Origin of the sequence: Pseudomonas sp. ZY71 (assembly GCF_036542145.1) — a bacterium.
Taxonomy (GTDB): domain Bacteria; phylum Pseudomonadota; class Gammaproteobacteria; order Pseudomonadales; family Pseudomonadaceae; genus Aquipseudomonas; species Aquipseudomonas koreensis_A.
The window spans coordinates 573,345-688,687 of the sequence record NZ_CP144274.1 but is presented as its reverse complement, the minus strand read 5'-3'; the positions used below and the strand labels follow the sequence as shown (position 1 = coordinate 688,687).

General features: G+C 58.9%; 87 protein-coding genes and 2 tRNA genes (2 of these 89 cut by a window edge). 34 read left to right on the top strand and 55 right to left on the bottom strand.

Annotated elements, in window-relative coordinates:
• A protein-coding gene (locus VY732_RS02925) for an Hsp70 family protein (protein ID WP_331694046.1) crosses the window boundary here: on the top strand, positions 1–1,271 show its 3' portion. Its footprint begins 4 nt before the window's first position; the window shows 1,271 of its 1,275 coding nt (coding positions 5–1,275); its start codon lies beyond the left edge, outside the window; it ends in the stop codon at positions 1,269–1,271.
• Positions 1,272–1,406: 135 nt separating this feature from the next.
• On the opposite strand, the gene VY732_RS02920 is transcribed toward VY732_RS02925, so the two are convergent.
• The 3 genes from VY732_RS02920 to VY732_RS02910 form a co-directional block, all read right to left on the bottom strand.
• Positions 1,407–2,420 carry an AI-2E family transporter gene (locus VY732_RS02920; RefSeq protein WP_077570713.1) on the bottom strand — a complete coding sequence of 338 codons (1,014 nt, stop codon included), beginning with the start codon at positions 2,418–2,420 and terminating at the stop codon, positions 1,407–1,409.
• A 460-nt stretch (positions 2,421–2,880) separates the two neighbouring features.
• Positions 2,881–3,186, bottom strand: coding sequence for a PsiF family protein (locus VY732_RS02915; RefSeq protein WP_077570711.1), 306 nt, complete (start codon positions 3,184–3,186; stop codon positions 2,881–2,883).
• 63 nt (positions 3,187–3,249) lie between these two features.
• A complete protein-coding gene (locus VY732_RS02910; RefSeq protein ID WP_331694044.1) occupies positions 3,250–4,044 on the bottom strand; it encodes an AraC family transcriptional regulator in 795 nt (264 codons plus the stop codon).
• A 96-nt stretch (positions 4,045–4,140) separates the two neighbouring features.
• Between VY732_RS02910 and VY732_RS02905 the strand changes: the two genes are divergently transcribed.
• Positions 4,141–5,028, top strand: coding sequence for a DMT family transporter (locus tag VY732_RS02905; RefSeq protein ID WP_034151603.1), 888 nt, complete (start codon positions 4,141–4,143; stop codon positions 5,026–5,028).
• A 114-nt stretch (positions 5,029–5,142) separates the two neighbouring features.
• Here the strand turns inward: VY732_RS02905 and VY732_RS02900 are convergent, their stop codons facing one another.
• From VY732_RS02900 to VY732_RS02890, 3 genes are all read right to left on the bottom strand, one after another.
• Entirely contained in the window at positions 5,143–6,021 is an 879-nt protein-coding gene (locus tag VY732_RS02900) for an esterase/lipase family protein (RefSeq protein WP_137217663.1), read from the bottom strand.
• Positions 6,022–6,112: 91 nt separating this feature from the next.
• Positions 6,113–6,418, bottom strand: a complete 306-nt coding sequence (locus VY732_RS02895; protein ID WP_331694042.1) for a DMT family transporter — start codon at positions 6,416–6,418, stop codon at positions 6,113–6,115.
• On the bottom strand, positions 6,419–7,057 hold the full coding sequence (locus VY732_RS02890; RefSeq protein WP_331694041.1) for an FMN-dependent NADH-azoreductase: 639 nt from the start codon (positions 7,055–7,057) through the stop codon (positions 6,419–6,421).
• Positions 7,058–7,165: 108 nt separating this feature from the next.
• Between VY732_RS02890 and VY732_RS02885 the strand changes: the two genes are divergently transcribed.
• The gene (locus VY732_RS02885; protein WP_331694039.1) at positions 7,166–8,113 is read left to right on the top strand and encodes a LysR substrate-binding domain-containing protein; all 948 of its coding nucleotides are present in this window, start codon (positions 7,166–7,168) and stop codon (positions 8,111–8,113) included.
• 98 nt (positions 8,114–8,211) lie between these two features.
• Entirely contained in the window at positions 8,212–8,745 is a 534-nt protein-coding gene (locus tag VY732_RS02880; protein ID WP_007915920.1) for a ferritin-like domain-containing protein, read from the top strand.
• A 93-nt stretch (positions 8,746–8,838) separates the two neighbouring features.
• Here the strand turns inward: VY732_RS02880 and VY732_RS02875 are convergent, their stop codons facing one another.
• Positions 8,839–10,914 carry an AsmA family protein gene (locus VY732_RS02875; RefSeq protein ID WP_331694038.1) on the bottom strand — a complete coding sequence of 692 codons (2,076 nt, stop codon included), beginning with the start codon at positions 10,912–10,914 and terminating at the stop codon, positions 8,839–8,841.
• 385 nt (positions 10,915–11,299) lie between these two features.
• Here VY732_RS02875 and VY732_RS02870 point away from each other — a divergent pair, with 385 nt between their 5' ends.
• From VY732_RS02870 to VY732_RS02840, 7 genes are all read left to right on the top strand, one after another.
• Positions 11,300–11,767 carry a hypothetical protein gene (locus tag VY732_RS02870; protein WP_116031822.1) on the top strand — a complete coding sequence of 156 codons (468 nt, stop codon included), beginning with the start codon at positions 11,300–11,302 and terminating at the stop codon, positions 11,765–11,767.
• Positions 11,768–11,922: 155 nt separating this feature from the next.
• Entirely contained in the window at positions 11,923–12,555 is a 633-nt protein-coding gene (locus VY732_RS02865) for a TetR family transcriptional regulator (RefSeq protein WP_331694037.1), read from the top strand.
• A 300-nt stretch (positions 12,556–12,855) separates the two neighbouring features.
• Positions 12,856–13,356 carry an urease accessory protein UreE gene (gene ureE / locus VY732_RS02860; RefSeq protein WP_212620500.1) on the top strand — a complete coding sequence of 167 codons (501 nt, stop codon included), beginning with the start codon at positions 12,856–12,858 and terminating at the stop codon, positions 13,354–13,356.
• Complete coding sequence (locus VY732_RS02855; protein ID WP_331694035.1) at positions 13,353–14,027, top strand: urease accessory protein UreF; 675 nt, start codon at positions 13,353–13,355, stop codon at positions 14,025–14,027. The genes ureE and VY732_RS02855 overlap by 4 nt, the downstream gene beginning before the upstream one ends.
• A gap of 12 nt (positions 14,028–14,039) precedes the next feature.
• A complete protein-coding gene (gene ureG, locus VY732_RS02850) occupies positions 14,040–14,654 on the top strand; it encodes an urease accessory protein UreG (protein WP_007915910.1) in 615 nt (204 codons plus the stop codon).
• Between the two features lie 27 nt (positions 14,655–14,681).
• Positions 14,682–15,254, top strand: a complete 573-nt coding sequence (locus VY732_RS02845; protein ID WP_123593065.1) for a HupE/UreJ family protein — start codon at positions 14,682–14,684, stop codon at positions 15,252–15,254.
• Between the two features lie 182 nt (positions 15,255–15,436).
• On the top strand, positions 15,437–16,570 hold the full coding sequence (locus VY732_RS02840; RefSeq protein ID WP_331694033.1) for an AGE family epimerase/isomerase: 1,134 nt from the start codon (positions 15,437–15,439) through the stop codon (positions 16,568–16,570).
• A 136-nt stretch (positions 16,571–16,706) separates the two neighbouring features.
• Here VY732_RS02840 and VY732_RS02835 read toward each other — a convergent pair whose 3' ends face one another.
• The 9 genes from VY732_RS02835 to amaB all read right to left on the bottom strand — a co-directional run bounded on the left by VY732_RS02835 (position 16,707) and on the right by amaB (position 27,880).
• A complete protein-coding gene (locus VY732_RS02835; protein WP_077570685.1) occupies positions 16,707–17,612 on the bottom strand; it encodes a cation diffusion facilitator family transporter in 906 nt (301 codons plus the stop codon).
• 174 nt (positions 17,613–17,786) lie between these two features.
• Positions 17,787–18,551, bottom strand: coding sequence for an SDR family oxidoreductase (locus VY732_RS02830; RefSeq protein WP_077570683.1), 765 nt, complete (start codon positions 18,549–18,551; stop codon positions 17,787–17,789).
• An 839-nt stretch (positions 18,552–19,390) separates the two neighbouring features.
• Positions 19,391–20,107, bottom strand: a complete 717-nt coding sequence (locus VY732_RS02825) for an ABC transporter ATP-binding protein (RefSeq protein WP_007950655.1) — start codon at positions 20,105–20,107, stop codon at positions 19,391–19,393.
• Positions 20,104–20,976, bottom strand: coding sequence for an ABC transporter ATP-binding protein (locus tag VY732_RS02820; RefSeq protein WP_034151617.1), 873 nt, complete (start codon positions 20,974–20,976; stop codon positions 20,104–20,106). The genes VY732_RS02825 and VY732_RS02820 overlap by 4 nt, the downstream gene beginning before the upstream one ends.
• A complete protein-coding gene (gene livM, locus VY732_RS02815; RefSeq protein ID WP_034151618.1) occupies positions 20,973–22,274 on the bottom strand; it encodes a high-affinity branched-chain amino acid ABC transporter permease LivM in 1,302 nt (433 codons plus the stop codon). Before livM ends, VY732_RS02820 begins: the two co-directional genes overlap by 4 nt.
• A gap of 3 nt (positions 22,275–22,277) precedes the next feature.
• On the bottom strand, positions 22,278–23,192 hold the full coding sequence (locus VY732_RS02810; protein WP_008078282.1) for an ABC transporter permease subunit: 915 nt from the start codon (positions 23,190–23,192) through the stop codon (positions 22,278–22,280).
• Positions 23,193–23,432: 240 nt separating this feature from the next.
• On the bottom strand, positions 23,433–24,566 hold the full coding sequence (locus tag VY732_RS02805; protein WP_064117213.1) for an ABC transporter substrate-binding protein: 1,134 nt from the start codon (positions 24,564–24,566) through the stop codon (positions 23,433–23,435).
• Positions 24,567–24,934: 368 nt separating this feature from the next.
• The gene (gene amaA, locus VY732_RS02800) at positions 24,935–26,218 is read right to left on the bottom strand and encodes an L-pipecolate oxidase (protein ID WP_331694029.1); all 1,284 of its coding nucleotides are present in this window, start codon (positions 26,216–26,218) and stop codon (positions 24,935–24,937) included.
• 171 nt (positions 26,219–26,389) lie between these two features.
• The gene (gene amaB, locus VY732_RS02795; protein WP_331694027.1) at positions 26,390–27,880 is read right to left on the bottom strand and encodes an L-piperidine-6-carboxylate dehydrogenase; all 1,491 of its coding nucleotides are present in this window, start codon (positions 27,878–27,880) and stop codon (positions 26,390–26,392) included.
• 163 nt (positions 27,881–28,043) lie between these two features.
• On the opposite strand from amaB, the gene VY732_RS02790 reads away from it, so the two are divergent.
• The 3 genes from VY732_RS02790 to nadE all read left to right on the top strand — a co-directional run bounded on the left by VY732_RS02790 (position 28,044) and on the right by nadE (position 31,215).
• Positions 28,044–28,946, top strand: coding sequence for a LysR family transcriptional regulator (locus VY732_RS02790; RefSeq protein WP_077570670.1), 903 nt, complete (start codon positions 28,044–28,046; stop codon positions 28,944–28,946).
• A 213-nt stretch (positions 28,947–29,159) separates the two neighbouring features.
• Positions 29,160–30,383 (top strand): nicotinate phosphoribosyltransferase, encoded by a 1,224-nt coding sequence (gene pncB, locus VY732_RS02785; protein ID WP_123593058.1) that lies wholly within the window; start codon positions 29,160–29,162, stop codon positions 30,381–30,383.
• 4 nt (positions 30,384–30,387) lie between these two features.
• Positions 30,388–31,215 (top strand): ammonia-dependent NAD(+) synthetase, encoded by an 828-nt coding sequence (gene nadE, locus VY732_RS02780; RefSeq protein WP_331694026.1) that lies wholly within the window; start codon positions 30,388–30,390, stop codon positions 31,213–31,215.
• A gap of 109 nt (positions 31,216–31,324) precedes the next feature.
• Here the strand turns inward: nadE and VY732_RS02775 are convergent, their stop codons facing one another.
• Both VY732_RS02775 and azu read right to left on the bottom strand, forming a co-directional pair.
• Entirely contained in the window at positions 31,325–32,491 is a 1,167-nt protein-coding gene (locus VY732_RS02775; protein ID WP_331694024.1) for a hypothetical protein, read from the bottom strand.
• Between the two features lie 185 nt (positions 32,492–32,676).
• A complete protein-coding gene (gene azu, locus VY732_RS02770; protein WP_077570662.1) occupies positions 32,677–33,123 on the bottom strand; it encodes an azurin in 447 nt (148 codons plus the stop codon).
• Positions 33,124–33,463: 340 nt separating this feature from the next.
• Between azu and VY732_RS02765 the strand changes: the two genes are divergently transcribed.
• Together VY732_RS02765 and VY732_RS02760 are read left to right on the top strand one after the other, a co-directional pair.
• Positions 33,464–34,051 (top strand): TIGR00730 family Rossman fold protein, encoded by a 588-nt coding sequence (locus VY732_RS02765; protein ID WP_137217678.1) that lies wholly within the window; start codon positions 33,464–33,466, stop codon positions 34,049–34,051.
• A gap of 67 nt (positions 34,052–34,118) precedes the next feature.
• Positions 34,119–34,307: a hypothetical protein gene (locus VY732_RS02760; RefSeq protein ID WP_077570658.1), complete on the top strand. Its 189-nt coding sequence runs from the start codon at positions 34,119–34,121 to the stop codon at positions 34,305–34,307.
• Between the two features lie 206 nt (positions 34,308–34,513).
• Here the strand turns inward: VY732_RS02760 and VY732_RS02755 are convergent, their stop codons facing one another.
• The 4 genes from VY732_RS02755 to VY732_RS02740 form a co-directional block, all read right to left on the bottom strand.
• The gene (locus VY732_RS02755; protein WP_077570656.1) at positions 34,514–35,404 is read right to left on the bottom strand and encodes a transglutaminase family protein; all 891 of its coding nucleotides are present in this window, start codon (positions 35,402–35,404) and stop codon (positions 34,514–34,516) included.
• Positions 35,404–37,890 (bottom strand): circularly permuted type 2 ATP-grasp protein, encoded by a 2,487-nt coding sequence (locus VY732_RS02750; RefSeq protein WP_331694020.1) that lies wholly within the window; start codon positions 37,888–37,890, stop codon positions 35,404–35,406. The genes VY732_RS02755 and VY732_RS02750 overlap by 1 nt, the downstream gene beginning before the upstream one ends.
• A gap of 88 nt (positions 37,891–37,978) precedes the next feature.
• Complete coding sequence (locus VY732_RS02745) at positions 37,979–41,254, bottom strand: transglutaminase family protein (protein ID WP_331694019.1); 3,276 nt, start codon at positions 41,252–41,254, stop codon at positions 37,979–37,981.
• Positions 41,255–41,771: 517 nt separating this feature from the next.
• Positions 41,772–44,084 carry a YgiQ family radical SAM protein gene (locus tag VY732_RS02740; RefSeq protein ID WP_064388640.1) on the bottom strand — a complete coding sequence of 771 codons (2,313 nt, stop codon included), beginning with the start codon at positions 44,082–44,084 and terminating at the stop codon, positions 41,772–41,774.
• A gap of 208 nt (positions 44,085–44,292) precedes the next feature.
• On the opposite strand from VY732_RS02740, the gene VY732_RS02735 reads away from it, so the two are divergent.
• The 4 genes from VY732_RS02735 to VY732_RS02720 all read left to right on the top strand — a co-directional run bounded on the left by VY732_RS02735 (position 44,293) and on the right by VY732_RS02720 (position 56,544).
• A complete protein-coding gene (locus VY732_RS02735) occupies positions 44,293–46,500 on the top strand; it encodes a hypothetical protein (RefSeq protein WP_331694017.1) in 2,208 nt (735 codons plus the stop codon).
• A gap of 47 nt (positions 46,501–46,547) precedes the next feature.
• Positions 46,548–49,124: a hypothetical protein gene (locus VY732_RS02730; protein WP_331694015.1), complete on the top strand. Its 2,577-nt coding sequence runs from the start codon at positions 46,548–46,550 to the stop codon at positions 49,122–49,124.
• 53 nt (positions 49,125–49,177) lie between these two features.
• Entirely contained in the window at positions 49,178–51,775 is a 2,598-nt protein-coding gene (locus tag VY732_RS02725; RefSeq protein WP_331694013.1) for a hypothetical protein, read from the top strand.
• Positions 51,776–52,122: 347 nt separating this feature from the next.
• Positions 52,123–56,544 (top strand): NEL-type E3 ubiquitin ligase domain-containing protein, encoded by a 4,422-nt coding sequence (locus VY732_RS02720; RefSeq protein ID WP_331694012.1) that lies wholly within the window; start codon positions 52,123–52,125, stop codon positions 56,542–56,544.
• A gap of 42 nt (positions 56,545–56,586) precedes the next feature.
• Here VY732_RS02720 and dnaB read toward each other — a convergent pair whose 3' ends face one another.
• The 7 genes from dnaB to rnr all read right to left on the bottom strand — a co-directional run bounded on the left by dnaB (position 56,587) and on the right by rnr (position 63,881).
• Positions 56,587–57,984 carry a replicative DNA helicase gene (gene dnaB, locus VY732_RS02715; RefSeq protein ID WP_008078305.1) on the bottom strand — a complete coding sequence of 466 codons (1,398 nt, stop codon included), beginning with the start codon at positions 57,982–57,984 and terminating at the stop codon, positions 56,587–56,589.
• A 120-nt stretch (positions 57,985–58,104) separates the two neighbouring features.
• Complete coding sequence (rplI, locus tag VY732_RS02710; protein ID WP_003186385.1) at positions 58,105–58,551, bottom strand: 50S ribosomal protein L9; 447 nt, start codon at positions 58,549–58,551, stop codon at positions 58,105–58,107.
• Between the two features lie 19 nt (positions 58,552–58,570).
• Positions 58,571–59,464 carry a hypothetical protein gene (locus tag VY732_RS02705; RefSeq protein WP_016983782.1) on the bottom strand — a complete coding sequence of 298 codons (894 nt, stop codon included), beginning with the start codon at positions 59,462–59,464 and terminating at the stop codon, positions 58,571–58,573.
• A gap of 36 nt (positions 59,465–59,500) precedes the next feature.
• Entirely contained in the window at positions 59,501–59,731 is a 231-nt protein-coding gene (gene rpsR, locus VY732_RS02700; RefSeq protein WP_002551829.1) for a 30S ribosomal protein S18, read from the bottom strand.
• 29 nt (positions 59,732–59,760) lie between these two features.
• Positions 59,761–60,180: a 30S ribosomal protein S6 gene (gene rpsF / locus VY732_RS02695; protein ID WP_007915844.1), complete on the bottom strand. Its 420-nt coding sequence runs from the start codon at positions 60,178–60,180 to the stop codon at positions 59,761–59,763.
• 306 nt (positions 60,181–60,486) lie between these two features.
• Entirely contained in the window at positions 60,487–61,254 is a 768-nt protein-coding gene (gene rlmB / locus VY732_RS02690; RefSeq protein ID WP_007915843.1) for a 23S rRNA (guanosine(2251)-2'-O)-methyltransferase RlmB, read from the bottom strand.
• Positions 61,251–63,881: a ribonuclease R gene (gene rnr / locus VY732_RS02685; protein WP_331693749.1), complete on the bottom strand. Its 2,631-nt coding sequence runs from the start codon at positions 63,879–63,881 to the stop codon at positions 61,251–61,253. The genes rlmB and rnr overlap by 4 nt, the downstream gene beginning before the upstream one ends.
• Before the next feature lie 225 nt (positions 63,882–64,106).
• Between rnr and VY732_RS02680 the strand changes: the two genes are divergently transcribed.
• The 4 genes from VY732_RS02680 to VY732_RS02665 all read left to right on the top strand — a co-directional run bounded on the left by VY732_RS02680 (position 64,107) and on the right by VY732_RS02665 (position 67,227).
• Positions 64,107–64,193: transfer RNA gene (locus VY732_RS02680), tRNA-Leu, on the top strand.
• A gap of 180 nt (positions 64,194–64,373) precedes the next feature.
• Positions 64,374–64,460, top strand: a tRNA-Leu gene (locus tag VY732_RS02675).
• A 191-nt stretch (positions 64,461–64,651) separates the two neighbouring features.
• Positions 64,652–65,662, top strand: a complete 1,011-nt coding sequence (locus VY732_RS02670) for an extracellular solute-binding protein (protein ID WP_038360376.1) — start codon at positions 64,652–64,654, stop codon at positions 65,660–65,662.
• Positions 65,662–67,227, top strand: coding sequence for an ABC transporter permease (locus VY732_RS02665; protein ID WP_116031913.1), 1,566 nt, complete (start codon positions 65,662–65,664; stop codon positions 67,225–67,227). Before VY732_RS02670 ends, VY732_RS02665 begins: the two co-directional genes overlap by 1 nt.
• 91 nt (positions 67,228–67,318) lie before the next feature.
• Here VY732_RS02665 and VY732_RS02660 read toward each other — a convergent pair whose 3' ends face one another.
• From VY732_RS02660 to VY732_RS02605, 12 genes are all read right to left on the bottom strand, one after another.
• A complete protein-coding gene (locus VY732_RS02660) occupies positions 67,319–69,253 on the bottom strand; it encodes a methyl-accepting chemotaxis protein (RefSeq protein ID WP_212620514.1) in 1,935 nt (644 codons plus the stop codon).
• A gap of 140 nt (positions 69,254–69,393) precedes the next feature.
• Positions 69,394–70,683, bottom strand: coding sequence for an adenylosuccinate synthase (locus tag VY732_RS02655; protein ID WP_007915835.1), 1,290 nt, complete (start codon positions 70,681–70,683; stop codon positions 69,394–69,396).
• A 54-nt stretch (positions 70,684–70,737) separates the two neighbouring features.
• The gene (locus VY732_RS02650; RefSeq protein WP_331693748.1) at positions 70,738–71,925 is read right to left on the bottom strand and encodes an ATP phosphoribosyltransferase regulatory subunit; all 1,188 of its coding nucleotides are present in this window, start codon (positions 71,923–71,925) and stop codon (positions 70,738–70,740) included.
• Between the two features lie 314 nt (positions 71,926–72,239).
• The gene (gene hflC, locus VY732_RS02645; RefSeq protein ID WP_077570635.1) at positions 72,240–73,109 is read right to left on the bottom strand and encodes a protease modulator HflC; all 870 of its coding nucleotides are present in this window, start codon (positions 73,107–73,109) and stop codon (positions 72,240–72,242) included.
• Positions 73,109–74,281 (bottom strand): FtsH protease activity modulator HflK, encoded by a 1,173-nt coding sequence (gene hflK, locus VY732_RS02640; RefSeq protein ID WP_077570634.1) that lies wholly within the window; start codon positions 74,279–74,281, stop codon positions 73,109–73,111. The genes hflC and hflK overlap by 1 nt, the downstream gene beginning before the upstream one ends.
• A gap of 96 nt (positions 74,282–74,377) precedes the next feature.
• On the bottom strand, positions 74,378–75,679 hold the full coding sequence (gene hflX, locus VY732_RS02635) for a ribosome rescue GTPase HflX (protein ID WP_077570632.1): 1,302 nt from the start codon (positions 75,677–75,679) through the stop codon (positions 74,378–74,380).
• A 12-nt stretch (positions 75,680–75,691) separates the two neighbouring features.
• Complete coding sequence (gene hfq / locus VY732_RS02630) at positions 75,692–75,952, bottom strand: RNA chaperone Hfq (protein WP_007902656.1); 261 nt, start codon at positions 75,950–75,952, stop codon at positions 75,692–75,694.
• A gap of 94 nt (positions 75,953–76,046) precedes the next feature.
• Positions 76,047–77,018 (bottom strand): tRNA (adenosine(37)-N6)-dimethylallyltransferase MiaA, encoded by a 972-nt coding sequence (miaA, locus tag VY732_RS02625; protein WP_331693731.1) that lies wholly within the window; start codon positions 77,016–77,018, stop codon positions 76,047–76,049.
• Positions 77,018–78,919 (bottom strand): DNA mismatch repair endonuclease MutL, encoded by a 1,902-nt coding sequence (gene mutL / locus VY732_RS02620; protein WP_176091691.1) that lies wholly within the window; start codon positions 78,917–78,919, stop codon positions 77,018–77,020. Before mutL ends, miaA begins: the two co-directional genes overlap by 1 nt.
• A gap of 8 nt (positions 78,920–78,927) precedes the next feature.
• Positions 78,928–80,301, bottom strand: a complete 1,374-nt coding sequence (locus VY732_RS02615; RefSeq protein WP_401044867.1) for an N-acetylmuramoyl-L-alanine amidase — start codon at positions 80,299–80,301, stop codon at positions 78,928–78,930.
• A 57-nt stretch (positions 80,302–80,358) separates the two neighbouring features.
• Complete coding sequence (gene tsaE, locus VY732_RS02610) at positions 80,359–80,829, bottom strand: tRNA (adenosine(37)-N6)-threonylcarbamoyltransferase complex ATPase subunit type 1 TsaE (protein ID WP_116031930.1); 471 nt, start codon at positions 80,827–80,829, stop codon at positions 80,359–80,361.
• Entirely contained in the window at positions 80,817–82,316 is a 1,500-nt protein-coding gene (locus tag VY732_RS02605) for an NAD(P)H-hydrate dehydratase (RefSeq protein ID WP_331693728.1), read from the bottom strand. Before VY732_RS02605 ends, tsaE begins: the two co-directional genes overlap by 13 nt.
• Before the next feature lie 63 nt (positions 82,317–82,379).
• On the opposite strand from VY732_RS02605, the gene queG reads away from it, so the two are divergent.
• Complete coding sequence (gene queG / locus VY732_RS02600; protein WP_331693727.1) at positions 82,380–83,465, top strand: tRNA epoxyqueuosine(34) reductase QueG; 1,086 nt, start codon at positions 82,380–82,382, stop codon at positions 83,463–83,465.
• Positions 83,466–83,480: 15 nt separating this feature from the next.
• Here the strand turns inward: queG and VY732_RS02595 are convergent, their stop codons facing one another.
• From VY732_RS02595 to orn, 7 genes are all read right to left on the bottom strand, one after another.
• On the bottom strand, positions 83,481–88,253 hold the full coding sequence (locus VY732_RS02595) for an RHS repeat domain-containing protein (protein WP_331693726.1): 4,773 nt from the start codon (positions 88,251–88,253) through the stop codon (positions 83,481–83,483).
• A 98-nt stretch (positions 88,254–88,351) separates the two neighbouring features.
• Complete coding sequence (locus VY732_RS02590) at positions 88,352–89,293, bottom strand: hypothetical protein (protein ID WP_331693724.1); 942 nt, start codon at positions 89,291–89,293, stop codon at positions 88,352–88,354.
• A gap of 312 nt (positions 89,294–89,605) precedes the next feature.
• Positions 89,606–92,035, bottom strand: a complete 2,430-nt coding sequence (locus VY732_RS02585) for a hypothetical protein (RefSeq protein WP_331693723.1) — start codon at positions 92,033–92,035, stop codon at positions 89,606–89,608.
• A 186-nt stretch (positions 92,036–92,221) separates the two neighbouring features.
• Positions 92,222–93,253, bottom strand: a complete 1,032-nt coding sequence (locus tag VY732_RS02580) for a hypothetical protein (RefSeq protein WP_331693721.1) — start codon at positions 93,251–93,253, stop codon at positions 92,222–92,224.
• 174 nt (positions 93,254–93,427) lie between these two features.
• Positions 93,428–94,039: a trimeric intracellular cation channel family protein gene (locus VY732_RS02575; protein ID WP_077570612.1), complete on the bottom strand. Its 612-nt coding sequence runs from the start codon at positions 94,037–94,039 to the stop codon at positions 93,428–93,430.
• Positions 94,040–94,288: 249 nt separating this feature from the next.
• Positions 94,289–95,308 carry a hypothetical protein gene (locus VY732_RS02570; RefSeq protein ID WP_331693720.1) on the bottom strand — a complete coding sequence of 340 codons (1,020 nt, stop codon included), beginning with the start codon at positions 95,306–95,308 and terminating at the stop codon, positions 94,289–94,291.
• Between the two features lie 505 nt (positions 95,309–95,813).
• Complete coding sequence (gene orn / locus VY732_RS02565) at positions 95,814–96,356, bottom strand: oligoribonuclease (RefSeq protein ID WP_077570608.1); 543 nt, start codon at positions 96,354–96,356, stop codon at positions 95,814–95,816.
• A gap of 107 nt (positions 96,357–96,463) precedes the next feature.
• Between orn and rsgA the strand changes: the two genes are divergently transcribed.
• The 4 genes from rsgA to VY732_RS02545 all read left to right on the top strand — a co-directional run bounded on the left by rsgA (position 96,464) and on the right by VY732_RS02545 (position 99,562).
• Positions 96,464–97,495, top strand: coding sequence for a small ribosomal subunit biogenesis GTPase RsgA (gene rsgA, locus VY732_RS02560; protein ID WP_331693719.1), 1,032 nt, complete (start codon positions 96,464–96,466; stop codon positions 97,493–97,495).
• A 212-nt stretch (positions 97,496–97,707) separates the two neighbouring features.
• Entirely contained in the window at positions 97,708–98,115 is a 408-nt protein-coding gene (locus tag VY732_RS02555) for a TIR domain-containing protein (RefSeq protein WP_116031963.1), read from the top strand.
• Positions 98,116–98,117: 2 nt separating this feature from the next.
• Positions 98,118–99,077, top strand: coding sequence for a caspase family protein (locus VY732_RS02550; RefSeq protein ID WP_116031966.1), 960 nt, complete (start codon positions 98,118–98,120; stop codon positions 99,075–99,077).
• Entirely contained in the window at positions 99,077–99,562 is a 486-nt protein-coding gene (locus VY732_RS02545; RefSeq protein ID WP_077570599.1) for a toll/interleukin-1 receptor domain-containing protein, read from the top strand. The genes VY732_RS02550 and VY732_RS02545 overlap by 1 nt, the downstream gene beginning before the upstream one ends.
• Before the next feature lie 42 nt (positions 99,563–99,604).
• Here the strand turns inward: VY732_RS02545 and VY732_RS02540 are convergent, their stop codons facing one another.
• The 3 genes from VY732_RS02540 to motA all read right to left on the bottom strand — a co-directional run bounded on the left by VY732_RS02540 (position 99,605) and on the right by motA (position 102,791).
• Positions 99,605–100,768 (bottom strand): sterol desaturase family protein, encoded by a 1,164-nt coding sequence (locus VY732_RS02540; protein WP_331693718.1) that lies wholly within the window; start codon positions 100,766–100,768, stop codon positions 99,605–99,607.
• 91 nt (positions 100,769–100,859) lie between these two features.
• Positions 100,860–101,936, bottom strand: a complete 1,077-nt coding sequence (motB, locus tag VY732_RS02535; protein WP_116031970.1) for a flagellar motor protein MotB — start codon at positions 101,934–101,936, stop codon at positions 100,860–100,862.
• 3 nt (positions 101,937–101,939) lie between these two features.
• The gene (motA, locus tag VY732_RS02530) at positions 101,940–102,791 is read right to left on the bottom strand and encodes a flagellar motor stator protein MotA (protein WP_007952169.1); all 852 of its coding nucleotides are present in this window, start codon (positions 102,789–102,791) and stop codon (positions 101,940–101,942) included.
• A gap of 166 nt (positions 102,792–102,957) precedes the next feature.
• On the opposite strand from motA, the gene VY732_RS02525 reads away from it, so the two are divergent.
• From VY732_RS02525 to asd, 3 genes are read left to right on the top strand one after another with little or no spacing between them, the layout of a single operon-like run.
• Positions 102,958–104,496 carry an HDOD domain-containing protein gene (locus tag VY732_RS02525; protein ID WP_077570593.1) on the top strand — a complete coding sequence of 513 codons (1,539 nt, stop codon included), beginning with the start codon at positions 102,958–102,960 and terminating at the stop codon, positions 104,494–104,496.
• Positions 104,497–104,538: 42 nt separating this feature from the next.
• Positions 104,539–105,363 (top strand): thiosulfate sulfurtransferase, encoded by an 825-nt coding sequence (gene rhdA / locus VY732_RS02520; protein ID WP_116031973.1) that lies wholly within the window; start codon positions 104,539–104,541, stop codon positions 105,361–105,363.
• Positions 105,364–105,372: 9 nt separating this feature from the next.
• Complete coding sequence (gene asd, locus VY732_RS02515; RefSeq protein ID WP_077570589.1) at positions 105,373–106,233, top strand: archaetidylserine decarboxylase; 861 nt, start codon at positions 105,373–105,375, stop codon at positions 106,231–106,233.
• A 67-nt stretch (positions 106,234–106,300) separates the two neighbouring features.
• Here asd and VY732_RS02510 read toward each other — a convergent pair whose 3' ends face one another.
• Positions 106,301–106,702, bottom strand: a complete 402-nt coding sequence (locus VY732_RS02510) for a lectin OAA family protein (protein WP_038360321.1) — start codon at positions 106,700–106,702, stop codon at positions 106,301–106,303.
• A gap of 220 nt (positions 106,703–106,922) precedes the next feature.
• Here VY732_RS02510 and VY732_RS02505 point away from each other — a divergent pair, with 220 nt between their 5' ends.
• Positions 106,923–108,674 (top strand): molecular chaperone, encoded by a 1,752-nt coding sequence (locus VY732_RS02505; RefSeq protein WP_331693714.1) that lies wholly within the window; start codon positions 106,923–106,925, stop codon positions 108,672–108,674.
• A 119-nt stretch (positions 108,675–108,793) separates the two neighbouring features.
• Here the strand turns inward: VY732_RS02505 and serB are convergent, their stop codons facing one another.
• The gene (gene serB, locus VY732_RS02500; protein WP_008079219.1) at positions 108,794–110,008 is read right to left on the bottom strand and encodes a phosphoserine phosphatase SerB; all 1,215 of its coding nucleotides are present in this window, start codon (positions 110,006–110,008) and stop codon (positions 108,794–108,796) included.
• A 134-nt stretch (positions 110,009–110,142) separates the two neighbouring features.
• Here serB and VY732_RS02495 point away from each other — a divergent pair, with 134 nt between their 5' ends.
• Positions 110,143–111,648 carry an AhpA/YtjB family protein gene (locus VY732_RS02495; protein WP_116031984.1) on the top strand — a complete coding sequence of 502 codons (1,506 nt, stop codon included), beginning with the start codon at positions 110,143–110,145 and terminating at the stop codon, positions 111,646–111,648.
• A 673-nt stretch (positions 111,649–112,321) separates the two neighbouring features.
• On the opposite strand, the gene VY732_RS02490 is transcribed toward VY732_RS02495, so the two are convergent.
• Positions 112,322–113,032, bottom strand: coding sequence for a PqiC family protein (locus VY732_RS02490; protein WP_077570583.1), 711 nt, complete (start codon positions 113,030–113,032; stop codon positions 112,322–112,324).
• A gap of 177 nt (positions 113,033–113,209) precedes the next feature.
• A protein-coding gene (parC, locus tag VY732_RS02485; RefSeq protein WP_077570581.1) for a DNA topoisomerase IV subunit A crosses the window boundary here: on the bottom strand, positions 113,210–115,343 show its 3' portion. It continues 131 nt past the right edge of the window; only the last 2,134 of its 2,265 coding nucleotides appear in the window; the start codon falls outside the window, past its right edge; it ends in the stop codon at positions 113,210–113,212.

The following is a 115,343-nucleotide window of genomic DNA, read 5'->3' as shown; positions in this document are numbered from 1 at the left end:
AAGACGCCTCTCCAGCCCGTGCCTGCGGCATCGACTTCGGCACGTCCAACTCCACCGTCGGCTGGCTGCGCCCCGGCATGGAAACGATGATCGCGCTGGAAGACGACAAGATCACCCTGCCGTCGGTGGTCTTCTTCAACATCGAGGAGCGCCGCCCGGTTTACGGTCGTCTGGCGCTGCACGAGTACCTGGAAGGCTACGAAGGCCGGCTGATGCGCTCGCTGAAAAGCCTGCTCGGTTCCAAGCTGATCAAGCACGACACCAGCGTGCTCGGCACCGCGATGCCGTTCAAGGACTTGCTCGGGCTGTTCATCGGTCAACTGAAAAGCCGCGCCGAGACCGCCGCCGGTCGGGAATTTGAACAAGTGGTGCTCGGTCGTCCGGTGTTCTTCGTCGATGACGATCCGCTGGCGGATCAGGAAGCTGAAGACACCTTGGTCGATGTGGCGAAAAAGATCGGCTTCAAAGAGGTCTCGTTCCAGTACGAACCGATCGCTGCGGCCTTCGACTACGAGTCGACCATCGAGAAAGAAGAGCTGGTGCTGATCGTCGACATCGGCGGTGGTACCTCCGACTTCTCGCTGGTGCGCCTGTCGCCGGAGCGGCGTGGTTACGACAACCGTCACGACGATATCCTCGCCACCGGTGGCGTGCACATCGGCGGGACTGACTTCGACAAACAGCTGAGCCTGCAAGGCCTGATGCCGCTGTTCGGCTACGGCAGCCGCATGAAGAGCGGCGCCTACATGCCGACCAGCCACCACATGAACCTGGCGACCTGGCACACCATCAACTCGGTATACTCGCAGAAATCCAGCCTGGCGCTGGGCAGCATGCGCTACGACATCGAAGACACCGGTGGCATCGATCGCCTGTTCAAATTGATCGAACAGCGCGCCGGGCACTGGCTGGCGATGGAAGTCGAAGAAACCAAGATTCAACTGACCCACACCGACAGCCGCCATGTGCCGTTGGATCGGATCGAAGCCGGGTTGAGTGTTGAGCTGACCCGTGCGCTGTTTGAATCGGCGATCGATGCGCTGCTGGAGCGGGTGCGCGGCAGCGTTACGCAGCTGTTGAACGATGCCGGTGTGGCGGTGGATCAGGTCGACACGGTGTTCTTCACCGGCGGTTCGAGCGGGATTCCGGCGCTGCGCAACAGTGTTTCGGCGATGTTGCCGAAGGCGCGGCATGTTGAAGGGAATATTTTTGGCAGCATTGGTAGCGGATTGGCGATTGAAGCGATGAAACGCTACGGTTCGATGGCCTGATCCAGAATCGGCGGCGCGCCATTCGCGAGCAGGCTCGCTCCCACAGTGGGTCGCATTTCAACTGAAGGAATGCGCTCAAAATGTGGGAGCGAGCCTGCTCGCGAAGAGGCCCGCTCAAGCGCTACAAGGCTTGGATCAAACCATCCCGCCCAGCTTCAACTCACTCTTCAGATACGCATAATAAATCGGCCCCGCCACCACCCCCGGCAAACCGAACGCGGCCTCGAACACCAGCATCGCCAGCAGCAACTCCCACGACTTGGCACTAATCTGCCCGCCGACAATCCGCGCGTTGAGGAAGTACTCGAGCTTGTGGATAAAGATCAGATAACCCAGCGCCGCCACCGCTACCCAGATCGACAGTGACAGGCCGACGATGGTGATCAGGGTGTTCGACATCAGATTGCCGATCACCGGCAACAGGCCGAGCAGGAAGGTCAGCACGATCAGGGTTTTGGTCAGCGGCAGTTTGATGCCGAACATCGGCAGGATCACCGCGAGGAAGATCCCGGTGAAGACGGTGTTGAGCAGGGAAATCTTGATCTGCGCAAAGACGATGTTGCGGAACGCCTGCACCAACAGGTGCAAACGGTCGAACAGCGCCGCAGCCAGCGGTTTGCGTTTGGTGACGTCGGGGATGCGCTGCAAGGCGATGATCGCGCCGAGCACCATGCCGATCAGCAACGTCACGAACATGTGCGCCGCGTCCTTGCCAACCAGTTGCAGGTCAGACAGGTGCTTGCTCATCCACTCGCCGATCGCCACGCGAAATTCCGCAGCACTGGCCGGCAGATAGGCGTCGATGAACGGTGGCAATTGCCCGCGTGCGCGATCGACCACGCCCATGAATTTATCCAGGGAAGCGCCGGGGTTTTCTGCTTCGTGCAGGAGAAAACTGATCGCGCCGGCGAAGATCAGCGCCAGAACGCTGACGACCAACGTCCCCAGCAACGCCACCGCCAGCCAGCGCGCGCGGCGGCCTTCGATCAGCCGTTGCAGTTGCGGAGTGAGCATGTTGACCAGTTCATACACAAGCAAACCGGCCAACAGACTGGGCAACAAGCGCAGCGGCAGCACCAGCAGCAAACCGCCGAAAATGATGATGCAACTGACCCAGAACACTACATGACGCTCAGAAAACGTTGGCATACAGCCTCAAAACGAACGGCGTAAAAGGATTGGCAGTCTGCCAGCGTTCCGGGGTGAGCACTAGGTATAAGCGGTGCTTCAACTTTTAGTGCACGGCTTGAGATCCAGCCCTCACCCTAGCCCTCTCCCAGAGGGAGAGGGAACCGATTGGGGGATGCTCTGGATATCCAGTGACCGGAGACAGCGCCATGGAATCCATAATCGCCCGTTTTTTTCAGATCGACGAATATCTTGAAACACCGCGGTCAGTCCCCTCGCCCTCCGGGAGAGGGGACCGATCAAGGAATGGCGAAGAAATCCGGTGACCTGCCAGTGCTGTAGTGAATTCAGAATCGGCCGGATAGTTCAGGTCGATGGATATCTGAAAACACCGCGGTCAGTCCCCTCTCCCTCCGGGAGAGGGTTAGGGTGAGGGCAAATCTCAAGCGAACGCGTCGACCAGGTACCCCACCGAATCAAGTTATTTTTTCTTCAGGCAATCACTCATGAACGTCTTGCGCGCATCGCCGGTCAGGGCTTTGGTGGCGGCATCGGCGTTGCAGGTCTTCATTTTCTGCTGCTGCGGGGTCAGGGCCTTGGCATCGTTGGCCGCTGGCGCTGCCTTGAGGCAGGTGCTCATGAAGGTTTTGCGCTCATCGCCTTTCAGACTCTTGGCGGTCGCATCGGCATTGCAGGTGGTCATCTTGTTCTGTTGCGCCGTGGCGGCGAAACCCTGGGAACACAGGAGCAAACCAATCATCAACAACGGCACACGCAACATCTTCATGGAGTTTTCTCCTTGGCGCCGCACCGAGGGGGGCGGCCTCTGCTGGAGTGTAGCCAAATCCTGTTACACCTTCCTACCTTCCAGATGGCTGCGGCGATACTGCTCCGGCGTACACCCCGCCTGCCGGGCGAACATGGCAATGAATGCCGAGCCACTGCTGTAGCCGAGATCGAAGGCGATTTCCTGCACGCTACGCGAAGTTTCCAGCGCCTCGATCGCCGCGAGATAGCGCAGACGCTGGCGCCATTCGCCAAAACTCATCCCCAACTCCCGAACGAATTGCCGGGCCAGCGTGCGTTCGCTGACATGCACTTGCAGCGCCCAATGCGCCAGCGGCTGATTGTTGCCCGGTTCGGCCTGCAAGGTTTCGAGGATTGCCAGCAAACCCGGGCTGCTCGCGTAGGGCAGATAACACTCATGCACCGGTGCCTGCTGCAATTGATCGACCAACACTTGCGCCAGACGCTGGTCGGCATCGAGTTCGGGAATCTTCACGTCACGGGCGGCGAAGTCCTTGAGAATCGCCTTGAGAATATCGCTGATCGCCAGAGTACAGGCGCGTGTCGGCAGTTCGGCGCAGACCTTGGGGTCGAGGCACACCGCGCGATAGTTTACCGGTTGATGGCTGTAAAAACTGTGCTCGACCTGCGGCGGCACCCACACCGCGTATTGCGGCGGCGACATGAATCGGCTGCCGTCGACATCCATGTGCAGCACGCCATGTGCGGCATATTCCAGCGTGCCCCACGGATGGCGGTGCGGCGCGGCAAATTCATGGGCGTTGAAATCGGCGTAGCGGAAGTACACCGCCGATGGCAGTTCGCTGAAATCCAGCAGATCGATGTGTTTGCTGTTCATGCTGTCCGGTTTCAGAGGCAGGTTGTCCGGTTCGCAGTATAGGCTTGCATCCAGACAAGGGATAATTGCCCTTCATCAACGTACTGGTTTCGACTCATGCAATACGCGTTTCCGCTGCTGGCGATTTTTATCTGGGCCGGCAATACCGTGATCAACAAACTGGCGGTCGGGGCGATTTTCCCCGCCGAGATCGGTTTCTACCGCTGGCTGCTCGCCGGTTTGCTGTTCACCCCGTTCATGCTCAAAGCGGTGATCGCGCACTGGCCGCAGATCCGCCCGAACCTGGGCAAGATTTTCATCCTCGGCGTACTCGGCATGGCGGTCTATCAAAGCCTCGCCTACTTCGCCGCGACCCTGACTACCGCGACCAACATGGGCATCATCCTGTCCCTGATGCCGTTGATGTCGCTGGCCATGGCGATCATCAGCCTCGGGCAACGCCTGACCGCCGGTGCGCTGGTCGGTGCGGTTCTGTCGTTTGCCGGCGTATTGGTCGTGGTGTCGTCCGGCAGCCTCGGCGCGTTACTGCAACACGGCGTGAACATGGGTGATGCGATGATGCTGATCGCGACCCTGGCCTATGCGATCTACAGCACGCTGCTGAAAAAATGGCAGCTGCGCCTGCCGCCGCTGGTGCTGCTGTATTTGCAGGTGCTGGTGGCGATTGTCGTATTGTTTCCACTGTATGCCGCTTCGCCGAAGACCGGTTTGACCCTGCAGAACATTCCGCTGGTGTTGTATGCGTGTCTGTTGGCGTCGATGCTCGCGCCGCTGGCGTGGATGCAGGCGGTGCAGCGTCTGGGTCCGAGCCGCACGACGTTGTTCTTTAACTTGCTGCCGTTGATTACCGCGCTGATTGCGGCGGTGGTGTTGAAGGAGCAGTTGGCGATGTATCACCTGGTGGGCGGGTTGTTGACCTTGGGCGGGGTGATCCTTTCCGAGCGCTGGACCACCGTGTTGGGCCGCAAATTAAGCGTCGCCTGATCCGGCCTCTTCGCGAGCAGGCTCGCTCCCACATTGGATTGCATTTCAACTGAAGGAATGCGGTCATTTGTGGGAGCGAGCTTGCTCGCGAAGAACGATGACTAGGTCTTGCGATTAAACGCCGGCAGCCTCAAGCCGCGCCGCATGCTCGACAAACAGCCGCACCGGATCCGCGCCCTTGCCGACCAGCCCCAGCGACTGGTTAACAATGTCGAAGTGATCCAACGGATAGTCATCGCCAATCACCGTCCCAAGATGCGAGCTATACCGCCCGACCATCCCATCGCACTGCCCCGGTTCACGTACAAACGTTTTTGCAAACAAGCGACAGCTGCGATTGGTACCGTCAAACAAATTCCCGCCACGATCAGTCTTGCCCGGCTGCAACGTCCCTGACCATGAGTAATAACGCACGCCGTTAACCTCCTCCGGCCCGTGCCCACCCCAGGTTTCAGGCAAACCCTGTGGATAACGCTGGTTGAACAGCGCCACGCCCTCAGTGGTCAGCGATTGATGCGAGGCGTGGATATCCACTGGCAATTTCGGCCCGTGGTAACCGGTTTCCAGTAGCGCCATCAGCCAGCCGACAAACCGTAGCAACACCTCAAGCAGTCGGCCCTTGGCGCTGTCCGCCGGATAATTTTTTTCCAGATAATCGGCCAGCTCGGAACCATGATTCGGTCCGGCCACCGATGTCACCGAGGCCACCAGATCCGGTCGTTTCGCCGCCGCATAGCGCGCCGTCAGCGAGCCCTGACTGTGGCCGAACAGGTTGACCTTTTGCGCCCCGGTCTCACGCAAGATCTCATCGATCTGCACGAGCAATTGCTCACCGCGTACCTCTGTGGAGTTGAGCGGCGACACCTGCACCGCAATCACCGTCGCACCACCACGGCGCAGCGCCTTGATGATGCCGTACCAGTACGGATAGAGCACCAGCCGGATAAACCCGAGCATTCCGGGCACCAGCACCAATGGATAACGCGTCGACATGGGCAAACATCCTTGTGGTCGGTGAGTGGATGCAAGGCGTGCAAAACGCCCGCCAAGCATCCTCCCTGATGATGACAACTCAACGACCAGCCTACTTCAGGCCCACCACCCCCGCCACAATCAGCCCTACCGAAACCAGTTTGACCAGGGTCAGGCTCTCGCCGAGCAGGGCATAACCGAGGAACACCGTGCCCAGTGAGCCAATCGCCGTCCAGATCGGGTAGGCGATGCTCACCGGCAGTTCGCGCATCGCCAGTGTCAGGAAGTAGATCCCGCCGATTGCCGCGACCACGGTGATCAGTGAGGGCCAGAGCTGGGTGAAACCTTCGGCGTACTTCATGCCCATGGCGAAGGTCACTTCAAAGCCGGCGGCGATCAGCAAGAACAACCAGGCCATTTAGAACACCCGGGCGAGGTCGAGCAAACGCTGCTCGGCCTCGGCCACCGACACCGCGAAGGTGCGTTCGGCGGATTCTTCGCCCTCAGCCGCGACCACGCTGACGTCGTTGATACCGATGAAACCCAACGCCGCGCGCAACCATGGATCAGCGTGGTTCAAGGCTTCCAGTTCGCCTCCCGGACCGAACCCAAACCCGCCGCGACTGGTGACGATCAGCGCCTTCTTGCCCTGCAACAGCGGCGTGTATTGGGCGACGCCATTGTCCAGCGTGTGATCGAAGGTCAGGCCCAGGCGCACGATCTGATCGACCCAGGCCTTGAGGCCGCTGGGCACACTGAAGTTGTACATCGGCGTGGAAATCAGCAGCAGGTCGTGATCGAACAATTCACCGACCAGTTGATCACTCAGGGCCAGATCGGCCTGCATCGACAATGGACGCGCCTCAGGCTGTGGATGAAACGCGGCAGCGACAAAGGCTTCGTTGACCGCCGGAATCAGCGCCCGCCCGACCTCGCGGCGAGTCACTTGCGCCTGCGGATGACGCACCTGCCAGGCACTGAGAAAATGTTCCGCCAGACGCCGCGAGTGGGAACGGTCACCACGGGGGCTGGCATGAATCGCAAGAATTTTGCTCATCTGAAACTCCTTGAGGCTAGACTTTGATTGCTGTGTCGCTGCAGATTGCAGGCGTCACGCCTAAGCCTCAAATGAGCAAAAGTCAGTCTGGATGAATTGGTTTCATCCGTGGAGCTTTCAATGTTTGCCTCGTTGCCTCTCACCGCTCTGCGCGCTTTTGAATCGGCGTCACGCCTGCTCAGTTTCAAGGCTGCCGCCCAAGAACTGTCAGTCACGCCCACGGCGATTTCACATCAAGTCCGTTCGCTGGAAGACTGGCTCGGCGTCGCGTTGTTCGAGCGCCTGCCACGCCAGGTACGCCTGACCGAGGGCGGCGAACGCTTGTTTCGCAGCATGCACGGCGCATTGTTGGAAGTGGCGCAAAGCGTCGACACCCTGCGCCCGCAGCGCAACGCCAGCACGCTGACGCTATCGACCACCGCCGCCTTCGCCGCGCTGTGGCTGGTGCCGCGCCTCGGGCGGTTTTATGCCCAGCATCCGAACATCAACGTGCGCCTCGATACTCACTGTGAAGTCATCGATCTGCATCAGGACGCCAGTGTCGATCTGGTTTTGCGTTATAGCCTCGACGATTACCCGAACCTCTATGGTCTGTGCCTGTTCGATGAATCGTTCGGCGTTTACGGCTCGCCCGAGCAAGTGGCGCTGGCCGCGAGACGCACACCGACGTTGATCAGCGTGCGTTGGCATAACTCGAAACTGTATGCCCATGGCTGGGAAGCGTGGTGCGCCAAGGCTGGCGAAAACTGGTTGAACCCGCAGCCGGCGATCCGCGAATACGATGAAGAGCATTACGCCCTGCAAGCGGCAATCGCCGGGCAAGGACTGGTGCTGGCGAGCAATATTCTGGTGTCGGAGAGTGTCGCCAGCGGTTTGCTGGTGCCGCTCATGGGCCAGATTCAAGTTGATGGCGCCGGCTACAGCGCGTTGTGCGTGCCGGGGCGCGAGCGGCATCCACCGGTGCGGGCGTTTTTTGCCTGGTTGCGCGAGGAAGCAGTTTTGTCCGGGCTGGCGCCAAGATCGCAGCCTTCGGCAGCTCCTGCAGGGGTTGCGTAAACCAATAAAACTTTTTGCAACGCTCATGACTCACAGCTTAGGTAGCGACCGCGTCCGCAGAACGTGGCGCCCATCGGATTAGCCTCCAGGAGATCGAAATGAGCGACGACCTGCATCTGTCAGATGTTCAAACCTTGCGCGATCGTGCGCGCCAACACGTCGAAAACGGCGCCGTCACCGAGGGCTACAGCGCCGACCGTGAAGAGGTGCTGCGCTTGCTCAATGAATCGCTGGCCACTGAACTGGTCTGCGTGTTGCGCTACAAGCGCCACTACTTCATGGCCAATGGCGTCAAAGCCCATGTGGCCGCCGAAGAGTTTCTCGAGCACGCCACCCAGGAAGCCGAGCACGCCGACCGCCTCGCCGAGCGCATTGTGCAATTGGGCGGCGAGCCTGAATTCAACCCCGACCTGCTGTCGAAGATGTCCCACGCGCAATACGTGGCCGGTAACACCCTCAAAGAAATGGTCTACGAGGACCTCGTTGCCGAGCGGATCGCCATCGACAGCTATCGCGAGATCATCCAGTACATCGGCGAGAAAGACCCGACTACGCGGCGTATCTTCGAAGATATCCTGGCGCAGGAAGAAGAGCATGCCGATGACATGGCTGACATCCTGAACGACCTTTAACCCCTATCGCGAGCAGGCTCACTCCTACATTTGGAATGCGTTCCCATGTAGGAGTGAGCCTGCTCGCGATGGCGTCTTTATTAACGCTGAAGATTACTTGGTAGGTTTGACGGTAACCGGCGCCTTGCCCGCCTTCATCTGCTCCAGCAACGGCGCACACTGATTCGGCTCACCACCACTCGGCGCCACCAGCGCCAACAGCCCCGCCGCCGGCGCTGCGATCACGCCCAACGCCACCATCCCCGCCCCGCGCAACATCAGCGGCACAGCCTTCACGCCCGCGTCCGGCTTGATGAACTTGCCCCGCACATACAGCGGTGAACGCAGGGAAATCAACCGCCAGCCCTTGGATTCCGGGGTCACCGTCAGATCCAGTTGCTCGGTGGCCATGTTCGCCGTGCCGTCGATATAGATGATCGCGTTCTCGGTATCGAAGACAAACAGCTGCGTGGTTGCCAGACCGCTCTTGATGTCGAAGTCCGCTGCTGCGCAATTGATCTTCACTTCCTTGTCGCCAAAGATCTTGCCGACCACATAGTTGCCAACGTTGAGACCGGCCAGTTCCATCAGTTCGCGGCTGATCGCACCGTCGTTGATCAACATCTTCAATTTGCCGTTGGCACCGCCCAGCAGCTTGGCCACCGAGTTGCCGCGACCGCTGATATCGGCGTCGCCGTTGAGTTCACCGAAACTGGTCTTCATCGGCTCAAACGTCGGGAACAGCTCTTTCAGCTTGAAGCGGCGCGCGGTCAGTTTGGCCCGGCCTTCCAACGGCTCGGTGCGGCCGTTGAGGCGAATCTGTGCATCGAGATTGCCGCCAGCGACGCCGAAGCGCAGCGGCTCCAGGCTCAGTTCGCCGTCGTTGAGTTTCAGGTGGGTATAGAGGTCGTTGAACGGCAGCTTCTCGCTGTGGACGATGCGCTTGCCGGTGAACTCGACGTCGGCGTCCATTGCGCGCCAGCGGTCGGTCTTGAACTCCTCTACCGGCAGCACTTTATCGGCCGGCTGTTTGCTTTCGCCGCCACGAGCCTTTTGCTTGTCATTGGAGTCGGCGCCGATCAGCGGTGCGAGGTCAGCGAACAACAGTTGATTGGAGAGCAACGCGCCGCTGAGTTTTGGTCGTGGCTGGCTGGCGACATAGGTCAGGTCGCCATGGATATCACTGCTGCCGATCTTGCCGTTGAACTGCTCATAAGTGAATTTCGCCCCGGCCTCATCGTGCAGCTTGGCAATCAAATGGCCGTCGGTTGAGTACGGCGGCGTATCCGGCAGGGTCACGCCGGTCAGTGGATAAAGATTGCCGAGGCTGGCACCGGCGAGTTTCAGGCGCAGATCGAGGGCGCCGAGATTCAGCGGATCAGTCAGCGTGCCGGCCAGTTCGATGCGGGTGTCGCCGATCTTCGCCTGGGCCTGCAACGGGAAGGGTTTGCTTGAGTCCTGCAAGGCGAGCAGACCGCCGATCTTGCCCTGGCCGGTGAGGTTCTGGCCGTGATATTGGCCTTTGACCTTCAAGGCAAACGCATAATCCTGCGGTGAGCCGCCCTTGTCCTGCGCGGTCTTCGCCGCTTTGGCACCGACGATGTCGCTGTAGGGGATGGGTTTGCCCAGCGGATCAATCAGCACATCGAGATTGGTTTTGAGCGTCTGATCGTCAAGAGTGACGTGGCCCTTGTCGAAACCGATGGCGCCGATGTCGACCACCCAATTCGACGGCTCGGCGTTCGGATCTTTCGGGTCGAACTTGAACGTCCAGTTGGCGCGGCCATCGGCCAAGCGCTGCAACTCGGCATTGGGTTCGGTCAGGTCGATGCGCGGAATCACCACCCGTTGCGCCAACAGCGCCAATGGCGAGATACGCAGCTCAACGCGCTTGAGCGTGACCATCTGCGGCTTCTTCGACCAGTCAGGATTGCCCAGGCTCAGATCCTCAGCGACCACGTGCGGCCACGGCACCCACGCACGCCAGCCGCCCTCGTCGGGCTCGCGCTGCCAGATCACCGCGAGGTTGCCATTGATGGCAAACGGTCGGTGCAGTTCTTCCGAGACTTTGGCGTTGAGCGGTGGTTTGATCCGGTTCCAGTCGAAGAACACGATGATCAACACCAGCACGGCCAGTAGCAGCACGAGGATGGCGAAGGTCCAGCTGAAGATTTTTCCAGTGCGCGTCATGCACAAAGCTCCTGATCACGACCGCACGCAAAAACTGCGGCGCACGGCTGAAACGGCGGGCCAAAGCGGCCCTCATGAAATCTACGACTGGCAAACCAGCCGCAGGTTTAATCGAAAGGCCGATTAATACGCAAAAAGCCGCGCGAAATCTGACCAATCAGTCGAACAGTGTTACCGCGACCCGCACTTTTGCGAGGCGCGAGTGAGTCGGAAATACCCACCCCGGTGCAAAACCGTCGCCCGCAAAGGCGCGATCTAGAGCCTCCCGGCAGAACAATCAATTCTGTTGATTATTACCATTGCGTTTATGAACTTTTATATCGACTTATCGAGAGTAGCATTGCCCTCGTACCCACTTTATCGCCCTCCCAAGGAGCAACCCATCATGAAACGCCAATTACTGCTCAGCCTTACCCTGTCGATGCTAGCCAGCACTGCTTTTGCCCTGCCCGCTGCCGACCAGGCTACCCCGCAAGTGAAATCCAGCCACTCGGTATTCAGCCAAACCGTAGCCGCTGATGGTGGCGACCGCACTCCACAAGGTCAGACCCTGGCTGAAGGCGGCCGTGAACGTCTGGAAGAGAAAGGTCTGGTTCAGGACGGTTACGACAAGACTCCACAAGGTCAGACCCTGGCTTCCGACGGTAGCGATCGCACTCCACAAGGCCAGACCCTGGCTTCCGATGGCGGCGACCGCACTCCACAAGGTCAAACCCTGGCGTCCGATGGTAGCGACCGTACTCCACAAGGCCAAACCCTGGCGTCTGATGGCAGCGACCGCACTCCACAAGGTCAAACCCTTGCCGAAGGTGGTGGTGACCGTGTGATCGAACGCAACAGCAAATTGAGCTAAGCCCATGGCGGCCTCGAAAAAAAGCCCAATCACCGGATTGGGCTTTTGACTTTTCCGGCCCGATAAAATCTTTCGCTGCATGCCCTCCCGTTCGACGCCGACAAAGCCGATTTGCTAGAGTGCGGCGCTTGTCCTGCCAAAGAACACCTCCTGCGATGCTGCCCCGCGCCGAACAGAAGCAACAGACCCGCAACGCCTTGATGGACGCTGCCCGCCACCTTATGGAAAGCGGCCGAGGATTCGGCAGCCTGAGCCTGCGCGAAGTGACCAAAACCGCCGGGATCGTGCCCACCGGTTTCTACCGGCATTTTGCCGATATGGATGAGCTGGGCCTGGTGCTGGTCAGTGAAGTCGGCCAGACCTTCCGCGAAACCATCCGCTTGGTGCGGCACAACGAATTCGTCATGGGCGGCATTATTGATGCTTCGGTGCGGATCTTCCTCGACGTGGTCAGCGCCAATCGCTCGCAATTTCTGTTTCTTGCGCGCGAGCAATACGGCGGTTCGCTGCCGGTGCGTCAGGCAATCGGCCGGTTGCGCGAGAACATCAGCTCCGACCTGGCGGCCGACCTGACGATGATGCCCAAGCTGCAGCATCTGGACGCCGAGGGCCTGAGCGTAATCGCAGACCTGATCGTCAAATCGGTATTCGCCACCCTCCCCGATATCATCGACCCGCCCGCCGAAGCCTTGCCGGAACATCTGACGCCACAGGCGAAGATCACCCAGCAGTTGCGCTTTATCTTTATTGGCCTCAAGCACTGGCAAGGCCTAGGCAGTACCGAGTAACAACCTCTTCCTTACTGATACATCCGGTCCCCTGTAGGAGTGAGCCTGCTCGCGATAGCGGTCTATCAGTCAAATAGTTGCTGACTGACACACTGCCATCGCGAGCAGACTCACTCCTACAAAGGTGCGGCGCATCAGCCTCCATTTGGTGCATTAAAAATTCTTCACGCACCAAAACCTTCCATATTCCCGCAACATCTTGAAACATCCACTACGCTCCGACAGGGATTTCCTACATCTCGTCCGATTGGCAAGGCCCTTGCTCTAGCCAGAGTATTGTCCATAGCTGGAAGCTTTCCGATGCTGGTGATTCACCGCAGAATCGACCCTCAACCCGTCTGGGCCGCCGAGTTGCACCTGACCTTCGAAGCGCGGAGCAAAAGCCGTTTGCGCTGTTTCAGTGCCGAGGGCGAAGACGTCGGGTTGTTTTTGGAGCGCGGTCAGCCGCCGCTGTATGACGGCGAATGCCTACAAGCCGAAGACGGCCGCATTGTCCGCATCTGCGCCCGCCCCGAGCAATTGCTGCACGTCACCTGCGCCAATGCCTTCGAACTGACTCGCGCCGCTTATCACTTGGGCAATCGCCATGTCGCCCTGCAAATCGGCGATGGCTGGCTGCGCCTGCTCGACGACTACGTGCTCAAAGCAATGCTTGAACAACTCGGCGCACAGGTCGAAGCGATCGAAGCGCCATTCCAGCCAGAGCACGGCGCTTATGGCGGCGGCCATCACCATTCACGCCACGGCGACGAAGACTTCAACTACGCGCCGAAACTTCATCAGTTCGGCGTACGCCTGTGAATCCGGCCTGGGCGCTGCTGCGCCTGGCCAGTCCGCAATTGCCGATTGGCGGCTACAGCTATTCGCAAGGCCTGGAAATGGCGGTGGATAACGGCCGGGTGAAAAACCCGGACGACGCCCGCCGCTGGATCAGCGATCAGTTGCTGCTCAATCTGTCGCGTTTTGAAGCGCCGCTGTTGCTCGCGCATTGTCAGGCGGCGGCGGATGAAAACTGGAGCGAGTTGCTGATCCTCTGCGAAAGCCATCGCGCCAGCCGCGAGACCCGCGAGTTGCATCTGGAGAGCCGGCAGATGGGCTATTCGTTGCAGCAATTGCTCAACGGTTTGCCGGAACTCGACACACTGGCGCGCGACTTTCTCGATCAATGCACTGAACCGCATCTGGCCCTGTGCTGGGCGCTGGCCGCGCGTGCCTGGAGCATCAACCCGCAGGACGCGCTCGCCGCGTGGTTGTGGAGCTGGCTGGAAAACCAGCTCGCCGTATTGATGAAAACCCTGCCACTGGGCCAGCAAGCCGCCCAGCGCCTGACCAGCCAACTGCTGCCGCTGCTGCAACAGGCGCAGCAGGACGCAACCCGAATCAATCCCGAACACATGGGCAGTGCCGCGTTCGGCCTGTCCCTGGCGTGCATGGCCCACGAGCGCCAGTACAGCCGCCTCTTCCGTTCTTAGGAGAAACACTCGATGAACACACAACCTCTGCGCGTCGGCATCGGCGGCCCGGTCGGTTCCGGCAAAACCGCGTTGACCCTGGCCCTGTGCCTGGCCCTGCGCGAGCGCTACAACCTCGCCGTGGTCACCAACGATATCTACACCCGCGAAGACGCCGATTTTCTCGTGCGCAATGAAGCCCTCGCGCCCGAGCGGATCATCGGCGTGGAAACCGGTGGCTGCCCGCACACGGCGATCCGCGAGGACGCCTCGATCAACCTGGAAGCGGTTGATCAACTGAACCGGCGTTTTCCGGGGCTCGATCTGATTCTGGTGGAGTCCGGCGGTGACAACCTTTCGGCGACGTTCAGCCCGGAACTGTCCGACCTGACCATCTATGTGATCGACGTCTCGGCCGGCGACAAGCTGCCGCGCAAGGGCGGGCCGGGCATCTGCAAATCCGATCTGCTGGTGATCAACAAGATCGACCTCGCGCCGCTGGTGGGCGCCTCGCTGGAGATGATGGACAGCGATACCAAACGCATGCGCAACGGCAAGCCGTTCGTCTTCAGCAACCAGAAAACCGGTCAGGGCCTTGAGCAAATCATCGCCTTCATCGAACGCCAGGGCCTGCTGACCGCAGCCTGATTCACTGATCAACAAGGAAGCTTATCCATGACACTCAAACGTATTCTTGGCGCTGTGGCGCTGCTGCTGACGCCGGCGCTGGCCTTCGCGCATCCGGGGCATGGCGACAGTGGCTTGATCGCCGGCATCAGCCACCCGATCGGCGGCCTCGACCATTTGCTGGCGATGGTGGCAGTCGGTTTGTGGGCCGCGCAGCAGCAAGGCGCGGCGCGTTGGGCGCTGCCGTGCACGTTTGTCGGCACCATGCTGATTGGCGGCATGCTCGGTTTTGAAGGGCTGGAATTGCCGGCGCTGGAAAGCGGGATTGCTGCGTCGGTGCTGGCGTTGGGTCTGGCGGTAGCGCTGGCGGTGCGTCCGCCGTTGGTCATGGCGGTGGCGGCGACGGCGCTGTTTGCGTTGTTCCATGGTGTGGCGCATGGGCTGGAGTTGCCGGACATGAGCAGTCCGTGGGCGTATGCGGCGGGTTTCGTGGCCGCGACGGCTGCGCTGCATGCGGCGGGTTATGCCGTGGTGCGTTTCCTGCCTCGGGCGGCTGCGCCGTTGGTGCGCTTGGCCGGAGCGGCTTCGGCAGTGACTGGGGCCTGGTTGCTGGCCGGCTGATCTTTTAGCGCCTGCACTGGCCTCTTCGCGAGCAGGCTCGCTCCCACAGGTTTTGTGTACGCTGCAAATCCACTGTGGGAGCGAGCCTGCTCGCGAAGGGGGTCTGACAGACACCACATCGCTCAGGCCGGTCTCTCTGCTACCATGTCGCGCAATCGCCCCAGCCGTGACGACGTCCGCCCATGCCCCACGCTTCCCGCTCCACCTCCCTGCCCGAATTGACCGCCCTGTTCGGCGCTGTGCAGCAGCACTTCGTCAAAGTGATCGTGCCCCTCTGGCAAGGCCCGGGTTGGAACGCCGACATGGCGTTGCCCTATGAGGCGCTGGACGCCACGCATCAGCCGCTACCACCGCAGCGCTATCGGGCGATGGCCTGTGCGCGGCAGCTGTATCTGTTTTCCAGTCTGATCGGGGTTGTGGATAACGCTGAAGTCCGCGCCGCGGCCCTGTTCCGCTCGCTGCAACGGTACTTTCATGATGCCGAGCATGGCGGCTGGTTCTACAGCATCGATGCGCAGGGCAAGCCACTGGATCAACGCAAGGACCTCTACACCCACGCCTTCATCCTGTTTGCCTGCGCGCATTACTGGGAAAAGTCCGGCGATCCGTTGGCCGAGTCGACGCTGAACGCGGCGCTGGAAATCATTGGCCGGCGCTTTGCCACCGGCGATGGCTTGTACGAAGCCTGCCTGGAACGCGACTGGATCACCCTGCAAACCGGTCCGCTGCAGAATCCGTTGATGCATCTGGCCGAAGCGTTTCTGGCCACCCTGGCGGTTCGCGAAGATGCCCAGACGCAAAAGGCATTGCTGGAGTTATGCACAGCCATGCACAAGCAGTTCGTCGATCCGCAATATGGCGTGTTGATGGAAAAGCCGCTCGGCGCTGTGGATAACTGGTATGAGCCGGGGCATCAGTTCGAATGGTATTTCCTGCTGGAATCGTCGGCGTTGTTGCAGGGTTCGAAACTGCATGCGGCGCTGGATCGGGCGTTTGCGTTCACCGAGCAATACGGTGTGGTGCAGTCATCCGGCGCGGTGCGGGCGATGCTCGATCTGGAAACGAATGGACGCCCGCGCGACTCGACTCAGCGGATCTGGGCTCAGGCGGAATATCTGCGGGCGCTGACCTTGCGTCAGGGCAGTGAAGCGGTGGTGCTGTGCCAGTTGCAGGCGTTGCAGCAGCGGTTTCTGCATGCGGGTGGCTGGCATGAGTGTCGGGATGAGTTGGGCGAAGTGAGCCGTAAGGACATGCCTTCAACTACGCCTTATCACTTGGCGACTTGCTATAGCGGCCTGGCTGAATATCTTCGCTGATTTATAGATCGCTTTCGCGAGCAGGCTCGCTCCCACAGTTGATTTGCGCCGCTCACAAATAGTGTGTTCAACGCAATTCAATGTGGGAGCGAGCCTGCTCCGGGCGGCGATCCGACGAATGGCCGTTATGCGGTCGCTAGGCGATCCACTTCTTGTCCCCGGTAAAGCTGATGGTCAACCAGCGCGCCGCATCCGGCTTGCCCAGCTTCGCCGAAATATTCTCGCGCAACGCATCCAGCTGCCCGACATTGCTCAGCGCATAATCCGCCGGCAACACCACATGAATCTCGATAAACCGTGCCCGCCCGTGCTTCTGCACGTACGACACGTAATCGTCGAAGCCGTGTTCGGTTTTCGCCGCGTCCATCACCTGCCGGACCTGATCATCCAGCGTGTCCGGGGCGATCCCCAGCACATCGCGTAAGGCTGGGCCAAGGATCTTGAACGCCGGCGGCAACATGGTCAGGGCCAGCACGATCAGGATCAACGGGTCGACATACACCGCCCACTGGCCATAGCCCTGAGACTTGAGCAGCAGCGCCGCAAGGAAGCTGATCAACAGGCCTACGGACAGCATCGCGTCCACCAGCCAACTGATGTTGTCGAACTGGATCAGGCTGGATTTGAGCTTGCGGTTACGCTGCCGTACGTAGAAGAAGTAGGCGAACTCGACCACGGTAAACACCGCGGCATAAATGATCACCAGCCCCAACTCGATGTCGCGGCCACCGTTGATGATGCCGAACACGCCGTTGAGAAACGCGTAGATCGCGATCAACATCAGGAAGCTGCCTTCGATCAGCAGCACCATCGGCTCCAGATGCCAGAACCCGAACTGGAAACGGTGATTGCTTTGCTTGGCGATCAGCTTGGCAGTGATCAGCATCAGGACTTTGATGAACGTTGCGATCAGCGAGAAAAAACCATCGAACAGGATGGATTGCGAACCTGAAACAAAACCGGTGACGATCCCGGCAATCGCCACCGCCAACATCAGAATGGTCGATTGTTTGAGCAGTGCCTGCTCACCTCGGTTACTCACTTTGACTCCTCGAAAACCTTGAAAACCGCGGGGTGCGGTTGGGTTGTTGCGAGGGGAGTTTACCTTATCGCCCTGTTTTGGCCTTTTTGGCCTCTTCGCGAGCAGGCTCGCTCCCACTTTGAAATGCATTCCAATGTGGGAGCGAGCCTGCTCGCGAATGGCTTCAGCGCGGTCTTAAGCCTTGTTCCGCTCAATGGCAAAACCAGCCCAGGTCTGGCTCACCGGCATCAACTCGAGGCTGTTGATATTGATGTGCGCCGGCGCATTCATTACCCAGAAAATCGTCTCGGCGATGTCCTGTGGCTGGATCGGCTCGGCACCGGCGTAGGTCGCGTTGTAACGTTCCTGATCACCGGCGAAGCGCACCAGCGAGAACTCGCTTTCGCACAGCCCAGGCTCGATGTTGCTGACCCGCACACCGGTGCCCTGCAAGTCGCAACGCAGATTCAGCGAGAACTGTTTAACGAACGCTTTGGTCGCGCCATACACATGGCTGCCCGGATACGGATAGTTGCCGGCAATGGAGCCAAGGTTGACGATGCCAGCGCCACGGCCATGGGCGATCAGGCGCGGCAGCAGCAGGCGCGTGGCGTACATCAGGCCTTTGACGTTGGTGTCGACCATGGTGTCCCAATCGTCCAGATCGCATTTCGGCGCCGGGTCCACGCCCAGCGCTAAACCTGCGTTGTTGATCAGCCCGCGAAGCTTTGCGAACGACGGCGGCAAATTGGCAATCGCCTCTTCCATCGCCTGGCGATCGCGCACATCGAGGACCAGACCGTGCACTTCAGTCTGCTTCGACAATTCAGCACACAGCGCATTCAGGCGTTCTTCACGACGGCCGGTCAGCACCAGTTTCCAGCCAGCCTCGGCAAAACGGCGGGCACAGGCTTCACCAAATCCGGACGTCGCGCCGGTGATAAACAGGGTGTTGGACATCGTGTTCTCCTTGCTTCGGCCGCCGGGGCAGCCCTTGGAATAGAAAATCAGCAGGCAGCATGCCCGCCCGCGCATTCACGGGCAACACCCACAAGCTGTACAAAAAACGACCAACCGCACCAACGCCATAGCCACCGTGGCCTGTAGCCATGTGCACGCATGTTATCCACAGTCCCTTCCACAGTTTCCGGGGGCAAGTGCAAACGCGCAAAGCCGCGCCACACAAGGCTTTGCGGGCGAAATAGAAAGTTTTTTGCTTGACCCTGAAGCCGCGGATGTGCGGGAGATGGCATTTTGCACGACTGACGCGTCAACGCAGTGATTGCGCGAGGCCAGTAATTACGGCCCTCAGCGCAGTCTTTCCAGAGTTTAATCACAGACTTATCCACAGGCTTGTTCACACGGAATCGCTGCTATCCGCGACGCTATAAAAAGGTTGACAACAACGACTTCAAGCCCCGCAAAAACGCTTGATCAAAAAACAACCACACACTTGCAGGCCACGGTTTACATGGCGCGCAGCCAGATACACCCACGTTATTCACAGCCAGCTCCACAGCAAACGGGGACAAGTCAAAACTGTGGAAAAACAGCCATTTGCAGCGTCTATATGTCGCGCTTTGGCAGCTATGGGAATTTGTTTTCCACAATTCTGAAATCCGGCGCAGATCAACTGTAGGAGTGAGCCTGCTCGCGATAGCGGTATATCAGTCACCGGTGATGGCGAATGGGAAACCGCGATCGCGAGCAGGCTCACTCCTACAGGGGTTTGCGGTGAATTTGGGATATAAAAAAGCCCCGGAACTCGCGTCGCCGGGGCTGTGCAAAACGTCGAGGAATCAGTGCCCGCCCAGATAGGCGTTACGCACCTCCTCGTTCACCAACAGCTCTTTACCCGTACCGGTCAGGCGAATCTCGCCGTTGACCATCACATATGCGCGGTCAGACAGTTTCAGTGCATGGTTGGCGTTCTGCTCTACTAGAAAAATGGTCATGCCGGTTTTTGCCAGTTCGCGCAGTGTCGCAAAGATCTGCTTCACCACAATCGGCGCCAACCCGAGGCTAGGCTCATCGAGCAGCAACAACTTCGGCCGACTCATCAAGGCCCGGGCAATGGCAAGCATTTGCTGCTCACCGCCAGACATGGTCATCGCTCGCTGCGTGCGCCGCTCTTCAAGCCGTGGGAACAGCTCGAACATGCGCTGCATGTCCTCTTTGGCGTACTTGTCACCAATCGGGATGGTGCCCATCAGCAGGTTTTCCTCGACGGTCATGTCGGGGAACACCCGCCGTCCTTCCGGCGACTGCGCAATGCCGTTGGAAGCGATGTAATGCGAGGACTTGTGGGTAATGTCGACGCCTTGATAGAGGATCTGCCCGCCCGCCGCCCGTGGCTGACCGAAGATCGACATCAGCAACGTCGATTTGCCGGCGCCGTTGGAGCCGATCAGGCTGACGGTTTCCCCTTCATTGATCTGCAGCGAAACACCTTTGAGCGCCTGGATCGGTCCGTAGAACACGTCGAGGTCTTTGAGTTCGAGGATCGGTTGGGTCATACCAGTTCCTCTTCATCGGCGCCCAAGTAGGCGGCGATCACTTTCGGGTCATTACGGATGGCTTCAGGCCCGCCCTCAGCGATGACGATGCCGTGGTCCAGCACCACAATGTGGTCGGAAATGCTCATAACCATGCCCATGTCGTGTTCGATCAGCACCACGGTCAGATCGTGCTCGTCGCGCAGCAGCCGGATCATCGCGCTCAGCGCTTCGGTTTCCTGAGGGTTGAGGCCGGCGGCCGGTTCGTCGAGGCAGATGATCTGCGGCCGCGTGCACATGGCCCGGGCGATCTCCAGACGGCGTTGTTGGCCGTACGAGAGCTCACCGGCGAGACGGTTGGCGCAGTCCACCAGATCGACCACTTCCAGCCAGTAGAACGCGACATCCAGCGCGTCGCTCTCCGCCTTGCGGTAGCCCTTGGTGTTGAGGATGCCGGCGAGCATGTTGCGGTTGACCCACATGTGCTGGGCCACCAGCAGATTTTCCAGCACCGACATTTCCTTGAACAGGCGAATGTTCTGGAATGTCCGCGCCAGGCCTGCACGGTTCACCAGGTGCGTACCGCCGAACATCTTGTAGTACAGACGACTGAGGAATGACTTCGGCGAGACGAAGTCAGTCGGTTTGAACGACTCGCCCAACAACTGGATGACATTGGTCTGCTGGCCGCGCACGTTGAGTTCGATCTTGCCACCCGAGGCCTTGTAGAACCCGGTCAGGCAGTTGAACACCGTGGTCTTGCCGGCGCCGTTGGGGCCGATCAGGGCGAAGATCGAGTTGCGTTTGACCTTCAGGCTGACATCGCTCAAGGCCTTGATGCCACCGAAATGCATCATCAGTTTTTCAACAGAGAGTACGACTTCACTCATGGCGCAGTCCTCTCATAGTGAATGGCACCTTTGCGTGGAGTGACCCCGGTTCGGCTGATGCGAATCAGCCCGCGTGGTCGCCAGATCATCATCAAGACCATCAGGATGCCGAACAGCAGTACGCGATATTCGGCGAAGCCGCGCAGCAATTCCGGGGCGACGGTCAACACAAACGCGGCGATTACCACACCGATGGTCGAGCCCATGCCGCCGAGCACGACGATGGCGAGGATCAGCGCCGATTCGAAAAAGGTGAACGAGGTCGGGTTGACGAAGCCTTGGTAGGTGGCGAAGAACACCCCGGCGAGACCGGCTGTCGATGCACCGATGGTGAACGCCGAGAGCTTCACCAGTACGTGGTTGAGGCCCATCGAGCGGCAGGCGATTTCATCTTCACGCAGAGCTTCCCAGGCGCGGCCGACCGGCATCTTCACCAGACGATGCTTGATGTACAGCACGGCCAGCACCACGAGGAACAACACCGCGTAGATGAAGTAATACTTCACGTCCGGGTTGTAGGCGATGCCGAAGAACTCGTGGAACGGCACCCCGCCATCCTTCGCCCGTTTGCCGAACTCCAGACCGAAGAACGTCGGCAGCGGTGCCGGCATGCCGTTCGGGCCGCCCGTCAGCGACAACCAGTTGTTGAGGATCAGGCGAATGATTTCACCGAAGCCCAGCGTCACGATCGCCAGATAGTCGCCATGCAGGCGCAGCACCGGAAAACCGAGGATGCAACCGGCCAGCCCGGCAGTGATCGCCGCCAGCGGCAATACCGTCCAGAAACCCAGGCCGAGGTACTGATAACCGAGCGCCAGACCGTAGGCGCCGATGGCATAAAACGCCACGTAACCGAGGTCGAGCAGACCGGCCAGACCGACCACGATATTCAGTCCAAGCCCCAGCAGCACATAGATCAACCCGAGGATGACCACGCCCAGCAGGTAAGAGTTGGAGACAAACGGCACGATAACGGCCAGCACAATCAGCAGCGGGATGATCCAGCGCAGGCGTGATTTGTGATCGGCCGGCAGCACATGCACACCGGAACCGGTGCTCTCGAATCCGTCGAGAATTTTCAGGCCCTTGGGCGTTTGCAGGAACAGGCTGAGGGCAAAACGGCCAATCATGACAATGCCGATGATCCAGGCCACGCGGGTCGGTTCGAGGTTGAAGCTGTAACCCTCGAGCACAACGCCGACAATCGGCCCGAAAACAATCAGGGCAATCAGGCCGGCAAGAATCGCCTCAACCAGGCTTTTTTTGATATCGATGGATTTTTGAGTGGTTGAAGACATCGCTTACACCTTCGACACAAGAGGACGGCCCAACAGGCCCTGCGGCCGGAAGACCAGAACAAGTACGAGCAGCGAGAAGCTGAACACGTCTTTGTAGTCGGAGTTGACCAGACCGGAGAACAGCGACTCGGAAATGCCGAGGATGATCCCGCCCAGCATCGCGCCCGGCAGCGAACCAATCCCGCCGAGTACCGCAGCAGTAAAGGCTTTGATGCCGATGACGAAGCCGGCATAGAAATCGAACGTGCCGTAGTTCATGGTGATCAGCACGCCGGCCAATGCCGCCATGGCTGCACCGATGATGAACACGTAGGAGATAACGCGGTCGGTGTTGATCCCCAGAATCGAGGCCATTTTGCGGTCTTGCTGGGTGGCACGGCACATGCGGCCGAGCTTGGTGTACTTGATGACGTAGGTCAGCAGCCCCATGCCGACGAACGCGGCCACCAGGATGAAGATCTTGGTGTAGGTGAGCTGAACGAAGCCAGTGCCGATATCGACGCGCCAGGCGCCGGTGAGCAGCGTCGGAACACCCTGTTGGCGGGCGCCCTGGCTGATCTGGGCATAGTTTTGCAGGATCAGGGAAATACCGATGGCGCTGATCAGCGGTGCCAGTCGGGTGGAGTTGCGCAGGGGTTTGTAAGCGACTCGTTCAATGACCCAGCCATACACCGCCGTGACGACGATGGTGAAGATCAGAGTGCCGAGCATCAGCAGCGGGAAGGATTCGATACCGAAGTACGCCAGCAGAGCCAGACTGATTGCCGCCAGGTAAGCGGAAATCATGTAAACCTCGCCGTGGGCGAAGTTGATCATGCCGATGATGCCGTAGACCATTGTGTAGCCGATGGCGATCAGGCCATAGACCGACCCGAGGGTCAGGCCGTTGACCAGTTGCTGCAGGAAAATACCATCCATAACGCAATCTCACGCAGTGAGAACCTGCACACCGGTGATGTGCGGTTCTTCTAGGAAAAATACAGATTTACGTCGTAGCAATGTCAGCCACGATCAGCACATCCCACATCGTCCCTGTAGGAGTGAGCCTGCTCGCGATAGCGGTGGAACATTCAACACATGTGTTGGCCGTCATTCCGTCTTCGCGAGCAGGCTCGCTCCCACATTGGATCGGTGGGGATCAGCTGATCGTGTCAGCCCTTACTTCTGTTTTTCCAGCTGGTGATATTTGCCAGTCGCGTCCCACTGGTACACCACGTAGTCGGAGACTTTCAGGTCGCCCTTCTTGTCCCAGGCTTTCTCGCCCATGACGGTTTTCACCGGATTGGCTTTCAGCCACTCGGCGGCTTTCTCGCCACTGTTGGACTTGGCGCCATTGAAGGCGGCTGCCAGGGTCTGAACCGAGGCGTAGGCGTACAGGGTGTAGCCTTCTGGTTCGGTGCCGGCCTTGCGGAAGGCATCGACGACGGTTTTACTTTCCGGCAGCAGACGCGGGTCGGCGCCGAAGGTCATCAGCACGCCGTCGACGTATTGCGGGCCGCCAGCGGTGGTCACCAGTTCGTCAGTCACGATGCCGTCGTCAGACATGAACTTCACGTCTTTCAGGCCTTCAGTACGCAGTTGTTTGACCAGTGGACCGGCTTCCGGGTGCAGACCGCCGAAGTAGACGACATCGGCGCCAGCCGCGCGGATCTTGGTGACCACGGCGCTGAAGTCTTTCTCGCCACGGGTCAGGCCTTCGTACAGCACCGGTTTCACACCACGCTTCTCAAGCTGTGCCTTGGTGGCATCCGCCAGGCCTTGGCCGTAGGTGTCCTTGTCGTGCAGCACGGCAACCTTTTTGCCCTTGAGCACGTCGACAATGTAGTCGCCGGCGACGATGCCTTGCTGGTCGTCACGCCCGCACATACGGAACATGGCGCTGAGGCCACGCTCGGTCACTTGCGGGTTGGTGGAGCCCGGAGTGATCGCGATCACACCGGCTTCGTCGTAGATTTCCGAGGCTGGAATGGTCGAAGAAGAGCAGAAGTGACCGACCACGCCAGCGACCTTCTGGTTGACCAGGTCCTTGGCGACCGTCACGGCCTGCTTCGGTTCGCAGGCGTCATCGCCTTTGACCAGAACGATTTTCTCCCCGTTGACGCCACCTGCCGCGTTGACCGCGTCAGCCGCTGCCTGTGCACCCTTCATGTACTGCTCGCCAAATGCCGCGTTGGCGCCCGTCATTGGACCCGCTACACCGATTTTCACATCAGCTTGAGCAAACGCAGAAACACCCAACGCAGTAGCCACTGCGAGGGCCAGAAAGCCTTTCTTGTAAAACGTCTGGGACATGAGGTGGTGCTCCAAGGTTTTTTTTAGTTGGCACTGCGACTTCACTTCACTGAATGCTCTGAGCAAGGGCCGTGCCATCGGTTTTTTATTCTTCAAAAAGTCGCTGCTTTCTTGTTATTTCGACTGTTTCGTTCCCATTTTCATTGGGCGTGCAACCGTCTAAACCGCGGAAGGTGAAACCATTTATTTTTTCAGGCGCAACCCGCACGCGCCATCATTGCAACCGCGGCGCCAAACGACGTGCAACCAGCCTGTAACAGCCCGCGTCACCGAACTGCACACTGCTGGTGCGGGACTGCTACAACCCGCACCATTACAGGCTAGTCGCTGCATCGAAAAGCGCCGCTTCCGGCAACATATTTCAACACTCAAATGACGATGCGCAGGCACTGGCCCGCGTGATACAGCGAGAACCCGGCCTCGTACAGGCAACTGCGCAAGCCCACACCCGCCAAGGGCTGCATCGGTGCAAAGGGAATCGGCAAAGCTTGAGGGTCGCCGTTACACAGATAGTCGGCGAAGGCTTTGCCGACCACGGTGCCAGTGGTGACGCCCCGGCCGTTATAACCGGTGACGGCCACCAGTCCCGGCGCAGGCTCGAACAGGCGCATCAGGTGATCAGGCGTGAACGCGATGCGCCCGGTCCAGGTGCATTCCCACTCGACCGGTTTCAGATTGGGGAAGTAATGCTGCTGCACGCGGTCGGCCCAGGCCTTGAGAAACCAGGTCGGTTTCTGGTTGCCATTGCCGAGGCTGCCGAGCAATAACCGCCCTTCTTTGTCACGGCGGATGCTGCTCAAGACTTGGCGGGTATCCCACGAGCCCTGCCCGCCCGGGAGAATTTCCTGCGCGGCGTCCTCGGTCAGCGGCACCGAAGCGACCTGATAGTAGTAACCGGGGAAGAAGTTGCGCTTGAGTTCGGTCCAGTCGCCTTCGGTGTAGGCGTTGGAGGCGATGACCACTTGCTCGGCCAGCACTGAACCGCGTTCGGTCTGCACTGACCAGTTCGCGCCCTGACGCTCAAGGCGAGTGACCGGCGAATGATCGAACATTTGCCCGCCGAGACCACTCACCGCGTTGGCCAGCCCGGTGACATAAGCCATCGGGTTGAGCGTGCCGGCGCGACGATCGAGCAATGCTGCGGCAATTTTTTGCGTGCCGGTAGCTTGCTCGCAGGCCTTGCCGGTCAGCAGTTCAACCGGTGCGCCGCGACGTTTCCATTGTTGCTCGCGGCTGCGCAAATCCGCCTCGCCCTTGGCGTTGTGCGCCATGTGCAACGTGCCTTCGCGGCGCAACTGGCAATCGATGTTGTACTTGTCCACCAGGCTGAACACCAGCGCCGGTGCGGCCCCGAGCATGCGGTTGAGCTGGCTGCCAACCGCCTCGCCGAAACCGGCCTCGATCTCGTCCGGCGGGATCCACATGCCGGCATTGACCAGCCCGACGTTGCGCCCCGAACCGCCGTGACCGGCGCGATGCGCTTCCAGCACGCAGACGCTTTTGCCTTTTTCCAACAGATGCAGCGCCGCCGACAAACCGGTGAACCCGGCGCCGATCACGCAGACATCGACGTTGACTTCGCCCTTGAGCGCGGTGTTATCCGGCCTTTGCGGCGTGAGTTTTTCCCACAGACATTCTTCGCGTAACGGCATTGCCAGACTCCAACAGAAACCTGCCAAACACAGTGCTGATCCTGTGGGAGCGAGCCTGCTCCGGGCGGCGTTCCGACGAAAGGGGCGTATCAGCCAACATCAATGTCGACTGACCCACCGTATTCGCGAGCAGGCTCGCTCCCACAGGGGATCTCCATTTGACGGGAGCACTCAGTCGAAAGTGATGCCCTGCGCCAGCGGCAGCTCCAGCGAGTAGTTCACGGTGTTGGTCTGGCGGCGCATGTACGCGCGCCATGCGTCGGAGCCCGACTCACGACCACCACCGGTCTCTTTCTCGCCACCAAACGCGCCACCAATTTCTGCACCGCTCGGACCGATGTTGACGTTGGCGATACCGCAATCACTGCCCACCGCCGACATGAACTGCTCGGCTTCGCGTACATCGGTGGTGAAGATGCACGACGACAGGCCTTGTGGCACCGCGTTATTCAGGCGCAGCGCTTCCTGGAAATCGCTGTAACCGACCACGTACAGTATCGGAGCGAAGGTTTCGCTGCAGACCACGTCGCTCTGCTCCGGCATTTCAACGATGGCCGGCGACACGTAATAGGCGTCAGGGAATTGATCTTCCAGTTGGCGCTTGCCGCCAAACACCCGACCGCCCTCGCTCAGTGCCTGCTCCAGCGCGTCCTGCATGTTTTCGAAGCTGTTTTTGTCGATCAGTGGACCAACAAGATTGCCTTCCAGCGGGTTGCCGATGCGCACTTTCGAGTAGGCAGCCTTGAGGCGAGTGACGATTTCTTCCTTCACTGACTCATGGGCAATCAGACGACGCAGAGTGGTGCAGCGCTGACCAGCCGTGCCGACGGCACTGAACAGAATCGCGCGCACCGCCATGTCGAGATCGGCGCTTGGGCCGAGGATCATAGCGTTGTTGCCGCCCAGTTCGAGAATGCTGCGGGCGAAACGCGCGGCAACTTTCGGCGCCACTTCGCGACCCATGCGCGTGCTGCCGGTGGCGCTGATCAGGGCGACACGCGGGTCATCGACCAACGCTTCGCCGGCATCGCGACCACCGATGATCACTTGGCACAGGTTCGCCGGAGCATCGGTGAAGTTCTTCACCACGCGGTCGAACAGGGCCTGACAGGCCAACGCGGTCAGCGGAGTTTTCTCCGACGGTTTCCACACCACCGGGTTGCCGCAGACCAGCGCCAGCGTGGTGTTCCACGCCCACACCGCGACCGGGAAGTTGAACGCGCTGATCACCCCGACCACGCCCAGTGGATGCCAGGTTTCGCGCATATGGTGGCCCGGACGCTCGGAGGCGATGGTCAAACCGTAGAGCTGACGGGACAGGCCGACGGCGAAATCACAGATGTCGATCATCTCCTGCACTTCACCCAGACCTTCCTGGGTGATCTTGCCGGCCTCCCAGGAAACCAGCTCGCCAAGATCAGTCTTGTATTCGCGCAGCACTTCACCGAATTGACGCACCAACTCGCCGCGACGTGGGGCCGGCACTTTGCGCCACTGCTCGAACGCATGATCTGCGCGACTGATGTGCTGCTCGACTTCCGCCGGGCCTTCCCAGTTGACGGCGGCGATGCGGCTGCCGTCGATCGGCGAATGCACCGGCACTTTGCCGTTCTGATAAAGGGCCGGGTTCACACCAAGACGATCAAGCAATGCGGCAACCATGGGTCACTCCTCAAGCAAAAAACTGAATGTGTGCGGCCACTGTTTCGCGACCGGGCAGGCCTTTAGTTGTAGCGTCACAATGGCAAGGCAACAAACGACCTTTACGCGAGATATCATTCCGTTTATTCATGCTGCGCACAGAAAGACAAGAAAAGGATCGGCCATGCTGAACAAACGCCACTTGCCCTCGATCACCGCCCTGCAGTGTTTTGAGGCCGTGACCCGGCACTTGAGCTTTACCCGCGCCGCCGAGGAACTGAACCTGACCCAGAGCGCGGTGAGCAAACAGGTCGCGCAGCTGGAAGAGCTGCTGCAGCACTTGTTGTTCCGCCGCGTGCGTCGGCGCTTGCAGATGACCCCGGCCGGGGATTTGTACTTGGTCGAAGTACGAAAAATTCTCTCGCAAGTGGAGATGTCGACGCATTACCTGCGTTCCTACGGCGGCGAAACTGAAGTCCTGCGCGTCTCTACGCCTTCGACCTTCGGCGCGCGCTGGCTGGTGCCGCGCCTGAAAGGCTGGCGGCTGCGCCATCCGTCAATCCATTTGGACTTGTGCAACGAGCAGGAAGCCGATGATCTGCTGCAAGGGCGCAGCGATCTGGCGTTCTACTTCGGCCAGGGTTCACGGCCCGGCACCGAATGCCTGAAGTTGTTCGGCGAAGAGCTGGTACCGGTCTGCGCGCCGGGCAGCCTGCCGGACACGCCGTTCACTGATCCGACGCAACTCACCGATCTGGTGCTCCTGCAAAATGCCTCGCGCCCACAGGCATGGCACGACTGGTTCGACAGTCAGGGTTATCAGACCGAACACAGCTACCACGGCCCGCGTTTCGAAACCTTTTATATGTGCATCCGCGCCGCACAGGTCGGCTGCGGTGTGGCGTTGTTGCCACGGTTTCTGGTGGAAGAGGAATTGACCGACGGCAAACTGGTCATTCCCTTTGAGCATGCCATGCCCAGCACTGACGCCTATTACCTGGCGTACCCGGAGCATGCGGCGGAAGTGCCGAAGGTGCGGGATTTTGTGAAGTGGATGCTCGAACAGATCGACAGCCCGGAGATTTGACTCGATTGAAAATTGTGGGAGCGAGCCTGCTCGCGAAGAGGCCGGCACATTCAATACCCATTTCGACTGAAATGACGCCTTCGCGAGCAGGCTCGCTCCCACAATGGATCTGATGCGTTGTCAAAAAATGCTGGCAATCCGCACCGTTGATATGCGCCACTAGCGCCATTGTTTGAGACCGCGCACAGGCGCGGCGCACCTGGAGACCCCGTTATGAGCGAGAGTGTGTTTGCCGATCGCATCGTGCAGAACCTGCTCGACACCGACTTCTACAAACTGACGATGATGCAGGCGGTGCTGCACAACTACCCCAACGTCGAAGTCGAATGGGAGTTTCGTTGCCGTAACAGCGAGGATCTGCGCCCGTATCTGGCCGAGATCCGTTTTCAGATCGAGCGCCTGGCCGAGCTGAGCCTGAGCGCCGATCAACTGAGTTTCCTTGAGCGGATCAGCTTCCTCAAACCGGATTTCCTGCGCTTTCTCGGCCTGTTCCGCTTCAACCTGCGTTACGTGCACACCGGCATCGAAAACGGCGAGCTGTTCATCCGTCTGCGCGGGCCGTGGCTGCATGTGATTCTCTATGAAGTGCCGTTGCTGGCGATCGTCAGCGAAGTACGCAACCGCTATCGCTACCGTGAAACCGTGCTCGAACAGGCGCGCGAACAGCTCTATCGCAAGTTCGACTGGCTGACCGCCAATGCCTCGGCCGATGAGTTGTCGCAGCTGCAGGTCGCCGATTTCGGCACCCGCCGCCGTTTTTCGTACGGCGTGCAGGCAGAAGTGGTGAATGTGCTCAAGCACGACTTCCCCGGACGCTTCGTCGGCACCAGCAACGTGCACTTGTCCCGCGAACTGGACATGAAACCGCTGGGCACCATGGCTCACGAGTGGATCATGGCCCACCAGCAACTCGGCCCACGACTGATCGACAGCCAGATCGCCGCGCTCGATTGCTGGGTTCGCGAATATCGTGGCCTGCTGGGGATCGCCCTCACCGACTGCATTACCACCGATGCCTTCCTCGGCGATTTCGATCTGTTCTTCGCCAAGCTGTTCGACGGCCTGCGCCATGACTCCGGCGATCCTGTGGTGTGGGGCGAAAAATGCATCGCGCACTATCACAGGCTCGGCATCGACCCGATGAGCAAGACCCTGGTGTTCTCCGACAGCCTGACCCTGCCCAAGTCGCTGGAGATCTTCCGCGCGCTGCACGGTCGGATCAATGTCAGCTTCGGCATCGGCACCAACCTCACCTGTGACATTCCGGGTGTCGAACCGATGAGCATCGTGCTTAAAATGACTGCCTGCAACGGCCAACCGGTGGCGAAGATCTCCGACGAGCCAGGCAAGTCCCACTGCAAAGACCCGAATTTCGTCGCCTACTTGCGACACGTGTTCCAGGTTCCTGCCGATTCCAGTCTATCTAGCAAGGAGTGAATTCATGCAAGCCGTACAGCGTGAGATTGCGCAGCAGCTCAAGGTGCAACCGCCGTTCGCCGACTACAAGGCTCTGCAGGCCGAAGTCGCCCGGCGCATTACCTTCATTCAGGATTGCCTGGTCAATTCCGGGCTCAAGACGCTGGTGCTCGGCATCAGCGGCGGTGTCGATTCGCTGACCGCAGGCCTCTTGGCCCAGCGCGCGATGCGTGAGCTGCGCGACCAGACCGGCGACAACAGCTACAAATTCATCGCCGTGCGCCTGCCGTACGAAACCCAGTTCGACGAGCACGACGCTCAGGCTTCGGTGGATTTCATCGCTCCAGACGAGCGCCACACCGTCAACATCGGCCCGGCGGTGAAATCGCTGGCCAGTGAAGTCGCGGCGTTTGAAGGCAAGCACGCGGTGTCGGTGGACTTTGTGCTCGGCAATACCAAGGCGCGGATGCGCATGGTCGCCCAATACACCATCGCCGGCGCGGCGCAGGGTCTGGTGATCGGTACCGATCATGCGGCGGAAGCGGTGATGGGTTTCTTCACCAAGTTCGGCGACGGCGCTTGTGATCTGGCACCGCTCAGTGGTCTGGTGAAGAATCAGGTGCGGGCGATTGCGCGCAGCTTTGGCGCGCCAGAGTCACTGGTCGAGAAAGTGCCAACGGCGGACCTTGAGGATCTGTCGCCGGGCAAACCGGACGAAGCGTCCCATGGTGTGACCTATGCCGAAATCGATGCGTTCCTGCACGGTGAGCCGGTGCGTCAGGAAGCGTTCGACATCATCGTCGCGACCTACAACAAGACCCATCACAAACGCGTGATGCCGTTCGCACCCTGAGCGGGTACAAAACGGCAAAAACTGTCGCAGACGGCGATCCCGGTTTCGAGGATGACAATCGAAGATCGCTGCCTGCGCCAGCTTCGCCGCGGTATCCGCAGACTTGCAATCAGTGCTTCACGCGAGTTTCAGCGGGCGCCGCGTTGACAGTCACGGTGTAGGTCTCAGACTCTGCAGTTGCATCCTTGGCTTTCAGCACATAGGTTGCGCCAGCTGCGAGGACGAACTCGCCACTCCAGATGCCATTCGCCGCCGTAAACGTTTCAATCGGCGTCGTGTCAGCACCCTCCAGCAACTCGATCTCGCCGTCTTTTGCCGTGCCGCCGATCGTCAGAGTGGTGTCGTCGGTAGCCCCACCGTCTGCTACGTCGCCTTTCGAATCCTGCAGCGAAGTGATCTCTAACTCGACTTCGGGTTCATCGCTGACAGTCACGGTGTGGGTCTCGGATTTTTCGCCGTCTACGTCCTCGGCTTTCAGCACATAGGTTTTACCCGCCGTGAGCTCGATTTCGCCACTCCAAGTGCCATCCGCTGCCGTGAACGTATTAATCGGAGTCGGGTTATCTCCATCAAGCAACTTGACCTCGCCGTCCTTCGCCGAGCCGGTGATCGTCAGTTGAGTGTCGGTGGTCGTCCCACCGCTTGCTACTTCACCTTTCGAATCCTTCAGCGAAGTGATCTTCACCTCACCTTCGGAGACCTCGCCGACGGTCACGGTATAGAGATCGGACTCCGATCGATCATCCGCTCTGGCTTTCAGCGTGTGGATTTTTCCCGCTGCAAGATCGAGATCGCCGCTCCAAGTGCGATCACTGCCCACGCGAAACATGGCAATCGGTTCAGCAGCAGCACCGTTCAAGATCCATATCTGACCTTCCTTCCACAAGCCATTGATCGTCAGAACGGTTTCTTCGGTCGAGCCGCCGTTCTCAACATTCCCTGTGGAATCTTTCAACGTTTCGATAAAGGGTTTGGTCGCAACCGCATTCAAGGTAAATGGATCGGTGCGCTCCTCCTCATGGGCCAGCCGATATTCGTGCGGTCCATCCGGAAGATCATCTAGCAAAAAAGACAGGTCGCCCGCATTGTTTGTCTGGCCGCGGTATTTCGGCACATCATCGATAAGGAGCTGCAGAATGGCGTCGCCAGGCCCGGTGACGGTGAAGTTGGCTCTTGCGGAAAAAATCGCGCCGCCGTCGGGAACGTCCTGCCCACCTGAAAACACGTTAACGATTTTCAGGTCGGCTAAGGTCGAGTTTTTGCTCTTGGCATTCATGTGGAAATCCTCTTTGCAATCGTCTGGAAAGAAGACTCATGTAAGCCCGACTTTGAAGCAGTGGTCTACTGTCAGAAATAACAGGTAGGCGCCTAATTCGGACGAACGGTAGTTTAGCGCCGGACGCAAAAACGCCGCTGGCGATCATCGCGCAGCGGCGTTTCCTGCAATACTTGAACCCGGATTTACTTGAGGGTGACAGTGCCTTTCATCATCGAGATGTGGCCAGGGAACGAGCAGAAGAAGCCGTATTTTTCAGCGGCATCCAGCTTCGATACGTCAAAGGTCACCGAATCGGTTTCCTTGGCGCCGATGATCTTGGTGTGAGCGATGATGCGCGCGTCACCTTCGGGCAGGTAGTTCTTGTCGATACCGGCGGCCAGGCCAGCGGTAGCGATTGGCTGCATGTCAGCTTCTTTGCTGATCACCAGGTTATGGCCCATGACGTTCTTCGGCAGGTTGCCGGAGTGAGTCAGTTCGATAGTGAAAGTCTTGCAGCTCTTGTCGATTTCGATGGCTTTGGTGCTGAAGGACATCTGATCGGTGGAGTCAACGGTGGTTTTGCACTCGGCAGCCATCAATTGGCTGCTGGCCAGCGCCAGCAGGGATACCGCAACAACTTTGGAAAACATGGTGAATCTCCAAGGCAGGGTTAACAAAAACACGAATGGTGGAAAGACTGCCTGAAATCTTCGCAAGTTCCTATGACTTGAGTCAAAAATTGTATACAACTTTCAGGCTATGACACTCATCGACACAATCTAACGGCCAGATTCTCCGGCCGGCCCTATGATCGGCGCATCTACTGAGACGGAGTGCCTGTCATGTTCTTTAACGGTCTGTTGTGCAGTTTGCTTGCCGCCTACGCCTGTGGCGCCAGCGGTACCTTTGAATCACCGGAACGCGAAGTTTAGGCCTTGGATCACGGCGTGCCAGCCATTACCCTGTGACGGATTGACCCAGGAGGAAGGCATGTCTCTGAAATCCGTATGTGTATTTTGCGGTGCCAATGCGGGCACTGATCCGGCTTACACCGAAGCCGCCATTGCCCTTGGCCGGGCCTTGGCTGAACGTAAACTGACCCTGGTCTACGGCGGTGGTGCTGTGGGCTTGATGGGCGTTGTCGCCGATGCCGCGCTGGCCGCTGGCGGTGAAGTGATCGGCATCATCCCGCAGAGCCTGATGGACAAGGAAATCGGCCACAAGAGCCTGACGCGTCTGGAAGTGGTCGATGGCATGCACGCGCGCAAGGCGCGCATGGCTGAACTGAGCGATGCGTTCATCGCCCTGCCCGGCGGCCTCGGTACGCTGGAAGAATTGTTCGAAGTATGGACCTGGGGCCAGCTCGGTTACCACGGCAAGCCGCTGGGCCTGCTGGAAGTGAACGGTTTCTACAGCAAACTCACCGCTTTTCTTGACCATATCGTCGGCGAAGGCTTCGTTCGGGCACCACACCGTGACATGCTGCAAGTGAGCGAATCGCCGCAAACACTGCTCGATGCCCTGGATAACTGGAAGCCGACCGTCACGCCCAAATGGGTCGACCAAAAACCCGGCTAACCACCGGGCACCGATACAGGGCAGAATACGCGCCGCTCAACCTCACCTTCGACCAAGAGGAACGCCCATGGCCAAACCCAATTACTCCTTCGCCAAACGTCAGCGAGACCTGGCAAAGGAACAGAAGAAAGAGGAAAAGCTTCAGCGCAAGAAACAAACCGCTGAAGAAGCAGCACTGAACCCTGAGGGTGAAGTGGCACCGGAAGATGATGTTGATGCAACTGAAACACCGAAAGATCAGGCGCCCGACGCCTGAACCCCACCGGGTTTGATCATCGAATCAGGCCCTGCGGATTTGTGACGGGGCTGGCGGTTTCACTGCCGGCCCTCACAGCCCTCTCAGCCCCCCCCCCAATTTCCTTGTAGGAGTGAGCCTGCTCGCGATAGCGGTGTGTCAGTTGAAATATTTGCCGCTGACACACCGCTATCGCGAGCAGGCTCGCTCCCACATTTTGATCATCGTTAATCCAGTGGCATTACGGTGACGCGCACTTCCGGGTCGTGGTTGCCGCCGCCTAGGATCACCCCGCGCAACGGTGACACGTCGGAAAAATCCCGCCCCCACGCCAGCGTGATGTGCTCCAGCGCCGGCTGCACATTGTTGGTCGGATCGAAATCCACCCAGCCCAGCACCGGACAAAACACCGACACCCAGGCGTGCGACGCATCGGCGCCGATCAAGCGTGGCTGCCCCGGCGGCGGCTGCGTCAGCAAATAACCACTGATGTAGCGCGCCGCCAAGCCTCGCGAGCGCACGCACGCCAGCATCAAATGCGCAAAGTCCTGACAAACCCCGCGTCGTCGCTCCAGCACCTCCACCAGCGGTGTCGCCACCTGAGTCGCCTCGGCATCGAAAGTGAATTCGCTGAAGATCTTCTGCATCAAGTCCTGCACGCCCAGCAGCAACGGCGTGCCCGGCGGAAAACAACTTTGCGAGAATTCGACGAAACTGCGTTTCAGATGCACGTACGGTGACTGAAACCGGTAGCGACAGGCTTCGAGTAATTCAGCGGACAACGGCTGACTGCTGTAACTCAGCGCATCGCGGGTCAGCTCCCAGGCGGGTGACTGCTTGAAGTCCAGCGCCGGCCGCGCCAGCACTTCAACGGTGAGTTGTGCATTGACCTGCAATTCGTCATGCGGCCGCTCAAAGGCCAGCCGGGTCAACGGATTACCAAACACATCCAGCTCATCACGGCGTGCTGTCGGGTCCGGACTGATCAGCAATTGCTGATCGGTGCAGCGCTGCCATTCGCATTTTCGCGGCCACAAGTGCGCCAGTTGCTGCGCCAGGGACACCGGGCTGTCGTAGTGGTAACAGGTGTCGTGGAAAATCTGGTATCGAGCATTCATCAGACAGACACCGTACGTTGGCTGACGTCATCGACATGGGCGAAATGGCGCAGGGCCAGACGATCCGACACTTGCCCACTGGCCTCGGCAATCTCTTGCAGCAGATCCGCCAGACCATTCAGAGCCGCTCGTACGCTGGACTCACCGAACAATGGGTTCTCCAGGCAACCCAGATCAAAACGCGCAAGACGCTCGACCAACTGCGGCAACCCCGCTTCCCGTGGCACACCGAAATCATCGTTCAAACGCTTCAAGGTGCGTGTGACGAGTTTTAGCTGGAACAACACCGCATGTGGGTTTTGTTCATCGAGCAGCAACAGGTCGAGCACTGGAATCAATTGCGCCACGGCCAGATAACGTGAGCGGTAGGTGATGCTGCTGTTGCCCAACTCCAGCAACCACTCCAGCCCAGTCTGATCGAATGCGCCGGCACCACGCAGAAATGCCGCGAGGCTGCTGCTGAGAAACTGCAGTCGCTCGATGCGCCGGCCAATCATCAGAAACCGCCAGCCTTCGTCGCGAGTCATGTCGTCGAGGGCAAACCCGGACAACGCCGCCAACGACATCACCAGCCGATTCAGGAAATCCAGCAGCTCGCCGAAGTCGGGTTCGTCGGTGTCCAGGTCCATCGCTTCGCGCTGCAACTCCACCAACGCCTGCCAGTTCTCGCGCGAGAGCTTGCCACGCACCTGCGAGGCCGCCCACTGCAAACGCTGCAGGTTGGAACGCAGACTGAACGACCAGTCCTCACCCAGCAGCGCTGCCAACAGGCGCTCAGGAAGTTCACCTTCGTCCGGCAGCAACGTCAGCCGCTCACCGAGGTCGACCGCCGCCTGCAACGCTTGCGGGTCATCACCATCGACATACCGCGCAAGCATGATGCGCAGCAGCCGCGCACTGTCGTCACAGCGCTCACAGTAACGGCCGAACCAGAACAGGTTCTCAACGACTCGCGACGGGAGATAAGGGTCGCGTCGCACCAGATCGTGCACGCCGACGCTTCGCTGACTCTTCCATTGCTCGCCACTGGGCGGGCGATCACCGAGCACCCAAGTGTCCTTGCTGGCGCCGCCGCGCTGCATTGATACCACTTCGGCATCGGCCTCGGCGGCCACCCGGGTCAAACCACCGGGAAGCACGCGATAACCCTCACCACTGGCCACGGCGTACATACGCATGCCGATCGCCCGTGGTTGCAGTTGACCGTTTTCCGCCTGCCAGATCGGCGCGTGGGACAACTGAGCCAATTCTTGCGCCACATAAGCATAAGGGCGTGCCTGCATGCGCTCGGCAAGCACCTGACGCTGTTTTTCACTCAGATCACGGCCGAACACAGGTGCGAAGCTTTGCGAGGGGAACGCCGGTTTGATCAGCAGTTCGGGCAGTTTTTCCAGGGCTTGCGCCAATACCGGCGCCTCACCGCACCACCACGTCGCAATCGACGGCAGGATCAGTTCTTCGCCAAACAGGTATTGATTGATCCTGGGCAGAAACCCAAGCAATCCCGGCGACTCCAGCACGCCACTGCCCAACGCGTTGGCCACCAGCACGCGGCCCTGACGCACCGCCTCAAGCAACCCGGGTACGCCAAGTGCCGAGTCCGTGCGCAACTCCAGCGGATCGCAGAAATCGTCATCGAGGCGGCGCATGATCGCGTGCACCCGACGCAGGCCACTAAGGGTTTTCAGATAGACCGTGGCGTCGCGCACCGTCAGATCACCGCCCTCGACCAGCGGGTAACCAAGCTGACGAGCCAGATACAAATGTTCGAAATAACTTTCGTTGAAGCGCCCCGGTGTGAGCAGCACCACCAGCGGCGCCTCATCGTCACTTGGCGCCTGACGCGCGAGGGTTTCCTGCAATGCGCGGAAGAAACCCGCCAGATGCTGCACCTTCAGATCACGGTACAACTCGGGAAAGGCACGGGACACAATGGTGCGGTTTTCCAGGGCATACCCGGCGCCCGATGGCGCTTGTGTGCGATCGGCAGTCACCCACCAGCGCCCGTCCGGCGTACGTGCCAGATCCACGGCGTACAGGTGCAGAAATATCTCTTCCGGCGGCGCGATATGCTGACACGGCCAGAGAAAATTGTTGTGACCAAACACCAGCTCTGCCGGCAACAAACCTTCGCTGATCAGCCGTTGCGGGCCGTACAAGTCCGCCAACACAGCATTGAGCAGGCGCGCACGCTGAGCGATGCCTGCCGACAATTGCTGCCATTCATCGGCGGCTATCACATGCGGCAGCAGATCCAGTTCCCAAGGCCGATCCGCGCCTTTGGGATCGGCATAGACGTTATACGTGACACCGTTTTCCTGAATCTGCCGTGCCAGCAATGCCTGACGCTGCACCAGTTGCGCCGGGGTGCTGCGCTGTAACTGATCGAACAGCCGCCGCCAGTGCGGGCGCACCGCACCACTGCCTTCGAGCAGTTCATGATAAGTGCCCGCCGTAAGCGGGTAGCGGTCTAGCAGGTCAGGCATGGAAAACTCGGCAGACAGCAAGGAACGGTCAGACTAACGCAGGCAGATGACGCGCGGATATACGAAAAATCCGCGTGTCGCGTAGGCCTTAGAAACGTCGCAAATCGATTGTCATCGGTAGCTCGTCACTGATTTCTACATTCGGTATAGGAAGTTTCCCCGGCGTGTGTCCGATGCGGAAGAATCGCGCCATCCGCCGGCTCTCCGCTTCGTTGGCGTTGACTGGCAATGTCTCGTAATTGCGCCCGCCCGGATGGGCGACATGGTACTGACAACCGCCCAGCGAGCGGCCCATCCAGGTGTCGAGCAGGTCGAACACCAGCGGCGCGTGCACCGGGATGGTCGGCTGCAAGCAATTAGCCGGTTGCCACGCGCGATAACGCACCCCAGCGACGAACTCTCCCACGCGTCCGGTCGGATGCAATGGCACGGCGATGCCATTACAGGTCAGCAGATAACGCTGCGGCGGCAAGCCTTTGAGCTTGACCTGCAGGCGCTCCAGCGATGAATCGACGTAACGCACTGTGCCACCTGCCGCGCCCTCCTCACCCAGGACATGCCATGGCTCCAGCGCCTGACGCAATTCGAGCTCGATACCGTTAACGGCGTAATCGCCGACCTTGGGAAAACGAAATTCCTGATGCGCGGCAAACCATTCCGCGCGCAGTGGATAGCCAGCGCTGTTGAGTTCGACGATGACGTCGGCAAAGTCCTGTTCGATAAAGTGTGGCAGCAAGAAACGGTCGTGCAGCTCGGTGCCCCAGCGCGCCAGTTTCGGCGGTGCATAAGGCTCACGCCAGAAACGTGCGACCAGCGCCCGCAGCAATAACTGCTGGGCCAGACTCATCCGCGCATGGGGCGGCATTTCAAACGCGCGCAATTCCAGCAAGCCAAGACGTCCGGTGGCGCCGTCCGGCGAGTACAGTTTGTCGATGCAGAACTCGGCACGGTGCGTATTGCCGGTGACGTCGATCAGCAAATTGCGCAGCAGTCGATCGACCAGCCACGGTGCGCATTCCTCACCTGGCTCGGGCATCTGCGCGAAAGCGATTTCCAGTTCGTACAGCGCGTCATTGCGCGCCTCGTCAACCCGTGGCGCCTGCGACGTCGGACCGATGAACAAACCGGAAAACAGGTATGACAGCGATGGATGGTTATGCCAGTAGCTGATCAGACTGCGCAGCAGATCCGGGCGACGCAGGAACGGTGAATCCGCTGGCGTCGCGCCACCGAGTACAAAGTGGTTGCCGCCACCGGTGCCGGTGTGACGGCCATCGATCATGAATTTCTCGGTGGTCAGGCGAGTCTGCCTTGCCTCTTCATACAGAAACTCGGTGCGTTCGACCAACTCGTCCCATGTCGCCGACGGCTGCACGTTAACTTCGATCACGCCCGGATCCGGGGTGATGCGGAAATTGCTCAAGCGCTGATCAGCCGGCGGCTCGTAGCCTTCCAGCAGCACCGGGCAATGTAATTCCTCGGCGGTGGCCTCGATGGCCGCGACCAGTTCCAGATAATCCTCGACCCGCTCCAGCGGCGGCATGAACAAGTACAAACGCCCTTCGCGGGCCTCAGCGCAGAATGCGGTGCGGGTCAGCCAGTCGGCGGATTCGTCGATTTTTGGCGCGCGTTCGTCGGGCATCGCCGCTTCGCCTGGACTATTGAGCAGCGCAGTTTGCGGCAACTCGGGGAAATCCTGATTCGGGTCCTGTGGATGAATAAACGGATATTCGGCGGCTTTCACCCACGGCTGCGAACCCAGCGGCAAGCGATAGCCCAGCGGCGAATCTCCCGGCACCAAACGGCAGTGCTCATCACGCAGATACCAGCGCCCGCTCTGCCACTGATCGCCCTTGGCCGTGCGCGCCAGCGGCAGCACCTGACCAATGACTTTATTCAGGCCCTGACTGAAGACTTTGCGCAGGCGTGCGCGCTCAAGCGGCTCTTCAAGACGCGAATCTTCGGCGCTGACGTTGCCGGGCAATGTGCCCTCGCGCCAGAGGTAATAGAAATTGTCCTCGTAGGCCGGGAACACAAAACGTGTAGGCAACTTCAGACGCTCGGCGACACTGGCGAGGAAGCGCCCGGCCAATTCGCCATTGGCGCCGTAATCCTGTTGCTCGTCGGCGATCAAAGCGTCGTTGTGCCAGATCGGCACGCCGTCGCGGCGCCAGTAGCAATTGAGCGACCAGCGCGGCAATTGCTCGCCGGGATACCACTTGCCCTGACCGAAATGCACCAGACCTTTCGGCGCGTAATGCTTGCGCATGCGCTGGAACAGTTCGGCGGAAAGTCTACGTTTATCCGCGCCCAACGCAGCGGTATTCCACTCGGCGCCATCCGGATCATCGATGGAGACGAAGGTCGGCTCGCCGCCCATGGTCAGGCGTACGTCATCCGCCAGCAGGTCGGCATCGATCTGCCGGCCGAGCGCCTGAATCGCCAGCCACTGCTCATCGGTGTAGGGCTTGGTGACGCGCGGAGCCTCCCAGATCCGCTCGACCGACATTTCGTGGCTGAACTCACATTCGCAGGGCTCGACCAAGCCACTGATCGGCGCCGCCGAGGACGGATCGGGACTACACGCCAACGGGATATGCCCTTCACCGGCAAACAGCCCGGAAGTCGCATCGAGGCCGATCCAGCCCGCGCCCGGCAGATACACCTCGCACCAGGCGTGCAGGTCGGTGAAATCGACTTCAGTGCCGGACGGGCCGTCGAGGCTTTTCACGTCTGCCGTGAGTTGAATCAGATAACCGGAGACAAACCGCGCCGCTAAGCCGAGGTTACGCAGCAACTGCACCAGTAGCCACGCCGAGTCGCGGCAGGAACCCGAGGCATGCTCAAGGGTGTGTTCCGGCGTCTGCACGCCCGGCTCCATGCGGATCAGGTAACCGATGTCTTCGCTCAAGCGCTGGTTGAGCGCCACGAGGAAGTCCACCGCCGGCAGCGGCGTGCGGTCGATGGCATCCAGATAGGCTTTGAATTTCGGCGTCAGTGGCAGGGTTTCGAGGTACGGCGCCAGCTCCTTGCGCTCATCGGCGGCGTAGGAGAAAGGGATTTTCTCGGCATAGGGTTCGAGGAAGAAGTCGAACGGATTGAACACCGCCATCTCGGCGAGCAGATCGACTTCGATGCGCAATTCTTTGGTTTTCTCGGGGAACACCAATCGGGCGAGGTAGTTGCCCTGCGGGTCTTGCTGCCAGTTGATGAAATGCTGCTCGGGCGAGACTTTCAGCGCATACGACAGAATCCGCGTGCGGCTGTGGGCAGCCGGGCGCAGGCGAACGATCTGCGGGCCGAGTTCGACAGCGCGGTCGTAGCGGTAATGCGTGACGTGATGCAATGCGACATGAATCGACACGGCGTGCCTCCTGCGAGCCTAAGCGTATTCGAAAGCGCGCAAGACTTATGCCATGCAGAGGCTTGGGCGCTTTCCCGGAATGCTTAGGGCAGTACAGCACCAAAATCGGGCGATGCGGGGAAATGGTTTGGGCTGATTGCACGTAAATGTTGCGAAGAGCCCCTCACCCCAACCCTCTCCCCGAGGGAGAGGGGACTGATCGAGGTGGATGTTCAAGATACGCCGACTTGAAAGTCTTGAGTCGAACTCAGGTTTGAAAAGCATGGAGATCTGTGGCGAAGAGCCCCTCTCCCTAGCCCTCTCCCGGAGGGAGAGGGGACTGGCCGCGTTGGATGTTGGAGATACGCCGACTTGAAAGTCTCGAGTCGAACTCAAGTTTTGAAAAGCATGGAGATCTGCTCCCTTCCCCCTCGCCCCCATTGGGGGAGAGGGCTGGGGTGAGGGGGATGGATCTTGCAGACGACAAAAATCCATCCCCCGAAAATGCAAAACGCCAACCCGAAGGTTGGCGTTTGCTTTAGCGCGGCACGACCGGCTTGCGCGTCGGCTTCGGCCCTTTGCCTTTCGCGGCGTCCTTGCGCTCCTTGGCCGCCTGCTGGTTGCGGGCAAACGCCGCTGCCTTGGCCTGTTCACGCTTGTCCCAAGGATTACCACCATCACTGGCACGCGGCGGCAGACCGGTGTGCTGAGTGAGAATCTTGGTGGTCTTCTCTTTGCCTTCCTTCGCCACTTTATGGCTGCCGGCTGGCGTCGAGTTCTTGCGACGGGCGCTCTGATAGCTGTCGGTCGCCGGTTGATGGGTCGGGATCAGTTGATCCTTACCCGGGCCAATCAAATCGCCACGGCCCATGCGGATCAGCGCTTCACGCAGCATCGGCCAGCCTTTCGGGTCGTGATAACGCAAGAACGCCTTGTGCAGACGACGCTGCTCTTCGCTCTTGACGATGGTCACGCCGTCGCTCTTGTAAGTGACCTTGCGCAGCGGGTTCTTGCCCGAGTGGTACATCGCGGTGGCGGTGGCCATCGGCGACGGGTAGAACGCCTGCACCTGGTCGGCGCGGAAGCCGTTACCCTTGAGCCACAGAGCGAGGTTCATCATGTCTTCGTCGGTGGTGCCCGGGTGGGCGGCGATGAAGTACGGAATCAGGTACTGCTCTTTGCCCGCTTCCTTGGTGTACTTCTCGAACATGCGCTTGAACTTGTCATAGCTGCCAATGCCCGGCTTCATCATCTGGTTGAGCGGACCTTCCTCGGTGTGTTCCGGGGCGATCTTCAGGTAACCACCGACGTGGTGGGTCACCAGCTCTTTGACGTACTCCGGCGACTCGACCGCGAGGTCATAACGCAGGCCGGAGGCGATCAGAATCTTCTTCACACCCGGCAACGCACGGGCGCTGCGGTACAGCTGAATCAGCGACGAGTGGTCGGTGTTGAGGTTCGGGCAGATGCCCGGGAACACGCAGGACGGCTTGCGGCACGCCGATTCGATTTCCGGTGTTTTGCAGGCGATGCGATACATGTTCGCGGTCGGCCCGCCGAGGTCGGAAATGACGCCGGTGAAGCCAGGAACCTTGTCGCGGATCTCTTCGATTTCGCGAATGATCGACTCTTCGGAACGGTTCTGGATGATCCGGCCTTCGTGCTCGGTGATCGAGCAGAAGGTGCAGCCACCGAAGCAGCCACGCATGATGTTCACCGAGAAACGGATCATGTCGTAGGCCGGGATCTTCTCCTTGCCGTACGCCGGGTGCGGAACACGCGCGTACGGCATGCCGAACACGTAGTCCATTTCTTCGGTGGTCATCGGAATCGGCGGCGGGTTGAACCAGACGTCGACTTCGCCGTGCTTCTGCACCAGCGCGCGGGCGTTACCCGGGTTGGTTTCGAGGTGCAGCACGCGGTTGGCGTGGGCATACAGAACCGCATCGCCACGGACCTTTTCAACCGACGGCAGGCGAATCACGGTCTTGTCACGGGTCATGCGCGGGCTGGCCAGAATCTGTACGACCTTGGCTTCCTGCGGATCCTCGACCGGACCCTTTTCCTGCTCGATGGCGCAGGCCTGGGTGTCCTGAGTGTTCACATACGGGTTGATGATCTTGTCGACCTTGCCCGGACGATCGATGCGCGTCGAGTCGACTTCGTACCAGTCTTTCGGCGTATCGCGACGAATGAACGCGGTGCCGCGCACATCAGTGATGTCTTCGATCTTGTGACCGTAGGACAAACGCTGGGCGACTTCGACAATCGCACGCTCGGCGTTGCCGTACAGCAGAATGTCGGCGCTGGCGTCGATCAGGATCGAGTTACGCACGCGATCCTGCCAGTAATCGTAGTGGGCGATGCGGCGCAGCGAGGCTTCGATGCCGCCAAGGACGATCGGCACGTGCTTGTAGGCTTCTTTGCAGCGCTGGCTGTAAACCAGGCTCGCGCGGTCCGGACGTTTGCCGGCCATACCGCCTGGCGTGTAAGCGTCATCGGAACGGATTTTCTTGTCCGCGGTGTAGCGGTTGATCATCGAGTCCATGTTGCCCGCCGCAACCCCGAAGAACAGGTTCGGCTCGCCGAGCTTCATGAAGTCGTCTTTGGACTGCCAGTTCGGCTGGGCGATGATCCCGACGCGGAAGCCCTGAGACTCCAGCAGCCGGCCAATGATCGCCATGCCGAACGACGGGTGATCGACGTAGGCATCACCGGTAACAATGATGATGTCGCAGGAATCCCAGCCAAGCTGATCCATCTCCTCCCTGCTCATAGGCAGGAATGGCGCTGGCCCGAAACATTCGGCCCAATATTTTGGATAGTCAAATAACGGCTTGGCTGCTTGCATGTCGACGACCGGTGTTGAAGTGAAAAATCGCGGGCGCGGAATATAGCACAAATTTTGACCAATTCCGACGGCAATGGTCGGTTTCTCTCACAGCCTTCGCGGTACGTGACTTACCCGACAACCGGACAAGAAAATTCACCATTCAAATCACATATTCATCGGCCAGTGCTGAAGCTGGCTGATGTGACAACCCTTCAAGGATGAAGAAATGTCACCGAAATTGCCTGCCAAAGGCCCGCTTACCAGCAACACCACACGAGCCACGCAGTCGACTACTCCTAATCCCCGGGCGCCCAACAACCAGCAACCCGTGCTCGCCAGTTCATCTACCAGCAGCTTTGGAGAACCATCGGGCACCCCGGTCAGACCGGACCTGCAGCCTCGCGTAACAGTCAGCCGGTCAGCGTCCGGGGCGGCCATGGTGTCGTCACCTGCGCGACGACCGCTGGAGGATTACTGGATTCCCGCCGACATCCGCCTGCCTGCTGCCGACACGCAGGGTTTTCGCATCCTCAAGGGACGCCGTTACGTCGATGTGCCGGACGGTCACTGCGTCCTGGTGGCGATCGATCCGAAAATGGGCCTCTACCGAGCCACGCGGACGAGTGAGCGAAATCCTTCCGGCCCGCTGCTGCAGCTTGACCCGCAGAGCAAACTCTGGAGGCCGCTGGAGGGCATACCGTCCATTCGCTCTATCACTGACCTGAACGGGGGGCTGGATGGCCATAAGAAAATGATGGATGAGTCTGCCGCTCTCGCCAGAGAGCTGCACAGCGTCTGGTTCGAATTGAAGGGGCAAGAGGGCGAACGAACTGCAATCGTCAAATATGAGCTTCAGTACCACAGACATCTGGCCGCTGTGGACAAATGCTTCGATTTCTACCTCAAGGAACAGGTCTCACTGCTGATCTACAAAGGCATCAGCGTTTACGAGGCAGAACTGTTCAAGATTCAACTAAAGCGATTCGAAGTTCTTTGCCGAATCATGCAGGCCAGTGATCGGCGCAAACTGATCGAAACGCAGCCCGGGACGTCGGTCACTCCCGAACAACATCGTTCGAACGCCGGTTACTTGAAGAGCAAACTGGCGCTTTTACGCAAGCGCCAAATCATTGCCGAGGAACTACTGCAGAAATCGCAATACAACCAAAACGATTTTTCCGAGTGGGGTTACGACCCTATGGAAATACACAAAGACACTGCCGACTGGCTGCATTCAAAGTGTCAGGTGCTGGCCGCCGAACAGGGTAGTCGCATGCCGGTATTCCTTTCATTGCCGTTTTCAGAACTGACGCGCGCCTTTCTCGATGTCGACGCTATCCCGCAGGAGGCCCGCATTCCTGTATTGAGCGATCTGCTGGAACAATGCACCTCGATCAGGAATTCCTTTGAGTACCTTGAGTTCCCTTCCGCCCACATCACGTCCCGGCAAGAGATCATCGACGCCATCAGGTCATTCGAGAGTACGCTGGAAGATCGGCTGGCCCTCTATCACCGTGATCTGGAAAGTCTTCCATTACTACCCTCGTCCGATCAGTCCATCGACTTCGACTTCATACCGGCCCAACGTGCAAACCAACCGGCATCCATGCCGACAAGGATGTTCCGCAGCAAACAGAACGGCGTTCACAAGATCCGCCTCGGCCAACCGCGACGAGGTGCCGCTGACGAGGAACTGATGGATGTCATGCACCCACACCAACCCGACGAGATCCTGCAGACGTATGAACGGCGCGAGGGAGAGTGGCACCGCCGTGTAGCGCCCCTGGAAGAAAGCCTGTCGAAGCTGACCACCGGAGCCGAGCAGCACTTGGCAATGTCCGATCAGTACTTGCGCGCGGCCTGGCAACAAGAGGCGGCAAAACACAATGCATCAGGCATCGTGGATGAATTGGTCAGCAAAGCCATCGTGCTCGATGACCTCATTCCACAGATAGAAAAAGCGCCAAACCCTTCTGACATCAATGTTGAACCTGTCGTGCAGCGACTCAGGCAAGACAGCCAGCGATTGCGCAACGAAGCCGAAGCAATCCGCATCCGGCTGTTCAAGGACAAAAGCTACCTGAGCGCCGACCGGGTGGTGCACCTGATCAGCCTCGATGAGCTGCGCGTCAAACGCAACAAAAGCCGGCAGCCGCTGGGCAAGGGCGCGAACAAAGAGTTTCTGGACACCTACCTGCTCAGCGACAAGCATACGGGTGAGGGATTATGGGAGGCCCATTTTCACTATCCGAAAACTGGCTCTTCGGCACTGGAGTTCAAAGACCGCGGCGGTCATCTGAAAACGCTTGATCAAGCCCGCGCAGGTGTCTCGTCCCAACGCCGGGATGAACAGGCCGGGCGTCCGCATGTCGCCATCTGGAGACTGACCCTCGATCGCAAGACAGCGCAGAAAATCTTCGACCTGGCGTCGTGAAACCCTGGCTGAACAGCTGTTCCACCGCTTCTTCAAGGATGAAGAAAATGTCACCGAAATCGCCCATCAGGGGCATCATCACCGTCGATGTCCATCCACGTCCCAGCGAACCGCCAGGCGTGCCTTTGCCGCACCGGTTTGTGCCACCCAACGCAACGCCCACCCGCGCCGTGTACTCGCACCAAAGCACCCTGGCGGGAGCTGACCTGGACGCAATTACCCCGGCACCTTCGGTCATGATCAGCCATGCGCCACAGGCCGTCAGCCAGGCATCGGCGCGGAGCCTGCCGCTGGAGCATTACCGGATCGATGAACAGGTCCAGCTGCCTGCTCCCGATGCAGAGGGCTTGCGGATATTCAAGGGCCGTCGCTATGTTGATGTGCCCGGCGGCGTAGTGCCTGTCGTGGCAGATCCGCAAACCGGTTTGTACAGGGCCAGACTCCCCAGTGAGCGAATGCCTTCCGGGCCGACGCTTTTGCGTGATCCCCTGGACTTGCTCTGGCATCCACTGGAGGTGCTCGAACCTGTCACCTTTGCCTTGTCCGCAACGCGCCTGCAAGCCTTCGCCACCGAGCTGGACTTTAGCACTGCGCGAGCCGGCCAGGACCACGTGCATCGATACGCCAACAAGCTCTATGTCGTCATCGAAAACCGCGCCTATCAAGTCCTGCACGATCTCGATGCGTCTTCGCCGGCATTGACCGTAATGCGGATCGTCCGTCCTGCCGATCCCGTGGCTGCCGATCCCGGCAATGTTTACGTCGCTACCCGTCCGGGAAGATCGGAGCCGATTGCCTTTGATGTTCGGCGCGGATGGGTGGGCACGCTGGTGGGTGGTGCGGGGGGCATGCGTCGCAGTGCAAAGCCAACGGAAGCCGCGCGCGTGGCCGACCTGGTATTCGAACTGCAGGCACTGGATCTGGAGTTCGACCAGGCGATGGCCAAGGGTGAGCAGCTACAAAACCGTTGGCGGGCGCTGAAAGGCACCGATGGCGAGCGTAACGTACTGGAGCAACTCGAAGAACACCATCAACGGGAGCTGTCGATACTCGAAAAAACCCTCGGCGTGCACACTGAACAAAGGGAGCAGATCGTCGCGGCCAGAGGCGGCACGACCTACCGCAAGAAAGTCATCATGCTGCATAAAGGCCGACTGCTGACGCTCAACCAACTGATGATCGCCAATGATTCGCGGCAACTCCTCGACGGACCGATCTTCGGCGGTCCGGTTTCAGACCACGCCAAGGTCGCAGCCCACCTGTCGAGCAAGCTGGAGCTTCTCAGACAACGTCAGGCCATTGCCGATGAACTGCTGAACAAGTGGCGCTTGTCGCAAAGCGAGTTGAATGATGCAGCGTTCGAGCCGATGGATCTGCACGATACCGTGGCCTTCTGGGTTTACGCCAAAAGCCGGATGTTCGTCGATACGGAGGCTACAGTCGACGTCAACAACGCCCACGCCCGATACCTCGGGTTCTGTTTTGGCGAAGTCACGTTTGCCTTCCGTGCGTTCGGCAGCATCCCTGAGCAAGCGCGCATTGCATTGCTCAGCGATCTGCTGGATCAGACGTCGGCAATCAGAGTCTCTTACGAGGAACTGCAACTGCCGAACGGCGCGCACCATAGCCGGTCACGAGAAGAAATCGTCGCGGCTATCCGCACCTTCGAGGGTACGCTGGAAGAGCACCTGAACCGTTTCCACCATGAGCAGGACAAGACGTCAGCGCTGCCGCCCCATGAGCAACCGATTGATTTCGACTTTATCCCCGTGCAAAACCGGAACCAGCCGAGCGCCGCACCGCGCAAGATGTTTCGCAGCAAACACCACGGTGTCTACAGGATTCGTGTCGGTCGGCCACGCCGTACAGCTGCCGGCGAAGAGTTGATAGATGTCATCAACCCACATGATCCGACGGAAGTCTTGCAGACCTACGAACGCAGGGAAGGCGAATGGCGCCGCCAGATTGCCCGGCAAGAAAAAAATCTGGCGACATTGACCACCCAGGCCGAACAGCTTCTGGAAAAAACCGATTCTCACTTGCACACGGCCTGGCGCGATGAGCGCGCGAAACGCAACGCCACCAGCATCGTCGAATTCCTCAGTGACCGGGCCGACGACCTCACTGAAGTCACCCGGCAAATAGAACAAGCCCCGAATCCCGGTGCCGTTGATACGGCCACGTTGCTCCAGCGCCTGGAATACGACAGCCAGCGCCTGCTCAATGAAAGCGAAGAGATTCGCCTGCGGCTGTACAAAGACCCGGCCTATCTGAGCATTGATCGAGTGGCGTACCTGATCAACCACGGGCATCTCAGCGCTACCAGAACCCACGTCCGGGTGCAGCTGGGGAAAGGCAACAAAAAAGACTTTCTCGATGTTTACACCCTGAACGACAGGCAAACCGATACGCCGTTGTGGCACGCCCATTTTCACTACGCAGACAAAGACAGCCCGGCGCTGAACTTCACTGCCAAGGGTGGCCACCTCAAGACCCTGCAGCAAAGCAGGCTCGGCACGTCATCCCAGCGCCGGGATGAACAGGCCGGTCGAGCACACGTGCGGATCTGGCGTGAAGACATCGACCTGTCGACAGCGCAGCAAATATTCCAGTTGGCTTCATAAAGCAGCCTCTCCCCGAACCAGGGGCTGAGGGATTTTTTTCAAGGATGAAAAACATGGCTCCCAAAAAAACCGTCAAGGGCACCACCCATGCCGACGGTCCTTCTCGTCCGGATGCACCGCTGCACGGTCATACCGGGCAAGAAGCGCGTACGACACTGAAATCGTCGTTTGCTCTCGGTTCCCAGACGCGACCGGTCACCCCCCACAGCATGGCCAGCCTCGACGCGATCAGACCGTCAACCGTCGTCATCGCGCACTCGACACCAGACAAAACCGGTACACCAGGGCCTCAACCGCTGGAGCATTACTGGCTCGCGGTACCTGATCGTATGCCGCCGGCCAATCCTGAAGGCTTGAGGATGCTCAAGGGACGCGCATATGTCGATGTGGCCTACGACGGCATCGTTATGGTCGGCGTAGACCCGCAGACGGGCCTCTACCGCGCCCGACTCGCCGTCGAACGGATTGCATCAGGGCCGCTATTGCTGCGCGACGCCGACAGCGGTCTCTGGCATTCGCTCAATGACGGTGACGCCGTTGCCGGGTTCGATACTCACCTGCAGACGCTTCGCACGAATCCGGACGTCACAGGCACCAGGGCCGACGGCGAAGGCGTATTTCGCCACGAAGGCCGGTTGTACCTGACCATCGACAATCATGTTTATCAGGTCATGCACGACGTGAGCGCCTCCACCTCGACACAAAAAGTGTGGCGTATCGTCAACCCGAAAGACCCCGTGGCAATCGACAGCGCGAACATCTACCGGGCCAGCCGCATCGGCGAAACGCGAACTGTCCGGCGCGATGAGACAAACCGTTGGGTCTATCATTTGCCCCCCCTGAAGGGTGGCATCCAGGACGCGGAGATTGCCCGGTTAAGCAAAGAGGTTCTGTTGCAGATGTATGAGCCTTTTCAGCAGGCCCATGCGGAGCTGAAACGTTCGTCTGACCGTCATAACTACCTGTGGGCTGAGGCCAGAGAATTGCCGGAGGGCAGTGCGCAGAGAAACGCGAGGCTGCTCAACGTTGAAGTGAATCTGCTCAAGCACATTCACAAGCAAGCGGACTTCGTGGAGTCGCTTCTTCTCAACAAGAACTGGCTGATCCACGCGAAAGCAAGCGGGCTGTTCAAGCAGGAATTGCACACCTTCCGGATAGAACGTGCGGAGTTTCTGAACCGGCTCATGGCGGCCATGGACCTGAGGGTCAAGCCCACGGTCTCAAGACTCGACGCCGACAGCTGCAAGAAGATCATCCCCCACCTGAACAAGAAACTCCGGTTTATCGAGGAGCGGGAAGTGGTCATGGCTGAAATCAGAAAAGCCGATCCCGGAGCGGTCCCGACACTCGAAGAAATCAGGCAGCAAGTGCCATCGGCCGAGCGCATCAACTTCAACAAGTTGACGCTCTTCGTTCACTTGTTTGCGGGTACGCCCGACCATGCGCCCAATACAACCATGCCCTCGCTTGCGTCCATCGACTTGATCACCGGCGATTTGAAAAACGTTCCGCAGCGCGATCACCCGATGGCGTTGTTGTTAACCCTTGATCAGATAAGGACAGACAAGTCCCGCTTTGAAATGCAACTGGCGGCCACCGATGCTTCCAGGACCGACTACATCAGGGAAATTCTCAACCTGATCGGTCCATTCGAGAAGCGCATCGAAAACAGGCTAAGCGAAATTCTTGACTCGTTTGATCGCAACACCGCGCTGCCAAGCGTCAACCACGACATCGATTTCGATTTTGTTCCACCGCAGCCCGACCCTTCCGAAAATGCTCGCCCGGTACCGCCGAGGAAAGTTTTCCGTGTCCGTCAGCATGGCACTTACCGGGTACTGGTCGGGGACATGGAAACGACTCAGGACGGCAACGTCATCGTCAAGGTACCCGATCCACTGCGCCCCGACTCTCCCTCTGCGCGCTACGAAAAAAGACAAGGCGAATGGTTGCGTGTGCGCTCGCCCATTACTCGAACACCCCGGCCACAACTTATCGCCGAGGCCAGACAGTTGCTGGCAGAAGTCGAACAACACGTTGCCAAGGCCAGGATGGATGAGACAAAAAACACCAATCCGAGCGAGATACTGGACGACCTGGATAAAGCGTCGGAAAGCCTGGCCGAGCAGGCAAGACGCCTGCAAAGCCTCGAAGCCGTCCCCGATGAAGGCGAAATCTTCGACCTGACTGCACGCCTGCGAACCGCGGCTAATTTACTGACCACTCAAGGCCAAAGCGTTCTGGTGCGCATGTACAAAAACAAGCACGAGCTCGACATCATGCGCGTGAACTATTTGATGGACGCCGACGAGCTCAATGTGAGCAAGACCGTTGACCGCAAGCAGTTGGGCAAAGGCGAAAGCAAGTCGTTTCTCGACGTCTATTCGCTCCGTGACCGTGCCGACGACACACCCTTGTGGGAAGCCCATTTCCACTATGACCAACACGACACTCTGCCCCTGAATTTCAAGACAAGAGGGGGTCACCTCAAAACGCTCGCACAGAGTAGACGCGGCATCGAGTCTCAGCGCCGCGATGAACAGGCCGGCCTACCGCACGTGGCCATCTGGCGGCAGACCTTCGACGGCAAGACCGCGACAAAAATATTTGCACTGGCCAGCCCCGCTGCCGTGCCCCCCAAACCCGAGTGAAGGGTATTGGGCTTACACGATCAACCAGGCAATGACGCCGCCCCTGCCATCAGTTCCTGTCTATGCGAGCCGATGTGCAAACTCTACAAGGATAGAAAGACATGCCCGTTAAATCGCCTCCCAAAGGCAACCATTCCGCAAATACCTCCGTTCGACAAACCCCTTTGCCAGACATCGACACTTCGCGCCTCGACCTGCCATTGCGCACAGATGTCGAGATCCCGACGCCGGGAGGCCATTCGCCACGACCCGGCAGATCGGGGACGCAAGCTGACCTCGATGCGATAGAGCCGGCACCGACCATCACGGTTCATCCACCCACGGGGTCGATTGAAACTCCGCGCTCCGTGAGTGATTCCCTGGAGCATTACTGGGTTCCATCCGCCACCGGTTTGTCGGATCGCAACGCAGACGGCTTGAGAACGCACAAGGGTCGCCAATACGCTGATGTGCCCGGTGGCACCGTACTGGTTGGCAATGATCCGCAAACCGGACTGTATCGAGCCAGACTGCCCAGTGAGTCCAGACCCTCGGGCCCGGTACTGCTGCGTGAATCCAGCTCAGGTATCTGGCATGAATTGGAGCAGTTCGAGCCGATCGGCGTGCCGTTGTCGCCCACCCGCCTGGAGGCCTTCCGTACGCAACTGGACTTCAGCGGCGTGCAACGCGGCAACGATGGACTCCACCGCTTCAACGGCAAACTCTATGCGGTGATCGACAACCACACCTATCAGGTACTGCACGACATCGATGCCTCGACCCCATCGACTCCGGTGATGCGTATTGTCCGTGCGCAAGATCCGGTTGCCGGCGACAGCACCAATACTTATATCGCAACGCGTCCGGGACGGTCGGAACCGATAATTTTCGATGCTCACGAAGGCTGGCTGGGAACCGAGGTCGGTGGTGCCGGCGGGATGTTCCGCAGCGAGTCAGGCAGCCCCGCCCAGCCAAATCTGCTGCAACGTTTTGCGACGGCGATCAATCGCTTGCGCACACCCGAGTCCCGCGCGGGGAGACTGTTTCCAGACCTCAAGAAAGAGGAGATCACTCAGCTTCTGCGCTCACAGGGGGATGACGTGCGCAATTATCTGGACCAGCGAGAAGCCAAATACAAGTCGCTCAAGGCAGACCTTGCAGCCTGGATCAAGAAGACGTCCTCAGAGTCGCCCACCGAACCTGCACACCCCTCCGTGGAGCGTGCCGTCGAAGAAATAAAGCGCTGCTGGAAACGGCAGACCGGGACGACGCTGAAACTGGATCTGGGGGATGCGATCCTCGCGCCCCTGACGGCTGATTTCAGCCATGTACGCACGCTGGAGCTAACCGCAGTTGCCTGGTCGGACACCGCCGACACCTTCCTTGGCAGTTTCCCCAACCTGGAAAAACTGGCGGTGACCCACTCCACCCTGGACAAGCTGCCGCCGGGTATCGCACAGATGTCCGCTCTCAAGACTCTGGATCTGAACTCCAATCGCATTGAGCTGAATGAACATACAGCGGTGAAACCGGGTGCGCTCAACCAGCTCGAGAACCTCGATCTATCGAGCAATCCGGTTGGTAAAACACCTGACTTCAGTGGCATGTCGCAACTTCGGTCATTAAACCTGAACAACACCCGACTGGATCACTGGCCCAGCGGTTTACACGAGCAGGTGGCGCTGGAGCTGGTCGACTTGCGCAACAACCAACTGCGCGAAATTCCGCAGACGATCCTCAACCCGCCAAGCGATCAGCTCTTGGCCATCGCCCGTATCAACGCGGTTACGCTGATAGAAGGCAACCCCTTCCCTAACGGTTATTGGCGATCGCTCGAAGTGTATTGGCGGCGTGTGGTGGCCGATTATCCGGCAATGCGCACCGGCTCTCGGGCCGACGCATTCAGACTGGATGGAGACATTCCTGAAGTTGCGATGGTGCGGCGCATGTACCCGGACAAAGATCCGCAAGCCGCCAGGGAGTATCTGATCGGCCTGGGCGATGGCGCCGAAAGTCAGATAGCTCAACGCATTGCCGGTTTCGATTTGTTGGAAACGCAACTGCAAGCCTACATAGCCGACAGTCAGCCCGGCCCTGCCAGAATCAAGGGCCCGGAAAGAATCAACGCAACCCGCCTGGCAAGAATCATCAGAGGCTGCTGGCTGGGCGAATCGGAGGGCATCCTGAAACTGCCACCGATATACGGCCCGCTGCCCTTGCTGACCGTGGATTTCAGTCACGTCAAATCGCTCACTCTCGATTCGGTTATCTGGTCCGACACCGCTAATACGCTTCTGTCCAACTGCCCGAACCTGGAAAGCCTGACCATCATCCGGTCCGGCATTGATAAATTGCCGAACAAAATAGCCGAGATGGACAAACTCACCCATTTGAACCTGAGTTCGAACCTGATAAAACTGGATGATCAAAGCGCTTTGGCGCTGAGCGGATTACACCAGTTGAAACAGATCGATCTGTCCAGCAATCAGTTGCGCACAGTGCCCGACTTCAGCGCCATGTCCGGGTTGCAGGTCTTGAATCTGAAAAACACCGGCATCCGTCAGTGGCCGGCCGGACTACTGGACAAAGCCGGTTTGACCAGCCTGGACCTGCGCGACAATCGCTTGAGCGAAGTCCCCCAGGCGAACCTCAACCCGGCACCCGAGACACTTTCAATCGTCGCGCGAATCAACAATGTCACGCTGCTTGAGGGCAACGACTTTCCCTCCGCTTACTGGAGAAAATTCGACACCTACTGGCGACGCTTGAAAGAGTCTCATCCTGAACTGCTGGAGCCAGCCAATCCCGCGGTATTCGATAGCGAGAACTCGAGGGCGCAGCGTTATCGAAACCTGTATCCGACCAAGAGCATCAAAGAGTGCAGGGAATTTATCTGGAATCAAGCCAGCGGCACCGTTGCACCACGCTTGCTCGCGCTGGAACAAGAGTTCGAGTTGCTGAAAAGTCAGCTCGACGATTGGGTCTTTTCCGGAGGCGGCAATCGCCTGCGTTACGTGCGTGCCAATCAGTTGCAAATCAACGCTACAACCCGCAATGAACGCAACTCAGCGCGGGATCGGATCATCAGTTGCTGGCGGCGTGAAACGGAGCAGAAGCACGCTTTCGACGGCACGCCAATCGGTCTGGAACTCGACTTGAGCGGCCTGACATTGCCGACCCTGCCAGACCTGAGCATAGACTTCAGCCATGTTGGCTCACTGCGGTTGAGCGGCATGAACCTGACCGCATCTCCGGAAGGTTTTCTCACCCGTTTTCGCCATGTGCGCTGGCTGGACATGTCGAACAACCGGCTCAGGGACTTGCCCCCGGCCGTGGGCGAAATGCATGGGATGACGCGCCTGTTTTTGCAACACAATCAACTGGAGCTCAATGCAGAAACAGCGCGGATACTGGCCGGGCGCACAACGCTCAGGGCACTCTGGATAGACAACAACCCGCAACTCGGCGTGATACCGGATTTCAGCCAGATCACCGATATGCGCGAAGTCAATCTGGCGAGAACGGGTATCAGCCAATGGCCGACCGGTCTGTTTGATCAGCCATTACTGACCGGAATCGATCTGAGTCACAATCAGATCACCACGATTCCTGACTTTGTCATTCCACTGACCCTGGAGCGCCTGGCGCATTCGGTTCAGGTCAACAGTGGCACTCTGGTGAGCAACAATCCGTTGTCGGACGCCAGCCGCCTGCAGTTGCGAACCTATGGCGAGCGACTGAGGTTAGTCGGCACGCCACTGAACCGAACACCCAACCTGATCTCGACGTCTGCCACCGTTGCACGACGCCCCATTGCAAGAGACGCCATGGAGCCGGATCCGCGATGGACTGCAGGATTAACCGTCGATCAAGAAACCGCCAGAAAAGCTCAATGGCGCATGTTACGCGAGCAGGAAGGTTCGGACGGTTTCTTCAACATTCTGGCGAGCCGCGTCCACCATGCCGATTTCCGGCGCCAGGCCTGGGCCGTGATCGATGTCATCACCGGGGACACTGCGCAGTCGCGAACCTTGCGCAGGGAGCTGTTCGATCGCGCGTGCGAAGCCGGCTGCACTGATCTCGCCGCAGCGACCTTCACCGACCTGCAAGTACTGGCCATGACTCACAAGGCTCGCGTGCAGGCCGGTCAGGATATGAATGGCGCGCCATTGGTGGAATTGTCCAAAGGCTTGTTTCGTCTGAAGCACGTTGACGATTTTGCGGCGGCAGAGATCGCCTCGAGCAGGGCAATCATCGACGATCCGGCGACATCCCTGGAGCTGCGAAACAGCCTTGGCCTGCGCATACGCGACCCCCATGAAATGACCATGGCCTACCGCTTTGGCCTCAAGGATCGGCTGCAACTGCCGTTTCAGCCGCAGACACTCTCGTTTATCGGTATGGCCGGCGTGACTCCAGCCATGCTGGATGTGGCCTATCGAAAAGTCATCGCATTGAATGATTCGCCCGAAGAGTTTCAGGCGCTGGTATCGATGGATTTCTGGCAAGACTTCATCACTCACAAATACCAGGCGCAATTCGATGCGAGCCGTCAGCCGTTTCAGGACCGTCAGGAGGTTCTGGACGGTCAGGCGGCGCAACGCCTGCTGAGCGAGGCTCAATACAATTCACAAACCGATGATGTGACCGCGCAACTGGCGATTGTCGAAGCGACTTTGATTCAGACGCTGACGCGTCAGGAACTGCAGCCTCGAACAACCATCGAGGCGTCTTCTGCCAACGTCACGCCTGCAGATGAAACTCCGCGACCGAGCGGCGCAACGGTGTAATCGATACAGCGTGATAGCAGGCCGAATGATTTCGGCCTGCTATCACTCGTCGTCGTCGAAGTTGTAACTGCCCGGCGCAAGGTTTTCGAAGCGGGTGTACTTGCCGATAAACGCCAGACGGATAAAACCGATCGGGCCGTTACGCTGCTTGCCGATGATGATTTCGGCGATGCCCTTGTGTTCGGTTTCCGGGTGATACACCTCGTCGCGGTAGACGAACATGATCACGTCGGCGTCCTGCTCGATCGCTCCGGATTCCCGGAGGTCGGAGTTGATTGGACGTTTGTTCGGCCGTTGCTCGAGGGAACGGTTGAGCTGAGACAGCGCCACCACCGGGCAATTGAATTCCTTGGCCAGCGCTTTCAAGGAACGCGAGATTTCAGAAATCTCGTTGGTTCGGTTGTCGCCGCCGGAACCCGGAATCTGCATCAGTTGCAGGTAGTCGATCATGATCAGGCCGATCTCACCGTGTTCACGCGCCAGACGCCGGGTACGCGCACGCATTTCCGAAGGGCTGATACCGGCAGTGTCGTCGATGAACAGCTTGCGGTCATTGAGCAGGTTGACTGCCGAGGTCAGGCGCGGCCAGTCGTCATCCTCCAACTGACCGGAACGCACCTTGGTCTGGTCGATGCGGCCTAGCGAGGAGAGCATACGCATGACCAGCGATTCACCTGGCATCTCGAGCGAATACACCAGAACCGCTTTATCGCTGCGCAGTACGGCGTTTTCCACCAGGTTCATCGCGAAGGTGGTTTTACCCATCGACGGACGACCGGCGACGATGATCAGGTCGGCCGGTTGCAGGCCGCTGGTTTTCTCGTCGAGGTCGGTGTAACCGGTAGACAGGCCGGTGATGGCGTTGTCAGTGTTGAACAAGGTGTCGATGCGGTCGATGGCCTTGGTCAGCAAGTCATTCACGCCCACCGGGCCGCCGGTTTTCGGGCGGGCCTCGGCAATCGCGAAGATCTGCCGCTCCGCTTCGTCGAGAATTTCCTCGGCGGTGCGGCCTTCCGGGTTGAAGGCGCTGTCGGCGATCTCGGTGCTGATGCCGATCAGTTGGCGCAACGTCGCACGCTGGCGGACGATCTGCGCATAGGCCTTGATGTTGGCGACGGATGGCGTGTTTTTCGCCAGTTCGCCGAGGTAACCGAGGCCGCCGACTTGCGAGGTCTGACCTTCCTTGTCCAATTGCTCGGCAAGGGTCACGACGTCGATCGGGGAGTTCTGATCAGCCAGTTTGGCGATCGCACGGAAGATCAGGCGGTGGTCATGTCGATAGAAATCGCCGTCGGAGACTTGATCGAGCACGCGTTCCCAGGCGTTGTTGTCCAGCATCAGACCACCGAGTACAGCCTGTTCGGCCTCGATGGAATGCGGCGGCACCTTCAGGGCAGCGGTTTGCAGATCGTATTGCTCGGGAGCGGAGATATCGTTCATGGCCACTTGTGTTGTTTGGAAAAACAGGGAGTTCAGAAAGACAAAGGGCACGACCTGTAAACAGGATCGTGCCCGATGTTAACCGTCTGACGGACAAGCCGCCAGCCGATCAGGTGTTACTTAAGCTGCTACCACGACAACGCGTACGGTGGCTTCAACTTCGGCGTGCAGGTGCACAGCCACGTCGAATTCACCCACGTTGCGGATGGTGCCGTTCGGCAGACGAACTTCGCTTTTCGCAACTTCAACGCCGGAGGCGGTCAGTGCGTCAGCGATGTCGTGAGTACCGATCGAACCGAACAGCTTGCCTTCGTCGCCAGCGGTGGCAGTGATGGTCACTTCCAGCTCGGCCAGTTGGGCAGCACGGCTTTCAGCCGATGCTTTACGGTCTGCGGCAGCTTTTTCCAGCTCAGCACGACGCTCTTCGAACGCAGCCAGGTTGGCAGCGGTCGCAGCGGTAGCTTTGCCGAAAGGCAGCAGGTAGTTACGGCCGTAACCGGCCTTAACGTTTACTTTGTCGCCCAGGTTGCCCAGGTTGGCGATTTTTTCCAGAAGGATCAGTTGCATGTGGAAATCCTCTTAACTTTTAACCTTCACCGTTCGCGTTATCGGTGTCTTTCGACACGTGACGACCGCGAAAATCAATCAGGCTGTCGACAATGGCCAGGACCACGAGCAACGGATAGATCAGCTGCATGAACAGCAGCAGCGTGACGTACAACCCCACCAGCCAGAAACCGGCCAGTCGCTTCTGCCCGACCAGCCCGTGAATCAGGGCAAGTCCGGCGAACACCAGCGGTACACTGCACAACGGCGTCAACATGGCCATCTGTGCACCGAGATTCGGGCCCAGAAGCATCAACGCCAGCAGTAACATCGCCGGCCCCAGCGGGATCCGGATGGCGCGAAACTCGCGACCAAAACCACCCGGGTTGTACAACAACGCCTGCCAATGCCGCCCGACAATCAGGCTCAGCACGCTGACGATTTGCAACAAAGCCGCAATCAGTCCGGTCAGGACCGGTGCAATCAGGGACGCGAAACGCGCTTGCTCATCGACCGACAATTGCTTGTAGGTCTCACCGAGAAGCGCTGGCATGACCTTTATCAAGGCCTGCGCGAGCATCTCGATCTGGGCCGCAAACGCAGCCCCGAGCACCACCGAAAACACCACTCCAATCACTACGCTGACCAGCAGCGTGCGAACCCAGGACTCACTTGCGCGCAAAACCAACGCAAGTCCCGAAGACCCCAGCAGCACCAGAAGTGCCCGTGGGTCATCGGCGTACAGCCACCAGATCAATGCCGGCAGCAGCCCCAGAGACAGAACACCCAGGGCGTCCGTCAGTCCGCGCCGCAGCAGCACAAGGCTCCCCGCGGCAGCGCCCAACCAATACAACAACGGCAATGTTGCACATCCGGCCACCACGAGAGTGGCCTGCATACGGCCTCGCATGATGAACTCAGCTAAGGCACGCATGCATTCAATCCTTTGCTACTTGTCGACTGCCCGGTCTCAGCGGCCGTGGCTGTCGGTGTAGGCCAGCAGGGCCAGGAAGCGGGCGCGCTTGATAGCGGTGGCCAGCTGACGCTGATAACGAGCTTTGGTACCGGTGATGCGGCTTGGAACGATTTTGCCGGTCTCGGATACGTAAGCTTTCAGAGTGTTGAGATCTTTGTAATCGATCTCTTTCACGTCTTCAGCGGTGAAACGGCAGAATTTACGACGACGGAAGAAACGTGCCATTTGATAGGCTCCTTAATAAGGTCCGTGGATTACTCGTCAGCGTTATCGCTGTCGTTCTCTTCGCCTTCAGCGCTTTCAGCGCCTTCGTGCTCAGGACGATCGCGACGCTCACGGCGCTCACTGCGGTTTTCTTCAGCCTTGAGCATCTCGGACTGGCCAGTAACGGCTTCGTCGCGACGGATGACCAGGTTACGGATCACTGCATCGTTGTAGCGGAAGTTGTCTTCCAGCTCGGCCAGGGCCTTGCCAGTGCACTCAACGTTCAGCATCACGTAGTGAGCCTTGTGAACATTGTTGATTGCGTAGGCCAGTTGACGACGGCCCCAATCTTCCAGACGGTGGATTTTGCCGCCGTCTTCTTCGATCAGCTTGGTGTAACGCTCAACCATGCCGCCGACTTGCTCGCTTTGATCCGGGTGGACCAAAAAGATGATTTCGTAATGACGCATGAATGCTCCTTACGGGTTGTAGCCTGCCGCTCAAAAACGGTCAGACAAGGAGTGAATGACACTTATGGACTTGCTGGCGCGGGGCACATGCGTGCCTGCCGTCACAGCAAGGGGCGCAATTGTAGAGAAGGGATAGAGGACGTGCAAGGCAATTGGTGATTATTTGAACAATCACCGATCTTCGCCTTCCCACAAAACAATGTAGGAGTGAGCCTGCTCGCGATGAGGGGGTAACATTCAACTTTGATGCTGAATGTTGCACCGCTATCGCGAGCAGGCTCACTCCTACAGGGGATTTGCAGCAGATCAGGATTTCTTCGTGGCAGCCTTGGCTTTGGCGCCGCGCTGACGCTGCGCTTCGAACAGGCACACGCCAGTTGCCACGGACACGTTCAGACTGCTGACACTACCGGCCATCGGAAGCTTCACCAGATAGTCGCAGTGTTCACGTGTCAGGCGACGCATGCCTTTGCCTTCGGCGCCCATGATCAGAATGGTCGGGCCAGTCAGATCCTGGTCGTAAATGCTGACTTCAGCCTCACCTGCCGTGCCGACAATCCACAGACCGCGCTGCTGAAGCTTTTCCAGCGTACGCGCGAGGTTGGTTACCGCCACCAGCGGAATCACTTCCGCCGCGCCGCAAGCGACTTTACGCACGACCGGCGTCAAGGTTGCCGACTTGTCTTTCGGCACGATCACCGCCAGCGCACCGGCCGCATCGGCCGAACGCAGGCAGGCACCGAGGTTGTGCGGATCGGTCACGCCGTCGAGCACCAGCAACAGCGGCGCACCTTCAGTGCGATCGAGCAGCTCGTCGAGCATGGCTTCGCCCCAGACCTGGCTCGGGCTGACTTCCGCGACCACGCCCTGATGCACGCCTTCAACCCAAGCGTCCATTTCGCGACGCTCGGCCTGACCGACCTGAACACGATTCTCGTTGGCCAATTCAACCAGCGTCTGCACACGCGGATCGTTGCGGCTTTCCGCCAGCCAGATCTGCTTGACGCGTTTCGGGTGGTGACGCAGCAACGCTTCTACCGCGTGAACGCCGTAGATTTTTTCCAACTGACTCATGACTTCGCCTTCGGTTTACGTGCCCCGCCACTTTTGGCTGGAGCAGAACCCGCTTTTGGCGGGCCTTTACGGTGTTTGCTCGGTTTGGCTGGCTTGCCGCCGGAGGCCTTTTCAGGCGCCGACCGTCCGGTCTTTCCCCCGGACGCCGCTTTACCACCGTTTTTCGCGTCGGAAAGCAGCGCTTTCTTCATTTCACGGCTTTTGCGCAGCTCGGCGTTTTTCGCCACGGCATCGCTAGGGCGATAGGCTTCGGCAGCCTTTTCCTTGGCCGGACGACGACCAGCGGTTTTTGCCGGAGCCTTTTCTTCCGAAACCTTGGCAGCAGGCGCAGCGGTTTCGGCGCCACGCTTTTTCCGACCGATCGGCGCGCTGATGGTTTTTTCGGCCATCTCGAAATCGATCTTGCGCTCGTCGAGGTCAACGCGCATCACGCGCACTTCAACGGTATCGCCGAGACGGAAGCTGCGACCGGTGCGCTCGCCCGCCAGGCGGTGATGCACAGGATCGAAGTGGTAGTAATCGCCCGGCAGCGCCGTGACGTGCACCAGGCCTTCGACGTAGATATCGGTCAGCTCGACGAACAGGCCAAAACCGGTCACCGCGGTGATTACGCCCGGGAACGATTCGCCTACGCGGTCCTTCATGAACTCGCACTTGAGCCAGTTCACCACGTCGCGGGTCGCTTCGTCAGCACGGCGCTCGCTCATCGAGCATTGCTCGCCGAGTTGCTCCAATGCCGCTTCGTCGTACGGGTAAATGCGCGCCTTCGGAATGGTCATCGCACCGGCACGGCGAACGTGCGGGGTGTCCTGTTTCGAATGGATCACGCTGCGGATCGCGCGGTGCGTCAGCAGGTCCGGATAACGACGGATCGGCGAGGTGAAGTGGGTATAGGCTTCGTAATTCAGGCCGAAGTGGCCCTGATTGTCAGCGCTGTACACCGCTTGACTCAGCGAACGCAGCATCACGGTCTGGATCAGGTGGAAATCCGGACGATCCTTGATGCTCGCCAGCAAGGCCTGGTAGTCCTTCGGCGACGGGCCGTCCTTGCCTTTGTGCAGGGACAGACCGAGCTCGCCAAGGAATGCACGCAACTTTTCCAGACGCTCCGGTGGCGGACCGTCGTGGACTCGGTACAGCGCAGGGATTTCGTGCTTCTTGAGGAATTCGGCGGTGGCCACGTTGGCCGCCAGCATGCATTCCTCGATCAGCTTGTGCGCGTCGTTACGGGTAGTCGGGCGGATTTCGGCAATCTTGCGCTCGGTACCGAAGATGATTCGGGTTTCCTGCGTTTCAAAATCGATCGCGCCACGGACGTGACGGGCAGCCAGCAGAACCTTGTACAGCGCATAAAGCTGCTTGAGGTGCGGCAGAACATCGTTGTACTCACCGCGCAGCTGACGCGCCTCGGTGATTTTCGGCGTTTCCAGCATCGCGCTGACTTTGTTGTAAGTCAGACGAGCGTGGGAGTGGATCACCGCCTCATAGAAGCAGTAGTCGGTCATCTCGCCGGACTTGGAGATGGTCATCTCGCAAACCATGGCCAGACGATCGACGTGCGGGTTCAGCGAGCACAGGCCGTTGGACAGTTGCTCAGGCAGCATTGGTACGACGCGTTCCGGGAAGTACACGGAGTTGCCGCGCACTTGCGCTTCGTTATCCAGCGCCGAACCGATCTTCACGTAGCTGGAAACGTCGGCAATCGCCACGTACAACTTCCAGCCGCCGGAGAACAGGCGCAGCTTGCCCGGTTTGGCTTCGCAATAAACCGCATCGTCGAAGTCGCGGGCATCTTCGCCGTCGATGGTGACGAACGGCAGATGGCGCAGGTCGACGCGCTTCTCTTTGTCTTTTTCTTCGACTTCCGGCTTCAGCTTGGCGGCTTCTTTCAGAACGGCTTCAGGCCAGACGTGCGGAATGTCGTAGGTGCGCAGGGCGACATCGATTTCCATGCCCGGCGCCATGTAGTTGCCGACCACTTCGACCACATCGCCTTGCGGCTGGAAGCGCGGCGTCGGCCAGTGGGTGATTTTCACCTCGACGAACTGACCGATCTGCGCGTTGGCGTTGCGGCCCGGCGTCACCAGCACTTCTTGCTGAATCTTCGGGTTGTCGGCGACGACGAAGCCGATACCGCCTTCTTCAAAGTAGCGGCCAACGATGGTTTCGTGAGCACGCGATACCACTTCGACGATCACGCCTTCACGGCGACCGCGACGGTCGAGACCGGAAACACGCGCCAGTGCACGGTCGCCATCGAACACCAGACGCATTTGCGCCGGGCTCATGAACAGGTCATCGCTGCCGTCGTCCGGCACCAGGAAGCCGAAACCGTCACGGTGACCGCTGATACGGCCGAGGATCAGGTCGAGCTTGTCGACCGGCGCGTAAGTGCCACGGCGGGTGTAGATCAATTGAGCGTCGCGCTCCATGGCGCGCAGACGGCGGCGCAGGGCTTCGATCTGGTCTTCTGTGGTCAGACCAAACTCTTCGACCAGTTGCTCGCGGGCAGCAGGCGAACCCCGATCGGCGAGGTGCGCCAGGATCAGTTCGCGGCTAGGAATAGGGTTTTCGTATTTTTCCGCTTCACGAGCGGCCTCGGGATCGAGGGACTGCCAATCGGCCATTAGAGAGTTTTCACCTTGTCTATATGCGGGTTAGTTTGGCATAGGCGCCATGAAACGGGAAATTTCCGACTATATAAGGCCCAACTGAGGCCTTGTATCGACCCCTGAACGCCGTTTTGACCACCGCTGGTAAAAAAAATCATATTTTTTGCTGACAGGGGTTTACAGTTAAAAAGACGCTCCGTATAGTGCGCGCCATCGACGACGCACAGCGTTGCCGATACTGCCCAGATGGTGAAATTGGTAGACACGCCAGCTTCAGGTGCTGGTGACCTTACGGTCGTGGAAGTTCGAGTCTTCTTCTGGGCACCAATTTCGAGTTTGAGACTAGATCAGTTTCAGGGCTCACACAAAACCCGCGAAAGCGGGTTTTTTGCATTCTAAGCCCGGGTTTTCTTAAAACTGATTTATTAAAATTAAATCAGGGGTTTACAGATCAAAAGGCGCTCCGTATAGTGCGCCACATCAACAGCGGCAACGCTAGCGATGATTGCCCAGATGGTGAAATTGGTAGACACGCCAGCTTCAGGTGCTGGTGACCTTACGGTCGTGGAAGTTCGAGTCTTCTTCTGGGCACCAATTCAAATTCAAGGTTACGACCTTGGATTTCACAGAAACCCGCGAAAGCGGGTTTTTGCGTTTCTGGCTTGCAGAAATCCATCACCACTCCGCCTATCAAAACGCCAGCCCGACCGCAAGGCGCACTTGAGAAACAATATCGTTTATCATTGTTGCAAGTTTTTGCAATGTGACAGTGAGGAACCCTGCGAATGACGTTTCGAAATACCCTGCGCCGAGGCTTGACCTTCACCCTCCTCGGCCTGGCGCTCGCCACTCCCCTCACCCAGGCTGCCGACGCGGTTTCCCTGACTCTCTACAACGGCCAGCACAAGGAAGTCGGCGACGCGATCGCCAAAGCCTTCGAAGCCAAGACCGGCATTCACGTCAACGTGCGCAAAGGCAGCAGCAATCAGCTCGCCAGCCAGATCATCGAAGAAGGCGACCGCTCCCCTGCCGACGTGATCTACACCGAAGAGTCGCCGCCGCTGAACAATCTCGGCGAACTGGGCCTGCTGGCCAAGACCGATGACGCCACGCTCGCCGTGCTTCCGGAAAAATATGTGGCCGGTAACGGTACTTGGATCGGCGTGACTGCCCGCGTTCGCGTGGTCGCTTACAACCCGAAACTGGTCGATGAAAAAGACCTGCCGAAATCGGTGATGGAATTCTCCGATCCGCAATGGCAAGGCAAAGTCGGTTTCGTACCGACCAGCGGCGCCTTCCAGGAACAAGCCGTGGCCATTATCAAGATGCACGGTCGCGATGCCGCCGAAGAATGGCTGACCGGCCTGCGCGCGTTCGGCAAGACCTACAGCAACAACATGGTCGCCCTCAAAGCCGTGGAAAACGGCGAAGTCGCTACCGTGCTGGTGAACAACTACTACTGGTTCGCCCTGCAGCGCGAGAAAGGCAAACTGGATTCGAAACTGCATTACTTCACCGGCGGCGACGTCGGCGGCTTGATCACTGTATCCAGCGCTGCCGTGCTGAAATCCAGCAAACATCCAAAAGAAGCCCAGCAATTCCTCGCCTACATGGCCAGCGAAGAAGGCCAGCGCGTGATCACTCAGACCACCGCCGAGTATCCGCTGCACAAAGGCATGGAATCGGATCGCGGACTCAAGCCGTTCAGCGAACTGGAAGCCCCGAACGTCACGCCAGCCGATCTGGGCAATGCCGAAGAAGCACTGGAGCTGGAACGCGAAGTTGGCTTGAACTGATGACCGCATCGTTATCCGCCCCCGCCGCGCGCGGGGGTTACGTACCAAAGCGCAAGCGGCCGTCTATCTGGCTGGTGCTGCCGGTGTTGTTGTTGGTGGTACTGAGCCTGTTGCCGCTGGCCTATGTCGGACTCAAAGCCTGGCAGGCCGGCTGGGCCGAGGCGCTGCATTTGCTGTGGCGCCCGTATGTATTCGGCCTGCTGCGCAACACCTTGGCCTTGATGGTTGGCGTAACCCTCACGTGCGGCGTGATCGGCCTGTCGCTGGCCTGGCTGCTGGAGCGCAGCAACTTGCCGGGGCGACGCTTGTGGGGCGTGATTCTGTGCCTGCCGTTCGCAGTACCAGCATTTGTCAGCAGTTTCACCTGGGTCTCTTTGAGCGCGCAGTTCGAAGGGCTCGGCGGGGCGATTCTGGTGATGAGCCTGTCGAAGTACCCGCTGATCTTCCTGCCGGTGGCGGCGACGCTGCGCAATCTCGATCCGTCCCTTGAAGAATCGGCCCGCACCCTCGGGCAGAATCGCTGGGGCGTGTTTTTCCGTGTCACCTTACCTTTGCTCTGGCCATCGCTATTGGCTGGTTCGTTGCTGATTGCCTTGCACATGCTGGTGGAGTTCGGCGCGCTGTCGATCATCGGCCTGCAAACCTTCACCACCGCGATCTATCAGCAATTCGAACTGGAATTCAGCAACGCCAACGCGGCGATGCTGTCAGCCGTATTGCTGGCGCTGTGCCTGGTGTTGCTGTGGCTGGAGCTGCGCGTACGCGGCAAAGGCCGGCATGTGCGCACCGGACAAGGCGCGGCGCGTCAGGCTGAACAGGTTCGACTCGGACCATGGGCAGCGGTCGGCCAGTTGTACTGCCTGATGCTGGCGGTGGTTGGCAGCGGGATTCCACTGGGGATGCTGGCGTATTGGCTGGCGGTCGGTTCGTCGGCGGCTTTTCCGGTGGCCGCGATTACTGAAGCCCTGCTCTCGTCTTTGGCGCTTTCTCTTGGCGGTGCGGCGCTGTGCCTGGTGCTGGCCGTGCCGGTCGGCTTGCTGGTGGTGCGTTACAAAGGCCAACTGGCAATTTGGGCCGAGCGCTTGCCGTATCTGCTGCATGCACTGCCAGGATTGGTGATCGCGTTGACGCTGGTGTATTTCGCCCTGCATTACGTGCCGGCGCTGTACCAGACTTCCGGGTTGTTGCTGATTGCTTATGCGCTGCTGTTTTTACCGCTGGCGCAGGCGCCGATTCGTACGGCGCTGAACAAGGCTGCGCCGCAGCTGGAAGAGGCTGCGCGTACGCTGGGCGCTTCATCGTTTACGGCGTTTTGTCGGGTGACGCTGCCGATCATCTTCCCGGCATTGGGCGCGGCGTTTGCCCTGGTGTTTCTGGATGCGATGAAGGAATTGACGGCGACGTTGTTGCTGAGTCCGACCGGGCTTAATACGCTGGCGACTGAGGTTTGGGCGCATACCGCGAATGTCGAGTTTGCGGCGGCGGCGCCTTATGCGGCGTTGTTGATTTTGGTATCGGGATTGCCGGTTTATTTACTGACGACGCGGATGTATCTGAGCCGCTGAAACAGCTATCGCGAGCAGGCTCACTCCTACATTGGAATGCGTTTCCCCTGTAAGAGCGAGCCTGCTCGCGAAGAGGCCCGCCCAGACAACATCAAGCCCGGAACTGCCCCAGGCTGGCCTTGAGCTGCGCCGCCAAACCATCCAGCACCTTGCCACTCGCCGTGGTTTCCACCACCGCCTGCGCCGCTTTCTCGGCCTGTGCATGAATCGTTTCGACTCGCCCACGCACTGCCTGCGCACCTTGCGCCTGATGCGCAGCCGCCTGCGTCGCCAGACCAATCGCCGCATGCACCTGCTCGACCGACGCCTGCACCGATTGCTGCAACCGCGCACTGTCGCGCAACACCAGCAAACCTTCGCTGGCCTGGCGCCCGGCCTGACCGATTGCCTCGACCGCCTCACGCGCGCCCTGCTGCAACGCGACGATGTGCGCCTGAATATCGCCGGTGGAGCTTTGCGTCTTGCTCGCCAGCGCCCGCACCTCGTCGGCCACAACCGCAAAGCCGCGCCCGGTTTCGCCGGCACGTGCCGCCTCGATAGCGGCGTTCAATGCGAGCAAGTTGGTCTGCTCGGCGATCCCGTGAATCACCGTCAGCACCACTTCAATCTGCTCGCTCTGCTGCGCCAGTCGTTCGATGACTTTCGCCCCGGTATCGACCTGCCCGGCCAGCGCCTCGATCAAGCCACCGACCTTGGCGGAGGTGCGGGTGTTTTCATCAGTAGCCTGACGAATATCCACCACTTGCTTCAACGCCGCCTGCATCGCGTGGCTTTCCGATTGCGCCTCATCGGCCATCTGCGATAGCGCGCGCAGGCTCTCCGCTACTTCATCACGCTGCATACCTGCCGCTGCATCCGCACCGGCATTGCGCAGCGTCATCGCGCCGATTTCCACGCCGGTGCGCTGCGCAACATCGCCCGCCTCGCGCACGATCGGCTGCAACTTATCCACAAAGCGATTGACCGCCGAAGCCATGTCGCCGATTTCATCCTTGCTGTTGATCTGTACTCGCTTGGTCAGGTCGCCCTCGCCCGCCGCCAGATCATCCATCGCGGCGTTGAGCATCTTCAGCCGATTGACCACGCGATGGCCGAGCACGACCGCGAGCAACAGCAGCACGCCGCAACCGACCAGCGCCAGGCCCAGGCCAATACGCCAGCGCAAGGTTGCTGCTGCTTCCTGAACGGTATTGGCAGTATTGGATTTCATCTCGGTCGCGGTGGACTGCGCCGATTGCAGGCGCGCCTGCATGGCTTTGGCGCTGTCCGCTGCGGCGCCCTTGAGGCTGTCGCCGACCAACTGATCACTGCTGGCGATCAACGCCGAGAAGCGCTTGTCCAGTGCCGCCAGATCGGTTTCCACCGAGGCCGTGGACACACCCATCAGCACTTTGCCGATTTCCACGCCATTGGGATTGATCGATGCCTCAAGGTAGTAAACCGATGGATCGTTTTTCGCCGCATCCAGCACTTTATCCAGCGCACGCTCGCCCTGGCCTTTTTCCAACAGGGCCTTGTTGATCGGGTTTTCGCGGTTGAGATAACGGGTCAGGTGCTGACCGGTGGCATCGTCGTACACCACAAACAGCACGTTGGGATTGCGCTGGGCCCGCCGGGCGAACTCGGACAGGGTCGGCACGTCGCTGTCCCACATGGCACGCGGCGCCACCGAGGCGAGCAACTGCGCCATGTCATTGGCCGAATCCTTTAGATCCTTTTCCAGCGTCGCACGCAATTGCGCCTGCTCGTCTTTCAGTCGCGAAGACAGGCCGGCAGTCAGCCGCTGACGGGTACTGGCAGACAAAGCATCGAGGCTCGAGGTGACTTCACGCCCGGCTTGCTCCAGCTCGCCGGAGAGTTTCTGGCTGTCGGCGCCGAGGCGCACCGCCAAATCTGCTTCCAGCGCCGTGACGGTGCTCCGCGTCAGGGCGACCGCCACCAACACTTGCACCAAAAGGGCGATACCAAGGGTAACGAACACGGGCCGCAACAAACGGCTTTGTAACAGTGAGAGAACGGCCGACACTGTGAATACCTCTACTTCTGACGCCATTAATTTGATGGCACTCTTGTAGACAGATTCACAGCAAAGGTCATGCCGTCCAACAGGCATAAACGACAAAGGCCCCGATGAAGGGGCCTTTGTGTTTTTACATCAACGACTTATCAAGCAAACGGATGACGCAGAACGATGGTTTCGTTGCGGTCCGGGCCCGTCGAAATAATGTCGATCGGCGCGCCGATCAACTCTTCAACGCGCTTGATGTAGGCACGAGCGTTAGCTGGCAGCTCTTCCAGGGTTTTGGCACCCACGGTCGATTCGGTCCAGCCCGGCACTTCTTCGTACACAGGCTGCAGGCCTACGTAGCTGTCGGCGTCGGTCGGCGCAACGGCATTGCCTTCGGCGTCTTTGTAGCCGACGCAGATGTTGATGGTTTCCAGACCGTCGAGCACGTCCAGCTTGGTCAGGCAGATACCCGAGATGCTGTTCACATCGATCGCGCGACGCAGGATAACGGCGTCGAACCAGCCGCAACGACGGGCACGGCCGGTGGTCGCACCGAACTCGTGACCTTGCTTGGCCAGGTGCGCACCGACGTCGTCGAACAGCTCAGTCGGGAACGGGCCCGAACCAACGCGAGTGGTGTAAGCCTTGGTGATGCCCAGGATGTAATCCAGGAACATCGGGCCAACGCCCGAACCGGTCGCCACGCCACCCGCGGTGGTGTTGGAGCTGGTCACGTACGGGTAGGTACCGTGGTCGATGTCGAGTAAAGAACCCTGGGCGCCTTCGAACATGATGTCTTTGCCGGCACGACGCAGGTCGTGCAGCTCAGCCGTCACGTCGAGCATCAGCGGCTTCAGCAGCTCAGCGTATTCCTTGCACTCGGCCAGGGTCTTTTCGAACTCGATGGCCGGCTCTTTGTAGTAACCAACCAGCATGAAGTTGTGGTAATCCACCAGTTCACGCAGCTTGTCTTCGAAGCGCGGCATGTTCAGCAGGTCGCCAACACGCAGGCCACGACGCGCAACCTTGTCTTCGTACGCCGGGCCGATGCCGCGACCGGTGGTACCGATCTTCAGCTCGCCACGGGCCTTTTCACGGGCCTGGTCCAGCGCCACGTGGAAGGACAGGATCAGCGGGCAGGACGGGCTGATACGCAGACGCTCGCGCACCGGTACGCCTTTCTCTTCCAGCTTGGTGATCTCGCGCAGCAGGGCGTCTGGTGCAACCACCACGCCGTTGCCGATCAGGCACTGCACGCCTTCGCGCAGCACGCCCGACGGGATCAGGTGCAGGACGGTTTTCTCGCCGTCGATCACCAGTGTGTGGCCAGCGTTGTGGCCACCTTGGTAGCGCACTACGGCTGCAGCATGTTCGGTCAGCAGATCAACGATCTTGCCTTTGCCCTCATCACCCCATTGGGTGCCCAGGACTACGACATTCTTACCCATAACACTTGTCCTCATTCGCGCAAACTTGGTGCCGGCGATGGCCGGCAGGAAAACTCAAGAAGCCAGTGGCGATACTTGCCAAAGCCCGTTCTGCTGAATCAATTGCCGGTCGCAGTCCGCATCACGGGCGGCGGCCAAAGGTTGCCCAGGCAACGCCTGAACGACACGCTGACCCTCACTGCGCAACTGGCAAACCTGCTGCCAGAGTGCCGCATCCGTACTGTCAGGCATCCAGATACCGCCAGACGGTAGCTCGATCTCAGCACGCCCCAGGGTCACCAGGGTTTTCAAATCGGTGGAAAAGCCTGTCGCTGGACGGGCGCGACCGAAGTCGGCACCGATGTCGTCGTAACGACCGCCCTGAGCGATGGACTGGCCAACGCCCGGCACGAACACCGCGAACACCACACCGGTGTGGTAGTGGTAGCCACGCAGCTCGCCCAGATCGAAGTACAAAGGCAGCTCCGGGAAGCGCGCCGACAGACGCTCGGCGATCGCCAGCAAATCTTCCAGTGCCGCCAGAACTGGCGCCGGCGCATTGGCCAGACGCTCGCGGGCAGCGCTCAGCACTTCACGGCCGCCGCACAGATCAACCAGCGCGCGCAGCATGCCGGACAGGTCGGCCGGCAAGCCTTCGGTCAAGGTAATGACCTCGTCGATGGCCTTGCGTTGCAATGCATCAAACAACTGCTGCTCGACTTCACCGGACAGACCGGCGGCACGCGCCAGACCACGATAGATACCGACATGACCAAGGTCCATGTGCACATCCGGCACGTCGGCCAGGTGCAGCATGGCCAACATCAGACTGATCACTTCAACGTCGCTGCTCGGGCTGGCGTCGCCGTACAACTCGGCACCCAACTGGATCGGGCTGCGCGAGGACGACAGTGCTCGCGGCTGGGCATGCAGCACGCTGCCGGCGTAGCACAGACGGCTCGGGCCCTCGCGACGCAGGGTATGCGCATCGATGCGCGCCACTTGCGGCGTGATGTCGGCACGGAAACCCATCTGCCGACCCGATTGCGGGTCGATGACCTTGAAGGTACGCAGATCCAGGTCCTGGCCCGCGCCGGTCAGCAGGGATTCCAGGTACTCGATATGGGGAGTCACGACAAACTCGTAACCCCAGCTCTGGAACAGATCCAACACCTGACGACGCGCGACTTCAATGCGCGCCGCTTCCGGTGGCAGTACTTCTTCGATGCCATCTGGCAGCAGCCAGCGGTCTACCGTTGCCATTACGCCATTCCCCTTTGATCCGGGCGGCCAGCCTGCGGGCGAGCCTTGAGTGAAGCAGAAAATGACTGAACCGTTCAAAACGCACGCGCATGAACGACGCGGCGAAAGGCCTGTTTAGCGGCTTCGCCCATCACTTTCCTCGAAATACTCTCGGGCCATTCAACCCGATGCCTGCAACAAAAAACAGCAATCAAACGTGCAGACGCAAAAAAGCCGGGAATTTCCCGGCTGCCGCATCATACACACGTTTTCCCAAAGGATCACCCCGCCCGAGGTTTTAGCCGCCGGGCGGAATGATTCAGGTCAACGGCGTATCAAGGCTTGGCTTTTTCCAGGTAATGGAAAAAGTCGCTGCTTGGGTCGAGGACCAATACGTCGGATTTGTTCGCGAAGCTTTCACGGTAGGCGCGCAGGCTACGGTAGAAACTGTAGAACTCCTGATCCTGACCGTAGGCCTTCGAGTAGATCGCAGCGGCCTGGGCGTCGCCGTCACCGCGAATCTCTTCGGATTCACGATAGGCTTCAGCCAGCAACACGCGACGCTGACGATCGGCGTCGGCACGAATGCCTTCCGCCAGCTCGTTACCCTTGGCGCGGTGCTCGCGAGCTTCACGCTCACGCTCGGTGCTCATACGTTCGAACACGCTGCGGTTTACTTCTTTCGGCAGATCGATGGTCTTGACCCGGACATCGACCACTTCGATACCCAGCTCTTTTTCCGCCATTTTGTTCAGCGATGCGGTGATGTCAGCCATCAACGCGTCACGCTCACCCGACACCACTTCGTGCAGGGTGCGCTTGCCGAACTGGTCACGCAGACCGGATTCCAGACGACGGGACAGACGCTCGTCGGCGATTTGCTTGAGGCCGGAAGTTGCGGTGTAGAAGCGCTCGGCATCTTTCACGCGCCACTTGGCATAAGCGTCGACCATCACGGCTTTCTTTTCCAGGGTCAGGAAACGCTGTGTCGGTGCATCCAGCGTCATCAGACGCGCGTCGAATTTACGCACCTGGTTAACGTAAGGCACTTTCACATGCAGACCTGGCTGAACATCCGCCTGAACCACACGACCGAATTGCAGCAGTACCGCACGCTCGGTCTGAGCGACGATGTAGAAGCAGTTCCAGCCCACCAGCACGACAACGACGCCAACAATAAGGGCGATCAGCGATTTATTGCTCATCAGCGGGTCTCCCTTGTGCGCGACTGCGGCAGGTCAGTGACATGCGGCGTGGCGTCCGTGTTGTTGCTGGCAGCAGCCGAACCGGTAACCGGTGCATTGCTGCCCGAGCTGTTCTGAATCATTTTGTCCAACGGCAGGTAAAGCAGGTTGCTCTGGCCGTTTTTGTTGCCGGTCACGAGTACCTTGCTGGTGTTGCTGAAGACTTCCTGCATGGTGTCCAGGTACAGACGCTGGCGGGTAACTTCAGGTGCCTTGCGGTACTCGGCAACCAGTTTGGTAAAGCGATCAGCCTCACCCTTGGCGCGCGAAACCGTTTCGTCACGATAACCGTTGGCATCCTCAAGGAGGCGCTGGGCCTGACCACGGGCTTCCGGCACGACGCCGTTGGCGTAGGTTTCAGCCTGGTTGCGCGAACGCTGCTCGTCTTCACGGGCGCGAATCACGTCATCGAAGGCTTCCTGCACTTCACGCGGTGCCGCTGCGCTCTGTACGTTGACCTGAGTGACGGTGATACCGGTGCGATAGGTATCGAGGAAACGTTGCAGACGCTCCTTGATTTCGCTGGCCATCAATTCACGACCTTCGGTCAGCACCTGGTCCATGGCGGTGGAACCCACCACGTGGCGCAGAGCACTGTCGGTCGCATGCTGCAGGCTGATTTCCGGCTGATCGACGTTCAGCACGAAGTCCTGCAGGTTGCTGATCTTGTACTGCACGGTCAGCGGCACTTCGACGATGTTCTCGTCTTCGGTCAGCATCTGGCCCTGCTTGGTGTAGGCACGCTCACGCGTGACGTTTTCCATGTACTTCTTGTCGATCGGCGGGAAGTAGATGTTCAGGCCCGGGCCGACAGTCTCGTAATACTTGCCGAAGCGCAGCACCACGGCCTGCTCCTGCTCGTCCACCACGTAGACCGCGCTGTACAGCCAGACAGCCGCCAGCACGACGAGGCCGATGCCGAGCAGACCGCCGAAGCCGCCACTGCTCTTGCCCGAACCACCGCCGTCATCACCACGTTTCTTACCACCACCGAACAACCCGTTCAGGCTTTCCTGCAGCTTTCGGAAGGCCTCGTCGAGATCCGGTGGGCCCTTGCGGTCGCCGTTATTGCGGCGCTTGCCACCCCAAGGATCCTGATTATTCGAGTTGCCACCCGGCTCATTCCAAGCCATAGCGCTCTCCATCTGATAAAGCAAAGACGCACCCACGGCGCGCCGACCAATGCTACAGAATGCCTGCCGTTGCGGCACAACCGCTTTGTCAGGCTTTTATTGCAAAGTGTGTTGCTCGATGAACTCCATCGGCTGCAATCCTTCGCGGCTTACCAGTCGATTCAACTCGACACGGGGCAAACGAACGGCCAGCAGACTGATGCCTTCTTCGTCATGCTCTTCTTTCTGCACCGCACCGAGTTCGAAAAACTGCGCACGCAGTCGCGCGAATCGTTGCGGCAAGCGCAAGGTACCGATAAACAAATCACTGCCAAGTAATTCAGCGATGGCTTGCTCAAGCAATTCCAGACCACTGCCATCACGCGCCGACAGCCAGACCCGCTGCGGCTTGCCGTTTTCGTCGCGCTGGATTTGTGGCTCTACGCCTTCAAGCAAATCGAGTTTGTTATAGACCTCGAGGATCGGCAAGTCCTGGGCACCAATCTCGCCCAGCACCACCATCACCTGCTCGATCTGCAACATGCGATCCGGTTCAGCCGCATCGATCACGTGCAACAGCAGATCGGAATTGCTCGACTCTTCGAGGGTAGACCGAAATGCTTCGACCAGCTTGTGCGGCAAGTGACGAATGAAGCCCACCGTGTCCGCCAGAACGATCGGCCCCAGGTCGTCAATGTCGAGACGGCGCAAGGTCGGGTCCAGCGTGGCGAACAATTGGTCGGCCGCGTAGACGTCGGATTTCGTCACGTTGTTGAAGAGTGTGGACTTACCGGCGTTGGTATATCCCACCAGGGACACGGTCGGAATATCCGCACGGGAACGGCCGCGTCGCGATTGCTCGCGCTGGCTGCGCACCTTCTCCAGCCGGCCCTTGATCTGGCGCAGGCGGACCCGCAGCAAACGGCGGTCGGTTTCCAGCTGGGTTTCACCCGGACCGCGCATGCCGATACCGCCACCCTGACGCTCAAGGTGAGTCCAGCCGCGAACCAGCCGCGTGCTCATGTGGTCAAGCTGGGCCAGTTCAACCTGGAGCTTGCCTTCATGGGTGCGGGCGCGCTGGGCAAAAATATCGAGAATCAGACCCGTACGGTCGATCACGCGACACTCGAAAACACGTTCGAGGTTACGTTCCTGACTGGGCGTGAGGATGTGATTGAAAATCACCAGATCGGCTTCTTCAGCCTTGACCAGGTCGCGCAGTTCCTCGACCTTGCCGCTGCCGATCAGATATTTGGCGGTTGGCCGATGACGCGGCACGTTAAAAAACGCAACGGTCTCGGCGCCGGCCGAATTAGCCAATTCCTGAAACTCCTGCGGATCTTCGCGCGCCTCAGGGTCCTGTCCATCCAAGTGAACGAGGATCACTCGCTCACCACCACCGTGGCGCTCAAAGAACAAAGGAGACTCCTATCAGGCGTTACCTGGCTCAGCGTCACCTGCTTCGGATTCGGTTGCGCTAGGCAGACGAATTGGACGAACCGGCACTACTGTCGAGATAGCGTGTTTGTAAACCATCTGGCTTACGGTGTTTTTCAGCAGGATCACGAACTGGTCGAACGACTCGATCGTGCCTTGCAGTTTGATACCGTTGACCAGATAGATGGAAACCCCAACTTTCTCTTTACGTAAAGTATTCAAGTAAGGGTCTTGTAGCGAATGCCCTTTTGACATGTGCCGCACTCCTTTAAGGATTCAATAATAAAAATAGGTAATTCAGATGGCTTTGGCCGTCACACCCCCAAGGATAGACGGCAATTGCAAGGACTCAGCTCAATATGGAGATGGTCCCAAGGTATTTCAAGGCGCGTGGCAGATTGTCGCAATCAAGACTGTCCAGCCAGTGTAGATCTTCCCAGCTGCGCAGCCAGGTGAACTGGCGTTTGGCCAACTGGCGCGTGGCGATGATGCCGCGCTCCTGCATTTCGGCTAACGTCAGCTTGCCATCCAGGTAGTCCCAGACTTGGCGGTAGCCTACCGCACGTATAGACGGCAACCCTGAATGCAGGTCACTTCTTTTACGCAGGGCTACGACCTCGTCGATGAACCCCTGTTCCAACATATTTGTGAATCTTTGTTTAATGCGCTCGTGCAGTACCTGACGATTCGCCGGGGCAATGGCCAAGTTCGCGACAGTATAGGGCAATTGTTGCAGCTCCGAAGCGGCTGCTTCAGTACTTTGCGCAGATTGTTGCTGGCGCAGCTCTGTCATGCTCTGACCGCTGACTCGATAAACTTCCAGCGCGCGACTCAGGCGCTGCGGATCGTTCGGGTGAATCCGCGCCGCTGACACCGGGTCAATGATCGCCAATTGGTCGTGCAGGGCTTGCCAGCCAAGGCGTGCAGCCTCTTCTTCGATCTGCGCGCGGACGTCAGGATCGGCGGCCGGCATGTCTGCCAGGCCTTCGACCAAAGCCTTGTAATAGAGCATTGTGCCGCCGACCAGCAGCGGAATTTTTCCGCGCGCGGTGATCTCGGCCATGGCTTGCAGGGCATCGCGACGGAAATCCGCAGCCGAATAAGCCTCAGCCGGATCGAGAATATCGATCAAACGGTGCGGATATTCGGCAAGCAGTTCTTTCGAAGGCTTGGCCGTGCCAATGTCCATTCCGCGATAGACCAGCGCCGAATCGACACTGATCAACTCGCACGGCAGTACCTTGGTCAGCTCGATGGCCAGATCGGTCTTGCCCGCAGCGGTCGGGCCCATCAGGAAAATCGCTGGAGGAAGCTGGCTCATCAACGACCGCGCAAGAACAGTTTGTCCAGATCGTCCAGGCCCAGTTGGGTCCAGGTCGGTCGGCCATGGTTGCATTGACCGCTGCGCTCGGTGTTTTCCATGTCACGCAGCAGGCCGTTCATTTCCGGCAGGGCCAGGCGCCGGTTGGCGCGAATCGCGCCGTGACAGGCCATGGTGCCGAGCAGTTCGTTGAGGTGCGCCTGAATCCGGTCGCTGGTGCCGTACTCCATCAAGTCCGACAGGACATCGCCGACCAGACGGTTGGCTTCGGCCTGTTTCAACAACGCCGGGATTTGGCGGATCGCCAGGGTTTCCGGGCCCAGACGCTGCAACTCGAACCCCAGACGCTGGAACCATGCCGCGTGCTCTTCAGCGCAATCGGCCTCGCGCTGGCTAACGGCCAAGGATTCCGGCACCAATAACGGCTGACCGCTCAGACCCTCGCTGGCCATGGCGATTTTCAGGCGTTCGTACATGATCCGCTCGTGAGCAGCGTGCATGTCCACCAGCACCAGCCCTTGGGCGTTTTCGGAAAGAATGTAGATACCTTTCAACTGCGCCAAGGCATAACCCAGCGGAGGAATATCTTCCCGACCGGCCGGCAGTGCGTTGGCATTGGCCTCAGGCAGCGGCGCGAAAAACTCGCGATACGCCGCTTGAGCCTCGGCAACCGGCGGCACCGCCGATTGCGGGCGCGGCGTGTATTGATACTGATAAGCCCCGCCAGCGCTGGCACCGGACGACGTATTGAACGCCGGTTGCGCCTGCGGTTGCTCCAGCAGCGCATTGGCCGCCAGACGCATTTCACCCTGCGGGCCGAACTCACCGGCATCAAGTCCTGTCGGCCGCACGACGGCTGTGGTCACGGAACCGGCAAGCTGATCTTCCGGACGCACATCGCCCAACGCGCGGTGCAAGGTGCCGTAAAGGAAGTCATGCACCATGCGCCCGTCGCGGAAGCGCACTTCGTGTTTGGTCGGGTGCACATTGACGTCGACCGCCGCCGGATCAACCTCGAAAAACAGTGCGAAGGTCGGGTGGCGACCATTGAACAGCACGTCGCGATAAGCCTGACGTACCGCGTGGGCCACCAATTTGTCGCGCACCGCCCGGCCGTTCACAAAGAAATACTGCAAATCCGCCTGGCTACGGTTGAACGTCGGCAAACCGACCCAACCCCACAAGTGCAAGCCGTTGCGCTCGATCTCGATCGGCAGCGCCTGTTCGAGGAAACCCGAGCCGCAAATCGCCGCCACACGCCGGGCGCGGGCCGCATCATCGTGGGCCTCGTGCAGGCTGAGGATGGTCTTGCCGTTGTGGCGCAGATGAAACGCCACGTCGAAACGCGCCAGCGCCAGACGTTTGATCACTTCTTGCAGGTGATCGAATTCGGTCTTTTCGGTCTTGAGGAATTTGCGCCGCGCCGGGGTGTTGAAGAACAGGTCGCGAACTTCCACCGAAGTACCGACCGGATGCGCTGCCGGTTGCACCCGAGGCGCCATGTCGCGGCCTTCGGTTTCCACCTGCCACGCTTGGTCTGCATCGCGCGTGCGCGAGGTCAGGGTCAGGCGTGCCACGGAGCTGATCGACGCCAGTGCTTCACCACGGAAACCGAGGCTCATCACCTGTTCAAGGTCTTCGAGGTTGCGGATCTTGCTGGTGGCGTGACGGGCCAGTGCCAGCGGCAGGTCATCGGCAGAGATGCCGCTGCCATCGTCGCGCACACGCAGCAGCTTGACGCCACCCTGCTCGACGTCGACATCAATGCGCTTGGCGCCGGAGTCGAGGCTGTTTTCCAGCAATTCCTTGATTACCGAGGCCGGGCGTTCAACCACTTCACCCGCGGCGATCTGGTTCGCCAGCCGTGGGCTGAGCAGTTCGATGCGGGCAGCGGCGTTCAGCACTTCGTTCATTCTTTGGACGCCAGTTCGGTGCCTGGAATGGTCAGGTGCTGACCGACTTTCAACTCATCGCTTTTCAGGTTGTTGGCCGCGCGCAACGTGGCCGGCGACACCTGATAGCGCACACCGATCATTGCCAGCGTTTCGCCCGGGCCAACGCGATGGTCGCGCGGGCCTTGGGCGATCTTGCCGGAATCACGCAACCAGGCGATGTAGGTGCCCGGTGGCGGGTTCTGCTGGAAGAATTGACGCACGCCGCTGCTGATCGAACGCGCCAGCGCTTGCTGGTGGCTCGATGCCGAGAGCTTGTTCGCTTCGTTGGCGTTGGAGATGAAGCCGGTTTCGACCAGGATCGATGGGATGTCCGGCGATTTCAGCACCATGAACCCGGCCTGCTCCACACGCTGTTTGTGCAGTGGCGTGACGCGACCGATGTTGGTCAGGACTTTCTGGCCGACGTTGAGACTGGAGGTCAGCGAGGCGGTCATCGACAGGTCGAGCAGTACGCCGGCGAGCATGCGGTCCTTGTCGTCGAGGCTGACGTTGCCGGCACCACCGATCAAGTCGGAACGGTTTTCGCTGTCGGCCAGCCAACGCGCGGTCTCGGAAGTTGCGCCGCGATCAGACAGGGCAAACACCGAAGCGCCGAAGGCGGCCGCAGAAGGCGCGGCGTCGGCGTGAATCGAGACGAACAGGTCGGCGCCCTTCTTGCGGGCGATCTCGGTACGGCCGCGCAACGGGATGAAGTAGTCGCCGGTACGGGTCAATTCGGCGCGGAAGCCTTTCATGCCGTTGACCTGACGCTGCAACTCGCGGGCGATCTGCAGTACCACGTCTTTTTCACGCTGACCGCGCGAGCCGGACGCACCCGGGTCTTCGCCACCGTGGCCGGCGTCGATCACGACAATAATGTCGCGCTTGCCGGCCGGAGCTGGCGGCAGCTTGATCGCAGGTTCGGTCGGGGTTACCGGCACCGCTGGCACGGTGGCCACCTGCGGCGTTGGCGCAGGCGGCGGTGCGGCGTCGGCCGGGTTGTCGAACAGATCGACCACCAGACGGTTGCCATACTGCGCGTTCGGCGCCAGCGAGAAGCTTTTCGGCGTGACGGCCTTCTTCAGGTCGATGACCACGCGCAGGTCGGTCGGCGTACGCTGGGCCGAACGCATTGCGGTGATTGGCGTGTTCGCGGTCTGCACATTCAGCGGTGCGCCGAGGGTGGCGCCGTTGATGTCAATCACCAGCCGGTCCGGCGAGGTCAGGGTGAAGACGCTGTGCTGCACCGGGCCGCTCAGGTCGAAGACCAGTCGCGTGTTGTCCGGCGCCCGCCACAGGCGCACGCTGTTGACCTTCGAATCGGCCACAGCGTTGACGGTTACTGCCATCAACAACAGTCCAGCGGCAGCCACCAACGCGCGAAAGCGCATACCTAACCCCATCATTTAATTGGATTCCAATGCCAAAGCGGCACACCAGGCCTCGCCACGCGAGCCCTGGGATAAAATTTTCAGCGAACGCCCGCTGTCTTGCGGGCTAATGGTAATGGTCAGGTCAGGCTTTGGCAAAAAGCCTGCACCTTTATCGGGCCATTCGATCAGGCACATCGCGTCGTCTTCGAAGTAGTCGCGGATGCCGAGAAACTCCAGCTCTTCCGGATCGACCAGGCGATACAGGTCGAAGTGGAAGGCGCGGATGTCACCGATTTCGTAAGGTTCGACCAAAGTGAAGGTCGGACTTTTTACCGAACCAACGTGGCCCAAGCCACGAATGATGCCCCGCGACAGGGTGGTTTTGCCCATGCCCAGGTTGCCTTCGAGAAAAATCAGGCCATGACCCTGGGTCACGCGGGCGATCCGTGCGCCAAAGTCGCTCATGGCCTGTTCATCGGCCAGGTACAGGGTTACTTCAGACACGGTGCTTGCTCCTCCAACAACTGACGAATGGCTGGAATCAGATCACTGGCCGCCAGCCCACGGCCGAATTTTCCTTGTTGCCTACCGGCATTGGCGTGCAGCCAGACGGCCAGGCAGGCGGCATCGAAGGCGTCCATGCCTTGCGCCAGCAGCGCACCGATCAAACCGGCCAGCACATCACCCAACCCGGCTGTGGCCATGGCGGGATGACCTTGATGACACAGCGCCAGGCGTCCATCGGTATGCGCGATCAGGCTGCCGGCGCCTTTCAACACCACAACCGCTGTATATTTTTTGCTCAATGCCAACGCTGCCGCCGGACGATCCGCTTGCACTTGTGCGGTGCTGATTCCCAGCAAACGCGCGGCTTCGCCCGGATGCGGGGTGATCACGCAATCCTTGGGCAACTCAACGAAACCGCTGGCCAGCAGGTTCAATGCGTCGGCGTCCCATACTTGTGGCAGTGCTGCGTTGGCGGCCGCCGACAACAGTGCGCGGCCCCAACTGGCCTGCCCCAGTCCCGGGCCGACCACCAGCACAGAAACCTTCTCCAGCAAACCCATCAACTGATTGGCAGAAGACGCGCCGAGCGCCATGGCTTCCGGCACTCGACTCAGCGCTGCGGGGATATGTTCAGGACGAGTCGCCAGCGACACCATCCCCGCGCCACTGCGCAAGGTCGTTTCGGTGCTGAGCAGGATCGCTCCGCCAAACCCGTGATCGCCACCGATCAGCAGCACATGGCCAAAACGGCCCTTGTGCGAAGTCGGTGCGCGCGCCGCCAACCTCGGAAGATTAGCCGTGTTGAGCCCTTGGGCGATGACAGGAATGTCACGATAGATGTCGGCGCTGGCGTGCAAATCGTTGAATACCAATTGGCCGACATGATCCGCCGCGTCGCCGGTGAACAGGCCGATTTTCAGCCCGATAAAGGTCACCGTAAGATCAGCCTGCACAGCGGCGCCCAGAACATGCCCGGAGTCGGCGCTCAGACCTGAAGGGATATCAACGGCTATCACCGGCAAACCGCTGGCGTTGATTGCTTTGATCGCCGACACGTAAGGCTCGCGCACATCCCCACTCAGCCCCGTGCCGAGCAATGCATCGAGAATGACCCCGCGCAATTCGCTTTCAGCCTGCCAGCCCTGCACCGCAACACCTTCAACCAATGCCTCGGCATGGGCCAGCGCGGCATCGCCTTGCAAACGCTGCGGATCGCCGACCGCCAACACCCGCACCCGCCAACCGGCTCGCTGCGCCATGGCCGCGACCAGATAACCGTCACCGGCGTTGTTGCCATGCCCGGCCAGCACCGTCAGTTCAGTCGCCGAAGGCCATTGCCGAACCAGCGCGCGCCACGTCGCATGCGCGGCGCGCTGCATCAATTCGAAGCCCGGCGTACCGGCGGCAATCAGCCGTGCATCGAGTTCGCGCACCTGTGCGGCGCCATACAGCGCGTCGGGTAATTGATCTTTCGTGTGCGGCATGCGTCTTCGGGCTCCGTTGTCTGGCAGAATTATACGCACCTCAGCTCCGGTTTCTCTCGCCTCATGTCCGCCATCACCACAGACCTGCCCGCCCTCGCCCAATCGATCAAGGATTGGGGCCGCGAGCTGGGCTTTCAGCAAGTCGGCATCAGTGGCCTGGATCTGGCCGAGCATGAGCAGCACCTCGCGCGCTGGCTCGAGGCCGGCTACCACGGCGAAATGGACTACATGGGCGCCCATGGCAGCAAACGCTCGCACCCCGAAGAGCTGGTGCCGGGCACGTTGCGCGTGGTTTCGCTGCGCATGGACTACCTGCCCGGCGACACACAAATGGCGCAAATGCTCGCGCAACCGGAAAAAGCCTACGTGTCGCGTTATGCCTTGGGCCGCGATTACCACAAATTGATCCGTAAACGTGTGCAGCAATTGGCTGACAAGATTCAGGCGCAGATCGGACCGTTCGGTTTCCGTGCGTTTGTCGACAGCGCCCCGGTGCTGGAAAAAGCCATCGCCGAACAGGCCGGGCTGGGCTGGATCGGCAAAAACACTCTGGTACTGAATCGCAAGGCTGGCAGTTATTTCTTTCTCAGCGAACTGTTCGTCGACCTGCCGTTGCCGGTGGATGAACCGCACAGCACCGAGCACTGCGGCCGCTGCACCGCATGCCTCGATATCTGCCCGACCAACGCCTTCGTCGGCCCGTATGTGCTGGACGCGCGACGTTGCATTTCCTATCTGACCATCGAATTGAAAAGCGCCATCCCTGAAGACTTGCGTCCGCTGATCGGCAATCGCGTGTTCGGCTGTGATGACTGCCAGATCGTCTGCCCGTGGAACCGTTTCGCCAAGCCTTCCGGGGAAAGCGATTTCAAGCCGCGGCACAATCTCGACAATGCCGAACTGGCCGAGCTGTTTTTGTGGGATGAAGAGAAGTTCTTGAGCAGCACCGAAGGTTCGCCGTTGCGGCGTGCGGGGTATGAGCGCTGGTTGCGGAATCTGGCGGTGGGGCTGGGCAACGCGCCTTCAACGATTCCGGTGCTGGAAGCGTTGAAGGCGCGACGGGATTATCCGTCAGAGTTGGTCAGGGAGCATGTGGAGTGGGCGTTGCGTCAGCACTCGGCTCACACTGATCCATACCCAGGCCACTGATGCTTACCCTGCAAATCACCACTGTGGATCGTGAGTGCCGATTTGCTTGATGATGATTTGCTTGGTGTTGTCATTCACCAGGAAAAAAGTACGGTGTTCATGGGTCACACGCATGTGTGCATGCATGAAGTCCTTGTGCTCGCCAGTAGGCTTGAAGCTTTTGTAGTTGGGATAGTTCTCGTACAGGCCCGTGGGGAAAACCTTGGCTGCCTCTCGGGGATGAGTATTGTGGTTAACAATCTCTGCCTTGTACTCAAGATACTTCTGAAACTGCTTTTTGCCCCGCACCCCCTCATCAAGGTAATTGTGTCCGGCGAAATCCTCAATCACTGTCCAGTTTGCTGGCGGCTCCGCCTGAGCGGCAGCACCTCTCGCCTTGCCTGACTTGGCATATTCCTTTTTGAACGGCATGCCGAACGTCGCGTATTCCTTTTCCACGATCCTGCCCGGCGGCTCGTCAGCCAGTTTCACAAGATACGAGCGCGGCTTCAGTGTTTGCGCGACAGCCTGCCGAACCGCCAGTGCACCCGCAGCAGCCGACGCAATACCCAAGCCCATGCTTACCCAGCCGAGTACTTCGCCTACCCGCGATTGCGGGTCATACGCATAGGCGATCTCGCTGCCAATGGCAGTCACGCCGGAAGCGACGCCCAACCCCATGGCCAACAGGGCTAATGGTGTGGCAGCGCCCAGGGTCACAATACTGGCGACAACCCCGATAAACCCCAGCGCAATCCCCGCAATCGACTGCCAGGAAATATGTCCCGTAGGGTCAATGCGATTGACCGGATCGCCAAGACAGTAGGCGTAGGCATTCAAACCACCCGCACCGAAGGGACTCATGCTGTCGGGGCTGGTGAACCGCATCAGGGTCGGGCTGTAGGCTCGGTAGCCGTTGCCGAGCAGGTACAGACCTGTGATTGCATCCTGTTGCTCGCCGTTGAAACCCGCGAGACTGAACAACCCACCTTCGGCAGGACAATGCCCATAAGGGCTGTAGGCATTGTCTTCCCATTGCTCCTCACGCAACCGGCTGAGCACAGTTTGCTGTTGATCCGCCCCGAAGATCTGGCTGCCGGCGTTAGCCCCGAATTGTTGTTGCCCCAGTATCAATTCGCCGTTGCGCACGACACTGCGCGAATCGTGGCCACGGATTTCGCTGCTGACGGCCGAGTGCTGATAGTAGCGCTGCACATCCCGCATGCGCGGTTGCGACAGCTCGACGATTCGGTCAAAGCCGTCGTAATGGAAACCCCGAACCACTTCGCCTCGTGCGTTGCTCACCTGGGCCAACCGACCGAAGGCGTCATAAGCCAGCATACGCGCCTGATCATCCTTGATCATCCGGCCGTTTTCGTCGTATTCCAGCGTGACCGGCGCGGGATAATCCGTATGGGAGTGTGTCACTCCAATGAGCTGCGCCGGATCTGTTTCGCTGTAACTGAAGGTCGTTAGGTTGACGCCTTGGGGAAAGGTGGTTTGCAGCGTCAGGATGTTGTCCAGCGCGTCAAAGCTAAATAGTTGCTGGACGATCTCCTTGCCGTAGGGATCCCGTGGCCGCTGGCTGCCATCGCAATCGTACTGTTTGAGGCGACCGCGCACGTCGTAAGTGAAACGCTCATCGCGCAGCACCAAAGCGCCGCGCTTCAAAACCTTCTGCGCCAGTTTGCCGGCCACGCTGTAGCTGGAGCTCAAAGTCTGGGTGGGCAAACCGTTGACTTCAAAACTTCGGGTTGTTTCACGCCCTATATCGTCGTAAGCAAGGCGCGTCGTCATCAGGGTTTTGGTCTCACTGTCGCGCGTTTCGATCTTCTCCAGCAGGCCGCGCTTGTCATAGAAATAACCAGCCAGTAGCGCGCCTTGCTTGAATGAAGTTCTACGTCCCCAGTTGTCGTACTCGGTCTGATGCTTTGTACCTAGCACATCCATGTATGTCAGAGGCAGACCGGCGAAAGAATAGGTATGGGAAACTGTCTTGCGTTGCTCGCCATAACGGGTAGTTTCCGACTTCAGACGACCGGACGGAAAATACTCGAAGTGACGCTCACGCCCTTGCTCGATGCAACTCTTGGTTTTTGCGTTCAGGACATCGTAGGTGAGTCGGGTGGTCAATCCATCCTCTTCCCCCTCGATCACGGCTTTGCGCTCAGTCAATAATCCGCCCAGCTCTGGTGCATGGACGAACTCGATCTTCTGACCCGAGGCATCTGTGGAGGACTTGGGCAGGCTGCGACCGGCCTCGTAACTGGCGAGCGACTTGCGTCCCCCCACTGAGATCTCAGTCACACGGTTCAAACCATCGAACCTCTGTTGCCCCAATGGCAAACCCGCCACTCTAATTTCCACGGGCAGCTCATCAGTGCTATGGGCCGCAAACGTGGTTTCCACAGCATTGCCGTCCGGCAGAACACTGCGAACCATGCGGTCGAACACATCATATTCGTAGCGGGTCGTGTTACCGGCCGGATCGGTCTGACTGAGGGTTCGACCCAAGCCGTCATATTCATAAACGGTTTTGCCCAGGCTTTGGTCCTTGAGATCAAACAGCTCGACGCTGTCCGGCTTACCGAAAGCATTGACGGCGGTAACCGTCTTGCCCATGCCCTCCTGCCAGTTTTGCTGCTGGCGGTTGATCGGGTCGAACACGCTGTACTCGATTCGCCCGTCGCCGTGGCGTGTCTCAGTGACCTGCCCCCAATTGTCGTAAGAAAAATCCGTCTTGACCTCTCGCGGAAGGCCTTCCCACCAGTCGCTATGAATAACCTGCGCAGGCCGTCCGGACTGGTCATGAAAGGTGCTGTATACCGTGCGCATCGGGCAGTTGCCCTGCGGATCCGGGTTGTCGCAATCCTTTTCCTGAATCGCCATGATGCGGCCGAGCCCATCGTATTTGGCTATTTGCATACCACCTGACGGGTCTGTCGTGATCATCAGCGCAGGCTTGTTATCTTTGGCCGCCTGATAACTCCAATGAGTAGAGGAGGCGTACGCCGTACCGGGTGCAAGCGTCTTGCGCAGACGGCGGCCAAGCTTGTCGTATTCGTGCTCGATCACGCGATCGTCAGCATCTTGCTCGGAAACTACCAGTCCGCTCAAAGTCGAGAGTATTTGCTGGCTTGAACTGGTTGTGCCGTCAAAACCGTGCACGGTCTTCTTCAGCTCCAGTTTGGTATCGTCGAGCACATAGGAGTACTCGATGCGAGTCTGCTTGGCATTACGGGTCACGCACTGCTGTAGCAACAAGCCGTGCCTGGCAGGATCCTTGGGTGTATTGAGATAAGTCAGGTCAACTTGAGAATGAAGGGTCTCACTTGCGCCAGCCAGTTCGGAAAAGCTCTCCTGGATGGGCACGACATTGGCGTGCGTCGCGCCTTCAAGGGCGGGATGTAGAGCATATCGATAGCGAGTAACGGTAGATGCACCACCCCCAGCCGCTGGTATCACGGTTTTCTGCTTCAGAAAGCGGACGAAGCTCAAAGGATCTTTCGGACAATCGTTTGAGTCGGCGTCTGGGTAGTATTCAAACTGCGTGATTACTCCATTGGCTCCCACTTGCCTGACAAGGTTGCCGGCAGAGTCGAACTCAGTGGTTGATATCTCGGTGCGCTTCTTTTTGGTCGTGCTGTTTTCGTAGCTGAGGATATGCGACTTGGGCATCCTGAACTGCGCGACCTGCTCAGTAAATGGCTTGGTGACGTCACAGTGATATTCGGTAGAAGCCGAAGTTATCGCATCGCCGCATTGGGTCACTTCAGCGACCAATAAATGAAATTTGTTGTAGGTGCGTTCGATGCGAGTATGAACCTTCCCCCCCACAATCAACTGTTCGGTGGAGCTGTACTGATATTTCCCCTGTGCACGGTAGAGTAAGTCAACGTCATCCTTGCTGTTCGTCTCCACGCCATGGCCCAGGTAGTTCCGGTCCGAATAGGTGTAAGTCTTGACTATCTTTTGCTGTGCTTGCTTGGCGAAAATATCATGAGCTATCACGTACGGCAGACTTTGCTCTCCCCCAGGGAGTAAGTGACCTGCGTGTTTATAGCGAATGATTTCCACGGTCCCGAGTGGCGATTCCACACGTTTCACATAGCTGATGCCGTCGATGATTTCGTACTGCAGATCCCAACCACCGCCTATCGGCAAGGCGATTGCGCTGACACGATCATTATTGAACCTCATCGAGAATTCTGCACTTTCCAGCGAGTCAGGGTTCTGGGTCAATGTAAGCTTGCCAGCCGTACGGCTGACATTGAGCAAAACTCTTTTGGCATCCCTTATTTCAACGAGCCTGGGTTGCTCATTGAACAAGGCATACTTCAAAGCGATGCTTGCACCGTTCGCAGCGATAATTCTCGCGGGCACAGCGATCTGGGTGGCGCCAAAAACCTCAAGCTCTTCTCGCCGGCCATCTTTGTAATGAACCACGTACTTCCCGACACCCGTTTTCAGAACCCTGGCGCCCTCCAGTTTCATCTCCTTGAAGAAAAGAGCCTTGGGTGTTTCAGATGCTTTATACGTCTCACCGCTGGCCAGTGTCATGACCTTGCTGCGCAAGTCATAACGACTGATCGCCAGCGACCACCCTGTACCATAGCCGGCATTACGCGTATTAAGAGGGTTGAAGCCCAGAGCAAGATTGAATGACGGACCGTTTAGATCGCTAGAGCGAATGGCGCCGAGGGTCAAAGCCAAGGTGTATATACCTGTGCGGGGATCAACTCCACCCGCCACAAAACCACCGAAATTGAATGCATTGGACCGCACAGACTCAATAGATTGACTATCCATGGATAACTTCCTGTCATTTTCAAAAAAGAACAAAAGCAAGCGTCCCGCTTACTTCACAGCGCACTAACCAAGCCAGAGCAAAACCCGGAAAACATCTGTCAACTTAATATGTACGATCGATTAGCGACATCGGGATTGATACGAATTCGATGCTCGGTACCGTATTCATCAAAAACCTGCAAATCCAGTTGAGCTTTGCGCTCAGGCTTGTTCGGATACTCTTGCGTCAAATGACTTAGTATCGAAATCGTCCCCGGATCCTGCGTCACGGAACGGAATCCTTGTGAAGTGCGCGCGGTGACTTGCGCACCATAAATCGGCCCAATGAACGCAACATAACTTCTCAGTCCTGGCGATACATCGAGGGCATTACCCGATGAGAAGAACTCGGATGCAAACTCGTCGTCATATTTGATGTCGAAACTCGTCCAATCCAGCAGATTGATCTGCCGACCTTCCGCATGCAAAGCGATACTGTGCAATTCGGTCTGTTCAAAAAGACTGGGCAGCTCTAGAACCCGGGTCTTTTTCACCACGAAATTTGCGATTGGATAATGCTTGGGGGCGACTGCTTCCAGCGTGATACTGCTGTCATAGCCATTGCGGCCATTGCTTCGATACCTCACGCCTTGCAATGTAATTTCAGCTGCAACTTGAATCGAGCCTGGACGACTGCTGGTAACCCAAAACTCGAAAATCTGCACACTTTCCGAAGGATCGGATATCCGGTTATCCGGCGCGGGTATTAACGGCACAATGCGGGCCGCACCACCCGACATATCGTGGGCGTAGCGGTTCTCCTGGGTTCCGACACTCCAGTTCCCAGTCAGCGGTGCAGAGGTGTCATAGCTGATCAACTTCAGTGTCTGAAGGGCCGGATGCCCATAGAGCGATACTTCCTCAGCCTGCGAATTTTCTCCCGAAACCAGCACCAACACCCTGACTTGCATACGGCCGTTGGCATAAAGAGCCTTATGACGAATCGTAGAAGCATCAAACTTTACTTCAAATCGCTGAATACTCAAAACTTGCTCAGACATATAAAACCCCTAACAAACCATCTTATCCAGAAGCGCTGCAACGCGCTCGACTCGGTATATTGATACACGCACCAAGCACAAATAAAAGCAGCGCTTTATTTCCCCATGTTATGATTTAAAAAGACAATTCAAACAACACAACAATCGAAACAATTCAACCACCGACCAACAAATCACGCGCCACGTGACGCACCAACTATAAAACCTTCGCATACAAAAAAGCCCACTGCATGAAATCGTATGAAAAACGAAATATGAAGTGGACCCCATTATTAACATTGTTACCAGGCGAAAATTACTACATAAAAAAGCTCAATCTCCATCGCTATCAGATTCCACGCCACTATCAGAAAACTCGGAAAGTTCGTAAACCTCATCAAACACCTGTTCCTGAGCCCTGATAACGATTTCGCTGTCCATGCTAGCGTTTTGCAGATATTCACTGATACGCAGTATTGCCGCATGGCTTAACGGATTACCCCTCAGATCGACATACATGTCTTGCGTATCAGGCACTTCAAAAAACTCATCCCCGATATCAACAATATGGTTATCGCGTAAATCTACGATTTTGAGGCTGCTCAGTCGCTCTAAGCCGGAAGGAATACTGGTCAGTCCCGCGTTACCCAGGTACAACTCTTTCATCTGACGCATGAATCCCACATGAGGAACGACACCCAACGGATTCACGTCAAGCCTTAACAGTGTCAGCGTTTCAATTCTCGAAAGCCCCTCCGCATCGATTTCAGACAGTTGAAGTGAACAGTCTTTCAAGATCAGATGTTGCAAGTCACGCATCTGGAAAATGCCCGGAGCGAATCCATCCATGCGCACCTTTTCAAGAACCAAATAACTCAGGTTGGGGAAACTGTCGAGAAATCTGCCCAATTTCACGCTTGGATTGCGCGCCTCCAGCACCAGCTCCGTCACGTGCTGGAATCTGGCGCTTAATTGCGGCAACTCGTCGGTGAAATCGATAAACGAACTGAAACTTTCATCTCCTGCGTCTTCTGCTGAAAGCATCTTTTGCTGCCAAGCCAACTGCAATTTTTCGCTGAACGTCTGACGCGACTGTAATTGCTCAGCAGATGCCTCGGCACTCCATTCGACTCCCTCTGTTGGATGTGGAGGCACTTCAACGCGCCAAATTTCCAACTCGTGGCGCAGCGTGGAGAATTCATTTTCCAGACGCCTGAGAACTCCAGAGGGATCGTGCTGTAAGCGCTTGTCAATAAACGCAGCCACGTCCTCGTCCGAAATCTCTGGGTAAAGATCACGTACGCGACTTTCGAAAGACTTTGTCGATTCAGGGTTGACGTCGGCTCCGCCGCGTAAAAGTCCCGCTTGGCGGCCTTGCGTTGTAGCAGCCTCGACTGTGAGTGGCAGTGGTGCGAAGTGCAGCACTTCGCTAACCGCTTGGCGCGATGGTGAAGGCTGAGAGCGGATTACTTTTTGCAGCGACCGGCCGCCGTCGTCAGAAATACCGAGCGCTTGACGCTGTACCGGCGACAACAGGGACCAGACTGTCGTATACAGATTGTGCGCCCCTCGTAGTGACTGCGGGCCGCTGCTTGCAACGGTATAGGCATCATCCTGACGAATCAGCAGGTGACAATCCGAGGACCGGGCATCGCCGATAGCCGCAAAGACGTCTGCGTCAATCGCGCCAAGGCGAATCTCGATACGAATATGCTGCGGCCAATCGACGAGATCCCCGATCATATACAGCACTAACCGGTCACTGTCCGGGTTGGCTATCGCCTCCAAATAAATGCCTTCCACGGCCCTTGCCAGGCGAATGTCTCGCAGCGCCACCAGTGCCTCTTTCGCCACTTGCTGAGGCATGCCTAACTGGTTGTGCATATGCAAACGCTCGGCAGCGCTCGTATTGCGCCATATCGCCAGCGCAGCCGTTTTCGGTAGATCTGGAAATATCCGACGCATCCGCAAAGTGTTTTCATCGCAATCGGATTCGAATGCATCGTCCAGATCCTTGAACCGCGTAAACCGATCAGGTGCGCCCCCGAGTCCCTGCATTTGAATATTCTGATCAAGTTCGAATCGCCTGATGGTGTCCTCCAGTAAAAAAGGCACAGGGCGATCATTAATGAGTACATCGCGCAGCACTGATTCATTGACCCCGCTCACTGCCAGCATGTGATCCACCATGGAGTCGGAAAACTGCGTTACGGAACGGCCCACCCGGCGAAAAAGCTGTGCGGTTTGTACTGATATCGAATCAGTGAAGCTGGCAACATCGCTGTCCAGCGGGACCCAGAATCGGCCCTCGCGGTCCGGCTTCAATAGCGGGCCGGAGGGGTTGAGTTCACTGGCCAGCGTCGCGCGAAACAGGCCACTCTTGGCGTCCAGCACCACTTGCACGATCTGGTCATCGGCTACGGCGACATACTGACGCTGCTGCACTACCCAAATGCCTTGCGCATTGATCTCGCCGAAGCTTTTGGGTGTGGGTATCCAGTAATCTGCCAGTGAGGACTTCGCGGCATGCTTCGCGAACTCGCCGATTGCGGAAGACCTCGGGTTCACACTCACCCTGATCGCTGGTGTCACTGCGACCGATTCAGGCTCGAAGGACGGATGCAAGGGTTCCAGGCGATGCGGTTTAGGCGGTTGGGGCATTGCTGAAGCAGCGGAAGGTGGGCGATGAGTGCCCTCGACACTGAAATCGCGGATTTTGGTTGGGGCAGGTGCAGGCTTGACCTTTGGCGGTTTGCCAGTCATGACGAATCATCCTTGAGATGTGGTTGTGTTGGCCCTGCGTAACTGAAGGGCCAACACTCGATATAAGTAAAAGCGCTTCGAGCGCGATTACCTGATAAGTGAACACCACAGCTTATCGCTAGTTGCTATAGCAAAAGGCATATATATCTACTACATCCACCGAAACTGCGTCAGTGAACGTGTTACTTAGCCGCGCTCCAGATATAAATTACGTTCATAGAAGTTCGCGCGAATCGCCAGCTTATGTTCCGTGCCATGTTGGTCAATGGCGCGCAAGTGAAGGACATCGTCGTGTCTGGATTTCGGCAAATTTTCCGAGTACTCGGACAGGGCCTGCACGACGGTCAGTTCTCCATCGCGATCATTGACCCTTACAGAATAACGTTTGCTTTCCCTTGTTATGGCATCAGGAAAAACGTACGCGATCGAATTTCCGTTAAACGGCAAGTACACATCCAGCTCTCTTCTCTCGGGTCGAACAAGAGTGGCCAGCATATAATTGGTTTTAGATTCGTGAAGTTTGTTACCGCCCACAAAGGGCTGATCAACGCCTGCGTCAGCTCCATCTACGAGCCAATCGACCAGTTTGATCTGCTGCCCCTGTGGATACAGCCCCAGATAATAGTTCCAGATACGATTGCCGGGCTGTTCATTGCCGCGCCGGGCCTGATACCAACGGAATTGTTCAACCGCATAGGTCGCAGGTGTTTGTGCTTCGAGCGTTACACTGCTGTCATGAACACTGGAAATCGTTGTTCCGTTAGTGATAATCCTCACCCCGTTCAGCGACAAGCGTGCGCCGATCTGCGTCGTACCAGCGCTCGATGAGGATACCCAGAACGTGCGAACCTGAGGATGGACGCTGTCATTTTCCAGATCATCGTCGTGAACCTCGCCGGCAGTCTGTGAAGGTCGTGCCTCAACGGTAAAACGCCCTTGCACGGTGCTCGCGGCCCAGCCATCGCGTAACGTCTTGCCAGTGTTGTAATGAATCAGTTCGATACTTTCCATTACATCTGCCGGTACGTGAATGGCGTTGCCATTGGCGTCTACCCCGGACACCAGAACTTGCACTTTCAGCTGCATCCGGCCGTTACCGAACAGCGATTTGCTACGAGTACTGTCGCTGGCATCAAACTTGACCTTCATACTGGAAAGGCCTGCAAGAACGGGCAGACTGGTTTGCTGATCGGGTGTAGCGTCCATGCTTTCGCTCATGATCTATTCCTTTGAAGAGTTATATTTAAATATTGACATCAAAAATGTGCCAACAAAAAAACTACAGAACTTTCAAATAAACAGCAAAGCGAAAAATGTAAAAAACATACACTTGCAATATCTTTAGCGGCTTACAGGCTTATCCGGCAAACCACTATCTTCCTGCAACAAGTATCAATGCTCATCGTTATAAACAAACTTGGGCATTTCCCAATGAAATCGAATGGCCAGCAGGCGTAACAAAAAACCGCCGAACAGAGTGATCAGAATGGCTTGCTCGCTTGGCACATTCAGATAAAGACACAGCATGTAGCACCACGCCGCAGCGAACGAGACACTCGCATAAAGTTCGCGCCGAAAAATCAGCGGAATGTCGTTGCAGAAAATATCACGCAAGATGCCGCCGAATACCCCGGTGATCACACCGCTGACCGACGCCACCAGCATGCCGTGGCCCATTTCCAGGGCGGTCATGCAGCCAATCAGGGTGAACGCCACCAGGCCGACGGCGTCGAGCACCAGAAACAGCGAGCGCAAGTGGCGCATCCAGCGCGCGGTGAACACCGTGAACATTGCTGCGGCCGAGGTCAGCACCAGGTATTCCGGATGTTTAACCCAGGTCAGCGGATAATGGCCGAGCAGCACGTCGCGCACCGAACCACCGCCCAAAGCTGTCACGCAGGCGATCAGCACTACGCCAAACCAGTCCATGCCGCGCCGCCCGGCAGAGAGGGCGCCAGTCATGGCTTCGGCGGTAATGGCGATCAGATAGAGCATCAGCAACATGGTGGCGATCCTGGCAGTGAGGCGCGCAGTTTAGCCACTACGCGCCGGCACCAACAGAGAAGACGCTAACATCGCGTCAATTTGAAACCGCCGTCATTGATCAAGGAATGGATAGCCGGAGTCACCACCAGCGTCACGTCGAATCGGTAAACTGCATCCAGAGTAACCACTACAATCTGCAACTCCGAGGTTTCTTGTACAAATGCTTAAAGGCAATTTGTCTCTTTGTATTGTAGAAAAAATGAAATATCAGCCTCGCTCCAGCCTAAAGCTTCGCTCTTTAAAGTTAGTGCGGATAGCCAGTTCATGTTTAGTTCCAAACTGATCCAGAGCAGTGAAACGGAAAATTTCCGATCTGTCGACGGGCGGTTGATTTCGTACGCCTGGGGACAGTGCCTGGACAACCGTCAGTTCTCCGATGCGATCATTGACTTCAACCTCATAGTCCTTTTCATGATAAATATACCTAATGGCCTCTGGCACCACACCGGAAGCCTCGATAAACGGTAACGACAGGTTAAACGTGTGCAGGTCCGGATGGATCAGAACGCCTGCCTGAAACGCTGCTTTCCATCCATCGACTTTATTACCGAAGGCGAATACAACGCTGTCATCAGAACCCTCAGCAATCCACTCCACCAACTTCACTTGTTGTGCATTGGGATATAAGCCGAGATAGTATTTGTAAATACGCTGATTTTTAAACCCGCCCTCATACCAGACGTTCTCCCAACGAAACTGCTCAATCGCATAGGTTACCGGCAGGATGGCTTCAATACTAATACTGCTGTCGTGCCTGCTCGACAGAGTTGTTCCATTACTGCGGATGACTGTGTTATCGAGTTTTATAGAAGCACCGATCTGGACGGTTTCAACATTTTCGCTGGATACCCAGAACGCTCGTACCCGGCGCTGGCCGGAAAGATCCTCGTCTCCATCATCCTCCACAACCGTGGTGGAGTGCGCTACCGCCAGGGTGAAACGGCCCTGTTCCGTGCTGGCTCGCCAACCATTGCGCAAGGTTTTGCCGCTATCGTAGTGAATAAGACGAATACTCTCCATGACCTCGTCGGAAACAGCAACGACATCACCATTGCGATCCACACCAGTCACTACAACCTGCACCTTAACCTGCATGCGCCCATTGGCGTATAGCAGTTTATTTCGACTGGATGCACCCGCGTCAAACTTTACGGCAATACTACCGATACTTTCTGCCGCGCCTGCTTCATGGGATTGATCCTGTGACGCAATATGTTCTTCACTCATAAACTTCTTCCTTGATAGGCATAAACCCGAACCCTCCAAGATTCGAAGTATGGAGCGACAGTAAAACATGCGTCCAGAAAAACCTCTCACGCAAAAGTGTAAATAAAACAATTATTCACAATTTTAGTTCTGAAGAGAAATCCTATTAAAATCAAACTCGCCAACGCATTGCTTTACCGGGCATGACAATAAACAAGCAAGATCAAACACAGCCTGGCGTGGCCGCTCGAAATATTAGCCAAAGGCACAATATATAAATGAGAGGGGTGCAACGATAGAGTTTGTATGACTTCGTTTCGAAAGGTCAGCGGGAGGTCATTGCACAGATGTCGCACGAGATGCAGCGGTCAGCGCAAATACCGCTACATCATTTCGCACTGGCACGACAGAGCGTGTGCCGCACGTTTCAATTGAGGAGCTGCCACGGACTGCGATCTTGAATATTTGCGAATGCACAACAAGCGCAAAAAAAATCCCGGTCGGCGGCAACTCCTGCACAAACACCTTAGAACTTGATGAAATGCTTGCGGTAGTGCTGCAACTCGGCGATCGATTCGCGGATATCGTCCAGCGCCAGGTGCGTGCTGCCCTTCTTGAAGCTGTCGCGCACGTCCGGCGCCCAGCGCGCGGCCAGTTCCTTGAGCGTGGAGACGTCGAGGTTGCGGTAGTGGAAATAGCTTTCCAGCGACTTCATGTGCGTATAAAGGAAGCGGCGATCCTGGCAGATGCTGTTGCCGCAGATCGGCGATTTGCCCTTCGGTACCCATTTTTCCAGGAAGGCGATGGTTTCGGCTTCTGCCTCGGCCATGCTGATGCGGCTGTCGCGCACGCGCTGGGTCAGGCCGGAGTTACCGTGGGTGCGAGTGTTCCACTCGTCCATGCGGGCGAGCACTTCGTCACTGTGGTGAATGGCGATCACCGGGCCTTCGGCCAACGTGTTGAGATCACTGTCGGTGACGATGGTGGCCATCTCGATGATGACGTCGTTTTCCGGATCCAGACCGGTCATTTCCAGGTCGATCCAGATCAGGTTCTGCGGGTTTGGCATATTTCGGCTCCTAGGCAATGCTGCGCAGTTTAGCCTAGGCCGGTGGCCGGGCGTGCTAAACTCGCGGCCGTTTTACCTAATCGCTGCATTCTTCAGACGGAACACCCATGGCCAAACGCCAACTCAATCGTCGTCAAAACTGGCGCATCGAAAAGATTCAGGGCGAGCGCGCCGCACGCGCCGCCAAACGCGAGTCCTCGGCTGTCGAAGCCCTTGAGGGCGGCGATCTGGGCCCGGAACAAACCGGTCTGGTGATCGCCCACTTCGGTGTACAGGTCGAGGTCGAAGCTGTTGACGGTGATCAGGCCGGCCAGGTCTTCCGCTGCCACTTGCGCGCCAACCTGCCCGCGCTGGTAACCGGCGACACCGTCGTCTGGCGTGCCGGCAATCAGGGCATTGGTGTGATCGTCGCGCAACTGCCGCGTACCACCGAACTGTGCCGCCCGGACAGCCGTGGCCAGCTCAAACCGGTAGCCGCCAACGTCGACATGATCGTCATCGTCTTCGCACCGCTGCCCGAGCCTCACGCCAACCTGATCGACCGTTATCTGGTTGCTGCCGAACACGCCGGCATCCGTCCGCTGCTGCTGCTGAACAAGTTCGACCTGATCGACGAGCAGAACGCCCCGGCGCTCAATGCCCTGCTGGCGGTTTATCGCACCCTCGGCTATCCGGTACTGGAAGTGTCGGCGCACCACGGCAACGGCATGGAACAATTGCAACAGCAGCTCGACGGCCGTATCAGCGTGTTCGTCGGCCAGTCCGGCGTCGGTAAGTCGTCGCTGGTCAACAGCCTGCTGCCTGAGGTTGAAACCCGCGTCGGGCCGTTGTCCGAGCTGTCGGGCCAGGGCACGCACACGACGACCACCGCGCGCCTGTTCCACTTCCCCGGCGGCGGCGAACTGATCGACTCCCCGGGTATCCGTGAATTCGGCCTGGGCCACGTCAGCCGCGCTGACGTCGAGGCAGGTTTCATCGAGCTCAATGACCTGCTTGGCACCTGCCGCTTCCGCGACTGCAAGCACGACCGTGAACCGGGTTGTGCACTGCTCAAGGCGCTGGAAGATGGCCGCGTGCAGCAGCAGCGGATGAACAGCTACCGCTCGATCATCGCTAGCCTGCCGGAAAACGGCTACTAAACATCTGCACCGGCAGCACCTCGCCCGAGGGCTGCCGGATGTCGGACCGCGACTGACAAACCCCCGACTCCGCTAAACGTCAGACTTTTCTGGCAGACCCGCACACGCCTGCTTGCAGGACATTTCTCTTTAACCGCCCAACCCTTGTAGGCAAGCTCCAGATGCCTAGATTGGGGTCCTCCTTCGCACCTTCGCGACCTTCGAGGAACCCCATGCAGACCTATCACCTGTTCATCAGCCACTCGTGGAACTACTCCCACGCCCACGACAATCTGGTCCGTCTGCTCGGCGCGCAACCGGATTTCAGTTTCAAGAATTTTTCCGTGCCGCCACATAACCCGATCATGGGCGCGCAGACCGACAGGCAGCTCGAAGAAGCCATCGAGAACAAGATCCGTCCTTGCTCGGCGGTGCTGATCATGGCTGGCATGTACTCGACTTACAGCAAGTGGATCAACAAGGAAATCGAGATCGCCAAGCGTATGGGCAAGGTGATCATCGCGATCAAACCATTCGGCGCCGAGCGTATTTCCACGGTCGTTCGCAACGCCGCGAACGCCGAATGCGCATGGAACACCAACAGCATCGTTAGCGCGATTCGCTTGCATACGGCGGTGTAACCATGCGCAAGGGACTGTTTATCGGCATCAACCACTACGACTACGTCTCGCCATTGAGCGGTTGTAACAACGACGCAATGGCCATGGCTTCGGTGCTGGAACGTCACGCCAACGGGCGCCCGAACTTCAGTAGCAAAGTGCTGACGTCGGCCGAAGAACAACTCACGCTCAAATACATGAAACAACAGATCCAGAGCCTGTTCTCAGGCGACTGTGACGTGGCACTGCTGTACTTCGCCGGTCATGGGCAGTTCGACACCAGCATCGACGAAGGACTACTGATTCCCCAGGACTATCAGCCTGGCGGAGACGGTATCCGTATCAGCGACATTCTGGAATGGGCGGACAAGGCCCCGCACATCAAGAATAAAATCATCATTCTCGATTGCTGCCAGGCCGGTGCAGCAGGCGCCTTGCGCAACCTGCGCGGTGGCAGCAGTGTGATCGGCGAAGGCGTGACCATTCTCACCGCCTGCAAAAAAGAACAGTACGCCCTGGAAAGCCGCGGTCACGGTGTATTCACGGATCTGTTGCTGCAAGCGCTGCATGGTGGCGCTGCCAACGTGCTCGGCAAGGTCACCCCCGGTAGCGTCTATTCGTTTGTCGACAATGCGCTGGGAGCCTGGGAACAGCGTCCGGTATTCAAGACCAATGTCTCGCAGTTTGTGCCGCTACGCGAGGTCGCGCCGCTGATCGCCGAAGAAACCCTGCGCAAACTCAAGGACTGGTTCCCGGAACCGAGCTTCGTTTTCAGACTCGACCCCAGCTACGAGCCCACCGAAGCGCTGTTCGATCCCGAGCACGGTGACATCTTCAAGCAACTGCAAATGTGCAATCGCCACAGCCTGATCGAGCCCGTGGACGCCGAACACATGTACTACGCCGCCATCAACTCCACCGGCTGCCGCCTCACCGCGCTCGGCGCCTACTACCGCGAACTCGCCCTCAAAGGACACTTCTGATGCCCGTCTTCATCAGCTACCGCCACATGGATCGCGCCCACGCCATCGCCATCAACAGCCGCCTGATTCAGGCCAACATCAAAACCTACCTCGACGTGCTGGACCCTGAATCGCAAACCACCGATGACATCACCGGCGTCATCACCCGCAACATCACCGAGTGCACGCACTTGCTGGCGGTGGTGTCGGAGAAGACCGCGTTGTCGTGGTGGGTGCCATTCGAAATTGGTGAGGCGACTATCAGCAACCGCCGGATCTGTTCGTTCAAGACCGGCCCCGCAGAATTGCCGTTGTATCTGGACAAGTGGCCGAAGTTGAGCACGGACAGTGATCTGAATTTCTTTATCGACGCGTATCGCGAGGAAGTGTCGAACAAACGCTCGATGACGCTGGATTCGAGCAATGAATCCTTTAGCGGTACCTATAAGCGCAACGCCGAGATTTTCCACGAACAACTGAAGAACCGGATTCGGCGCGGGTTCTGACAGACGTAAAAAAGCCGCGATCATCTCGCGGCTTTTTTTGCCTCAAGCGCTGGCGGGCGGTTTTGGCGCAGCCATCTTCGGCTCAGGTTTCTGAAACGCATACAGATGCTGACGCACAATCCCGCCCGGCAATTCCTTGCCAAACACGCCATAACGCACCGGCCATTCCTTCGGCGGCAGCTTGAACGTACCGAAGAGCATGTCCACCAGCGGCGTGTGGATCGCGTAGTTCTTGTAGATGTAATCCTTGTGCCGGGCGTGGTGCCAATGGTGGTAGCGCGGCAGCACGATCAGGTAGTTCAACCAGCCGCCGTTGATCCGCACGTTGGCGTGGGCCAGTACTGCCTGTACGCCGACCAGAATCACGTAGGCGTTGAGTGCCTGAGGCGCGAAGCCCAACAACATCAGAGGCACCAGCACGCCGGTGCGGGTCAGCAGGATTTCGATAAAGTGCACGCGCGAACCCGCGAGCCAGTCCATGTGTGTGCTGGAGTGATGCACCGCGTGGAGGCGCCACAGAAATGGCACCACGTGATATAGCCGGTGCAGCCAGTATTGGCCGAGATCGGCGACCAGAATCGCCAACAGAAACTGCACAACGAGCGGCAGGCTTTGCACGCTGGCTTGCAAGCTCGGCGACATCGCCCAACCGGCGATGTAACTCGAAGAGGCGGTGATGAAGATCAGGATGAACTGCACCAGCATGTGGCTGACGAAAAAGTAGGTCAGGTCGGTGCGCCAGTGCGGGCGCAGGATGTTTTGCTCGGGATTTTTGGAGTAGAGCTTTTCCAGAGGAATGAACACGATCGCCGACACCAGCAGTGCCAGGACAAACCAGTCCAGCCCCAGCGAATAAGGTGTCTGTCCGATCGAACTGACCTGGACATTGGTGCCACCAAGGAATACCGCCAGCCCCGACGCCACCAATCCGGTAATCCCCAGACGTTTGCGTTTGTTGAGCAGGATATTCAGGGTGCCGAGGCTGAACGACAGCACCAGACCGAGCAACAACGTGGTGCGCGCGAACTGCTCGTCATAGACCTTGCGCAGTTCGGCTGTGGTCAGCCATTCGGGAAACAGAAAGCAGAACACCGCCAGCAGGCTCAACAGCCCGAGGGTGGCGGAAATATAGCCACTGACCCGCCCCTCGCCAAATTTGAAGGGTGCGTTGCCATGCCGTTGAAAATAGGCTTTGAGTCTTTCCATTAACTGATCTTCCGTGATTGCGAAAACTGCGACTGGTCATTGCGACGCAGGCAGATACAAAAAAGCCACGGTGACCGTGGCTTTTTGTGGATCACTGCTTCGGCGCGGGGGCCGGGGCAGTGGCTGGCGGAGCAGCGGAGGCAGGTGCCGCGCTCCCCGGTTCAGCCGGTTTCGGTACGGCGTCGTCGAACAGGTTCAGGCGTTCGCGCAGTTCGTGCGCAGGCACCGGTTGCTGATCCGCCGGCAGTGCATTCGGGTCAACCGGCGCTGCCGGAGCGGCGCCGTTCTGACCTTGATCCGCCGGTTTCGCCGGATCCGCACCTTGCGCACCTTCAATGGCCGCCTGGGCTTTCTTGGTCAGCACCACGATATCGATACGACGGTTAACCGGGTTGAACGGGTTTTCCTTGTCGAACAGCGCCGACGAGGCATAACCGACGACCCGCGCCACTTGCGCATCCGGATAGCTACCGGCGATCAAGGCACGACGCGCAGCGTTGGCACGGTTGGCCGACAATTCCCAGTTACCGAAATCACCGGTGCCGGTGTACGGCTTGGCGTCGGTGTGGCCGCTGATGCTGATCTTGTTCGGCACCGCTTTGATGGTGTCCGCCATGGCCAGCAGGATGTCTTCGAAGTACGGTTTCAGGCGTGCAGAACCCGAGTCGAACATCGGCCGGTTCTCGGCGTCCATGATCTGGATGCGCAAGCCGTTCGGCGTGATCTCGAAGAGGATCTGGTCCTTGAACTTCTGCAGTTGCGGGTTCTCGTCGACCTTGTTCTGCAGTTCTTGCAGGAGCAGTTCCAGACGCTCCTTCTCGACCTGCTCGGCCATGCCTTCAACCTGCTCGGTGTCGACCGTGACCTTGTCAGGCTGCGGTTGCGACTTCACTTCCGGGTTGAGGGTGTTTTCCGGCGCCAGAGTCGGCGTACCGCCCAGGTCAATGATGTACGGCGTACCGCTTTCGGAAAAGCCGACCGGGTCTTTGAAGTAACCGGCGATGGCGATCTTCTGCTCCGGCGTGGCGGTGGACAGCAGCCACAACACCAGGAAGAACGCCATCATCGCCGTGGCGAAGTCGGCGAAGGCGATTTTCCACGCCCCGCCGTGATGCCCGCCGGCTATGCGCTTGACGCGCTTGATGATAATCGGCTGATTATTTTCCATGACTTAGCGACCGCGAACAGCTTGTTCCAGCTCGGCAAAGCTTGGACGGTGGGCCGGGTACAGCACCTTGCGACCGAACTCGACCGCCAGCGACGGTGGCATGCCGGAAGCCGAAGCGACCAGCGAGGCCTTGATGGCTTCGTAGACGTTCAGCTCTTCCTTGGCATCGTGGGCCAGGGAATGCGCCAGCGGGCCGAAGAAACCGTATGCCGCGAGAATACCGAAGAAGGTACCGACCAGTGCCGCACCCACGTGCAGACCGATGGACTTCTGATCGCCTTCACCCAGCGAGGCCATGGTCACCACGATACCGAGTACCGCCGCGACGATACCGAAACCGGGCATGGCGTCGGCGATGCCGTTCACCGCGTGGGATGGATGCTCGAGGTCTTCTTTCAGGCTGTACAGTTCCATGTCGAACAAGCCTTCCAGCTCGTGCGGGGCCATGTTGCCGGACGACATGATGCGCAGGTAATCGCAGATGAACGCGGTCATGCGTTCGTCTTTGAGCACGGCCGGGTACTTGGCGAAGATCGGGCTCGCGGCAGCATCTTCGATGTCGCCTTCGATAGCCATCATGCCTTCGCGGCGGCTCTTGTTGAGGATCTCGTAGATCAGCCCGAGCACTTCCAGATAGAACGTGTGGCTGAAGCGCGAACTGAACATGCTCAGGGATTTCTTGAGCACGTGCATGGTCATGTAGCCGGGGTTGGCCTGCAGGAATGCACCGAGTGCAGCACCACCGATGATCATCACCTCGAAAGGCTGGATCAGGGCGGCAATCTTGCCGTGGGAGAGCACGTATCCGCCGAGCACGCTCGCGAATACGACGATGATGCCGATAATTTTAGCCATAGGTAGAAAGTACTTATTTAAGTCGGGTTCAAGGTCATATTCGGAAGTTAAAAAATCTCTTCTTCTACTTATCGGCAAAACTGCGCCAGACTATAGCCAGTTCAGGCGAAAAGCCAATTTAGCCCATGCCGGGCGCGTCTACAGTCAGTGAAGATCCCGTCCAGACATGGCTAATGAAACGAACGTCCCACACGCAAAACCGACCACCCTCGACGGCTGGGTAAAGTTGCTCGATGGCGTGCGACTGCCCGTGCCGCAAGAGTCTCACGACAAGGTTTGTCGGGCGATTCGTGATAACCGCAGCTCGTTGCGTGACATCGCCGACCTGATGCAGGACAGCCCGGCATTGGCCTTGAGCATTATCCGTGAGGCGAATCGTCACACCCACGGCACAATGGCCGCACCGGCGGAAAATCTTGAAGTGGCGATCAATCGCCTCGGCCTTGCGCGCACAGAAGAACTGCTGGCGCGGTTGCCCGCCGAGCCGCAGATGCAAATCCCCAAGGCCCTGCGCCAACTGCAAATGATCAGCCAGCACGCGACGCAACAGGCCAACGGTTTTTTCGCCAGTCGCCTGGCGCGGCTGTGGCAGGACATTCATTGGGGCAGCCTGCTGTTTCTGTCGCCGCTGTGGCCATTGGCGCTGACGTATCCGCAATTGCTCGAAGAATGGGAGCTGCGGGTTATCCACAAGGGTGAGTCAGCCCGCGTAGTCGAAAAACAATTGTTTGGTGTACGCCTGCTGAAAATCGCAGAAGCGCTGGTGCAAACCTGGCATCTGCCGATCTGGGTGCAGCAGGGTTATAAATTGCTGCTCAGTGAACAGCGCGAACTGGTGAAAGTCCTGCGCATCGCCCGTGACAGCGAACACCCACTGCGCCAGCAGAATCGCCTCGACGATGACCCGACCCTGCGCCGCTGGCTCAATCAGCCAGCCAACACCGTGCTGCTGGCCAACGGTCTGGCGCTGTCGGCACAACAAGCCTGGGACAGTCCGCACAGCGAACGCTGGCAGTACCTGACCAGCCTTTACCTGCAAATCCCGATGGACGAAGTGCAGCAACAACTGCACCAGCAGGCTGCCAACAGTGCACGCCAGCATGCAATGCCCGATCTGTGGCACCCGGCGGTTTCGCTACTGTGGCCATGGGGCACGCACCGTTTGCCGGCGGGTATGTTGCCGGCCGCTGCGCCGAGCGCTGAAGACCTTGGCCAATGGCGCCGCCAATGCGCCGAACTGCTCGCCGAACCGAGCCGCTTCACCAATGCGATGAGCCTGACCGTCGCCGCTCGCGATGCGCTGGTCGCCAGCGGCATGCGCCGGGTGATGATCCTGATGGCCGACCGCACGCAGTCGAATCTGCGCGTGAATCAAACCGCCGGGCTGCCGAAAGAAGCGGCGGCGCTGAATTTTGTCGTCAGCCAGAGCAGCGTGCTGCAACGGCTGTTGGCACAACAAGCGCAAGTGCGGATTACCCCGGACAACAACGCACAATTCTCCGCCCTGCTGCCACCGAGCCTGCGCACGCTGTTTCGCGGCGAGCATCTGTTCCTGCGTTCACTGGTGAATAACGGCCGGGTGATCATGATTGTGGTTGCCGACCAGGGCGGCGGGCCGTTCGCCGACATCACCGTGCAAGCCTTTGGCAAAACCGCGCAGTGCATCGAGAAAGCCCTGCACAGCTTTAGCAGCCGTGGCCGATGAGGCTGCGCTACAATCCTCCCCTTTGTGCCCTGGAGACCTCACATGTCTGACTTCTCTGGCTTGCCGCTCGTCATCGAGCCGAGCGACCTGCTCCCGCGCCTCGATTCCCCTGAACTGATTCTGGTGGATCTGACCAGCGCTGCCCGCTACACCGAAGGTCATCTGCCCGGCGCACGCTTTGTCGACCCGAAACGCACCCAGCTCGGCCAGCCGCCGGCGCCGGGCCTGCTGCCGGCGAAAGCTGATCTGGAGGCGGTGTTCGGTGAACTGGGCCATCGCAAAGACGCGGTCTACGTGGTCTATGACGACGAAGGCGGCGGCTGGGCCGGACGTTTCATCTGGCTGCTCGACGTCATCGGTCACGACAAGTACCACTATATAGACGGTGGTCTGCCGGCGTGGCTGGCAGATGGCATGCCGATGTCGATCCAGGTACCACCAGCGGCTGGCGGCCCGATTGCGCTGACTTTGCACGACGAGCCGACTGCCACGCGCGAATATTTGCAAAGCCGTCTCGGTGCTGCCGATCTGGCGATCTGGGATGCGCGCGGTCCGCTGGAGTACTCCGGCGAGAAAGTCCTGGCCGCCAAGGCCGGACATATTCCGGGCGCGGTCAATTTCGAATGGACTGCCGGCATGGACAAGGCGCGTCAGCTGCGCATTCGTACGGACATGCCGCAGATCCTCGAAGACCTCGGGATCACCAAGGACAAAGAAATCATTACCCACTGCCAGACCCATCACCGGTCGGGCTTCACTTATCTGGTGGCCAAGTCCCTCGGTTATCCGCGGGTCAAGGGCTACGCCGGTTCCTGGGGCGAATGGGGTAACCACCCTGACACGCCAGTCGAGATTCAAGGTTTTTAAGGACAACTAATGAAAGAGCGTCTGTTTATCCTCAGCCAGTACCTGCTGCCTCATCACCTGCTGTCGCGCCTGGCCGGCTGCATTGCCGAATGCCGCGTGCGCTGGTTCAAGAATGCCTTCACCCAATGGTTCGCCAAGCGCTATCAGGTGGACATGTCGCAAGCGCTGGTCGAAGACCTGACCGCTTACGAGCACTTCAACGCGTTCTTCACCCGTGCCCTGAAAGACGGCGCGCGTCCACTGGACGAAACTCCGGGCGCGATCCTCAGCCCGGCCGACGGTGCGGTCAGCCAGCTCGGCCCGATCGAGCACGGTCGCGTGTTCCAGGCCAAGGGCCACAGCTTCAGCGTGCTGGAGCTGCTCGGCGGTGATGCGGCCAACGCGGCGCCGTTCATGGGCGGCGACTTCGCCACCATCTACCTGTCGCCGAAGGACTACCACCGCGTGCACATGCCGTTGGCCGGTACCCTGCGCGAGATGGTCTACATCCCGGGCCGGATCTTCTCGGTCAACCAGACCACCGCAGAAAACGTCCCGGAACTGTTCGCCCGCAACGAGCGCGTGGCGTGCATCTTCGACACCGAGCGCGGGCCGATGGCCGTGGTACTGGTAGGCGCGATGATCGTCGCTTCGATCGAAACCGTCTGGGCCGGTCTGGTCACCCCGCCGAAGCGTGAACTGAAAACCTTCCGTTACGACGAAGCCGCCCGTGCGCCGATCCACTTGGAGAAAGGTGCTGAACTGGGTCGCTTCAAGCTGGGTTCGACGGCGATCGTGCTGTTCGGGCCGGATCAGGTGAAATGGGCTGAAGAACTGGTCGCCGGTTCGCCAGTGCAGATGGGCCAAGGCCTGGCGCTGCCCAACGCCTGAATGCTGTGAGCCACTGATCCGCCCGTTCGCACGTCTGCGAAAGGGCGGATACGACTCGGTGGTGCCGTTACTCTATCTGCCCACGGAAGCCGATCGGGCCTTCGTTGACATAGGTATTGGTGCCACTGAGGTTTTTCCCTCCGTCACTGGACGTGACGCTCAACGCGATAACGTTCTGATTGTCCCGGCCGCCAATCACCCACTTGCCGCCCGGATGCCATGGGGCATCATTGCCACCCCACTGATTCTCGACGTTGTACTGGTTCTGACCGGTGCGTTGCGCTTTGAAGCCAATGGGACCTTCCCCGGCGTAGGTCATGGTGCCGGTGAACGTTTTACCGTCATCGCGCGAATTGATCTCGATTGCGACGACATTCTGGTTGTCCCGCCCACCCAACACCCAGGTTCCACCCGGATGCCACGGCGCCGAACTGCCACCCCATTGATTTGCCACTGCATATTTAGACATGAACCTCATCTCCTTGAAGTTTCGGGAGACCTGCCCGAGGTTGACGGCAGGCCGTGCAACCGTGCGTTTCCGATCGCACGCCTGAGAGACTAGTAGGGCTTGTGAAATGGCATCCGGCCAGCAGACCAGCGGTCAAAAAACCTGACGCCATCCGGCGAAACAAGCCACAGCTGCTAGAGTTTTGGGCATTGCCCATTTCGCCGCCGGAGCCATTTACGGCATGAGTGAGTCTCGCCCCCAAGCCTTCCTGAGCGCGCCAACTCCGTCGCAAACGCGCCTGTCGTTTTGCGAAGCGACTCCGCGTGACCTCAAGCGCTGGATTGCCGACCTGCCCAAGGCCAACATCGGCGAAACCGCCCGCCTGCTTTATCAAGCCTTGGGCGAACTCAATCTGTTGCTCACGCCCAGCGATAACCGCCTCAACCTGCTGGAGCTGATACGCCCCGAGGTGTATTTCGTCTGCCAGCATCTGGAGCGACATTTCCTGCATCAGGCGATCATGCTCGACGAGCGTTCGCGCAAGATCAGCAATCTGTGTCAGGCCCTGCAAAGTCATTTGGCGATCGGCTACAAACAGATCGTGCTGCGGATCGCGCCGAAGTACAGCAACGATCGTGCAGCATTGGTCAGCACGGCCCTGCAACGGGCAGCCCATGCGTTCAAAGGCCAATTGCTGCGCGCCACGCAGTTATACAGCTCGCCGCCGGAACACCTGTGGTTCGAACTGCATCAGCTGTATCGCAGCGCCGCTGAATTACAACTGCAACACCGCCGTGTGCACGACGATCTGGCCAGCCTGACGACAGAGCTGAGCCTGGAACAGACTTACATCGCCGCACTCTTGCTGGGCAGCGCCCGTTGCAATCAGTTGCGGCAGAACCAGATCGCCCGCCTGGCTGAAGTGCTGGAGCCGTGGAGTGCATTGCTCAAACTGCACCCCGCAAGCCCGGACGCTGGCCTGTTGGCAATCAGCTCAGAACTGGATGCCGGCCCCCGCTACCGCAACATGTTTCGCAGCGAGCAACAGCGTGGATTACTTGGCTTCGATCCACAGCCACTGGTGAATGCCATCGAAGCGCATTTGCTGCATCAGGACACGTCAACGCCGCTGCCCGTCGCGGCCGGGCTGAGCTTCGATACCCTGCAGCACTTGCATGCAGCCTGGGGTCAGGCTGCCGAACGCAGTTTTCAACGCACGGTCGGCCAAGGCAATCTGACCGTGTGCGTGGGCATGAGCGCCCTGCACTTCTACCTCGGCGGCGAGCGCAGTTTCAGCGACATGCTCAAACATCCAGGCGCCCGCGCAGCGAATTTCAGCAACGTAGTGGCCAAAGGTGAAAAGGACAGCTGGAGCCAGGCCTTCGACGCGGCACCGCAAAACAATGAGCAGTTTTTGCCCTACGAAGAAATCCAGTACGACCACCTCGTCGAAGACGAAAGCAGCACCGACGCCGCGCCGCACTATCCGACTTACGCGTTGCCAGTGATCAATCACAGCCCCGGCGGTTACTGTCTGGCGTGGCCAAATGAAGTGCCCGCCGAGTTACAGGCCGGAGAAATGCTCGGGATTCAGGACAGTGTCAGTCTGGGCTGGAGCATCGCGGTGATTCGCTGGATCCGTCAGGTGCGCGGTGGTGGCACACAAATGGGCATTGAACTGGTGGCACCGCACGCGCAGCCCTGCGGTTTGCAACTGGTGCGCTCGCGGGACGATCACAGTCAGTATCTGCGCGGATTATTGTTGCCGGAGATCAGCGCGATCGATGTACCTGCGACGCTGCTTGCGCCGCGCCTGCCTTTTCAGGAGGGCAGCAAAGTGCTGATCAACACCCACGGCGAAGAACATCGCGCCGGGCTGGATCGCCGGGTGGCGAGTACGCACAGTTTCAATCAGTTTGCCTACCGCTCGCTGGAGGCCGCGCAGAATGGCGGGAGCGAGGAAGATTTTGATTCGTTGTGGAAATCGCTTTGAGTGCCCGCCGATGGATCGGCGGCGCTACCTTCGCGAGCAGGCTCGCTCCCACATTGGAATGCATTTCAACTGTGGGAGCGAGCCTGCTCGCGAAGAGGTCAAGTCAGGCGATAGAGATCTCAGAGCTGCCCGTCGCGATCACGGAAGCCCAGCAGATACAGCACGCCATCCAGACCCAACGTCGAAATCGCCTGCTTCGCCGACTGCTTGACCAGTGGCTTGGCCCGGAACGCTACGCCCAAACCGGCAATCGCCAGCATCGGCAGGTCATTCGCGCCGTCGCCGACCGCGATGGTCTGCTCCAGACGCAAACCTTCCTTGTGCGCCAGCTCTTTCAACAGATCAGCCTTGCGCTGTGCATCGACAATTGGCTCGATCGCCACGCCGGTGCACTTGCCGTCGACCACTTCCAGTTCGTTGGCGAACACATAGTCGATGCCGAGTTTGGCCTGCAACTGCTTGGCGAAATAGGTGAAGCCGCCCGAGAGGATCGCGGTCTTGTAGCCCAGACGCTTGAGCTCGGCGAACAGCGTTTCCGCGCCTTCGGTCAGACGCAGTGAAGCGCCGATCGAGTCGAGTACGCTGACGTCGAGGCCTTTGAGCAAGGCCAGACGCTCTTTGAAACTGGCGCGGAAATCCAGCTCACCGGCCATGGCGCGCTCGGTGATTTCAGATACCTGTTCGCCCACACCGGCAGCCTTGGCCAGTTCGTCGATGACCTCGGCCTCGATCAGCGTCGAATCCATGTCGAACACCGCCAGACGACGGTTGCGACGGAACAGCGAATCTTCCTGGAAGGCGATGTCGACGTTCAGCTCTTGGGCAACGCTGAGGAATTCGGCACGCAGCGCTTGCGGATCGGCCGCTTCGCCACGTACAGAAAACTCGATGCAGCCCTTGCCTTTGTCGGCCGGCGTGTCCAGCGGCATGCGACCCGACAGACGGTCGATATGGTCGATGTTCAAACCGTATTTGGCGGTGATCGAGCTGACGGCCTGCAATTGGCCGGCGGTCACTTTGCGGGTCAGCAGGGTGACGATGTGGCGCTTCTTGCCCTGATTGCCCACCCACTGCTGGTAATCCTCTTCGGACACCGGAGTGAAGCGCACCTGCTGGTCGAGCTCGTAGCCCTTGAACAGGATGTCCTTGAGCACGGATTTCCCCTGCTCGGAATCGGGGATTTCAACCAGGATGCCGAACGACAGCGTGTCGTGGATCACCGCCTGACCGATGTCGAGAATGTTCACACCACCCTGTGCCAGAACACCGGTAATGGCTGCCGTCAGACCCGGACGGTCGACTCCCGTGATGTTAATCAGGACGATTTCGCGCAACGCGCACCCCCGCAACTGGAAAAAAACCGCATTCTACCCACTTTCAGTGACCATCGGGCACCGCGAGCGCTTTGCCGGTCTAGGGCCTGTCGCTATACTGCGCGTCAACTTCACGGACAAAAGAGCCGAGCTCAGTGAACCGGCCCACGCCAGTTAAAACCGATAACTTCTTCCTGCTGATCTTCCGTGCACTGCGCCACCGCCGTGTACCGATTGCATTGCGCATTGCCAGCCATAACGTGATCCTGGTCGCTCTGGCCCTGGTGATCTATGCCGGCGTGATGGGTTTGCAATTCAAGCAGGCCATGCACCAGCAGGCCGATGCGCTGGGCGAAAGCCTGACCACGCAGACCGCGACCTCTGCCACCGAGCTGTTGGTGTCCAATGACATCCTCAGCCTCAATGTGCTGCTCAACAACCTGACCAAGAACAAACTGGTGGCCCACGCGGCGATCTACAGCGTGGATAACCGCATCCTCGCCGAGTCCGGTCAGCGGCCCAAGCACAGCCTGCTGGGCGAAGCCGAAGGCATGTACGAGAGCAAGATCACCTTCCAGGACGTGACCGCCGGGCAACTGCGCATCAGCCTGGACATGGATCAGTTCCAGCAGCCGATGACCATCAGCCTGCAAAGCATGGGCATTCTCAGCGGTATTCTGTTGGCGCTGTCGCTGGCCCTGAGCCTGCGCATGGGCCGCTATCTGTCGACGCCGCTGCTGCAATTGCGCGTCTGGTTGCGCCGCATCGACGAACACACGCCGGGCATCGATCGTCAGGATGAAATCGGCGATCTGGCGCGTCAGCTGCACGCCAATTACGCGCCGGAGCCTGCACCTGAACCGGAGCCTGAGTTCGAGGACGAAGAAGACGAGCCGGAGTTCGAGGTGCGCAACTTGCGTGATCCGAGTTTCGACGAAACCCGTCCGATGGCCGCGCAGAAGCCGGCGCCGCGACATCTGGTCAGCACCGTCGAAGACGATGATGACGATGACGCATTCGCCGACCTGCGCGACGAGTCGCTCAATGGCGCGCCGCAACCCGTTATCCGCCAACCGTCGCCAAGCGTGCCGCAGCACACCGCCGTACTGGCCGTGCAACTGGGCTCTCAGGAGCAACTGCGCCGCTTGCCACGGGCACGCCTGGAAGAGTTGCAGGAACGCTATCGCGACTGCCTCGATCAGGCCGCTTCGTTGTATCAGGGCGAAATCGAAACCCTGAACGACGGGAGCACGCTGATGCTGTTCCACACCGAGGACAGCGGTGACGATTACCTGACCAATGCGATCTGCTGCGGCGAGTTGCTGCGGGCCTTGGGTCATCAGTTGCAGATTGAAGTCGCGGACAGCGGCATCACCCTGCAACTGCAATTGGGCCTGACTTTGGGCGATGAGTTGTTCGGTCTGAGTCAGATCGATCTGTTGCTGACCGATTCGGCACAGGACGCACTGGCCCTGTCGCAGCACAGCCGCAACCTGCTGCTGGTTGAGCGCAAGATCAGTGACGATGCGCTGATCCGCCAGCGTGCGCGGATCCGCCCGATTGCCAGCCCTGAGGGTGCTTGCTGCGTGGAGCGGTTGATGGAGCCTTATCCGTCGATGCTCGAACGGCAGCTGGCGCGGATGCATGAGCGCCGGGCGTAGGCCTTAAGTCAGAAGCACAGAAGCCCGCAGATGAGTGATTGTCTGCGGGCTTTTTTGTGGATGACTGAAAAGCCCCTCACCCTAGCCCTCTCCCCGAGGGAGAGGGGACTGATTGGGGGATATTGGAGAGCTACACCGACTTGAGCGCCCTGCTGTGAATCCAGAATCGCCAAGCTCTTTCAGGTCGACGTATGACGCAAGACGCCTCGGTCCGCCCCTGCTCAACCGAATCCATAATCGCCAGGATCTTTCAGGTCGATGTATAGCGCCAGACACCTCGGTCAATCCCTGCTCTACCGAATCCATAATCGCCAATCTCTTTCAGGTCGATGTATAGCGCCAGACACCTCGGTCAGTCCCTGCTCTACCGAATCCATAATCGCCAATCTCTTTCAGGTCGATGTATAGCGCCAGCCCCCTCGGTTAGTCCCTGCTCTACCGAATCCATAATCGCCAAGCTCTTTCAGGTCGATGTATAGCGCCAGCCCCCTCGGTCAGTCCCTGCTCTACCGAATCCATAATCGCCAATCTCTTTCAGGTCGATGTATAGCGCCAGACACCTCGGTTAGTCCCCTCTCCCTCCGGGAGAGGGTTAGGGTGAGGGGCTTTTGATCTTCTATCCCAGACACAACAAAGCCCGCACAAGGCGGGCTCTGTTCTGACTCGTTCCAGCTTAGAAGCGGAACACTTCCATATCAGTCCGAATCGGCGATGCCATCGGTATTTTCGGCTGCTTCTCGGCTTCCGCTGCCGGCGCGGCCGGTTTCGGTGCCGATTTACGTGGTGCCTCAGCCACCGGTGGCTGATTGGCCAAAGGCTTCAGCGCTACCGACAATTGCTCGGCCAGACGCTGCAGCAAAATGCCCTGCGCCTGCACCTGCGAAGCCGTGCTGCCGGCGTGCAGCTCTTGCAGATGCACGATGCGGTTATCGCGCACCTGACCACGGCGATCAATCAAGCGCCACTGTGCATCAAGAATCGCCGGCTGTTTCGCGCCGGAGTCCAGACGCGTGATAGTCAGCAATACCTGCACATCCGGGGTGAACCCACCGGTGGCCGGTGCCAGCACCACACGTTGGCTGTCCAGGTGACCCGCCACCTGACGCATCAGCAACTGATCAATATCCGACGAAAGGCTGCCAGCCCAACGACCGTCGGTCGCCGCTTGCAGACTGCCGTCCGGTTGACGTTGCAGCAATGTCTCACGTTGCAGGTAATCGGCTACGACTACCGGGCCCAACAAAACCGCCATGCCAGCGCTTTGCGCAGGCTGAACCGGACTTCCGCTGTCCAGTTGATACAGCGACACCGGCTGGTGAACGCTGCAACCCGCCAGGCCAAGAACGCCGGCGAGCAGGAAAATAAGGGGGCGCAGAGCAGTCATCATCCCGTCCAGGTGGCCGCCACAAGGCTGACCACAGTGAAAATACTCAATAAATATGAAGAACGCTCGGCCACGCCGGCGCTTGGAAAGGGCATATCATCCGTGAATATGCGTTCCGACTCCAGCGCCAAAGCGTCGATCTACGCGTTAAATCGTGGACCGAGCTCTCTAGGACGCCTAATTGAGGTTTTCGACGAGCAGCGCATCGACCCGCTGGAATCCCCTTGGAAGCTTGTTGCCACGACGTCCACGTTCACCTTTGTAGTGTTCAAGGTCGTCAGCCTTCAGCGACAGGGTGCGTTTTCCGGCCTGCAACACCAAGGTGGCGCCTTCCGGAATGACGGCGATGTCCGTGACATATTCTTCGCGACTGGCCACACGCTCACCGGGAATACCGATGATCTTGTTGCCTTTGCCCTTCCCTAATTGTGGCAGATCGCTGATTTTGAAGATCAGCAGGCGACCTTCGGTCGTGACCGAGGCCAGCCAGTTGTGCTCACGATCAGCCACTGGGCGCGGCGCGATCACTTTGGCGTTGTTCGGCAGGCTCAACAGGGCTTTACCGGCCTTGTTCTTGGCTTGCAGGTCTTCGCCTTTCACCACGAAGCCGTAACCGGCGTCCGAGGCGATCACGTACAACGCGTCGTCTTCCGGCATCAGCACGCATTCGAAGGTCGCTCCCGGTGGCGGCGTCAGACGACCGGTCAACGGTTCGCCCTGACCACGTGCCGACGGCAGCGTATGCGCAGCAACCGAATAGCTGCGGCCGGTGGAGTCAATCACCACGGCAGACTGGTTGGAGCGCCCCGCCGCCGAGGTCTTGAAGCCGTCGCCCGCCTTGTACGACAGACCGGTCGCGTCAATCTCGTGACCTTTGGCCGAACGAATCCAGCCTTTTTCCGACAGGACGACGGTAACTTTCTCGTTCGGCAGCAGATCGTGTTCGGTCAACGCTTTGGCTTCGCTGCGCTCGACGATTGGCGAACGACGGTCGTCGCCATAGGTTTCGGCATCCTTGATCAGCTCGGTGCGCACCAGTTTTTTCAGCTTGGCTTCGCTGCCCAGCAGCGCTTGCAGCTTGGCTTGTTCCTTGAGCAGTTCGTCCTGCTCGTCGCGCAGCTTCATCTCTTCCAGTCGCGCCAACTGACGCAGACGGGTGTCGAGGATGTAGTCGGCCTGAATCTCGCTGAGGGCGAAACGCTCGATCAGCTTGGCTTTCGGGTGCTCCTCGGTACGAATGATGTGGATCACTTCATCGAGGTTGAGGTAAGCGATCAACAAACCGTCCAACAGGTGCAGGCGACGCTCGACCTTGTCGAGGCGGAATTGCAGGCGGCGACGCACGGTCTGCACGCGGAATTCCAGCCATTCAACCAGCAAGGCACGCAGATTTTTCAGCTGCGGCTTGCCGTCCAGACCGATGATGTTGACGTTGACCCGGTAGGTCGACTCCAGCTCGGTGCTGGCGAACAGGTGCTGCATCAGCGCTTCGTGATCGACGCGGCTGTTGACCGGGATGATGACGATGCGGCACGGGTTTTCGTGGTCGGATTCGTCACGCAGGTCAGCGATCTGCGGCGCTTTCGACGGTTTCGCCTGCATCAGCGCAGCGATCTGCTCCAGCACTTTCGCACCGGACACCTGATGCGGCAGCGCGGTGACGATAATGTCGCCGTCCTCGACGTGGTACACGGCGCGCATGCGCACTGAACCCTTGCCGGTTTCGTACATTTTCAGCAGGTCGGCGCGCGGCGTGATGATTTCCGCTTCGGTCGGATAGTCCGGGCCCTGAATGTGTTCGCAGAGCTGTTCGACCGTGGCTTTCGGCTCATCGAGCAGACGCACGCAAGCGGTGGCGACTTCACGCAGGTTGTGCGGCGGCACGTCGGTGGCCATGCCCACGGCGATGCCGGTGGTGCCGTTGAGCAGAATGTTCGGCAGGCGCGCCGGCAACACCAGCGGCTCCTGCAAGGTGCCGTCGAAGTTCGGGCCCCAGTCGGCAGTGCCTTGGCCGAGTTCGCTGAGCAGTACTTCGGAATAACGCGACAAGCGTGCTTCGGTGTAACGCATGGCGGCGAAGGACTTCGGATCATCCGGCGCACCCCAGTTGCCCTGGCCGTCGACCAGCGTGTAGCGATAGCTGAACGGCTGGGCCATCAGCACCATCGCTTCGTAGCACGCCGAGTCACCGTGCGGGTGGAACTTACCGAGCACGTCACCGACGGTACGCGCCGATTTCTTGTGTTTGGAATCGGCGTCCAGGCCCAACTCGCTCATCGCATAAATGATGCGACGCTGTACTGGTTTCAGG

Bases quoted from the DNA above. Each gene is read 5' to 3' on its own strand.
- VY732_RS02890 (WP_331694041.1), bottom strand. From the start codon at position 7,057: ATGAGCAAAATTCTTGCGATTCATGCCAGCCCCCGTGGTGACCGTTCC.
- VY732_RS02805 (WP_064117213.1), bottom strand. From the start codon at position 24,566: ATGTCCCAGACGTTTTACAAGAAAGGCTTTCTGGCCCTCGCAGTGGCT.
- amaA (WP_331694029.1), bottom strand. From the start codon at position 26,218: ATGCCGTTACGCGAAGAATGTCTGTGGGAAAAACTCACGCCGCAAAGG.
- livM (WP_034151618.1), bottom strand. From the start codon at position 22,274: ATGTCTTCAACCACTCAAAAATCCATCGATATCAAAAAAAGCCTGGTT.
- queG (WP_331693727.1), top strand. From the start codon at position 82,380: ATGTCCGCCATCACCACAGACCTGCCCGCCCTCGCCCAATCGATCAAG.
- VY732_RS02820 (WP_034151617.1), bottom strand. From the start codon at position 20,976: ATGAGTGAAGTCGTACTCTCTGTTGAAAAACTGATGATGCATTTCGGT.
- hfq (WP_007902656.1), bottom strand. From the start codon at position 75,952: ATGTCAAAAGGGCATTCGCTACAAGACCCTTACTTGAATACTTTACGT.
- VY732_RS02570 (WP_331693720.1), bottom strand. From the start codon at position 95,308: ATGAGTGAAGAACATATTGCGTCACAGGATCAATCCCATGAAGCAGGC.
- VY732_RS02580 (WP_331693721.1), bottom strand. From the start codon at position 93,253: ATGAGCGAAAGCATGGACGCTACACCCGATCAGCAAACCAGTCTGCCC.
- VY732_RS02740 (WP_064388640.1), bottom strand. From the start codon at position 44,084: ATGCAAGCAGCCAAGCCGTTATTTGACTATCCAAAATATTGGGCCGAA.
- VY732_RS02905 (WP_034151603.1), top strand. From the start codon at position 4,141: ATGCAATACGCGTTTCCGCTGCTGGCGATTTTTATCTGGGCCGGCAAT.
- VY732_RS02505 (WP_331693714.1), top strand. From the start codon at position 106,923: ATGAGTGAGTCTCGCCCCCAAGCCTTCCTGAGCGCGCCAACTCCGTCG.
- rplI (WP_003186385.1), bottom strand. From the start codon at position 58,551: ATGCAACTGATCCTTCTGGAAAAAATCGCCAACCTGGGCAACCTGGGC.
- miaA (WP_331693731.1), bottom strand. From the start codon at position 77,018: ATGAGCCAGCTTCCTCCAGCGATTTTCCTGATGGGCCCGACCGCTGCG.
- VY732_RS02670 (WP_038360376.1), top strand. From the start codon at position 64,652: ATGACGTTTCGAAATACCCTGCGCCGAGGCTTGACCTTCACCCTCCTC.
- ureE (WP_212620500.1), top strand. From the start codon at position 12,856: ATGCTGGTGATTCACCGCAGAATCGACCCTCAACCCGTCTGGGCCGCC.
- asd (WP_077570589.1), top strand. From the start codon at position 105,373: ATGAAAGAGCGTCTGTTTATCCTCAGCCAGTACCTGCTGCCTCATCAC.
- azu (WP_077570662.1), bottom strand. From the start codon at position 33,123: ATGTTTTCCAAAGTTGTTGCGGTATCCCTGCTGGCGCTGGCCAGCAGC.
- ureG (WP_007915910.1), top strand. From the start codon at position 14,040: ATGAACACACAACCTCTGCGCGTCGGCATCGGCGGCCCGGTCGGTTCC.
- motB (WP_116031970.1), bottom strand. From the start codon at position 101,936: ATGGAAAATAATCAGCCGATTATCATCAAGCGCGTCAAGCGCATAGCC.
- VY732_RS02760 (WP_077570658.1), top strand. From the start codon at position 34,119: ATGGCCAAACCCAATTACTCCTTCGCCAAACGTCAGCGAGACCTGGCA.
- VY732_RS02870 (WP_116031822.1), top strand. From the start codon at position 11,300: ATGAAACGCCAATTACTGCTCAGCCTTACCCTGTCGATGCTAGCCAGC.
- VY732_RS02510 (WP_038360321.1), bottom strand. From the start codon at position 106,702: ATGTCTAAATATGCAGTGGCAAATCAATGGGGTGGCAGTTCGGCGCCG.
- VY732_RS02830 (WP_077570683.1), bottom strand. From the start codon at position 18,551: ATGTCCAACACCCTGTTTATCACCGGCGCGACGTCCGGATTTGGTGAA.
- VY732_RS02655 (WP_007915835.1), bottom strand. From the start codon at position 70,683: ATGGGTAAGAATGTCGTAGTCCTGGGCACCCAATGGGGTGATGAGGGC.
- VY732_RS02790 (WP_077570670.1), top strand. From the start codon at position 28,044: ATGCTGAACAAACGCCACTTGCCCTCGATCACCGCCCTGCAGTGTTTT.
- VY732_RS02650 (WP_331693748.1), bottom strand. From the start codon at position 71,925: ATGGCAACGGTAGACCGCTGGCTGCTGCCAGATGGCATCGAAGAAGTA.
- VY732_RS02550 (WP_116031966.1), top strand. From the start codon at position 98,118: ATGCGCAAGGGACTGTTTATCGGCATCAACCACTACGACTACGTCTCG.
- VY732_RS02775 (WP_331694024.1), bottom strand. From the start codon at position 32,491: ATGAATGCCAAGAGCAAAAACTCGACCTTAGCCGACCTGAAAATCGTT.
- pncB (WP_123593058.1), top strand. From the start codon at position 29,160: ATGAGCGAGAGTGTGTTTGCCGATCGCATCGTGCAGAACCTGCTCGAC.
- VY732_RS02705 (WP_016983782.1), bottom strand. From the start codon at position 59,464: ATGCGTGCCTTAGCTGAGTTCATCATGCGAGGCCGTATGCAGGCCACT.
- VY732_RS02585 (WP_331693723.1), bottom strand. From the start codon at position 92,035: ATGACTGGCAAACCGCCAAAGGTCAAGCCTGCACCTGCCCCAACCAAA.
- VY732_RS02590 (WP_331693724.1), bottom strand. From the start codon at position 89,293: ATGTCTGAGCAAGTTTTGAGTATTCAGCGATTTGAAGTAAAGTTTGAT.
- rnr (WP_331693749.1), bottom strand. From the start codon at position 63,881: ATGGCCGATTGGCAGTCCCTCGATCCCGAGGCCGCTCGTGAAGCGGAA.
- rpsF (WP_007915844.1), bottom strand. From the start codon at position 60,180: ATGCGTCATTACGAAATCATCTTTTTGGTCCACCCGGATCAAAGCGAG.
- VY732_RS02750 (WP_331694020.1), bottom strand. From the start codon at position 37,890: ATGCCTGACCTGCTAGACCGCTACCCGCTTACGGCGGGCACTTATCAT.
- VY732_RS02525 (WP_077570593.1), top strand. From the start codon at position 102,958: ATGGCTAATGAAACGAACGTCCCACACGCAAAACCGACCACCCTCGAC.
- VY732_RS02900 (WP_137217663.1), bottom strand. From the start codon at position 6,021: ATGTCGACGCGTTATCCATTGGTGCTGGTGCCCGGAATGCTCGGGTTT.
- VY732_RS02895 (WP_331694042.1), bottom strand. From the start codon at position 6,418: ATGGCCTGGTTGTTCTTGCTGATCGCCGCCGGCTTTGAAGTGACCTTC.
- VY732_RS02810 (WP_008078282.1), bottom strand. From the start codon at position 23,192: ATGGATGGTATTTTCCTGCAGCAACTGGTCAACGGCCTGACCCTCGGG.
- VY732_RS02615 (WP_401044867.1), bottom strand. From the start codon at position 80,301: ATGGCAGTAACCGTCAACGCTGTGGCCGATTCGAAGGTCAACAGCGTG.
- VY732_RS02555 (WP_116031963.1), top strand. From the start codon at position 97,708: ATGCAGACCTATCACCTGTTCATCAGCCACTCGTGGAACTACTCCCAC.
- VY732_RS02910 (WP_331694044.1), bottom strand. From the start codon at position 4,044: ATGAACAGCAAACACATCGATCTGCTGGATTTCAGCGAACTGCCATCG.
- orn (WP_077570608.1), bottom strand. From the start codon at position 96,356: ATGCCAAACCCGCAGAACCTGATCTGGATCGACCTGGAAATGACCGGT.
- VY732_RS02605 (WP_331693728.1), bottom strand. From the start codon at position 82,316: ATGCCGCACACGAAAGATCAATTACCCGACGCGCTGTATGGCGCCGCA.
- VY732_RS02545 (WP_077570599.1), top strand. From the start codon at position 99,077: ATGCCCGTCTTCATCAGCTACCGCCACATGGATCGCGCCCACGCCATC.
- VY732_RS02845 (WP_123593065.1), top strand. From the start codon at position 14,682: ATGACACTCAAACGTATTCTTGGCGCTGTGGCGCTGCTGCTGACGCCG.
- VY732_RS02920 (WP_077570713.1), bottom strand. From the start codon at position 2,420: ATGCCAACGTTTTCTGAGCGTCATGTAGTGTTCTGGGTCAGTTGCATC.
- VY732_RS02575 (WP_077570612.1), bottom strand. From the start codon at position 94,039: ATGTTGCTGATGCTCTATCTGATCGCCATTACCGCCGAAGCCATGACT.
- VY732_RS02665 (WP_116031913.1), top strand. From the start codon at position 65,662: ATGACCGCATCGTTATCCGCCCCCGCCGCGCGCGGGGGTTACGTACCA.
- VY732_RS02765 (WP_137217678.1), top strand. From the start codon at position 33,464: ATGTCTCTGAAATCCGTATGTGTATTTTGCGGTGCCAATGCGGGCACT.
- hflC (WP_077570635.1), bottom strand. From the start codon at position 73,109: ATGAGCAATAAATCGCTGATCGCCCTTATTGTTGGCGTCGTTGTCGTG.
- VY732_RS02840 (WP_331694033.1), top strand. From the start codon at position 15,437: ATGCCCCACGCTTCCCGCTCCACCTCCCTGCCCGAATTGACCGCCCTG.
- rhdA (WP_116031973.1), top strand. From the start codon at position 104,539: ATGTCTGACTTCTCTGGCTTGCCGCTCGTCATCGAGCCGAGCGACCTG.
- VY732_RS02875 (WP_331694038.1), bottom strand. From the start codon at position 10,914: ATGACGCGCACTGGAAAAATCTTCAGCTGGACCTTCGCCATCCTCGTG.
- rpsR (WP_002551829.1), bottom strand. From the start codon at position 59,731: ATGGCACGTTTCTTCCGTCGTCGTAAATTCTGCCGTTTCACCGCTGAA.
- VY732_RS02595 (WP_331693726.1), bottom strand. From the start codon at position 88,253: ATGGATAGTCAATCTATTGAGTCTGTGCGGTCCAATGCATTCAATTTC.
- nadE (WP_331694026.1), top strand. From the start codon at position 30,388: ATGCAAGCCGTACAGCGTGAGATTGCGCAGCAGCTCAAGGTGCAACCG.
- hflK (WP_077570634.1), bottom strand. From the start codon at position 74,281: ATGGCTTGGAATGAGCCGGGTGGCAACTCGAATAATCAGGATCCTTGG.
- VY732_RS02735 (WP_331694017.1), top strand. From the start codon at position 44,293: ATGTCACCGAAATTGCCTGCCAAAGGCCCGCTTACCAGCAACACCACA.
- dnaB (WP_008078305.1), bottom strand. From the start codon at position 57,984: ATGAACGATATCTCCGCTCCCGAGCAATACGATCTGCAAACCGCTGCC.
- VY732_RS02880 (WP_007915920.1), top strand. From the start codon at position 8,212: ATGAGCGACGACCTGCATCTGTCAGATGTTCAAACCTTGCGCGATCGT.
- rsgA (WP_331693719.1), top strand. From the start codon at position 96,464: ATGGCCAAACGCCAACTCAATCGTCGTCAAAACTGGCGCATCGAAAAG.
- motA (WP_007952169.1), bottom strand. From the start codon at position 102,791: ATGGCTAAAATTATCGGCATCATCGTCGTATTCGCGAGCGTGCTCGGC.
- VY732_RS02865 (WP_331694037.1), top strand. From the start codon at position 11,923: ATGCTGCCCCGCGCCGAACAGAAGCAACAGACCCGCAACGCCTTGATG.
- VY732_RS02825 (WP_007950655.1), bottom strand. From the start codon at position 20,107: ATGACCCAACCGATCCTCGAACTCAAAGACCTCGACGTGTTCTACGGA.
- VY732_RS02540 (WP_331693718.1), bottom strand. From the start codon at position 100,768: ATGGAAAGACTCAAAGCCTATTTTCAACGGCATGGCAACGCACCCTTC.
- VY732_RS02755 (WP_077570656.1), bottom strand. From the start codon at position 35,404: ATGAATGCTCGATACCAGATTTTCCACGACACCTGTTACCACTACGAC.
- amaB (WP_331694027.1), bottom strand. From the start codon at position 27,880: ATGGTTGCCGCATTGCTTGATCGTCTTGGTGTGAACCCGGCCCTTTAT.
- rlmB (WP_007915843.1), bottom strand. From the start codon at position 61,254: ATGAGTCAGTTGGAAAAAATCTACGGCGTTCACGCGGTAGAAGCGTTG.
- VY732_RS02730 (WP_331694015.1), top strand. From the start codon at position 46,548: ATGTCACCGAAATCGCCCATCAGGGGCATCATCACCGTCGATGTCCAT.
- VY732_RS02915 (WP_077570711.1), bottom strand. From the start codon at position 3,186: ATGAAGATGTTGCGTGTGCCGTTGTTGATGATTGGTTTGCTCCTGTGT.
- VY732_RS02490 (WP_077570583.1), bottom strand. From the start codon at position 113,032: ATGACTGCTCTGCGCCCCCTTATTTTCCTGCTCGCCGGCGTTCTTGGC.
- VY732_RS02725 (WP_331694013.1), top strand. From the start codon at position 49,178: ATGGCTCCCAAAAAAACCGTCAAGGGCACCACCCATGCCGACGGTCCT.